The organism is Marinobacter sp. F3R11 (genome assembly GCF_003318275.1).
Lineage (GTDB): Bacteria > Pseudomonadota > Gammaproteobacteria > Pseudomonadales > Oleiphilaceae > Marinobacter.
Map to the genome: position 1 here is coordinate 122,289 of NZ_QOCH01000003.1, position 100,072 is coordinate 222,360.

Sequence of the window (100,072 nt, forward strand, 5' to 3'; positions counted from 1 at the left end):
GAAGAACATCCTGACGCAGATCATCAAATACCGAGTACAGTGGCAGAATCATGAAGGGCAGCAGGAGATATACCAGACCCACTATCACCGCTCCTTCGGTGTACAGAAGTTGTGCCGGCTCATCGATTATTCCCAGAGACATTAACCCCTGGTTCAACAAGCCGTTCGTCGCCAGAATCAGCTTCAGCGCGTAGGTTCGTACCAGCGAGTTGGTCCAGAAAGGCACAATCAACAGGAAAATCAATAACATCTGCCGCCGCTTTTCCACCCGCGACAAGGCCCAGGCGAAAGGATACCCAATCAACAGACAAACCAGCGTGGTCATTGCCGCCATGTACAGGGAGTGGATGAATACCTCAAGGTACAAGGGGTTGAACAGCTGGCGATACGCATCCAGATTCAACGGCATGGAAATGAAGGTGCCGGGGTTCCGTGTCATCACACTTGTCCCCACTACCAACAGGTTCGGCGCGAGCACAAGGAACAGAAGCCAACCCCATACCAGCACCAGAACAGCCGCTCTGAACGGCTGTTGCCTAATGCTCAGCATCATCGGCGGCCAGCTCCTCTTCATCTGTCAATGGCTCGTCGCTTTCTTCCGCCAGCAACCACTCCCAACCGTCTACCCAGCTCACCCGGACGGGTTCACCAATGCTGTAATCAAAAGCGGGATCGTCTTCATCAAAAAACTCGCTGGCCATGACCTGGCTACCATCCTCCAGCTCAATAACCGAGTCCAGGGTGCTGCCTTTATAATTCCGCTCTACGATTTTTCCGGCCACGCCTTCGGTATCATCCGGCGCCAGCACCCGGAGATCTTCCGGGCGCAGCAAGACGTGCAACGGCTGATTGGTCGTTACACGGAAAGAAGGTTTGCCCAGAACCCGGTTCAGGCCAAAAACGTCAACGCTGATGCGCTTGTCTTCAATTCCCGTTACGCGACCAGGGAAAAAATTGGTCTGGCCAACAAAGCGCGCAGTAAAGACATTCGCCGGACGCTCATAGACTTCCCGTGGGGTGCCCAGCTGCTGGATCAGACCGTCTTTGAGCACCACGATGCGATCAGACATGGACAGCGCTTCTTCCTGATCATGGGTGACAAAAACGAAGGTTATGCCCAGTTCACGCTGCAGGCGCTTGAGCTCAACCTGCATGGTGCGACGCAGCTTATAGTCCAGAGCAGACAGGGGCTCATCAAGCAATAACATCTTTGGCCGCTTGACCACAGCACGGGCGATTGCTACCCGCTGCTGCTGACCACCGGAAAGCTGATGTGGCTTGCGCCTGGAGAAGTCCTCCAGCTGAACCATGGCCAGCGCTTCTTCAACGCGCTCGCGGATTTCCGCTTTCGGCCGTTTCTCCATCTTCAGCCCATATGCCACATTGTCGAAAACCGACATGTGGGGAAACAAAGCGTAGTTCTGGAAAACGGTGTTAAGCGGACGCTCCTCTGGCGGGGTCTGGGTAATATCCACACCAGACAGCGTCACCGTGCCCTGATCCGGCAGTTCAAAGCCTGCCATCATGCGCAAAAGCGTAGTTTTACCACAGCCGGACGGCCCAAGGAGTGTAATGAACTCGCCATCGTCAATTGTCAGGCTGAGCTCATCTACCACGGTTTTACCGTCAAACTGTTTGCTGATACCGCTCAGCGATAGGAGTGTTTTAGTCATCAGCCCTGTCCAAATAATGAGCGGCGTATTTTTTCAGAAAGAGCCTTACATAAAAAGGTCAGTGACGGTTTTTTACACAACAATTTTATCCAGTGGGGAATCCGAAGCTGCCGTTCCTGGCAAATGGGGTATTTCTGTATGGGGAATTGTTTTAAAAGGCGCCCCGACTGTCGAAGCAGTCGGGGCCAGCTGGAAGGTTTTATTCGCCAGCAACGCTGTCGAGGTAGGCTTTGTCTGAAATATTGGTCCATTGACGGACCTGTTTCAGGTAGCCGAAGTGCGAGTCGATAATCTCTTTTGCCAGCTCATCTTTCGCAGCGGCTTCAGCCAGCAGCTTGTTGGTTGCGGCACGCATCGCTTCGATGACTTCCGGCGGGAAGGTCTTGTGCGTTACGTCCGGATAGTCTTCTTTCATACGATCCCAGGCCACACCACTGTCGTGAGTGGTCTGGATGTACATGTCATAAGCTGCGGTGCGCATGGCTACACGCAGAATTGCCTGCAGGTCCTTCGGCAGTTTGTCCCAGCTTTTCTGGTTAATAAGGAACTGTACTTCCGCACCTGGCTCCTGCCAGCCCGAGTAGTAATACTTTGCAATCTGGTGGAAGCCCATCGGGAAATCAAGCGCCGGTCCTACCCACTCAACCGCATCAACTGTTCCGCGCTCAAGCGCTGTGTACAGTTCACCGGGAGGCAAATTAGTAACCGCCACACCCAGCTCGGACATCACCTCACCCGCAAAACCGGGGGTCCGCATTTTCAGGCCTTTAAGATCCGCAACGGAATTGATCTCTTTGTTAAACCAGCCACCCATCTGGTTGCCGGTATTACCACCCGGGAAGGAGAGCAGACCATAAGGTTCATAAACCTTCTGCATCAGTTCCATGCCTTTGTCGTGGTAGAACCAGGCATACATTTCCGGTGCAATCAGACCAAAGGGAATTGTAGTGAAGTACATTGCATTGGGAATGGTGCCTTTATAGTAATAAGAGGCAGTGTGTCCCATGTCGTACTGACCGTTACGCACCAGGTCGAAAATACCGAAAGGTGCTTTGTGCTTGTTGGCACTGTCAATACGGATCTTCAGGCGTCCGCCTGACATTTCTTCGGCCATTCTGGCCATGTTCTCGGTAGTTTCTCCAAGAATAGGCGAGTTGGGCCCCCAGGTTTGCGCAAGGCGCAGGGTGTAGTTTTCTGCGGCCATGCCGAGCGAACTAACAGAGAACAACAGCGTCACCGCTGCCATTCTGAACAGACCAGTCATCATCGTTAGCACCATTTATCGTGTTGTTATGTTATATCTTTATCGCAAAAGCGCCCATAATCTTAGCCCGTGATGACACCCGGCGCCAAGAGTTGTTCTGTCCTGTTCACCCTGCAACCCGAGAATCAGACTTTGAAGCGGCTCACCAGATCCCGCAGGCTTTCGCCCAGCCGAGCGAGCTCAAGGCTGGCTTCATTCGTCTGAGTGACCCCCGTATCGCTACGCTGCGCTGCATCGACGATACGTACCACGTTCTGATTGATTTCTTCTGCCACCTGGCTTTGTTGCTCTGCCGCAGTAGCAATCTGGGTTACCTGATCGTGAATCTGTCCGACGGATGTTTCAATGGTTGCCAGTGCGCCTGAGGCATGGTTGATGCGTTCCACCGTTTCGGACGACCGCTCCCGGGATCGGTTCATCCGTTCAACGGCTGAACGGGTTTCGCTTACAAAGCCGTCAATCATTTCACGGATCTGATCAGCAGACTCCGCACTGCGCCGTGCAAGCTGGCGCACTTCATCTGCGACCACAGAAAAACCACGGCCATGATCACCCGCTCTGGCAGCCTCAATAGCCGCGTTCAATGCCAGCAGATTGGTCTGTTCAGTAACTGCCTGAATTACATCCAGTACCTTCTGGATATCGTCTGATTTTTCAGCCAGCGCATTGATACTCAGAGCGCTCTCCTGAATTTCCTCAGACAACTGGTTTACAGCGCCCTGCGCACTGGCAATGGTTTCACCACCCTCTCTGGCCATCCGGTCTGCATCCGATGCGGCACCTTCAACCTCACTGGCATTACCGGAAATCTGCTGGATGGTCGCTGCCATTTCATTAATCGCAGAGGCAATCTGATCGGTTTCCGACCCTTGCTCCTGCACGGACGCCCGCGTTTCATTTGCTACCCGGCTCAGTTCTTCCGCAGAAGATGCCACCTGATCCGTTGTGGCACCGACCTCCCGGATGGTTGTCTGAATTTTCATAACAAAAGCATTGAAACGACGGCCCAGCTCTGAAAGCTCATCACTGCCCTGATCCGGCAAACGCTGGCGCAAATCACCCTCACCATCGGCGATTTCCTGCATCATTTCGCTTACGTTTTTCAAAGGCCTGGTTACTGTGCGGCCAACAAACACACCGATTACCAGTGAGATGACCACAACGATGAAGGTAACCAGAAGAATAAAGCCGAGTGTTGCAACTATGTTTTCCTCGATTTCCAAGCGGGCAGCTGCAACTTGCCGATCGATATCGGTAATGTAAACACCAGCACCAATCATCCAGTCCCAACCAGGAATAATTGCGGAGTAAGATACTTTCGACTCTTCATTACCTGATGCAGGGTTGGGCCAGTCATAGCCGAGATAGCCGGTGGACTCTGCAGCGTCAAACAAGTCACCTACAAGCTGTCTGACGGCCGGACTATTATCCTGCCCCTCTCTGGAAGGGTCCGGCGAGTATGCAACAGCGCGCGCTGCCCGGTTGTAAGCAAAAACGTAGTTTGTCTTTTCGAACCGGATAGAGCGCAAACGGGATGCAGCCTGGGCTTTAGCTTCATCTTCAGACAATGCCGTATCGTTCTTCGCCTCCAGAACCACCGCTTTTGCCGCATCAATCAGGTTCTTCAGCCCCAGCTTCCGGGCTTCCAGGAGACTGGTTTCAAGGCGCTGTAACTCTGCTTCTCCATTCACCTTTATCTGACTGACTGAAATCCAGGCAACAGTTGCCGCTGTAACCAGCACTGGTATTAGCACTGCCAGCAGTAAACGGGTTCGTATATGCAGGTGGTTCAAAAAATTCATTACGCCAGATCCTCAGGAGGGTATTGTCTCAAGGTATTAACGACGACAGTTTAAAGATCTTGAGGACAAACAGTTAATTTTCATGCACCACATCAATGTCCCTGCCTTCGTCACACTTACGGCAATCAAGTTCAAAGCCAAGCATGGAACGCCGCCCTTCTGCGCTGGTCACCCAGGGCCTGTTCACCCACGGCGGGGTATGACGTACATGCTGATTGTGGCCACAAGCAAGTTGAGCAACCCAATGAGATTCTTCATCCTGGTGGTATCCGGCTATCGGTTGTTTCATATCATCGAAATCAATGAATCAGACTGTGTATAAAAATTGCGGGGCGTACAGGAAGACCTTCCAGATGCCGCAAAATAGTGCCCTTCAGACGCTCTGACCGCCCGGACCAGTTGGCAGGAAGGCTGATTTCCACCATCAGGTTCGGGCCGAGCTTGGCCATTCTCACCTGTTCCGGTGCAAGCCCCACCGAGTTCAGGACATCATGAACTTCTTCCGTATACTCTGCCGGAGGTGCTGCAAGCATGAGCTCCCGTATCGCACCGATGGTCATTTTTACCGGCACAAGTATGAAATAGGCAGAAATAACGAGCATCATCATCGGATCAGCATACACGGCCCAGGAAGACCAGGCGCTCTGCTCCAGCCACCAGGCAATACCAAACCCCAACAGCACTGCTGCGCTGAGTACCGAATCCATAAACCACTGCCGCCGTTCGGCAAGGAGCAAGCCGGAAGATTCACGGCGCCCCACCCACTTCAGATACACCCATACCGCAGCACAGCCCAGAACACTTACAGAAGCAAAAACCAGAGCCCTGTCGGCACTTACAGAGCGACCACCTTCAAGCATTGCAGCAATCGCAGATGCCAGAGACAACAAACATACCAGCGTAATCACCAACCCTTTGACGGCAATCACCAAAGGCTCAACCGCACCACGACCAAACGGGTATTCCCTGGTGGCAGGACGGCGGACAACTCGTGCTGCGTATAAAGACAGGAGCGACAGCATCAGGCTGACCAAAGAGTATGCGCCATCAAACAGGATGACCAGCGAGTCAATCCACAAACCCCAGGTAATTCCGGTCAGGGCAAACAGGCCGGCCGCAACCGCAGACACACTCAGCGCCATATTTTCCAGCGCTATAGACTTAAACATTTTGATCTCCCGTGATTTACCAGCATATTATCGCGGTGTATCTGGCGAGTGCGAGTCGGTGGCCGACGGAAAAACCGTCACCAGGGAGGTGTTTCTTGAAAACGTCACAGGTAAGAGTATTCCTGGCGGTAGTGCGCAACGGCACTATCGCAGCGGCAGCCCGGGAGCTTAACCGAAGCCGTACCACTGTAAGCACCGCTCTGGCAGCATTGGAAGACGAACTTGGCGTAGCCCTGTTCGAACGCAGTGGAAACCAATTGCACCTGACAAGTATCGGCCAGGCCATAGTTACGGATTGTCGTCGGTTCGATCAGGTAGCAATGCAGATTTCCGCACGCTGCCAGCATCACCTCAGCGGTGCAGAATCCGTTTTACGTATAGCCCGGGATGATTCAATTCCGGAATCCGTGTGGCGAGACCTTCTGCACAGGCTCAAAGCCCGCTTTCCTCAAACCAGCCTCTCTGTGTATCTGGCGGCGCCCCGGGAACTCCCTGCTCTGGTCAAAAACCAGTCGGTGGATGTAGCCTACGGTCTTATGCCGGCTCTGGTGAGCGAGGGCTATCAATGGTTTCGTGAACTTGCAGATGTGCGAATGCTCACAGTAGCCGCACCGGACCACCCACTTAGCCGGCTTAAACGGGTAACTCAGGATGATCTCATCAGCCATACCGAAATCACGCTGGCCTTTATGCAGAACGATCGGCTGGAAGCTGAATCTCCGGAAACAGCCAACTATCTGGCATTCACCCAATACGAACTGATACGGGATGCAGCAATTGACGGTGCTGGCTGGGCAGACCTTCCCCTGCCTCTTATTACGAATGCCCTGAGGCAGGATAAACTCAAAGTTGTTCACCACCGCAGTGCTCGCTGGTGGAAGGTGTTCAGCGCACTGGAATCCGAACAGGCGCAAGGCGGCGCGGTTCTGGGGTGGCTGGCCACGGAACTGGAACAGTATCTGGAAACAGTGGAATAGGTATTACCGTCCGGCAAGCCGGGAACGCCCGGCCCAGGCCGACCACGAATACAACCCAAGCGCCACCCAGATCATCATAAAGCTCGCCAGCTTTTCAGGGCTCAGGGGCTCATTGAATACCAGTAACGCAATCAAAAACTGAATAGTGGGATTGATATACATAAGAAAGCCGACAGTTGACAGCCGCAACCTGCGTGCTGCACCGGCAAAAAGCAGCAAAGGAATTGCCGTTACAATGCCACTGGAAAGCAGCAGCAACGTAGTGTCAGCGCTCTCAAAGAAATGGGAGGCCCCCGCATAACTTAATGCTGCAAGTGCTAACAGCCCGACAGGCAACAGAAGGAGTGTTTCCACGAACAATCCTGAAAGCCCATCCAGAGCAACCTGTTTACGAAGCAGACCATAGATCCCGAAGCTGAACGCAAGCACCAGCGTTATCCAGGGCACAACCCCCAGGAGAAATAGCTGGTAGAGAATGGCAATGGTCGCCACCACCACAGCCAGAACCTGCAAGCGGGATATACTTTCCTTGAGTACAAGCATGCCCAATCCGACGTTAACCAGAGGCGTCAGAAAGTAGCCGAGACTGGCCTGCAGAACCTGCCGGGATTCCACGGCATAGATGTACACACCCCAGTTAACTGCAATAAGCACCGCACAACCAAGAACAAGCCCCAGCTTTTTCGGGCGCGCCAGAGCCGACTTTACGACCTGCCAACGCTTCAGAAATGTGACAACAACCGCAAGGAAAACACAGGACCAGAGCACCCGGTGAATCACCACTTCCCAGGCCGGCACACCTTCAAACAAAGCAAAATAAAGCGGGAAGCACCCCCAGATGGTGTAGGCAGACACGCCGAATACAACACCCTGATTTGTTTCCTGTGCTGCCATTCAAATAGCTTCCTCATTATGCGCGGTGGCGCTAAATTTAACATGCTCGCAGGGTGTCACGCCCGGGCAATATGCCTTAACCTTAAGGAGCCCCTCTTGTCGTGCGGGAACCCTTTCAGAAAACATTTCTGGCCACACGACGAGCGGTGCAGGTTTTTTTGCAGGAAATGGGCATGCCCATAGTGAGACCAGAGTTGCTCCCATTCAATTAATCATTGCTATACTGCGCCAAACACCTACAAGAACTGCCGCTAATGACGACGCGTGACACTGAGCAGACAATTCCTACCCAAAGTGCTGATGCTGCCGAGTCTTCTGTGGGTAAGGCGGCGCTTCAGACGATTCTCGACAATCTTGATGCTTTGGTGTACGTCTCAGATTTCGATACATACGAATTGTTGTATCTGAACGCTTATGGACGCAGCGTATGGGGCAATTTCCAGAAAGGCCAGAAGTGCTGGGAGGTTCTGCAAAACAATGATGGCCCTTGTAGCTTCTGCACAAACAATCTGCTCATAAACAGCGACGGACAGGCCACCGCCCCCCATGTGTGGGAATTTCAGAACGAGGTTGATAAACGCTGGTATCAGTGCCGGGATCAGGCCATTGAGTGGACTGACGGAAGGCTGGTTCGTCTGGAAATCGCCACGGACATCACCGATCGCAAGTACATGGAGATTGCTTTGCAGGATGCCCGGAAAAAAGCGGAAGCAGCGTCTCTGCAGGACGAGCTCACTCTTCTGAATAACCGCCGGGCATTTTTCCAGTTCGGGAATTTATTCCTCAAACAGGCTCGCCGGCACCAGACGCCCATGGCCGCCATTATGTTCGATCTGGACCATTTCAAACAGATCAATGACAACCACGGTCATGAAGCAGGAGATGCCGTCCTCAAAAAGGTTGGCAGCATGCTGCTGGATAAGGTGCGGGACTCCGATATTGCTGCACGCATTGGCGGCGAAGAATTCGGCATATTGCTACCAGACACCACTCAGGATCAGGCTATAGAGCTGGCAGAACGCCTGCGCTTCATGCTCCAGGAACTACAGATCCGTTACCGGCAGGTGGAGCTTCGCCCGACTGCCAGCTTTGGCGTTGCAATGTTATCTGCAGATGACGACCGGCTTGAGGCTCTGCTCTCAAGAGCCGACGACGCCATGTACCAGTCAAAAACCAGAGGCCGGAACCAAGTGCACCTGTCGTCGTAGCTCCCCCATTGACTTGCGGGCAATGCAAGCGCTTTTACGGGCGTCGTGTTACCGCCATTGTCAGGCGAGAAATGCAGGTCGTCTTACCCTCTTCATTTTCTATACGGATCTCCCATACCTGAGTCGCACTGCCTATATGAATGGCCCTGGCCGTTCCATAGACCCAACCCTTGGTCGCCGGGCGAATGTGGTTAGCATTAACTTCTAGCCCTACTGCAACAGTATTCGGATCTTTCAGGCAACAATTGGCGGCCATACTGCCCAGTGTTTCTGCAAGCACCACCGATGACCCGCCATGGAGGATGCCAAAAGGCTGAACCGTGCGTTCATCGACCGGCATCCGGCCTTTCACGTAATCATCACCTATTTCAGTATACTCAATGCCCATGTGGCTCACTGCCGTGTTAGCGCTGCTTTTCGCCAACCCTTCAAGGTCCGGTTTACGGGTCCAGATTGCCATGCTGATAGAAACTCTCTTATTGGGTTTATGAAGTATCCTGCAGTCGCTAAAACTGCAGAGACATGTAGCGAGCCGTGTATTCACTGACAAGCTCGTCCAGACGACCTGAATTATTCAGGGTATACAGACGATCTGCAATGCGTTCACGGAATTCGAAGGTGTTGCATTCCGAGTTTTTGGAAAAGGTGAAGAAAAGCCCTTCGGTACTCACCGGCACATCCAGAGACACAAACTCATCATCCAAACCCATACTCTGAAGTTTTACCTGTCCCTGCAATCGTTCATACAACACATAATCCAGGCGCCCGGCCAAAGCCATTTCAAAGGATTGTTCCAGGGTTCTGACGCTGACAATTTCCAGATTTTTCTCGGCATAACGGTCAAACCCCTGCCCGAAACTGTTATTAATCAGCGTACCTCCTGTTTTGCCCTCCAAATCCGGCCAGTGGCGATATTCAAACACCCGTTCTTTGGGCACCCATACGGACGTGGAAACATGCATAAAAGGGGGCAGCACATAATCCATATACTCGATACGCTCCGAGGTAATAAAGGCGCCGGCGACCATATCAAGCTCACCCACTCGGGCAAGACGCTGAACCCGTGCCCAGGAGCCCAGGTTCTGAACCTCCAGAGTCACGCCAAGGGGCTCAATAACTTCCTGCAGATAAGCGGCGGCCGCACCTGTCAGCTTCCCGGGTGCCAGGGAATCCTCCCATAGCAATGGTGGATACTCGGGGTTGCCACTCACCGTCAGCGTTTTGCAAAAGGCCGCTGACGCCTCTGCTCTGCCAGAAACTATCAGGGTCAACAAAACAGCCAGGAGCGTGCTACCGGTGACAGACATACGTTTCCTGAAGTCCGACGAGTAACCTGTCATCCTGTTTTGCCTCGATGGATTATAGAGCGTAGTGATCCATGTACTCGAGTACCAGATCTTCGTATATACCTTCTGCTGTTATCAGTTTGAGCGCGGCGCGCATGTCGTCAGAATACTCCAGCACCGGAGATGTCCTGGCAACCGCGATCCAGGACCTTTCTCCAGGCACGAAAAAAGGAGACACCTTGACTGACAGACCAAGCTCACGAACCGTATACAACCCCACAAGTTCCGGGGCAACAACAACATCGACCCGGCCCTTCTCCATCATCAGAAGCAGGTTTTCATACCGGGGGGCGGCTTCTTTATGCAGCCGCTCATCATTATCAAACTTTGTGAAATAACTCGCCCCTTCCATTACCCCTATGGTTTTACCGTATAGATCCGCATAACGCTCAATACGACCAGAGTCTCTGGAATACAGGAACAACCTGCGTTCCGGCGGGAAAGCCGGCGCAACAAACTCCATCAGGTTATTCCTTTCAGGCGTTTTCAGGACCCCCAGCATAACGTCTACCTCGCCGCGCCGGATCAGGTTCAGAACCCTCCGGAAAGGAGCTTCCCGGTAATACGTCTTCCAGCCCAACCGCTCCGTGATTTCCCTGAAAATATCCACGTACAGGCCTGACGGCGGTCCACCGTCAACAATCCGGTACGGCGGTGCGTGGCTGGCACCCACCGTAACCTTCAGGGGGGGGATGGTCTCTGTCCCCTGCTGGGCATTCGCAGTAAGCGCCACTACCGACAGTAAAGCGGCAATCAATACCCGCATTGTCTATTGTCCCCATGCAACTGTTTAAAACGAACAGGGACTGTGCCCCGATTACAGTATAGACGCTCTCAGTTCCATGAACGGTCTGGCTACACAAAAAGATGCACATCCACACATAGCAGCTGCCTCGCCAGGGCACTGACCATTCACATAATCTCCTGCTATTTAAGCACCAACATCTGCCAGTCTGTGCTAACGTTTTGAAGAACATCTCAAAAAGGCTGATTTTTTTCATGAGTAACCCCAAACACACCCTTTTCTGGATGACCTTTTTTCTGGCAATCGTTTCAGTCGTCGGCGTGTTGGTCCACAAGCCGCTGATAACCGCATTTATGGCAAACTGGGTCTTCAATCTGCTGATTATTTGTGTCCTTTTTGTCGGCATCGGCCTGACCTACCGCCAGGTCTTCGTACTATTCCCGGAACTGCGCTGGATATCCCAGTTCCGTACCGGGCATTCAGGCCTTTCGGTGCTCGAGGAACCCCGCTTGCTCAAGCCTTTGGCACGGCAGCTGGGCGAAGAATCCAAACGTGATCGTTTCACCCTCTCCACCCTGTCACTGCGCACAGTTCTGGATGGCATCCATTCCCGGATGGACGAACAGCGCGAAATAACCCGGTATTTCATCAACTTGCTGGTTTTTCTCGGGCTTCTGGGCACCTTCTGGGGTTTGCTGGGTACCATCAATGCAGTGGGTGAGGTGATTACCAATCTTGATATGGGCCAGGGCGATTTCGGTAAGGTGTTTGCAAACCTCCAGACAGGGTTGTTAACACCCCTGCAGGGCATGGGGACAGCATTCAGCTCATCGCTGCTCGGTCTTGGAGGATCGCTGATCCTGGGCTTTCTCGATATCCAGGCCGGGCATGCCCAAAACCGGTTCTATGATGGACTGGAAGAGTGGCTGACAGGCGTTACTAATCTGGTCGACACCTCTAACAGCGACGAACGCCGGCCATGATCGGATCCAGACGCCGAAGCCGGAGCACCACCAACGTCTGGCCAGGGTACGTAGACGCACTCTCAGCCCTGCTTATGCTGGTGATCTTCATGCTGCTTATTTACGTAGTCAGCCAGCTGTTCCTGTCTCAAACCTTGTCTGACCGCAATTCTGAACTGGCTCGCCTGAATCAGAGGCTGGACGAGATTTCTCAACTTCTGGGGCTGGAACAGAGCAAGACAAAAGCTCTGGAACAAGAGATGCTCTCCGTTCAAAGCAACTTCAGCGCCAGCCTGGCAAAAAATGAAGATCTGCAACAGCGGCTGGACGCGTCCCGCAAACAGCTCATGCAGCAAACCGCCGATGCCGAGGCCCGGGCGGAAAGGCTGGCCAGCATGAATCGGGAGCTGGATGACAAGGACGAGCTTTCTGCAAGCCAGCAGAACATGATCCTGCAGCTGTCCAGCCAGATAGCATCACTTCAGAGCCAGCTTCAGCAGATAACCGCCGCACTCAAGCTGCAAAAAGAAATAACGGCGGACAAAGAGGGAGAGCTGGAAAATGTCAGCAAACGCCTCAATACGCTGCTGGCTGAGCGGGTCAACGAACTGGAACAGTACCAGTCTGCATTCTTCTCGAGGCTGCGCGACATTCTGGCCGCCAATGAAAACATCCGCATTGTCGGCGACCGGTTCCTGCTGCCTTCCGAGCTGCTGTTTGCTTCTGGTTCAGCCAGCCTGGGCCCGGAAGGAAAACAGGAACTCGACAAGCTGGCCGAAGTGCTGCTGGATGTGGTCAAAACCATCCCCGCAGATCTTGAGTGGATTCTGCGCATTGATGGCCATACCGATCTGATTCCCATCAACACACCGCAGTTTCCCTCCAACTGGGAGCTTTCAACTGCTCGCGCTGTAGCGGTAGTGCGTTACCTCGCAGCCCGGAACGTGCCCGAAAACCGCATGGTGGCAGCAGGCTTTGGTGAGTTCTTCCCGGTTGCAGATGGTGCCACGCCGGCAGCCTTGCGGAAAAACCGGCGCATAGAAATCAAACTTACAGACCGCTAACCCAGCCCGTGTTCCAGCAAGGCATTGACGGTAGTGGTATAGGGGGCATCAATGCCGAGTTCTTCCGAGCGACGCAGTACAGCCCCCGCAATGCTATCCAGCTCCAGCGGGCGACCCTTTTCCTTATCAACCAGCATGGAGGTTTTGATCGCATTAAAGCTGCTGATCAGGGCGAACATCTCGTCAACATCATCCTTGCCGAGTTTCAGGCCATCGGCTTTTGCGGCAGCGGCAGTCTCTGCCATCATGCCGTACACAACGCGGCTGAGCTGCGGGTGCCGGGTCAGACTTTGCGTATCCAGCCCTGTTAATGCAGAGATCGGGTTAACGCCATTATTGATGACAAGCTTTCGCCATAGTTCATAGCGGATGTTATCTGAAACTGTTGCAGGAATACCTGCCTTGTCAAAAGCATTCTGCAGGATTTCGAGAATCGGCCGCCGGGCATCCTGTATCTCAGGGACGGAGGGCCACTCACCCATAACAATCTGCGCAACGCCTTCGGCTTCCACTACTCCTGGTTCAACAATATGACCGCCAATACGCACCGCTAATCCGCCCAGAACGCGACTTTCGCCAAGTACCCTGGCAATCACAGGTTCGTTGTCCACACCGTTCTGCAAAGACAGTACCGATACATCACTCTGCCCCAGCCAGGGGCTTAGCTCATTCAGCACGGCCTTTGTCGCAGTGGATTTGAGGGCAATGACAATCACATCAAAATCGCCAGACTGATAGTTCTGCACCAGGGCTGCGTGATCAACAGCAGGCACCTGGCACTCCATAACTCGACCTTCATAGTGAACCACCAGGCCCTTTTTCTGCAGGGCAGCAAGGTGCTCGCCACGAGCCGTAAGCACAACCCGGTGGCCAGCCTCAGCCAGCCTTGCGCCGTAATAGCCGCCAATACCCCCGGCGCCGATGACAAGTATATTCAGCATAGTAAACAGGCCTCTTTATCCACTCGTTCCGAAGACATCGCGTTACTGATCCTTCGTATCCTCAGCCCGACTCATCGAACATTCAATGCAGAATTTATCATAGCGGTGATGTTCCTGCTTTTATGTATCAGATCAGATACTTTGCTGATCTCTTCCTGCGAAATTTCACCTGCCTTCCATACAAGTATAAGCGAGCAATTCCTTCAGGCCTTTAACGCCCTTTCGAATCACTTACAGTTGGTGCAACATACCAGATCATTTCGTGACATTATTACTGTAGTTTTTCCCACTGAATCAAGAGAGGATACTTTTCCATGGCTTTGTTCAGCCAGAAGAACGCGCAGGAACAATTAGATGCCGAGACAGCGAAAGTAAATCGCGCTGACCTGGAGACATTGCTTGAACGGCAGCGGGCTATTGAAGAAAAGGTGAAAGGCAGTGGCAAGCTGAAAAGGTTCAGCGCCGATATAAAACTGATGTTTTCCATGCTCAGGGATTACTGGAACGGAAGTTACAGAGACATTCCCTGGAAAAGCATCGCAGCAGTTGCAGGGGCACTTATTTATGTAATGAATCCCCTGGATTTTATTCCGGATCTTATTATCGGCTTTGGTTTTCTGGACGATGCGGGTGTGGTTGCACTATGTTTGAAGCTGGTCGAATCAGACCTGCACAAGTACGCAGCCTGGAAAGAAATCAAAGAAGGTGCCGGGCAATCGGCACAAGCGGATTGATTGAATAATGAACTACGGGTAATCTCACGACCCTCACTCTAAACCGTCAAATATCCCGGAGAACACGTGGATTTCGCCACACTGATTGGCCTTCTTGGCGCCATCTTACTGATCGTAACCGCCGTTGTTCTTGGTGCGGCCCCCGATGTTTTCCTCAACTCTGCATCGCTGCTGATCGTCGTTGGCGGAACCATGCTGGTTGTGCTTTCCAAATTCAGCATCCCACAGTTTCTCGGTGCCTTTAAAGCGGCTGCCCGGGCGTTCAAATTCAAGCTTCCGGAAACCCAGGCCAGTATTGAAGAGCTTGTGGAGGTTGCAAACATTGCCCGTAAAGAAGGCGCGCTAGGCCTTGAGGGACGGGATGTCGCTTCACCTTTTCTGAGCAGCGGTATCCAGATGCTGGTCGATGGCCAGACCAGCGATACCATTAAACAGCTTCTGGATAAAGAACGCCTGATGACCCTGGACCGCAACCGCTCAGGCTCCAAGGTATTTATGGCTATGGCGGACGTGGCACCGGCAATGGGCATGATCGGCACCCTGATTGGCCTGGTGCAGATGTTATCTAATATGGAAGACCCTAAATCCATCGGCCCGGCCATGGCTGTTGCTCTGCTTACCACCCTGTACGGCGCGATGATTGCAACCATGATCGCCACCCCGATTGCGGACAAACTGTCCCTGCGCATGACCGAAGAAGCCCGCCTGCAAATGCTTTACACCGACGCATTGGTAGCTATTCAGCAAGGTACAAACCCGCGCATTATCGAACAGATGCTATCCAGCTACCTGCCCCCGAACAAGCGTGACAAAGCGCCGGATGCGGAGGCCGCCAGCGGATAAGCCCCATGGACGAGCTGCCAGAAGAGGAAAAACCGGGTATTCCCGCCTGGGTTGTGACTTTTGCCGACCTGATGTCGCTGCTGATGTGCTTCTTTGTACTTTTGTTGTCGTTTTCTGAAATCGACGCGATGAAGTTCAAACAGATTGCCGGAGAACTCTCAAAGGCATTCGGCGTTCAGCGCGATGTACCGGCCCTCGAAATCCCCCAGGGCACCAGTCCGATTTTCGACAAGTTTTCACCCGCCCCGCCCGAGCCCACGCTGGTCAACGAGGTAAAGCAAACCACAACCGATCAGCAGCCCGAACTGCAGACCCTGAAAAGCCCCACAGACGATGCGCTGGAAGCGGCTGCAAAGGAATTCCTTGAAGCCAGTACGTCCAGCATCCGGGAGGTTCTTGAGGAGGCCATTGACGATGGCCGCATTACCGTGGAAAAAGACCAGGACCAGCACCGTATCGTTATACGGGTTGAGGAGAAGGGATCTTTCCCTTCCGGTTCTGCAGACCTGACGTATGAATTTGAAGGTCTGCTTCTGGAGATGGCCGAAGTACTGGCCGAGATGCCCGGAAAGCTGATGGTTGAAGGGCACACCGACGATATACCTATACGGACTTCCCGCTTCTACAGCAACTGGGACCTTTCTGCTGCCCGTTCAGCCGCTGTCGCAAACGTGTTGCTGGCGACCGGGGATGTTGAACCCACGCGTCTGGCAGTCAAAGGACTGGCTGATACCGAACCCAGAGTGGAAAATACATCCGCAGACAATCGCGCGAAAAATCGTCGCGTTGAGATCATCATTGATCTGTCAGACCCCATGGTGGAACAAGGGGTTCGGCTTCGGGAACTGCTTGAAAAAGAAGCCGGCGAGAACGAGGCTATCATTGATATACGCCCCGTAAGTCCGGATTCGGATTCGGGCACGATTACCTGGTAGGCCGGGCCCTCCACTCCCGAAATTGCTCGAGCCAGGATAATAAAGCCGGAATAACCAGCAGCACCAGCACCGTGGACAGCCCGAGGCCAAAAGCGATGGAAGTCGCCATGGGTATCAGAAACTGGGCCTGCAGGGAGGTCTCGAAAAGCAGCGGCAGTAAACCTCCGATTGTGGTCAGGGATGTGAGCAGGACAGCACGCACCCGCTGAACCACCGCTTCGTTCAGCGCCTGATTGATACCCAGCCCCTTTTGCCGCTGCTGATTATAGAAAGACACCAGAATAATCGCGTTATTCACCACTATCCCCGCCAAACCAAAAAGCCCAAACAGAGACAAGACTGTGAGCTGCAGCCCCATCAGCCAGTGGCCGATCAAGGCACCGACCAGGGCAAAAGGAATGATTGCCATCACAATCAGCGGCAGACTCCAGGATGCAAACACCCATACCAGCACCACATACATCAGCGCTATGCCCACCAGCAGACCGGTCTGCATATCGGCAATGGTTTCGCGCTGGTCCGCTGCCCGGCCTTCAAAACTGTAGTGAACGTTAAAACGGCTGGCGATATCCGGCAGCGCGTCGGCCTGCAGGCTATCTAGAATCTGTGCCGCGGTGCTGACACTGGTATCAAGAGCTGAGGTTACTTCTATTGCCAGCTTGCCATCCGCATGGCGTAACGCCTCAAATCCCTGGCGGTGATCAAGGTTCATCACCTGATCCAAAGGCACAAAGCGCCCATCAGGAACTCGCACCGTCATACGGGACAGGGTAGACAACCGCTCGCGCTGATCCCGCGGTAACTGAACCCGTACCTCGATCTCATCCCTCCCGTCCTGATATATCTGGGCAACCCGACCATCAAACGCTGCCCGTAACTGGCCGCCAAGGTCCTCGATGGTGAGGCCCAGGGCTTCACCGTATGCACTCGTCTGATAGATCAACTGTTCCCGGCCCCAGGGCATGTCATCTTCTACATCCAGTACACCGGGCAGGGTCGATAGCGCCTGAGCCAGCTCTTCTGCGGCAAGCTTCAGATTTCTTGAGTCATCACCGGTCAGACGCACATTCACATCCCGGCCCGGAGGCCCTGCCTGGCGCTCCGAAATAGCAAGATTATCCAGCCCGGCAGGCAGAGTCATACGACTGCGCCATTCAGTGATAAATTCCGGATTACGTATCGGGCGCTGATCCGAAGGCACCAGTTCAATCATGATCGAGCCCAGCTCATCACCGGTCCGGGAACTTCCGCCCGAACCCAGAGTCGCGCCCACTGTGGTAACCGCATGCAGAATCAGGTTACCGCCCAGCGCCGCTTCCGTCTCATTCAACGCCTTCTGCATATCACCCATAAAGCGGTCTACCGTGGCACTGTCCGTACCCGCTACAAAGCTCGCATTGGCGTAGAGCACTGAGGGTTCCGGTGTCGGGAAGAAATTGAAGCCGAGCCGGCCGCCAGCAAGCAAACCCACGGTGAAAATGGCCAGAGCCAGTACGCTGGCCATAGTTATTCCCCGGTGTTCAAGGCTGCGCCGGGAGAATCGACGGAACGGACCCTCCCGAAAATCATCAAACCGGCGTTCAAAACTGTCACGGAAACGCACAACCGGGTTGCGGCCTGAGTTCGGCGTTTCTCCTTCACTTTTGCTCGTTCTACGGGGACTGAAAGCGTGTCTCAAGTGTGAAGGAAGCACTATGAAGCACTCCAGCAGTGAGGCAATGAGCACACAGATCATGACAACGGGAATATCGCCCAGAATATTGCCAATTACTCCCCCTACAACCAGCAGAGGCATAAATGCAGCGACGGTGGTCAGAGAGGACGCCAACACCGGCCAGACCATGCGCTTTGCTGCGCCTTCAGAGGCGTAGATGGAGTCCTCCCCCATACGCGCATGGGCGTCGGCATCTTCGCCTACCACAATGGCATCATCCACTATGACCCCCAACGCCATAATCAGCGCAAACAGGGAAATCATATTGATAGAGCCTCCGATCAGCCAGAGCACGCCCAAAGCTGCAAGAAAGGCGGTGGGTATCCCGACTGCAACCCAGAGTGCAACGCGCCCCGGAAGAAAGAGATACAACAGACAGACCACAAGAATCAGGCCGCTCAGGCCGTTCGTTGTCAGAAGAGAGATACGGTCGTTCAGCAGTTGCCAGGATTCATCGTAAACTTCGAGCTGTACAGAGGGTGGCAGCGTTGCCCGCGTATCATCCAGCCACGCTGCCAGAACCTTTGCTGCAGCCAGTGAGTTGCCGTTTTCCGCTCTCTGGAGTTGCAGCTCAATGGCCGGAAAGCCATTACGAATCAACGATACCTGGCTGTCACGATCCTCCTGCCGGACCGTCGCTATATCCCCAAGGCGCAGCTGTACGCGTTCGTCGCTGAGTACCGGCACAGACTCAAACGCCTGAGGACTTCGCCGTTGCTCGACAGACCGTAGTTCCCGGGCGGCATCCTGCTGAGCCATAATTCCTGCGGGCAAATCCCGTGAAACCGAAGCCACCCGGTCGGCAATCTGCCCAAGAGACAACCCCAGCGTTTCCAGCCTTTCCACGGGCACATCAATACTGATCTGTTGCTCTGGCAATCCGGTAAACGACACCCGGTCTATGCCCCTCTCCAGCAGCTCATCTTCATAACGATAGGCCAGAGCCCGAAGCTCGCTGCGATCCAGGTCACCGAATACCAGCAACCGGGCCACGGGCTCATAACGCTCAACTCTGGCAACCTGCGGCTCCTCAGCGTCTGCCGGCAGGTTTGTGAACTCATCCACCTGCTGGCGCACATCATCCAGCGCAGTGATCGGGTTAGTACCCTCCTCAAACTCCAGGGTAATAGACGCTACGCTCTGGGCCGAGGTGGAAGTCATTTTCTTCAGACCATCCAGGCTACGCAGACGCTGCTCCAGAGGGATGGTTATACCTTGTTCCACATCTTCTGCAGAGGCGCCACTCCAGACCACACGCACACTGACAACGTCCAGAGCAAAGGTAGGGAAAAACTGGATATTCATGCGGGTAAGGGCAAGCGCACCGGCAAGCAGCATCATCAGCATCACAAGATTGCCAGCAACCCTGTGATGTACAAAGAAGCCAATAACGCCTTTGTTGCGCCTCATGGAGCCGGGCTCCGCTGACCATCACTGTCACTGGCAATGTCCACCTTCAGCCCGGTCAGAGCATTCGGCAGATGGGTGACAACCATGCGAGCTCCAGGTTTCAGAGCCTCACCAGCAATCAGAAGGCGGCGTTCGCCATCACCAGAAAGCACTTCCCCCACACGCTCTACAGAGACACGTTGCATGCGGTTATCGTCTGTAACCAGATAGACGCTGTTTGCGCCATACAGGGCACTGAACGGAACGGCGACGGTTTCGCTGCGCTCCGGCCGTTCGAGATTGACCGGCAGCAGTGCACCCGGACGTATACTCGCTGCAGCTCCGGTCAGTTCAAGAATCGCTTCATCCCCGGCGGGATCACTGGTACCAGCAAAACCCTTGAGCCGGAAACGGAACTCCGGCTGGTTGCCATAAGCATAGAGATCATCCCCTTCTGCCAGGGCACCGAGCAGCTCAGCCCGATACCTGTTGGGTACCCTGGCCCGAAGTTCCAGTCGCTCTATTGCATAAACCGAGAGCAGTTTCTGGTTCGGGGTTACCTGATCACCCACGGCAACCTGAACCTCCGTTACAACACCATCAAAAGGAGCCGTAACCCGGGATCGCTCAGCATCACGCTGCATTGTTGCAAATGTTGCTTCGGCCTGAGCCAGCCGGGCTTCAAGGCTTTGCAACCTCGACGGATGCTCATCTATGGCACGCTGGCGAATACTGACGGTGAGTTCAGCTCTGGCCACAGCATCCGTTGCGCTTTCCAGACTCTCGCGGGAGGCAAGGTTACGACCTGCCAGGGATTGGGTGCGCTCCAGTTGCCGGCGGGCGTTGGCAAGAATCGCCTGTTCACTTCTCAGCGCCGCCTGATCATTGCCATAGCGCACCTGTTCAGCGCGTATCTGGGCCTCAAGATCCGCCACCTGAGCCTTCGCCTGAGCCAGTGCAGGCTCAACGTCCAGAGGATCAAGCGCCACTATCAGATCCCCTGCACTAACCCGCTGACCTTCCGCTACCGGCCGTTCAGCAATACGCCCGGCCAGAGTAGCCACCACGGACATCTTTTCCGGCGCAACCACTTCACCGTACAAAGGCAGCAGGGGAGTGTGAACTTCGGGCTCAACGACTTGCACCTCTACCCGCCAGCTGCGCTCCGTAGCGCTCACCTGCACAGGCTCCGGCCGCGTCATTTTCAGGAACAGGAACCCCAGAACACCAACTGCCAGAATAATTATGGGTATAAGTCGTTTGGACATGGCGTATTGACCAGCTAAGTTAAAGATAGACCCGCCTCAGGACGGGAGTGCCAGCACTGTGTCTCTGGAATACACCTTCGGAGTACTATGCAGAGTAAGTTCAGGACTACTGTTTAATAACAGGACGTTTCCAAAATACTGTTCAGGAGCACCATACGTTTGTTCTCTGAAGATTACGCAAACCTTCTTAGCGCAACCGCCATCAATGCTACGCTGGTGGTGGTCGTTGTACTTATGCACCATGAGATGCTGGTCCGCCTCAGCGTACTTCTGGCGAAAATGCATGAAAGCCATCACTTTCGCCTGGTCGTTGCCGTCCTTGGTGTGCTGCTCGCTCATACGGCAGAGGTATGGGTTTTTGCCGGGGCCTACTTTTTCATGCACCACGCTGACACATGGGGTTTGCTGACAGGCAATTTCGATGGCAGCTTTCTGGACTGCATTTACTTTTCTTTCAGTACCTTCACCACGGTTGGTTATGGTGATATCGAACCGATCGGTGAATTGCGGTTTCTGACCGGCATCGAAGGGCTTACAGGGCTGGTACTGATTACCTGGAGCGCTTCTTTCCTGTTCGTAAAAATGCAGCGCTACTGGACTGGCACCGAGACCCATTAAACCCACCCTCGCCTGGCAAGCGTGTAGTAAATCAGTGGCACCACCAACACTGTCAGTAACGTAGACAGAGCGAGTCCGAACACAAGGGAGATAGCCAGTCCGTTAAAAATAGGATCATTGAGAATAAAGTAAGCTCCCACCATCGCCGATATTGCCGTCAGCGCGATAGGCTTGATACGTACTGCGCCCGCCAGAACCACAGCCCGGTCCAGTTCGATGCCCTCATCCAGCAACTGGCGGATAAACACCACCAGTAATATGGAATTACGTACGATAATACCGGCCAGAGCGATCATGCCTATCATGCTGGTAGCGGTGAACTCCCGGCCCAGCAGGGCATGACCGGGCATGATGCCGATCATGGTCAGCGGAATAGGCGCCATAATAACCAGCGGCAGGATATACGAGCGGAACTGGGCTACCAGCAGCACAAAAATCATGAATATTCCGACACTGTAGGCAGCGCCCATATCCCGGAAGGTTTCATAGGTAATCTGCCACTCGCCATCCCACTTGAGCGTACCTTTTTCCGGCAACGGCGGCTGGTCAATAAAGAACTGCTCTGGAGCCCCTTCCTGCTGTTTCAGGCGCGAAACCATGGCAAACATTCCGTACAGGGGCGAATCCACTGCGCCTGCCATATCGGCGGTTACATAGGTCACCGGCAGCAGGTTTTTGTGGTAAATGGCGCCCATCCAGTCTGCTTCACGCACCTGTGCAACGCTGGCCAGAGGTACCAGATCACCAGTACGGCTGCGCACCTGCAGGGACATGAGAACGGATGGCTGAGCCTTGTTACCTTCGCTCAGAGTTACCCGGACAGGTACAGAGTATTTGGCATGATCATCATGCAAAAAGCTGACATTTATACCTCCAAGCGCCAGCTGCAAAACTTCCACTATCTGGGCCTGTGACACTCCATAACGGGCAGCCCGGGCGCGATCCACAACAATCTCCCACTGTCGGGTAGGCGCATCCAGCGTGGTATCAATATCCACCAGCCCGTCCACCTCGGCCATACCTGCAGCTACGGAGCGTGCCAGCACAGCACGTTGATCCGTATCTGCGCCATAGATCTCGGCAACCACTGGCGACAGCACTGGTGGTCCCGGTGGCACTTCAACAATTTTTACACTGGCGCCGTAACGATTGGCGATGGCGAGCAGCGGTTCCCGCAATCCCTGAGCAATATCATGTGACGGACGGGATCGCTCGCCCTCATCACTGAGGTTAACCTGAATGTCGCCCTGGTACGGATCGCTGCGAAGGTAATACTGGCGTACCAGCCCGTTGAAATTAATGGGCGCGGCAGTACCTGCATAGCTCTGCCAACTGGTTACTTCATCGACGCTCTCCAGGTAATGCCCCATTTCCATAAGCACCCGCTGGGTCTGTTCAACTGGCGCACTTTCAGGCATATCAACAACAACCTGAAGCTCCGATTTATTGTCGAAAGGAAGCATTTTCATAATGACCGCCTGAAACACGGGCAATGAGGAGGCAACCAGAGTCAGCAGAATAACAACAAGTGCGAGCAGGCGGCGGCGCCAGCGGTGGTCGCCCAGGAATGGCGTGAGAATGCCACCAAAAATGCGCAGTGATATGGGACTGACACCGTCAGCTGAGCTACCCGCCTCACCTGCCTCTTTCGCGGCTACGCCTTTTTCATGCTTCAGCAACCTGAGCGCCAGCCATGGTGCAACCACAAAGGCAACAATCTGGGACAGCACCATACCGGCGGACGCATTGATGGGGATAGGACTCATGTAAGGCCCCATCAGGCCCGTTACAAATGCCATGGGCAGCAATGCGGCCATAATGGTCAGGCTGGCCATTATAGTGGGCGTGCCTACTTCATCCACCGCCACAGGTATGATTTCCCGGACGGGATGGTTGGAGTTGCGTATCCGGCGACTGATGTTTTCAGTTATCACGATGCCATCATCGACCAGAATACCAATAGAAAATATCAGTGCGAACAGAGAGACACGGTTAAGGGTAAAACCCCAGGCCCAGGAGAATACCAGTGTCAGCAACAGGGTAATCAGTACAGCCACACCCACAATCAACGCCTGGCGCCAGCCCATGGCAATCAACACCAGTAATACCACGCAAAGAGTGGCGGAAATCAAATCAGAAATAAGCTTGCGTGCTTTAGCAGAGGCAGTCTCTCCGTAGTCCCTGGTGACAATTACCTCTACACCCTCCGGCAGAGCGCGATTGCGTATCTGTTCCAGCCGCTCTTCGATGGCCGTGGTGATATCCACAGCGTTCTGCCCGGGTTTTTTGGCTATTGCCAGCGTCACGGCGGGGTATACATCGCCAGGCTTGCCAACACTGTCAGCGCCCGCCCCTGGCCCGAAGCCGGTCATGACACTCTGGTCCACAATCGTCCCACCACGACTGATGGTTGCTACGTCATCCAGATGCACTGCCGCGCCGTTATGCATTCCAACAACAAGCTGGCGCACATCGTCTACGCTTTCCAGCAGTGTACCGGCCTGAACCGGAACAGAGAGATTGTCACGGGTAACCCGGGCTTCCTGACTGCTGCTGTTGGCGGCTCTCAGGGCATCGCGGATATCACTGAGAGCGAGGTTAAACCCGGCCAGCAGGGCTGGGTCAAAATGGATGTCCACCCGGTCAGGTACGCCACCCACGGTGTACACGTCCCGGGTTCCGGGCACTCGTTTAAGCGCAACCTCAAGCATGTGGGCCAGGCGGGTGAGTTCCTCGCCCGTATGACCACTAAAGGGGTCATACAGAGTGAGGGTCATCACCGGCACGTCATCAATGCCCCTGGGCTTTATCACCGGCTGTGTGGCGCCAAGATCCTCCGGTAACCAGTCCTGGTTGGAATATACCTGGTTATAGAGCCGGACAAGGGCTTCCTGCCTCGGAATGCCAACATCAAACTGCACGGTAATAACCGCTTGCCCCTGACGGGACACCGAATACACATGCTTGATGCCTGCAATTTCACTCATCACCTGCTCGGCCGGGGTAGCGATGGCGCTCTCCACTTCCAGCGTGCTGGCACCGGGAAAAGCAACCATGATGTCTGCCATGGTGACGTCTATCTGCGGCTCTTCTTCTTTTGGCGTAACAATCACTGCAAGCACGCCTAATATGATGGATAGCAGCGCGAGCAGCGGCGTCAGATGATTATCCTGAAAAACCCGGGCAATCGATCCGGAAGGACCGACCGGAGGCAATTCGTGGTTCAATTGATTACCTCCTCTCCGGAAGTATGGGCGCCCGGCAGGTCAAGACGATCGGTTCCAACCAGTTCATGCGGATGGATGACTACCTGTTCACCCTCATTCAGGCCGGCCAGAACTTCCAGGCGGCCTTCCTGCATCACACCGGTGCGGACCTGCCGTAAGCGGGGACGCCCCTGGTCATCCAGCACAAAAACGGCTCTCAGCTCGCTACGGCGGATAAGGCTGGTTGCAGGTATCCAGAGGGTCTCCCGGGTTGCAACCGGAATACCAACCTTGACCAGCATGCCCGGAAACAGTGATCCGTTGGGCTCCGTTAGGCGCATCCGCAGCCGGAAAGTATGGGTAGTCGGGTTGGCGTAGGGGTAAAACGTCATGTCGCCGGTTTCCAGTACCCGGCCATCGGCAAGAGTGACCTGCGCCTGCCGGTCGCGCCGGGCAAGGTCTGCATACTGCTGGGGCAGGTCTACGACAACTCTCAACTGCTCCAGAGACAAGCCACTAAGCAGGGGCTGGCCGGGGCTGACAGACTCGCCGATTTCCACATGACGTTCTGTCAGTATACCGCCATATGGCGCTACTATATGGGTATAGCTCAATTGCTCCTGAGCCTCAGCCAATGCTGCCTCTGCACGTTCAAGGCGGGCCTTGGCTCCGGCCAGATTGTTTTGGGCCTGATCGAATTCCTGTCGTGAAACAAGGCCCCGTGCTTGCAGGGCCTCTATCCGCTTGAACTGCTGCTGCGCATCAGCATAGGCAGCCCGGGCTTCATCCCGGCCAGCCTGCGCCTGACTCACACGGGCACGCTGCTCACTGCTCTCCAGCTGCACAATCAAGTCGCCAGCAGCGACAGAATCATCCACATCAAACGGCAGCTTTTGTACGGTACCACTGGTCTGTGCAGACACAGTGCTCTGCTGAACGGCTTCGATCACACCATCCAGCACAAGCATTTCCTGCAGCTCACTTCGCTCAACAACAGCCGTTTCCGGTTCGCCTGGCAGATCGTCACCGAGAACAGAACCTGCACCTGCCAACCCAAGAAAGATCGTGCCCAGTACCGCAACAATATGCTTCACCACCAGCCACCTCAATAACAGTTATTAATTAATAACTACAGGTTATCAATATACTCGGAGCGAAAACATACTAACCTACCCCTAGTCCGGAATTAGTCTGCTACAAATCCCCACCAACCATTACTATAGATAACTCATAAAGGCGCCCAAAAAAAAGCCCCGTGCAGGACTGTTCTGTCCTGCACGGGGCTGAATGTCACCCGCCGGCTATGAGTAGCGGGCAACTGCCATTGCAAGGTTTACCAGCTGGCTGTCAGCGCCGCGCGCAGCGTGCGCCCGGGCTCGTTCACACGCACCGCATCAGGATTAAACGGGTCGGTGTTGGCGCGGCTCACATGAGGCGCCCAGGTATTATCAAACAGGTTATCCAGAGCCCAGCTGAACGTAAGGTGCTCCATCAGCGGGTGACTGCCAGACAGGTTAAACACGCCATATCCGGGAGAAGTTCCCGCATCCAGCCCGGACTCCGCATCAATGCGATCCTGACGACGGGCCAACTGCCATTGGGCTTCAATACTATGGCCCATATAATTCCAGCCCAGCGTTTGCACGAACTGAACCGGAGAAATCTGGGCCAGGGCCGTATTATCGTCACGGTTTTCACCGCGAACAGCTGCCAGTGTACTGCTGCTATTCCATGTGCCGTTCGTCCAGCCGATCATCACCTCAACGCCAAGCAGACGGGCATCGATATTTTCATAACGGACATCGGTCGAAGTTTCTTCGTAGCGCCGCACGAAATCGTCCACCTGATCGACCCAGGCTACCGGCTTCCAGCTCCACTGGTTTTTGCTGCCACTCAGAGCCAGCTCTACTTTGTGGTGTTTTTCCGTGTCCAGATCAGGGTTACCGATCCAGCTGCCACTTGAGGTGTTCCGGGCCAGATAACGCTCAGTCACACTGGGGCTACGCACGCTGCGGCTCGCAGTCAGTGTGAGAGCCTGGTTATGCGGCAGGCGCCATTCACCGGATACAAACCCGCTGACGTTATTGTCTTCAGGCTTTACATCCGTTGTCCCGTACGCACTCTGATAAAGCATGGCCGGGGTCATGCCCATACTCGCGACCTCATCAGCTCTGGTGGCATCCATTTCCACGCGATCATAACGGACTCCGGCTCCAAGCTTCAGGTTACGGGCAACACGCCGGAAACCCTCGGCGAAAACCCCTACCCGCTCACGCTCCACACCAGGCCACATAAGTGACGCCGTCACTGGTACAGGATTGGTTACGTTGGACAGTGTCGCATCCCAGTCGTTTGTCTCCAGGTCTGCGCCTACAGCCCAGTCAGTTGAGCTGTTGGGACTCTGATCAAGGGTAAACCGCAACCCACGAGTCTCGGTCGTGGAGTCTGTCTGCATTTTCATCATGCCCACCGGGCGCAGGCTGAAGTTATCCATGATGTGATCAACATCGGCCTGCCAGGCGAGCAGGCTCCACTCACCGTCAGCGACTGGAGAACCCAGTTCTATACGGTACATATCTGTGTCAGTTTGCGGAGCATCCATGCCGGCGCCGGCATATTTGACATCGTCTTCTTCCTGACGACTGATCATACCTTTGATGAAGAACCCGTTCTCCGCTGTCCAGGCCCCATCAATACGGCCTTCGGTGTTTTCATAGGCGCTGCGTACCTTATTACCATCACCGTCTTCGTAATCATCTGCTTTATCATATCCGCCAGAAAGCCTGAGCCAGGCATTCTCACTACCAACGGCTGCCGTAGCATTTATCAGCCTGCCGTTACCATTGTCCGATCCACCTATCGTGACCTGGCCGGTGGTAGTGTTGCCGTTGAACCGGGGATCAGCGGTAGTCGCAACAATCTGTCCGCCGGCGATCGGGCCCCAACGCAAAGTACGGTTATTGGTTCTTACTTCCAGAGCCGGAGCCAGGGCGCTACTCAGCCTGCTGGTTGGCGGGTCCATCCGGTTTGGGCAGGCACCTTCTACACGAATGCCATCCAGCAGCACATCCACCCGTTCCTGGCTCTGACCCCGCACTATCGGTTCCAGTCCACGCCCACCCATTCGGGAGAGGGATACCGACGGATCAGACGCCAGCCGGTTTACCGGCTCGCTGACCAATACCCCGTCAGAAGTGTTGCTCTCTTGTCCTTCCGTTACCCGGATAAGAACATTTTCTCCGGCTGCCTGTGCCAGAGTCAGCGCCGGAAATCCGGCAAAACCAATAACTGCCATCGGTGTAAACCAGGCTAATACTCGACCCTTCATACTACTGCGTCCCCGCGGGCTCCGCCGTCTGAACCAAAATAATGGAGGGGAATAATAAACGGGTCAGCTTTTGCGCGCCTGAGACACATTGCCGCATCTCAATGGTGGTATAGGGGTAGAGACAGGAGATCCTGGCACCAAAAAGGAGCACGCTTGCCAAATAAGCCCCAATGTGATCAAATCACCGCCCCTTTTTTGTGCACACCTTTTTCACTTTCCTGCAATAAGCAAGATCCGAAACGAGGAACACCCTATGACCGCCCGACTTGATGAGAAACTGGAACTGATTTACGAAGATGTTCTGCACCGCAATCCGGGTGAAAGCGAGTTTCACCAGGCTGTCCACGAGGTCCTGGAAACACTGGGGCCGGTTCTGGTGAAGTATCCTGAATTTGCTGAGAAGAAGATTATTCAACGCATCTGCGAACCGGAGCGCCAGATTATTTTCCGCGTTCCCTGGCAGGATGATAAAGGCGAAATCCATATCAACAGGGCCTTTCGCGTGGAATTCAACAGCGCTCTGGGGCCTTATAAAGGCGGCATGCGCTTTCACCCTTCGGTTTACCTGGGAATCATCAAGTTCCTGGGATTCGAGCAGATTTTCAAAAATGCACTGACGGGCCTGCCCATCGGCGGCGGCAAAGGTGGCAGCGACTTTGATCCCAAAGGCCGCTCCGATGACGAAATCATGCGTTTCTGCCAAAGCCTGATGACCGAACTCTACCGTCATCTGGGGGAATATACCGACGTTCCCGCTGGTGATATTGGTGTGGGCGGACGCGAAATAGGCTACCTGTTCGGCCAGTACAAGCGCATCACCAACCGCTATGAATCCGGCGTACTCACCGGCAAGGGACTGGACTGGGGCGGCAGCCGTGCACGTACCGAAGCAACTGGCTACGGCACTGTGTTCTTTACTAACGAAATGCTGAAAGCTCGCGGCGACTCCATAGAAGGCAAAAAAGTTGTCGTTTCCGGCTCAGGGAACGTTGCAATCTACGCCATTGCCAAAGCCCATGAACTGGGCGCTAAAGTTATTGCCTGCTCCGACTCCAGCGGTATCATCGTGGACGAAAAAGGCATTGATGTGGCCGCACTCAAGCGTATCAAAGAAGTTGAACGTCGCCGTATCAGCGCATACACAGAGTTCCATAAGGACGCAAAATACGTAGCGGGCGGCAGCATCTGGTCCATACCCTGCGATATCGCACTGCCGTGTGCCACTCAGAATGAGCTGAACGCCAACGATGCCAAGACACTGGTCGAGAATGGCTGTATCGCCGTTGCTGAAGGCGCCAACATGCCGACAACCCCGGAAGGTATTGCTATCTTCCAGCAAGCCAAACTGATGTACGGACCGGGTAAAGCAGCCAACGCCGGTGGCGTAGCAACCTCCGCACTGGAAATGCAACAGAATGCCAGCCGTGACTCCTGGTCCTTTGACTATACTCAAAAGCGTCTTGAAGACATCATGATCGAGATTCACAGGAGCTGTTATGAAACGGCAGCGGAATTTGGAGCTGAAGGCAACTACGTGCTTGGCGCCAACGTCACTGGATTCATAAAAGTAGCTCGCGCCATGGATGCCATGGGCGTTATCTGACGACGGAGCAGTAACTCGTGACCCCAGCCGGCGGAAACTCACAGGATAACATGAGGGCTTCTACCGGCCTTCCGGGGCTTGATGATGTGCTCGACGGCCTCAGAATTGGCGATAATGTCGTCTGGCGGGTCACCGACCTGGACGATTATCGCCGGTTCGTTACGCCGTTTATCGAGTCTGCTGCGTCCGCGGGACGCCGTATCATCTACCTTCGTTTTGGCCAGCATCCTCCTCTGGTCTCCGCGAATACAAACATTCTCATTGAAAACATCGACGCCCTGGGTGGGTTCGAAGCCTTCACTGGCAGAGTCTGGCGCCTGATTGAAGAGCACGGCCGCGGCGCATTCTACGTATGCGATTGCCTGAGTGATTTACTCAATGCCTGGGCCACGGACGCCATGGTAGGTAATTTCTTCCGGGTAGTCTGCCCATTTCTCTTTGAGCTCGATACTGTTGCCTGGTTTGCTCTCTATCCCGACCGGCATTCCCGCACCACACTTGACCGCATCCGGAGAACGACTCAGGTAATGGTGGATGTTCACCGCCTGGGAGACGACGTTCAGATCCAGCCCATCAAGGCCTGGCGCAGGCAATCTCCTACAATGTTTCTTCCGCACCGGGAGTGCAACGGGCGTTTTGTCCCCATTACCGACAGCAGTGACGCAACCCGGCTTCAAGCCGGGCTGGAACTGGCTCAGCTTAATCGTCAACCGCTGCTCGATTACTGGGACCGGCTATTCCTGCAGGTCGAAAGCGCCCTTGAGGGCAATGAAGAAACACAGATTGCTGATATCAAAGATCGCGTACTGAACGTCCTGATAAGCCGGGACCCGCGCATGCTGGAACTCGCCAGACGCTATCTCTCCCTCGAGGATCTGCTTGCCATACGTGCCAGAATGATCGGCAGCGGTTACATCGGCGGCAAGGCTGCCGGCATGTTGCTCGCCCGCAGTATTCTGCTGACCAATCAGCCCGACATCTGGCAGGAGGCTCTGGAACCCCATGATTCCAGTTATCTGGGCTCAGACAGCTATTATTCCTTTCTTGTTCATAACGGACTATGGCCGGCGATCATGCGCCAAAGGTCCGCCGGGGGTTACTTCTCTGAGGCGGCGGAACTTCGTGACAGTCTGATGACGGGCAGCTTCCCACCAGAAATCCGGGCCGGGCTGGAGCGTCTGCTGGATCACTATGGCCAATACCCGATTCTGGTACGCTCAAGCAGTCTCCAGGAGGATGGGTTTGGAAATGCGTTTGCGGGCAAGTACGACAGCGTATTCCTGGTAAACCAGGGCGCCCCGGAGCTTCGGCTTGCAGCACTAGAGGACGCGATCCGGCAAGTTTATGCTTCGACCATGAGCAAGGACGCACTGGTGTATCGGAAGCAACGGGGGCTGGACCAGAGAGAAGAGCCCATGGCGCTGCTGATTCAGCGGGTCAATGGTCGCTTCCACGGGCGTTACTACCTGCCGGACGCTGCCGGTGTCGGGGTTTCCCGCAATACATTCGCCTGGGATACCAGCATGGACCCGGCAGCCGGCATGGTCCGCCTTGTTATGGGCCTGGGTACCCGGGCAGTTGACCGTATTGAAGGTGATCATGCGTGCGTAATGGCACTGGATCACCCCAGTCGCCAACCCTTTCGCAATCAGGATGAAAGCTACCGTTTTTCTCAGCATCTTCTCGATGTGCTGGATTTGAGAGAAGGAAAACTGAACACACTTCCTTTAAGCCAGCTGACTCAGGAAATTCCGGACCTGCCACTAAAACATCTTGGGGAGATAGATCAGCCGGCAAGCCGGCGGGCAGAGGAATTGGGCCTGTCGGGGCCAGTGTGGCGACTGACGTTTCAGGCACTGGTCCGCGGCGGCAAATTTGTCCCCCGTATTTCCAGCCTGCTGAAAACACTGGAAGCAGGGTACCAGCATCCTGTGGATGTGGAGTTCACCCTGCATCTGGACGACGCCGGTGAACCGGCGTTTAACCTTGTACAGTGCCGTCCACTGGCAACCATTGGCGAATCCACAGCGGCGCCAATACCCGCCGACATACCCGCGCGACAGCTTTTATTCCAGACCCGTGGCCATTTTATGGGCGGCAATATAAATCTATGCATCCAGCGTGTTATCCGCGTGGATGCAGCCGTATACAGCCGGTTAAGCGTCAGCGAGCGTTACGAGGTTGCCCGCCTCATTGGCGAACAGGTACGCACAGGTGATGATAAAACCATGCTTATTGGCCCTGGCCGCTGGGGAACCAGCAGCCCGGAACTGGGCGTGCCGGTCCGGTTTGCCGATATAGCCGGTGTATCAGTGCTGGTTGAGGTAGCAGAAATGGAGGGTGATATGGTCCCCGACCTTTCCTACGGATCGCATTTTTTTCAGGATCTGGTGGAAACCGGAATCGCCTATGTCGCCCTGTTTCCCGGTGGCAGAAACTGCACCTATCAGCCGGACCTCCTTCCCGGCATCCAGGCTCACATCCCTCAAGCCACGGCAGAAAAGGCACTGCAATCCTTTGATCTCCGCTCAAACCCACTGCAGCTGACAGGAGACGTTGTCAGCCAAAACCTGGCTTGCTACTTCACAAATGAATAGACTCCCCCTGTTAATTCCGGGAAGTCACTAAATGTGCCTGCAGGGTTCACCGTTGCCCGCCCTGCCCTGTTAGAATCCACATCATGGAATGGCTCACTCACTCTCAAACGGGATTTCAACAAGCTGCGCGCTATCTGTTAGGCATGCGTCTGGCGGTTGTCGGGATCCAGCTTACCGCTCTGGCGGTAGCAGAAACCGTTATCACGCTTGCATACCGTGCTGAAGCACTCGTTATATGCCTGCTCTATGGCGTTGTCGCGACGCTGGGCTGGCTCTGGTTTACCCGACGACCACCACGCTCGCCGGCAAGCGTAAGCGCCGGCCTCGCCCTCGACCTGGCCTTGATAGGTATCTGGCTGTTTCTGACAGGCGGCTATACCAACCCGCTGGTTTCCTTACTGCTGCTGCCTATCGCTGTGGCGATCATTCTGGTACCCCTTAGTCAAAGCATTGCCCTGACGCTTACAGGAATTGCGGTCTACACAGTCCTGGTTGTCTGGCATACCCCGCTTACCCATGACCACGGCCATAACCATAACCACGCCAATCTGGCGCAGTTGCACCTGGTCGGAATGTGGATCACCTTTGCTCTGACGGCTGTAATTCTGCTGCTGGTGGTGGGTGCTCTCGCACGCCGGTTGCGTCAGCAACAGGAGCAACTGTCGAGCATCCGGGAAACGCGCCTGCGCGATGAACAGATTATCGCACTGGGGCTTTCTGCCGCCGCCGTTGCCCATCGTTTGAGTACGCCTTTGAATACCATGACGTTGCTGGTCGATGAGATCCGTTCAGCCTTCCCCGATCCAGACCTTGCTGAAGACCTGAGTCTCATGGAACAACAGCTGACTCTTTGTAGCAAACACCTGCAGCAACTTTCCAACACCGCCATACAGGCCAAAACCGCGCAACTGGAAAATCTCTCTGTTCAGGACTGGGTGGCGCGACTGAAAGAGTCAGCCACACTCCTCTGGCCCGCCGCCCCAATTGAGTGGTCGACAGAACTTCCGGATTGCCGGGTTGCGGTGGATGCTACTCTGGACCAGGCTATCCTCAACCTTCTGGCCAACGCTCTTACCGCGAGCCCGGCATGGGTAGGCGTCAGTGTGCGCCAGGCAACTACCGGCAGAATAGAAATGGTGGTCAAGGATCAGGGCGATGGCCTGGAGGATACTCTGCAGGAAACACCGGGAGAACAGATTGTGGGCTCAGAGAACGGCCTGGGGGTGGGCCTCTTTCTTTCAAACGCGACGATCCAGCGACTGGGAGGCACTCTGAAAGCGCGTGTTGACCAGGATGGCACAACCATGATCATCGATTTGCCGGAAGCCGGGGCTGATAAAACTAACCTCGGAGGGAGCAAGTGACTACAAACGAATGCTGGCTGCTTATTGACGATGACGAGGCCTTCCTGGAGATACTCCAGCGTGCTCTGAAACGCCAGGGGATTGAAGCCACAGGCACTCATTCCCGTGCCGAAGCACTTCGCGCCCTTGATACCCAGACCTTCCGGAAGTGCGTTCTGGACCTGAACCTGGCGGGTGAGAGCGGCCTTCAACTCCTGCCCGAACTTCTGACCAAAATACCCGGCCTCGACGTACTGGTGCTAACAGGCTATGGCAGTATAGCCACCGCCGTTGAAGCCATGCGCCGCGGTGCCGTCAATTATTTATGTAAGCCGGTTACTGTTAATCAGCTCATCACCGGTTTTGAAGCCCTGCCGACATCGCCGGAACTGCGACATGAACCACCGTCGGTGGAAGAAATGGAGTGGGAGCACATTCAGCGAGTTCTGAATGAGCATGAGGGCAATGTTTCTGCTACAGCCAGAGCTCTGCACATGCACCGGAGAACCCTGCAGAGAAAGCTGCAAAAGCATTCACGCTGGCGCAACTAGATTACAAACCACTAAATTGATATACATCAAAATCATTTTCCTTTGCATGGGTATTCTGCGCGGCTGCTTTTCCGCAAAGGGCGCTGGCAAACAATGGATGCTGCGCGTATAAATCAATATCAGGATCAATCTAACGGGACAGGGAGAACAGTCGCACTTTTTAGTTTGTGGCCGGAGCACAACTTCAGTTATGCCAGATATAGACATTCCGGAACCCGAAGCGCCCTGCTCCCAGATTGATCTGGAGCGCCTTTCACTGGTTGCCAGTGTTACGCCAAATATGGTTCTTATCCTTGACGCAGAAGGGATTGTTCAGTGGGCTAACCCCTGCTTCGAAGAGCATACCGGTTATCTGCTGCAGGATATTCTCGGTACCCACCCGAACAAGCTTCTGAATGGCCCGGGGACAGACCCGGACACAATAAAGGACATCACCCGAAAACTGTGCGAGAGGAACCCGTTTGCAGAAGACATTCTGCTATACACCCGCTCCGGCGCACCATTCTGGGCCCATCTCAACTGTGTTCCTGTCAGCGCAGAAGCGGGTGTAAAACCCGGGTTCATTGCCATCATGAACAACATTTCGGACCACAAGCAAGGCGAACGCGGCTTGCGCATTGCCGCCTGCGTATTTGACCGCAGCCACGAAGCCATCATCATTTCCGATCATAACAACCGTATACTGGACGTAAACCCGGCCTTCTCCCGCATTACCGGATACAGTCGTTCAGACGTACTGGGGCTCAACCCATCCATCCTCAGCTCCGGTCGTCACTCACCTGACTACTACCGTTCCATGTGGAAAAGTATTCAGGAAAATAACCACTGGCGCGGCGAGATCTGGAACCGGCGGAAAAACGGCGAGGAATTTGTCGAGTTGCAATCTATCAGTCGCGTGCATCTTGAAGAGCCCGGCCGCTACTACCATGTGGCCACATTCACCGACATTACCGCCCTGAAAAATCATGCCAAAGAGCTGGATTGGGCAGCCAACTATGACGAACTCACCGGCCTGCCTAACCGCCAGCGTCTCAAAGACCGCCTGGCCAAAGCCCGAACCCGCGCAGATCAACAGCAAAAGACCCTGTCAGTCTGTTACCTGGACCTGGACGGCTTCAATGCTATCAATGACAGCTTCGGTCATACCATTGGTAACCAGATACTGTGTATTCTGGCTGGACGCCTGGCACAGGCTCTGCGCAGTGGCGATACCGCTGCCCGTATCGGCGGCGACGAGTTCGGCCTGATTCTTCAGAGTGATAATCACGACGTCATCTATCAGCAGATATTGTCCATTATCAATGAGCCCGTTGATCCGGGCACAGGTACAGGGCCGGTCACTCTCACCGCAAGCCTGGGCATCACCCGCTACCCCGAAGATAATGCGGATGCCGAAGGGCTGATCCGCCATGCCGACCAGGCCATGTACTCTGCCAAGGAGAGAGGGCGGAACCAGCTGCACTTTTTTGACCCGGAACTGAACGAACACCGGCAGCAACGGCGTAAACAGCTTACGGAAATCACCCGGGCCCTCGAAAATGAAGAGTTTGAACTCTATTTCCAGCCTCAGGTACGCATAGCCGATTGTAAGGTAGTGGGTTTCGAGGCGCTTATTCGCTGGAAACATCCGTATAAAGGATTACTACACCCGGCAGCTTTTCTTCCCACACTGGAAGACAGCCACTTGGAGGTCCCCTTGGGCCAATGGGTTCTGAAAGAGGCCATTTATCAGATGAACCTCTGGCATCAAGCCGGTCAGGATCTGTCGGTCAGCATCAATATCAGCGCTCGACACCTGATGGACCACAGCTTCACACGCTACCTGGAAAGTTATCTGCACAGCCACCCGGATGTGAATCCCGGTAAAATCACACTGGAAGTTCTTGAGTCAACTGCACTTGATGATATCCGGCGAGCCAGCAACGTGCTTACCCGGTGTCAGGAACTGGGAATTCGTATCGCCCTGGATGATTTCGGCACAGGGTTTGCCTCACTCACCTACATGCGCACACTACCGGTCGACCTGGTTAAAATTGACAAGAGTTTTGTGCTCAATATGCTCAATGATACAAACGACAGGGCCATTGTGGAGAGCGTGATTTTTCTGGGCCAGAGATTCTCCCACCCAATTCTGGCAGAAGGTGTTGAAACCATGGTTCATGCCCAAGCCTTGCGTCAGCTAGGCTGCAATTACGCTCAGGGCTACGGAATAGCGCGCCCGATGCCAGCGGGCGAAATACAGGAATGGATGCAGCAGTGGCACGAAAAAAACAGCGCCTCTGAAAAGCAGGTGTGTGCCCGTACACAAGGCTGGTAACCAAAACGACGGGATCACTGACTTTCTAACGATACCGACGTTGGTCCAGCGTTGTCAGCCGGTCCGGGTGAAACACCATCATGCCAGTAACAACAGCCCCATTCACAAAACCCTCAGGGAGCATGAACAGGGGCAGATACCGAAGATAATCGTGAACCAGCTCTGAAAATTCATATACACCGCTAAGCCAGAGCATCATGCACATCACCATCCCGGCGACAACGACTGACATCCCCGCCCCGAAAAAACCACAGATAAAAATATAGGCAAAAAAGTTGCTGAAATCCCGGTGCCTTTCCCAAAGCATGATGCCCTGGGTAACCAGCGCGGGAACCATAACAGTCACAAAGCCGTTGGCGGCGAACATCATGACCGGCTCCCGGCCCGTTATCACCGTAATGGCCAAAGCCAGGAGTCCGGCAAATATTGCGAGCCCCCAGCCCAGCATCAGTGTGACCACAGTAATGCCAAAGATATGGATCGCTAACCCGGGATAGATACCGGCCCGCAACTGCCAGATAAAACCCAAAGCAACGGCAGCACCAAAAAAGGAATGCTGCAGGGCATTGTCAGAAACCAGAACTCGCCAGCGCACAGACCGGGCGGCCTGTACAAGAATCAACAGAAACAGGGCCAGAGTGACAACCCATTGCCCGGTAGATAGCAAATTATCGGTCATGCCCATATTGCAGTACGCCCATTAAAATCTGGAACACACCCAATGATAACGGCCCTGACCGCCATACGGCCAATGATCTGTATCAGCAGAAAACTGAATTAACGCAGTAGTGCCCCTTGTCAGGCGGTATGTTTCAACGGCATGTGGCTGTCGGTAAGAGCCTGCCAGGCTTCATAGGTGCTGAGAAACACCTGGCCGCCCAGATGGGAGATCAGCTCAGTACCTTTTAACCGATCCATAACCGGCCCTTTCACCTCAGAAAGATGCAGACATACTCCTGCATCTTTAAGACGTTCGTTTATCGCCTCCAGGCTTTCCAGTGCAGACGCATCTATCTGGTTGACGGCCGGGCACACCAATACGAGATCTTTCAACTCCGGCTCACCAATAACCAGATCCATCACCGTTTCTTCCAGAAAGCGGGCATTGGCAAAATACAGGCTTTCATCCACCCGCAAGAAGGTGACTTTCGGGCATAGTTCCACATCATGACGAAGTACATTGCGGAAGTGCTCTGTACCGGGCACCCGACCAACGACCGCACTGTGAGGCCGGCTGGTACGATAAAGAAACAAACCTATGGAGAGCGCTACTCCCGCAATAATACCGGCTTCCACACTGTGTGCGAGTGTCAGCACGATGGTGGCCAGCATGGCCCCGAAATCCGTCCGCGAATACCGCCAGGTACGACCCAGCGCCGGTAAATCAATCAGCGTCGCCACGGCAACTATGATGGTCGCTGCAAGCGTTGCCTGTGGCAGGTAGGCAATAGCAGGCGTCAGAAACAAAGTGGCGAGGGCAATCCCCACAGCGGCGTATGCACCTGCAGCCGGAGTTTCCGCTCCGGCATCAAAATTAACTACCGACCGGGAGAACCCGCCTGTTACCGGCATACCCCCGGAGAACCCGGCACCAAGGTTGGCTGTTCCCAAACCAATCAACTCCTGATCCGGGTCAATCCGCTGGCGCCGTTTTGCGGCGAGAGTCTGGCCTACAGAAACCGACTCCACAAAACCCACAACACTGATGAGCAGCGCACTGACCGCCAGCTGCTGCCATAGCCCCCAGTCCATCGGAGGCATGGTCAGCTCCGGAAGACCCGATGGCACCTTCCCAACCAGGCGCACTCCCTGATCACCCAGCCCGAACTGCCAGGCAACCAGCGTCGTTACGAGTACCGCAAGAATCGGCGCCGTTTTGGTGATGATATCGGCAGAGCGTGACCCTACGCCCGAACGTATCAAGAGGGGCTTGAGCTGTTTACGCGCAAACACAAGAAACAACAGCGCACCTATGCCGATCATCAGGGTTGGCATATTGGTATCACCGACCGACTGTGCCAGCGACTGTCCAATCGTCAGAAGATTGTGGCCAGTCGCCTGCACCCCGAAGATGTGTTTGAGCTGGCTGGCAGCAATTACAATCCCGGAAGCCGTGATAAAACCGGAGATAACAGGATGGCTGAGAAAGTTGGCGAGAAATCCTAGCCGGAAAATACCCATCATTGTGAGCATCAGCCCCGACATGACAGCCAGAAGAATGGCTCCTGCCACATAGTCAGGGCTACCCGCCTCAGCCAGCGGCTCCAGCGCGGCCGCAGTCATCAGGGATGCCACCGCCACCGGGCCAACCGAGAGCGTGCGGCTTGTCCCGAAAACCGCGTAAATTACCAGCGGAAGAATACTGGCATACAACCCGACCTGAGCGGGCAATCCAGCCAGCAGTGCGTAAGCCAGGGACTGGGGAATCAGCATAACGGTCACAATGACCGCAGCCACCAGATCACTGGTGGCCTGGCCCCGACCATATTGTGGCGCCCACTGAAGAACAGGCAGAAAGCGTTTGAAGTTCATGAGACGCTCAGAACAGGTTAATCGGAACTTTCAGATACACCTGCCCATTGTCCTCTGCCGGGGGCATTTCTCCCGCCCGCATATTCACTTGTACAGAGGGCAGTATAAGCCGCGGCATGTCGAGGGTGGCATCACGCTCCGTGCGCATTTTTACAAACTCGTCTTCAGTCACACCATCATGCACATGAATATTGGCCGCGCGCTGCTCCGCTACGGTTGTCTCGTGTGCATAAACGTCTCTTCCCGGCGCCTTGTAATCATGGCAGAGGAAAATACGGGTCTCCGGAGGCAGCGACATTACCTTGCGAACAGACCTGTAAAGTGCCCTGGCATCGCCGCCGGGGAAATCGCAGCGTGCAGTCCCGTAATCTGGCATGAAAAGGGTGTCGCCGACAAAAGCAGCATCACCGATAACATAGGTCAGGCACGCAGGTGTATGGCCGGGAGTATGCATAACACGGCCTTCAAGACCGCCTATCGCAAAGGTGTCTCCATCCCTGAATAACTGGTCAAACTGACTGCCATCGCGGGCAAATTCGGTACCGGCGTTAAATGCCTTGCCAAAAATCTCCTGAACATCGCAGATATGGGCACCAATACCGGTTTTACCGCCCAGTTTCTCGTGCAGATAAGGCGCTGCAGACAAGTGATCTGCATGAACATGAGTTTCCAGAATCCACTCGACCTTCAGATTCTCAGAGCGTACGTATTCGACAATTTCGTCCGCAGAACGTACATCGGTTTTGCCTGCGGCATAGTCAAAATCGAGCACTGAATCAAGAATGGCACAGGCCTGACTATCAGGATCACGAACCACATAACTGAATGTATTGGTGGGTTCATCAAAAAAATGGTGGACGATCGGATTTTTGCTCACAGTATTCACCTCCGTTGGGGTGGCCCCTTGATTTCTTATTCTAAGGATATACCAAAACGGAATATTAGGTGAAATTCTCTTTTCCTATCTGCGTGATACTCCTGATGCATCAACGAGACAGTCGCGCCCTGCCTGCTTTGCGAAGTAGACCCGCTCATCCGCCAGCCGGATAAGCGGGTCAGGCGAGGCCGGAATACCGCTAAGCTCTCCGATCGCAGCAATACCGGCACTGACGGTCAGTGGTAATGTGCGGCCTTCAAAAATAAAGTCGTGATCACGTACCGAACAGATAATGCGGCTGACCGTGTCCCTCACATCGGCCTGGCTCACCCCGCTGAATGCCACAACAAACTCTTCTCCGCCAAATCTCGCCACCACATCGGTTTCGCGGGTCTGCTCCAGCAGAATGTCGGCAAACCTGCGCAGACAGTAGTCTCCGCCCAGATGTCCACAGGAATCGTTGATCTGTTTAAACCGGTCGAGATCAAACATCGCCATAGTAAAATGCTCTCCATAGCGGTTGACGCGGCTAAGCATTTCATTAAGCCTGGGCATAAGATATCGCCGGTTATGCAAAGTAGTCAGGGGATCGCGAATAGACTGGTTAAGCAGCTCGCTTTCAAGCCGGTGGCGCTCAAGTGCGCCGGAGAGCAGGCCCGACACTATAATAAGAAGATCTGCCTGATCCTCACGCCAGGCCCGCTCGCGAAGAGAGTCCACGCCAAAGAAACCGGTAACAACACCCCGGACCCGGATCGGCACGCAGAACATTGAACAGACACTCTGCTGCTCCAGCAGTTCTCGTTCGGGCCCGGCGGGTAACTGGTCCAGCGCTTCAACAAATACAACCTTATTGCCGCTGACCATCTCTTCGATCTTGCCTTGCCACCACTCAAAATCTTCAGTCTGAACGTTACGCTGAGTATCGATCAGAGATGGCACGCCAGGTGAACACCATTCGTGAGTATTGTCCATAACACGGTAGTCTGGTGAGAACCCATACACGTACGCCCGGTCGACCGCAAAAAAACGGCCGATCGTTTCCAGGAGTTTGGAAATACACTGATCAATAGTGCCGAAGCTCAGATTGATAAACTCGGTAGACAGACTGGCAATTACTCTCTGAAAATTCGCCTGAAAAGCCGACTCGGCCTCTCGGTCCCGAAGCGTGAACTCAAGCTCTTTATAATGCCCGATATTGTAAAACTGGCCATACCAGGCAGTACTTCCATCGATCTGGCGCTCGGGAATTGCGTGGACTTCAAACCATTCATAGTGTCCAGCTCTGACTTTCAGACGAGCCTGATACCGCCAGGGGGCGAGGGATTTGACAGATCCGGCAATACTCATTCTGACGCCACTGATGTCATCCGGGTGAATGACAGAAAACATGGCCCCAGCTTTTTTACGCAGAACAGCCGGGTCAAGCCCCAGAATACTCTGCACCTGATCGCTGACAAACAGGTATCTGTGTAGTTCACTGTCGGCACTCAGCCAATAAGTAAAGAGTACACCGGGAATACCCGAGGCCAGCTTTCTGAAAAAATAATCAGAGTCCGTGTTGCGCGGCCCCTCGCTGGACTGTTTAGTCATGAAGCACTCGCCTTCCGGGCGTCAATCAGCTTAGTCAAAAAAGTGTAGCCGACATCGGCTACACTCGACTATAACAAAACCGGTGAAGTCCTGTATGCACCGGGCAGGTTATGGTCCGGGAAAGACGGGATAGCAGGTGTTCATTGAAACACCCTATGGTTCTCATTGGAATATGCTTATTCCATAATGAAATTTATGGTCTATAGTTAAACCATCAACAACCACTGAGGAGTTTGAACATGGAACAATCTGACAACCCTGTATTCGGCCTGCCACGTTTGAACGAGCGCGCGCCTGACTTCAACGCTCCTACAACTGACGGCGTAAAAACCCTGGACAGTTATAAGGGTAAATGGCTGGTATTATTCTCACATCCGGCAGACTTTACACCGGTTTGTACTACCGAATTCATGGCCTTTGCCAAGATGGCCCCGGAATTCAACAAGCGCAACTGTGAACTGCTGGGCCTGTCCATCGACAGCCATCACTCACACATTGCCTGGATGCGTAACATCAAGGAAAAGTTCGGCGTCGAGATCCCCTTCCCGATTATTGCCGACCTTAAAATGGATGTTGCTCGCGCTTACGGCATGATTCACCCGGGTGCCGCAGATACATCGGCAGTACGCGCAACGTTCATGATTGACCCGAACGGCGTACTGAGAGCCATGGTGTATTACCCGATGAGTAACGGCCGCTCGATTCCCGAGTTCCTGCGTTTGCTGGATGCGTTGCAAACCAGTGATGAAAACGGCGTAGCCACTCCGGAAGGCTGGCAACCAGGCGATCGCGTTATCGTTCCGCCCGCCGCCACTGCAGCAGAAGCGGACAAGCGCGTTAGCTCTGATGAGTACGACTGTGTAGATTTCTACTACTGCACAAAGCAGCTCTAAGCGCCAGATAAAGCGCTCGCAGTAATGAAACAGCCCTCCCTGGCCCATCCCTGGCCGGGGAGGTTTGTTCAATCAGGAAAAATATCCTGAGCCATGTTACCTTCCCGACTCTCCCGTTAGCCGGCGTTTCATCGCCCGAGAGAACACCCTCAGCTGAACAGAGTCATCTATGCCTACTCAATCCGGAACGATAACCAACGAATGGCAGGCCTTCTGGTTGGCCATTGGCTTTCTCACCCGCATTCCCATTCCTGTGCGCATCAATTATTCGCAGCAGTTGATGAACCAGTGCAGCCTGTATTTTCCAATGGTGGGCCTTATGCTGGGCGCGCTCTACGCAGGACTCTTCGCTCTCCTTAGCCTGGCATGGAGCCCGCTGACCTGCATTTTGTTAGTACTCTGCTTTCACCTGTTCATCACCGGCGCCTTCCATGAAGACGGACTTGCTGACAGCATGGATGCACTGGGTGGTGGCTATACCCTTGAAAAACGTCTGGAAATCATGAAAGACAGCCGCATAGGAACTTATGGTACTGCGGCTCTGGTGATGGCTCTGGCTCTGAAGGCTGCACTTCTTCTGGACACCAGCAACATCTGGCTGGCGCTATTGGTGATGCCCGCTATCAGCCGCATAACCCCTTTGCTTCTGATGGCGTTCATGCCTTACGTAACCGACCCGGAAAAAAGCAAAAGCAAACCCGTAGCAGAAAGCTTTTCGCGCAGACGTTTGCTGGTCAGCGGCCTGTTTACCGCCCTGGTGGCTTTTTTGTTCAGCCTGTGGATACCGGGACTGTGGCTCGCTGCACTCACTGCAATTATCACCGTCGCATTGCTATGGGGCTGGTATCTTCAGCGGCAATTAGGCGGTTACACCGGAGATACTCTCGGAGCGAGCGTTGTATTTTGTGAGCTGGTGCTGTTGCTTGGCATCTAGGCCAGGAAAACAAGCCTCAGCTCTCCACAGAACACGACAAGATGCGCGACAAATGACTATAAGGCAGGCCGGTTTCCTGGTGCCAGCCGGTAAACGCCGCCTGCGCTTGCAGCAACCCGGTTTTACTGGTGGGTGAGGCATCCAGCAGATCTGCGTGGCGAAGCCCGGCAACAACATCGTGAGACAGGATAAAACCGTCCCAACCCACATGGCGCAGAAAATACTGGGCGCTGTTACCGCCGAGGCGGGAGCCGTTGCGTTTAAGCCACAGCAACAGGCCAGCCTCATCTTCTGACGGCCACTGCCTCAGAAACGCACCAAAGCTGCCATATTCGCGGGCGGCATCCACAATCATGCGGGCATTCTCTGGTACCGTACGGATCTTCTGCATATTGCGAACAATACGTTCATCGCTGGCCAGGGCTTCCAGAACATCCGGGGGTACCTGCTGCCAATAAGCAGGCACAAAACCGTGAAAAGCCGCTTCGAAACCGGCCCACTTGTTATCAATCACTCGCCAGACAAACCCGGCCTTGAACACGCAGCGGGTAATCTCCGAGAGGTAGCGATCATCCGTTCGCGCCTCCAGTTCAGCTACCGGCGGCAGTTCTGGCAACAACGCGTTCAGTGCTTCAACACCGCCTTTACGTGCAATTGCTCGCTCATGGATATCTGAAAAGCGCATAGAACCTCGTCGTTATGGGTACTGACTGATAGGGCCCGATAAGTTTATATCGCACTTGCATTAATTATGATCTGACTCAACTCCGCCAAACCACCTTCGATCTACTATTGCCGCTCATTGATCCAAATACCGCCTGACCACCCGGCCGGGCCAGAGTGTTCAAAGCCAGGAGACAAATCTACCCTGGCTTTGTATGCAGCTGTAAGTGAGGATTAAGGAGAAACGCAATGACTGAAGAGCAGCAGCCCCCCGAAAAACCTTCTGAATCTCCCTCAGACATACCTTCAGACAGCCCCGAACAGGACCTGGCTACGCGGTTTCCCACGGCTTATACCATTCTGTTTCTACTGATCATATTCGTTGCTGCGCTGACATGGATTATACCCGCTGGCCAATATGACCGGGAAATGAATGAAGAAGTCGGACGCGAAGTCGCCGTACCGGGCACCTATCAGACGGTCGACCCCAACCCTCAGGGCTTTATGGACATCATGCTCGCTCCCACGGCCGGGTTCTATGATCCTGACAGTTACGTGGCCAATGCAATTGATGTCGCCCTGTTCGTCATTTTCCTGGGTGGCTTCCTCGGTGTAATGAATGCAACCGGCGCTATCGACACGGGCATACGCAGCGCCATGCGCCATCTCAAGGGCCATGAAGTCTGGATGATACCGATCCTGATGACACTGTTCGCCATAGGCGGCACAACCTATGGCATGGCTGAAGAGACTCTGGCGTTCTATGCCATTCTGATTCCGGTGATGATGGCTGCCGGATACGATGTTGTAACAGGGGTGGCTATTATTCTGATCGGCGCCGGTATCGGGGTACTGGGATCAACCATCAACCCGTTTGCCACCGTTATTGCGGCAAACGCCGCGGATATCCCGTTTACCGATGGCATGGCCGTGCGCTTTATTCTGCTTGTTGGCGGACTGCTGATCTGCGCGGCGTACGTTATGCGCTACGCCATTCGCGTCAAAGCGGATCCGTCGCGCTCTGTCGTATCCGGCCAATGGAATGCCCACCGCAAGCTCTTCCTGGGCCGGCATGATGAAAAGGTCCTGGATTCCACTCTCGACAGAACTCAGGTAATTGCCCTTCTTATATTTGCCGCAACCTTCGTGACCATGATCTGGGGCGTATCCTCACAGGGCTGGTGGATGGCTCGCATGGGCGCTCTGTTTTTTGGTTCGGCCCTGGTGATCGGCATTATCGCGCGCCTTGGCGAGAAGAAGCTCAGCAGCAGCTTTGTTGATGGTGCCCGCGATCTTCTGGGGGTTGCACTTGTCGTCGGGCTGGCGCGAGGCATTGTGGTGATCATGGATCAGGGCATGATTGCCGATACCATCCTGCACAGTGCGGAAACATCTCTTGGAGGCTTACCCGAACTGGCCTTTATCAACCTGATGTTCTGGATTGAAGTAGGCATGAGCTTCTTTGTGCCTTCATCTTCCGGCCTTGCGGTTCTTTCAATGCCGATTCTGGCGCCGCTTGCTGATTTCGCGAACGTAGGGCGTGATCTGGTCGTAACAGCCTACCAGTCTGCCAATGGCCTGGTGAACCTCATCAACCCCACCTTTGCAGTGGTCGTCGGCGGGCTGGCTATCGGTCGTGTGTCCTATGATCGCTGGATCGCCTTTATCTGGCCTTTATTGTTAATTCTCACCATTTTTATTACTTTGGTCATCAGTGCAGCAGCACTGCTTTAGCAGAGGAGTGAGTTATGACTGAGCATACGCTTGGAGTACATTCCGAAACCGGCACTCTGCGACAGGTCATTGTCTGCCGCCCCGGACTGGCTCACCGGCGGCTGACGCCCTCCAACTGCGACGCCCTGTTGTTTGATGATGTATTCTGGGTCAAACAGGCACAGAAAGATCATGATGTGTTTGTCAGCGTAATGCGGGAGAGAGGTACCGAGGTACTGGATGTCAACGAATTGCTGGCAGAAACCCTGAACATCCCTGAAGCCCGCAAATGGATTCTGGATCACCGAATTACCTGGAACCAGATTGGTGTCGGGATGATTTCCGATCTGCGCGCCTGGATGGACGAGCTTCCGGGCAGAAAGCTTGCTGAATACCTGATTGGCGGGCTTGAGGTGGCGGACCTGCCCTTTGACCCGACAGGGCTTTTTGGTAACCACCTGGGGCATTACGGGTTTGTGCTGCCACCGCTGCCAAACTATCTCTTTACAAGGGATAACAGCGCCTGGATCTATGGTGGTGTCACTCTGAACCCCATGTACTGGGCCGCCCGCAAGCCCGAAACCCTGTTAATGGCAGGCGTGTACCGGTTCCACCCGAAATTTGCCGGCAAGGTCGATGTACTCTGGGGTGACCCTGCAAAGGAACATGGGCTGGCGACACTCGAAGGCGGAGATGTCATGCCCGTAGGCAATGGCACCCTTCTTGTTGGTATGGGAGAACGTTCATCACCTCAGGGTGTCGGGCAACTGGCCAATGCGCTTTTTGAAAAAGGCACTGTAGATAGGGTGATAGCCTGCCAGATCCCGAAATCCCGTTCCGCCATGCATCTCGACACCATCTTCACCTTCTGCGGCGGCAAGGTTGTCACCACATTTAAAGAGGTGGCAGATGAAGTGGTCTGCTATGACCTGCGTCCCGGCGAAGGCGAAAAACACCTGTCTTTCCGCCAGGATCCCCGGCCGCTGTTTGATGTGGTAGCAGACGTACTTGGTTACCAGTCTCTCGAAATTATCCCCACCGGTGGTGAAAGCCCCGCCGAGCGGGAACGGGAACAGTGGAACGACGGAAACAATGTGCTGGCACTGAGTCCTGGCGTGGTAGTGGGCTATGACCGCAACGACGATACCAACGCAGCACTCAAAGCCGCAGGTATCGAAGTGCTTTCCATTCCCGGTGCCGAACTCGGGCGCGGCAGGGGCGGCGGACGATGCATGAGCTGCCCGACCATGCGCGACCCCATCTGATTGCACAGGACGAAACCCATGGCCTTTAATCTGAAGAACCGGCACTTCCTCACCCTGCGTGACTTCTCCCCCCAGGAGATCAGATTTCTGCTACAGCTCTCGGCGGATCTGAAGACTGCCAAGTACGCCGGTACCGAGGTTCCTCAGCTCAACGGCAAGGAAATAGCCCTGATCTTCGAGAAAAATTCCACCCGCACGCGAGTGGGTTTCGAAGTTGCCGCTTATGACCAGGGGGCCAGGGTCACTTACCTCGGGCCCACCGGCAATCACATAGGCCACAAGGAGTCAGTAAAGGATACGGCCCGGGTGCTGGGGCGCGTCTACGACGCCATCGAATACCGTGGTTTTGGACAGAAGATTGTCGAGGAACTGGCGGAATATGCCGGCGTGCCTGTCTATAACGGCCTTACCGATGAGTTCCATCCAACCCAGATTCTTGCCGACTTCCTAACCATGCAGGAGCATACTGAGAAACCTCTGCATCAGGTGGCTTATGCCTTTCTGGGCGATGCTGGCAATAACATGGGAGACAGCCTGCTGATCGGTGGTGCCAAGATGGGCATGGATGTTCGTCTCTGCGCCCCGAAAGCCTGCTGGCCAAGGCAGACAGTACAGGAAGAAGCCCAGGCGATAGCCGGGGAAACCGGAGCACGCATCACCATTACCGACGATCTGGATGCGGCCCTGGCCGGAGCCGATTTCGTTTATACCGATGTCTGGTTGTCCATGGGCGAGCCTAAGGAAAAGTGGGGAGAACGCATCAAACTGCTGATGCCTTACCAGGTGAATGCTGAAACCATGAAGAAAACCGGTAATCCCAGGACCCGCTTCATGCATTGCCTGCCAGCCTTCCATAACACCGAAACAACGGTAGGCAAGGAGATAGAAGAAGAGTTTGGAATTGACGCCATGGAAGTAACTGACGAGGTTTTCGAGAGCCCGGCATCGATTGTGTTTGATCAGGCAGAAAACCGCATGCATACCATCAAAGCGGTGCTGGTAGCCACGCTCGGAGCCTGACTCCGGAGCTGATTATTGATAAAGGATGCACCCTATGCTGATTGTTGCAGCTCTGGGCGGCAACGCCCTGTTAAGACGCGGAGAGCCACTGACGGCCAGAACTCAACGCGCCAATGTCCGAACCGCAGCAAAATCACTGGTCGAACTGGTGCGGGCCGGACATCAGCTGGTTATTACTCACGGCAACGGTCCTCAGGTGGGATTGCTGGCATTACAGGGTGCCGCCTACAAACCTGAGGAAGCCTACCCTCTGGATGTACTGGGTGCTGAAACCGGTGGCATGATCGGTTATATGATCGAACAGGAAATCGAAAACGCCATTGATCATGAGCGACCTGTAGCAACTCTGCTCACCCAGGTGGTGGTTGACCGGAATGACCCGGCCTTTTCCAATCCGACCAAATTTATCGGTCCCGTCTATAGTAAAGCAGAGGCAGAGGCCAAAGCTGCAGCCGCCGGCTGGCGCATTGCAGCCGATGGTGGCAACTGGAGAAGAGTTGTGCCGTCGCCGGTTCCAAAAGAAATTCCGGACATTCATGTATTGAAACTGCTACTGGATCAGAACGTGATTGTGATCTGTACGGGAGGTGGCGGCATCCCTGTGCTGCGTCGTAATGATGGCAGCATGACCGGTGTTGAAGCTGTTATCGACAAGGATGCTGCCAGCGCCCTGCTTGCTCGCGAGTTAGGTGCAGACGCACTGTTATTGCTGACCGACGTAGACGCTGTTTATCGCGACTTGAACACTCAGGCTGCGGCCCCAATACACAAAATCAGGGCAGACCAGGCGCGAAGGCTGGACATGCCGGCCGGTTCAATGGGGCCAAAAGTCATAGCCGGCGCGGATTTCGCGGATACCGGGGGCATCAGCGGCATTGGCCGCCTGGAAGATGCTCTCGCTATTCTGGCCGGACAGGCAGGTACGCTCATTACACGAACAGACTCTTGAAACTCCTAACCGTTCAGGCACGTTATCATGTCTAATCCGGATGTTAACGAAGGGGATTCCATGCAGGACACGGGCAGTGACAGTGTCGGTCAGATCGTGGGCATCCGCGGAGGTGTTGTCGATGTTAAATTCCCCGGCGTCGCCCCCCGCATCCAGGATCTGGTTCGCGCTGGCAACCTGGACCTGGAGGTTACATCACTGCTTGAAAACGGCGCCGTGCGTTGCATGGCGCTGGCCCCTGTGCGCGGACTGGGCCTGGGAATGCCTGTGCAGGCCACAGGCGCGCCCATTCAGGTTCCCGTAGGCGACAGCGTACTGGGCCGTATGCTCAACGTGTTTGGCGAGCCAATCGATGACAAGCCTGCCCCTGCCGCAACAATAAGACGCTCCATACATCAGCCCCCTCCGGCCCTGGAAGACCGCGTCGTCCATAGCGATATTCTGGAGACCGGAATCAAAGCGATCGATTTGCTGTCACCCATCGAGCGCGGCGGCAAAACCGGCCTGTTCGGCGGCGCGGGGGTCGGGAAAACCGTTCTGATTACAGAGCTGATAAACAATACCGTTCAGCATTATCAGGGGGTCAGTCTGTTCTGTGGCATTGGCGAGCGCTCCAGGGAAGCGGAAGAGCTCTACCGCGAGATGGGTGATGCTGGTGTGCGGGACAAAACCGTCATGCTGTTCGGACAGATGAACGAGGCTCCGGGAGTACGTTTTCTGGTGGGCAAAACCGCGCTCACCATGGCGGAATATTTCCGCGACGACCAGAAGCAGGACGTATTGCTTCTTATCGACAATATTTTCCGCTTTGTGCAGGCCGGCTCGGAAGTCTCCGGGCTGATGGGGCGTATGCCTTCGCGGGTTGGCTACCAACCTACCCTGGCAACAGAACTGGCCTCTCTTGAAGAGCGCATCACCTCAACCCGTAATGGAGCAATAACCTCCATCCAGGCAGTCTACGTGCCAGCCGATGACTTTACCGACCCGGCGGCGGCACATATTTTCTCGCACCTCTCTGCCTCAGTGGTACTTTCCCGCAAGCGCGCCAGTGAGGGTCTGTACCCTGCAGTTGACCCCCTCGGTTCCGCTTCAGTAATGCTGACACCCGCCGTCGTTGGCCAGCGCCATTACGACATCGCCCGGGCAGTAAGGCGCACTCTCGCCGAGTATGAGGACCTGCGCGATATCATTGCCATGCTGGGAATGGAGGAACTCTCGGCCGCTGACAGAGCCACCGTTGCCAGGGCGCGGCGGCTCGAACGCTTTCTCACCCAGCCGTTTTTCACCACCGGCTCTTTTACCGGCACCGGCGGCAAACGCGTGCCCATCAAAGATACTCTCGATGGCTGCGAAACCATTCTGAACCAGACTGAATTTAATGATAACGAAACCGACTATTACATGATTGGTTCACTGAAGGATCTGGAGACGGGATCATGAGCCTTGCAGACACCATGCAGGTAGCGCTGCGACTACCCACCCGAACACTTTACGAAGGCAGGGCAAAACAGCTGTTTGCCACGGCGGAGAACGGTGCTTTCGGGATGCTTCCCAACCATGTCGACTTCGTTACGGCGCTGGTGCCGTCGGTACTTATTCTCACCTCAGCCGACGGCGAGGAACTTTTTTTTGGTATTGATGAGGGTGTGCTGATGAAAAAAGGCCATCAGGTAGATATTGCCATACGCCGGGGTGTTCGGGGCAAGGATCTCAACTCCCTGAACGAAACCGTACAGGCCGCGTTTATTGAAGTGGATGAAGAAGAACGGGTAGCCCGGTCTGCATTGTCCCGCCTTGAAGCGGGCATCGTCCGGCACTTTGGCGACTTGCGGAAACCCACAGTGTGAACAGGAACGACGACCGCTCAGCAGAAAACATCCGGCGCACTGCCGAGCGCATGAAACTGGCACGCAGTTCCCCTGGCCTGAGTCCGTTACGGGGGCTTGGGGCATTCGGAATTGTTGGCTGGTCGATTGCTGTACCAACAGTGGGCGGTGCATTTCTGGGTTTATGGCTGAACCGGGTTGCGCCCCAGGATTTTTCCTGGCCAATCGCGCTTATCCTCGGCGGTGTTGTGGTCGGAGCCATTATTGCCTGGAGCTGGATCGGCAAAGAGGGTCCGGACCAGAAAGGAGACAAGCGGTGATATCAGTCGACTGGCATGCAGCTCTGTTGGGGTTGTCAGTAGGTGTTCCCGTCAGCGCCCTGTTCTTTGCGGGTCTGGCCTGGGGAATGCAGCGGGCCCTGGGTTCCTCAAGACCCGCGCTATGGCTGATGGTCAGTTCCTTCAGCAGGATTGCGATACTTCTGGCTGTTGGCTTCTGGGTAACCTTTATAGCAGGAAGTAACTGGGCCGTAGCCGGCTACGCATTGGCGTTTTTTATGGCAAGACTAGTGGCCATACTCTGGGCCAGAATGGGTAAAGCGTCCGCCACCACAGGACAGGAGGGTACATAATGCAGCTGACTCCAGATGATGTTGTTGTTTTCACTCTCGCTGGCTGGGATGTTAACGCCACCATCGTTAATACCTGGATTGTTATGGCGCTGCTGGTAGGCACTTCCATGCTGATTACCCGCAACCTGCGCGCCGATGTACCACCCAATCGCTGGCGCACGACACTGGAAGTAATTGTAAAACTGATTCAGAGCCAGATTGAGGAGGTTACCCGGAACTCTGCCCGTCATGTCATGTATTTTTCCGGCACATTGTTCCTGTTCATTGCCTTATCAAACCTGATGCTGGTGATACCAGGATTTTCGCCGCCTACCTCATCCTTATCCACCACTGCGGCTCTGGCTTTGTCTGTACTGATAGCGGTACCGGTATTCGGCATTGCTACCGGTGGGCTGGGAAGCTATCTGAAAACGTTTATTCAGCCTTCGGTCATCATGCTGCCATTCAATATTATCGGCGAGTTCTCCCGGGGCATATCCCTGGCTATCCGCCTGTACGGCAACATAATGAGTGGCGCCGTTATCGCCGCCATTCTTCTGACCATCGCGCCATTTTTCTTTCCCGTGGCCATGGACATGCTCGGGTTACTGACCGGTATGATTCAGGCCTATATTTTCGCCATGCTCGCCACTGTTTACATCTCATCTGCCACCGCAGAGCCTGACCCTTCATTGCAAAAACACGAGGACAAGCCATGACAGATTTCGCCATTATCGCAGTCATATCAATTTTCACGGCAGGCCTGACCGTCTCCTTCGGGGCTCTCGGCCCGGCACTCGGTGAAGGCCGGGCAGCGGCCGCCGCAATTGCAGCCATGGCCCAGCAACCGGATGCAGCACCAACTTTGTCCCGAACCCTGTTCGTGAGTCTGGCGATGATTGAGTCCACCGCGATCTACTGCTTTGTAGTCGCCATGATTCTACTGTTCGCCAACCCGTTCTGGACCGCGGTACAGGCTTCCTCAGGAGGTTAAAACAGATCATGTCTATTGACTGGGTTACCGTTATTGCACAGATTGCCAACTTTCTGGTGCTGGTCTGGTTACTGAAACGATTTCTCTACCGCCCTATCCTTGACGGTATTGATGCCCGCGAGGCCGAGATCGCACGCAGCATGGCCGAAGCCGGGGAGGCTCAGAAAAGAGCCCAGGCGGCTGAAGCAGACTATCAGCAACAGCGAAAACAACTGTTATCCGACCAGAATGCAGTGGTCGAACGAGCGCTCCGGGAGTCCGAAAACCAGCGCGACGCTCTGCTGGCCGAAGCTCGCGCCAAGCTGGAGCAAGAGCAGAAAGACTGGCACAAACACCTTGAGCGTGAACGTCAGAAGTTCACCGCGCAACTGCAGCGCGCCGGAGAAGAAACCCTGTTGGAACTGACCCGCAAAGCTCTCCGGGATCTTGCCGACGAATCACTGGAAGAAGCCATTGCCCGTCATGCAACCGCGCGTCTGCGTGGGATTACCAGCGAACTCTCCGACGCCGCTGGTGACAGCAAGGAAGCCGTAGCTACTACACGTGACGCCTTACCCGAGGCCGCACAGACACAGATGCAGGCCGATATCGAAAGCCTGCTGCCTGGCATAACCCTGCGTTTTGAAACCGATCCGCAACAGGCCCCTGGCCTGGTTCTGCGCGTTGGCAGCGCTCAGGTTGCCTGGACGGTTGACAGCTACACAGAGGCGTTTGATTCGCTTTTAAGCGAGCGCCTTGCCGCTGTTGCATCCGGCCGGGTTCAGCCAGGTGACGCCTGAGAGGGGTAGATAAACCAAGATGGAGAACCGTTCTGAACTACCTGACACTGAGCCCTTTGACGCCTGGCGGGAAGCTCTGCTGGCAACACCTGCTCCCGCGCCGGTACTGACTGAAGTCGGCACAGTCACCGAAGTGGGCGACGGCGTTGCGGTCGTCACCGGCCTGGCCCGTGCACTGGCGGATGAGCTATTGGTGTTCGACTGCGGCGTGCGTGGCATTGCCCTGGATCTGGAGCCCGGAAGGCTCGGTGTGATTCTGCTCGGGCCTTCAGACCTCATTACTCTGGGCGAAGATGTTCGTCGCACTCGCAAGGTAGTGAGCGTACCGGTCGGCCCGGCATTACTGGGCCGGGTGGTGGACGCCATGGGGCGCCCGAGGGACGGCCTGGGGCCGGTTGCAGCAGTAGCCGAGCACCCCATTGAGGCCGAAGCACCGGGTATTCTCAGCCGTTCGGCCATTTTCCGGCCTCTGGCTACCGGCATCAAAGCTATCGATGCCGCTGTACCCGTGGGCCTTGGCCAGCGAGAACTGATCATCGGCGACCGCCAGACCGGGAAGACCTCCATTGCCATAGACACCATACTCAACCAGGTGCGTTCCGCTGTTACCTGCATCTACTGCGCTATTGGCCAACGGGGAGACGCGGTGTCCCGGGCGATCGGTGCCCTGAGAAAAGGCAACATGATGGCCCGCAGCGTGGTTATGTCGGCCGGTGATGAAGAAACACCGGGGCTGGCCTACATAGCGCCCTATGCCGCTATGGCGATGGCAGAGTATTTTTCCGATCAGGGCCAGGACGTACTGGTCATTTTTGATGATCTGACACACCACGCCCGTTCCTACCGGGAATTATCACTGCTGCTAAGGCGGCCACCAGGGCGCGAGGCTTTTCCCGGTGATATTTTCTATGTTCATGCCCGCCTTCTGGAACGGGCCGGGCAGTTTACAGAAGAAGCCGGTGGCGGCTCGATTACCGCCCTGCCGGTGGTGGAAACCCAGGCAGAGAATCTGTCGGCCTATATCCCGACGAACCTGATTTCCATAACGGATGGTCAGATTTACCTGTCACCACGGCTGGTGCGCAAAAACCAGTTCCCTGCCGTTGATCTGGGGCTGTCTGTCTCCCGGGTAGGCGGTAAAGCACAGACCCGTGCTCTGCGCGAAGTGGCCGGCAACCTGCGGGTAACCCTCTCGCAGTTTGAGGAACTGGAAGACTTTGCTCGCTTTGGTACACGACTGGACGATGCCACGCGGGCACGCCTGACCCGTGGCGCAGCTGTGCGCAATGCCCTGCGCCAGGCTGAGCGTGACCCCATGCCTGCAGCCGAACAACTGGCCGTGCTGATCGCAGCAATGGAGGGCCTTTTTGATGCCATGTCAGAACAAGAACTGGCCGCTGCCATGACACGTATCCGTGCCGCTGCACAAGGGAAGTTACAGGTGATTGACGAACGTATCAGTGAAAACAAGGGGCTGACCGGGGAAGACCGGGCCCTGATCATTGCTACCGCACTCGAGGTCTGCAATGGCCCAGACACTTGAAACCCTGTCCCGTCACAGCGAGACACTGAAAAGCATTCGGGGCATAGTTCACACCATGAAGACCCTGTCGGCCATTAATGCGACGCCCTATGAACATGCCGCCCGCTCAATCGAAGCCTATCACCAGACCATACTTCAGGGATTCGCTGCGTTCGCCTACCGTACCGGTAACATCACCTTGCGGCAGGACGAGGCACTGGAGCATCTGGTTATCGTCTTCGGCTCCGACCACGGACTTTGCGGTAACTACAATGAGATTCTGGCCGGATCGGTAAAGCAGCATTGCCAGGCAGAAATCACCAGCAAGCATCGCCTTCTCTGCATCGGGGCGCAAATGAATGATGCTCTCGATGATCAGGGCCTGACACCAGATGCTGTCTTGCTACCACCGGCGTCTGCTGACGGTATTGGTCGCCTCGCCGGCGATATTGTTACCCGCATAGACCGTTTCAGCCGGGGCCAGCCTCTGTATCGCCTGGCCGTCACCCTGGCATTTACCCAGCGCGGCGAACAGGGCGCGCGCGAACCCGTAACACTCCGGCTTCTGCCTCTGGAGCCTGCTCTGCTGCAGCGCGAGAAGCACTGGAATTCCCGCTCGCTTCCGGATTACTCCATGGACGCCGAAGCCTTGCTGTCATCGCTGATTCGCAGCCATATTTTCGCCAGTGTTTTCCGCGCCTCCGCAGAAGCCATGGTCACCGAAAACTCCGCTCGTCTCGCTCTGATGCAGCAGGCCGAGCAGTCTGTGGATGAACGTATCGAAGACGTAAAAGGTGAACTCAGATCGGTAAGACAAACAGAAATCACCAGCGAACTGATGGATGTGATCACCGGTTTCGAGGCGTTAAAAAAAACACGCAAATCATGATTCTGTTTTAGCGTAGAGAAACCGCCGGATTACCGGCAGTTGTTTCAGCATGGCTTTATCAACAACCCGTGGCAGTATCCCGTTAATAACCACAAACAACTTCTCGGGCCATCCCAGGAAACAGCGACGCTGATCGCGCTTCATAGCCTTGATGATGGCTGCCGCCACTGCCTCTGGCGTGTCAACACGATTCCCCAATGCACGGTTCAGCGCATCAACCGCCTCCGGATTCATATCTGTATCTGTGGCCCGCGGCGCTATATAAATCACCTGAACGGAGGTGTCCGCCAATTCGCGGCGCAGAGCCTCAGTGAATCCCCTCAGGCCAAATTTGGTCGCACAATAGGCGGTGTATCCGGGAAAGCCAATACTGCCAAAGGTCGAGCCTACAAACACCATGGCACTGCTCCCCGCTTTCTCAAACCGGGGAGCAAAATGTCGGGCTACAAGCATTGCCGAACGCAGGTTCACATCGAGCTGCGCACCAAGCTCTGCGGCAGACATCATTGCCAGTCCGGCAAAGCGATTCTGTCCGGCACAATGGATAACACCATCAATATCCGGATAGGCCTCCGTCAGGCGCTCCAGTTGCTGGTCCAGGTCGTTGGCTGCGAGATCCAGGGACACCGGAACAACGCCTTCCCGGTGGCCGATGCTCTCTGGGTGCCGGGAAGCCACAACGACACGGCTCCCCTCCTGAACCAGTGAGTCCACCAGTGCCTTACCAATGCCGCCGGTTCCTCCCAGCAGCAAAAACATACGATCACGCAGCCTCATGGCTCTGCTCCTGACGGCGACCAGGCAGAGGAATGCTGTGCAGCATATCGCCATACAACCGATAAACTACGCGAGCCGAATCAATAACCGCCTGCTGATCACGCGGGTCAGTAATGCCGTCCATGAGATTGCGAAAAAACTCGAAATGGTCCTGATCGAGAGCCCCGTGGGAATACAGATAACTGAAAGCCTGATCCGGAAGCCCAAGGAGTTTCTGAATCTGCTCTCCAAGGGGTGTGGCCAGCTCGATAGAGGTGCCCTCAAGCACCTGAACCATGCCAAAGAATGCCGCCGGATTACCCCGACTGATCTGATCGTACAGATAGGCCACCATCAGTTCGATGGACAGGTCCGGCTTACTGCCACGGATTGCTTCCTTGTCTGCACCACAGGCCTCCAGGTCATTCAGTATCCACTCGTCATGGCCATACTCCTCATCTATGTATTCAACCAGCGCTTTGCGGACGAACTCGAGCCGGTGAGGCAGCCTTGCACCACAGGCCATCATCAATGGCACTGTATGCTTAACGTGGTGAAAGGCCTGTGCCAGGAACCAGTTATATGACTCAAGGCTGAAACCACCCTCGCCAATAGCTTTAACAACGGGCGCACCAGTAACGTGGGCGCGAGCTTCAGAGGTTTCCTGCTGTAATCTGTCAAAAAATGCCATGCGAGATTCTCCTGGCTGGTTGGTCCATGGTGCGGAAAGAAATAATGGAAAAGCTTGTACTAACAAAGTCGGCAGGTGGTCCTGAATGTATGCCCGTACAGGGCGACCATTCGCAGTAATAAAGCCTTCGGCCTGGTTTAACCGTTGCCGGCGGACATAAACGGTGGCCAGGCGCGCATAATCCGGCAGACGCTGATTGAGCTGCCGTAATGACTCTGCAAGGACAGAGGGTGAGCGCCCATCTGTCACCGTAATCAGCGCCATTGGCTGAGGCTCACCATCACCGAATACCACTGCCTGGGGAATGGCCAGTCCCTGAACCAGCTCACTCTCCAGCCATTCCGGGCTGATATTGCGGCCGAAGGTGGTGATCAGGAGATTCTTGGAGCGCCCATTGACCGACAGGAAGCCATCCGTACTGAGTGCGCCCAGATCACCTGTATCCAGCCACTCATCCTGCTTCAGATCTTCCCCAAGATACCCCAGGTGCGTATTGCCGCGAACCAGAATATGACCGTCAGAACTCACTCTGATATCGACATGGGACAATGGCTGCCCCACACTGCCCTCACGCCCGGCGGCCGGTACGTTCAGTGCCACAACTGAACAGCATTCCGACAGACCATAGCCTTCGTAAAGTGGTAACCCGGCGGACCGGCCCCGGCTCAGCAACTCCGATGATACCCGGCCCCCACCAACGGCCAGAAACCGCAGCGGGCCGCTGTCAAGCTGGCCCTGTTCTGCGGCACCGACCAGCGCCATGGCCAGTTCCGGCACCAGAATCAACGACTGGGGGCGATTTCGATTGACCCCCGCAACCAGTCTTCTCAGGTCAAGACCACTGCTCCCGGTCATCCCCAGACTCGCCAGAGGTTCTACCTTGACTGCAGCGCCCATAAGTAACGGCAAATAAACCCCGGCGATATTCTCCAGTAATGTAGCTAGCGGCAGGATGCACAGATGTGCTTGCAACTCGATGCCTGCCAGCCGCTCTTTCAGGGCAAGCGTGGTTGCAGTCATCTGCTCCACGGACAGACACACACCTTTTGGCGTGCCGGTACTACCTGAGGTAAACGTGATTTTGGCCGTATCGACCGGCATTCCGGCCGCTGCTGTTGCAGTGGGCAAGGTACGCAGCCAGATACCATGACCCAGTGGCTCACTTTCGCTGGCCGCTTCACTGTGCAACAAACCGTTCAACCCGGCCCGTTTGATCAGATGGGTAGCCTGGGTTTCAGAGAAGAAGTGGGGCACAGGCACACAAACAACACCTGCAAACAGGCAGGCAAGATCCGCCAGTATCCAGGCCAGAGTGTTGTCTCCGCATATACCGACTCGCTTGATGCCTCTCGATTCAAGTTGCGCGGCGACTGTCTCTGCCGCCTGCACCATCTGCCTATAACTGTATTCTGCTTCCGGCTCACGCAACGCAATGCGCGAAGGGTGTTCCATTGCCCTGCTCTTGAGCAGTTCAGGCAAGGTAGCCATACAAGCCTCCCTGTCCGGAAACATCGGAACCTGTATGGGGGCGCACCGGTTCAATCCTTCGCAGAAGCCCCGTTTGTTTCAAGGAACTGAGGCTATCAGCTACCTTGACGGCCATCACCACAGGTTGATGGTCATAGTATCGCCCCCAACCGGCACCACCATCCGGCAAACTCGCCGGATCAGCCTTCGCCAACACGCGGGTAGCAATCCCCATGCGGTGAAAACTGTTTCGCAATTGGTCGGTTCCGGTACAGACCACCCAGTCGTAACCAGCGGCCTGAAGCCAGACGGTGAGAGAAGCAAACAGGTGCCGGCTGACACCGGCCTCAACACCTGCAAGATGAGCAATCTCTGCAATCCGGTCTCGCGCAATGTCCGGTACCGGCATCACAGATTCCACAGGAACTGTCAGATAATCCTCAAGAAACAGACGCTCCTGCGCAGCACTTCGAACGCCCACCGCTGCCAGTAACGCTCCCTGTGCTGATGTCAGAGCCAGCAATAACGGAATCCGCAGTGAGGGCTCGGCACCATAGGCCTGCAGAAACCGTCGCCGGATGAACTCCGTAACCGTAGCCGCCAGTAAAGTATCGGGGGTAATCTCGCTCAACCAGCGCCCTGCACAACGAAGGGCAGGAACCAGCTCCGGTGAATCTGGCGGGCAGTATGTGGACATAGTTAGCGGGTCGGTCATAAGCGCTCTCCAACAGCTTTCGGGCGAGGCACCCGATATAGTGAGCAATCAGATTAGAGCGCAACCCTTAAGTCAGGCTTAAGGCTGGAGCAGAGAATTCTTAAGCCGCGTTAAGGTTCCCCGCGATCACCGGTTGCCAGCACCAGTTAAGGGTGGCTTAAGAAAGCCGGTGTAGAATACAGACTGGCGAGTGTAAATTTGCACAGGCTTCCCCCAACACGGATCCCGCTTGATGCGCATATTACTGGTAGAAGACGACCACCTTCTGGGCAGCACCATGCTGGACATGCTGCGGACTGATCAGCACACAGTGGATTGGCTGGATGATGGTCAACAGGCGCTGAATGCCCTGGCAGACGATCATTTTGATCTGGCCATACTGGATTTGACCCTGCCACGGGTCGATGGCCTTGAGATTATTCGGCAGACCCGACAACAAGGCAACCAACTACCCATTATCATCCTGACCGCCCGCGCTGAACTGGAAGAAAAACTGCTGGGCCTGGATGCTGGTGCAGACGATTACGTAACCAAACCCTTTGCCATGGCCGAACTCAAAGCCCGGATCCGTGCCGTTACCCGTCGCAGATCTTCGACAACCAGCGATGAACTGATCGTAGGCCAGCTTACGCTGAACCCGGCTTCGGCCCAGCTCACTATCGGCTCGACGACAGACACCTTACCCCGCAGTGAATTCCAGATCCTCCAGTACATGATGCGTCATCCCGACCAGGTCGCCACTCGCCGGCGTCTGGAAGAACAGCTCTATGGCTGGGAGCCGGGAGCTGAAAGCAACGCTCTGGAAGTGCATATCCACCATCTCCGGCGCAGAATCGGCAAAACCACAATCCGCACCATCCGCGGCGTTGGGTATCTGCTGGACAGCCAGGCAGCTTGTGGAGCTCCGGAATGTCCCTGACCCGCACTCTCACACTGCTGGTTACTTCCATGGTTCTGCTGTTTGCCCTGATAGCCGCAGCCTGGAGCTATATTGAAAGCAATCATGAACTGGAAGAGCTGTTCGACGCCGAACTTGCGCAGAGTACACGGATTGTCCAGGGGCTGGTTCGCCACCTTGCAGACACACAATCGCTCGAGCTGTTATCGCAAACCCTCAGTGAAACACTGGCGCTGCCACTCGACAAGGACGTTGAGTCTGAAGCAGACAATGACGAGATTCTGCCCGGAGGCGCAGGGCACAAATACGAAAAGAAGCTGGCCTTTGAGGTCTGGACGCCCGGCCGCACGCCTCTGCTGGACACACTTAAGGCCGATGACACCGAAGGCCTGACACCAGGCTACTCATGGGCCGAATCCCAGGGGTACAACTGGCGGACGTTCACGCTTCAGGATCCCGCTACAGGTTTCTGGATCAGAACAGCTCAGCGGGAAGATATTCGCGGGGAACTGAGCCAGGAACTGGCCCTGGGCAACGTTCTGCCTTTGTTGGTTGCCTTGCCGCTCCTGCTACTGGCCGCCAGTGCTGCCATTCATATCGGGTTCCGCCCCCTGCGTCGGTTGGAGCGGCCTATACGCCATATGGCTCCGGAACGTATTCATCCCCTGGATGACAGACAGGCACCAAAGGAAGTGGCAGGTCTGGTACAAGCAGTAAATAGCCTGCTCAAGCGACTGAACCTGGCCCTGGAGCGGGAGCGCCGATTTTCGGCCGATGCAGCCCATGAACTACGGACGCCGCTGGCAGCTTTGCGACTGAATCTGGAAAAGGCCTGGGACAACAATCCACAGCAATTCCTGCCCCTGATTCAATCGGTTGACCGCATGACGCATCTGGTGGAGCAAATGCTGCTGCTGAACCGGGTAGACTCCGGCGCCGGCTTTTCACACCAGAAACACGACCTGTCCGAAATCATCGAACAAAGTATTGCGGATGTGACCCCCCTGGCGCTGAAAAAGCATATTGAGCCACTACTGCATAACGATGCTGGCCAGGCGCTGGTGAGTTGCCACGACGCCCTGATCAATACCCTGATGCGATCCCTGCTGGCCAACGCCATTCAGTACAGCCCGCAGCACACTCTGATAGAAACTCGCCTGGAGGCCTCCGGCAACGGTTATCACGTTACTGTGTGCGACCAGGGGCCAGGCATTGCGACAGAGGATAGGGAAAGGGCACTCAGTCGCTTTGTCCGCCTCGACCAGCGGCATGGCGGCGGTGCGGGGCTTGGGCTGGCAATTGCACGGCGGATTGCGGAACTCCACGGCGGCCAACTGACCCTGAATGCCCGGCCTGACGGGCAAACCGGACTGTGTGTCAGTCTCTGGCTGCCGGCACGCACTATGCCTTGCACCAGTGAACCTTAGACTAAACCGGGCTCTAAGGCTTCAGCGCGTTCAGAAGGGTGTTGTCGTCCAGTGACTGGCCCCAAAGGTTGCCATGCATCAGTTCATTCAAAGGCAACCGTGAACGCCAGCCCCGGGTTTCCAGCTCTGGCTGATCTGCAAACTCGCTGACATAGCCAAGACATAAATAGGCCAATGGGTAGACGTTATCCGGCAGTTTCAGAATCCGCGCCAGTGTGCTCTGGTCGAGAATGCTCACCCAGCCCACGCCGATACCTTCCGCCCGCGCCGCCAGCCACAAGTTCTGAACAGCCAGACAGGTACTGAAAAGGTCCGTATCCACTATGGAGTTACGTCCCAGAACATGGCTGCCGCCCCGGTTGCGGTCACAGGTAATACACAGGTTCATAGGGCTTTCGACAATGCCCTGTAATTTCAGACTGAGATAGGTTCGCTGACGTTCACCACCGTAGTTATTAGCGGCTTTGGCATTTTCCTGGTTATAGCTGGCCAGCACTTGCTGACGCACGTCCAGGCTGTCAATCAGGATAAAATCCCATGGCTGCATAAAACCCACCGACGGCGCGTGGTGCGCCGCTTTCAGCAGGCGCGCCAGCACAGGCCGGGGAATGGGATCAGGCAGAAACTCGGAGCGAACGTCACGGCGTTCAAAAATAGCGCGGTAAAGCCCACTACGCTCGTCTTCGCTGAAAGGACGGTTAGGATCACTCATGACCGCTTTCCATGGCCGGAATTAGTTGATGCTTCTTTTACGCCCAGCAGCCCGCACAGCCAGTCTGTATCCAGATATTGTTCAACCTGGTCCGCCAGCCGGTCAAGCTGGGCAAGACGGTGCTGCTGGTAGTCTACAGCGGCGCCTGAGCGGTTCAGCCCGGCCCATTGCAGCAATGCTTCACACGCCGCCGGCTCGTCAAATATTCCATGCACATAGGTGCCGGCCACCTGGCCATCGGCGCTGATTGCACCTTCGTTGTTGCCAGCCATCAAGCCCAACGGATGTGCTAGAGCCGCGCCATGGCTCACACCGTTGTGCATTTCGTAGCCTTTGAAAACCGCACTCTTGCCGCGGGGGTCACCCGCCCGGAGGGTCAGGGTGCCACTAACATTTCTCAGATGTTTACCAGCAATCATGGTGGTGGTCATTTCCAGCAATCCCAGGCCTTCCGTTGCGCCTTTCTGGCCTTCCAGCCCATCCGGATCGTCAACACGCTCACCCAGCATCTGAAAACCACCGCAAATACCAAAAACCTTGCCGCCGTAGCGCAAGTGTTTGCGAATAGCCTGCACCCAGCCCTGAGTATTGAGGAAAGCCAGATCAGTGCGGGTACTTTTACTGCCGGGCAGGATAATCAGATCGGCAGCCGGAATGGGCTGATCCGGGCCGATGAACTGAAGATTTATACCCGGGTGCAAGCGCAAGGGGTCAAAATCATTGTGATTACTGATGCGTGGCAGCACCGGCACAATCACATTCAGCGATTCGGCTTCGCAGGTGCCAGAGATACCAATGCTGTCTTCAGAGTCCACGATGAGGCCATGAAGGTATGGCAGCACGCCAACCACTGGCTTGCCGGTGCGTTCGGTAAGCCACTCCAGGCCTGGTTCCAGCAAGCTGATATCACCGCGAAAACGATTAACAATGAAGCCTTTTGTGCGCCCCTGCTCACTGGCGGAAATCAGCTCCAGCGTACCCACCAGCTGGGCAAACACACCGCCCCGGTCTATATCCCCGACCAGCAACACCGGGCAATCGGCCGCTTCTGCAAAGCCCATGTTGGCAATGTCGTTGGTGCGCAGGTTAATTTCTGCAGGACTGCCAGCACCTTCAGCAATGATCACGTCATAGCGTTCACTGAGCGCACGCCAGGCGTCCATCACCGCAACCTTGGCCTCGGCTTTGTACGCATGATAATCCAGCGCATCCATATTGCCGTGTACCTGTCCGCGCAGAATTACCTGGGCGCCACAATCGCTTTGCGGCTTCAGCAATACCGGGTTCATATCGCTGTGGGGCTCAAGGCCACACGCCAGTGCCTGCAACGCCGTGGAGCGGCCTATTTCCCCTCCATCCACTGTAACCGCACTGTTCAGGGCCATATTCTGCGGTTTGAATGGCGCCACCGACACACCCTGCCGGGCAAGCCAACGACACAGGGCGGCAACTACGGTGGTTTTACCGGCGTCGGATGTGGTGCCCTGGATCATCAGTGTGGTCATGATTAAAGCTCGACGCCCTTCTGAGCCTTGATGCCCTGATCCTTGAAGGCATGCTTCACGACGCCCATTTCGGTGACGGTATCTGCGATGTCGATCAGTTCCTGGGGAGCATTACGTCCGGTGACGACCACGTGTTGCATAGCAGGCCTGCCCTGCAGATCATCCAGCACACGATCCAGATCTATGTAGTCGTATTTCAGCGCAATGTTCAGCTCGTCCAGCAAAATCAGATCATAACTGTCGTCTTTCAACATGCCGGCAGCAATATCCCAGGCAGCATTGGCAGACGCCACATCCTGTTCGCGGTCCTGGGTTTCCCACGTGTAGCCCTGACCCATCACGTGGTAATCCACATTGGGCAGATCCCGGAAAAAGGCTTCTTCGCCGGTGCTGAAGGCACCTTTGATAAATTGCACAACGCCGACTTTCATACCGTGGCCAAGCGCGCGGGCAACCATGCCAAAGCCGGAACTGCTCTTGCCTTTACCGGGACCGGTCAATACCAGCAACACACCCTGTTCGTTCTGGGCATTGGCGATGCGTTCCTGCATGATTTTTTGCTTGGCTGCCATACGTTTGGCATGGCGTTCGGGATCTTTTGCGCGATCACGCATGAGTCTTCTCCGTATCATTGTAAAATATCAGCGGCTGGCCCCTGAACAGAGCAGCAATCAGGGCAGGAGCCGATGGGAAGTAACCGTGGAAGTAGCTGGCCACGAGACCTTTTTCACAGAATACCGCCTCCCCGACCGTGCCAGCCTGTTTCCAGGCCCGCGCCACAGGTTGCCATGGTGTATCCAGTGATGAGCGGTGAAAGGTATGCCCACGGAGCTCGCCTTCCTGAGTGCTCAGGCTTTGCAGGCCTATGCCCTGCAGGCGTTTTTCCAAGGTCGAACGGCCCGGGATCAACCCCAGCATTCTGTGCACAACGCCATCTTTATCGGATAACTCTTCAGCACAAGCCATCAGCCCGCCACACTCTGCAAGTATCGGCTTGCCGGCCTCATAGAACTCACGGATCGCTTCAGCCATAGGGGTATTGTTGGCCAGGGTGCTGCCATGAAGTTCAGGGTATCCACCAGGGAGCCATAGGGCATCCGCCTGAGGTAGCTGCGAATCCACTAACGGGGAGAAATAGTGCAGCTCCGCACCCATGGCCGTCAGCAGGTCTGTGTTCGCACGATAGATAAAGCTGAACGCAAGATCGCGGGCAATCGCAATGCGCACGCCTTTAAGCAAAGCCTCTGGTTTGACTGGCTCAACCGGGGCAATCGTAACAGCCTTGGGTAACTCACCAAGGCCTGCAGCTTCGAGCACCGCAGCCGCCGCATCAAGCTGCTGGTCAAGGTTGCCCAGTTCAGCCGGTTGCAACAAGCCCAGGTGTCTGTCCGGAATCTGCATTGCCTCGCTCCGGGGAATGGCCCCCAGCAAACTGATGCCCTGAGGCAGGCCTTCTTTCAGCATATCGCCATGGCGGGGGCTACCGATTTTGTTGGCGATCACCTGATACACCGACAGTTCGGGATCAAAATGGGCCAGTCCCAGTACCAGCGCGCCAAAGGTCTGCGCCATACCGCCGGCGTCAATCACTGGCAACGCAGGAATACCCAGCAGTTTGGCAAGGTCAGCACTGGACGGGTCGCCATCAAACAGGCCCATAGCCCCTTCAATCAGAATCAGATCAGCATCGCGGGCAGCTTCCGCCACGCGCCAGCGACATTCGTGTTCGCCGGTCATCCAGGGGTGCAACTGGTAGACCGGCTGACCTGAGGCCACCTCAAGCATCATCGGGTCCAGGTAGTCCGGGCCATGCTTGAACACGCGCACCTTGCGACCGGCGTTCCGGTGCAATCGGGCCAGAGCCGCCGTCACCATGGATTTACCCTGCCCGGAAGCCGGGGCCGTAATCATCACTGCGGGTACGGGTATAGTCATTGATCAGCCCTGTTCAGGGTGTCGGCCCGGGGCGCACAGGTACAAATATGGGCGCGCCATCGGCCTCTACGGTGATGAGTTTCTGGTTATATAGCTTCTCGAGCGCGGAAGGCACCAGCATTGAATCTGCTGGCCCCCAGCAGGCGTCGCCGTTGGTGTATAGCAGCAGAACATGACTACACCACCGGGCAGCCAGATTAAGATCGTGCAAACACATGAAAACAGCTTTTCCGGATCGAGCCTGCGCCTGAAGCAGGTTCATCACCTTGACCTGATGATGCAGGTCCAGATGGTTAGTGGGCTCATCCAGCAGCCATATGCCAGGGTTCTGGGTCATCAGCGTGGCGATGGCAACACGCTGACGCTCACCACCTGACAATGTGGTCAGCAAACGATCGGACAAATGTTCTACGTCCAGCGCTTCCAGTGCCTGCTCTGCCAGAGTCTGGTCTTCACACTGCTCGCTGACCCAGGGCGACAACCACGGATGACGACCAATAAGTGCAGTTTCCATAACGGTTGCCGGAAAACTATCCTGACGCTCCTGGAAAACAAGGCCCATCTGCCGGGCAATATCCCGGCGCTTCAGATCTTTCAGAGGGGTGTCATCAAGTACCACCTCACCACGGCGGGCGGGCAGCAGACCTGCAAGTGTATGCAACAAGGTGGTTTTCCCGGCGCCGTTAGGACCGAGTACACCCCAGGTCTGGCCTGGTTCAATGGTCAGGTTCAGAGAATACCCATCTGATCTGCCCGGTACATTAATAACCAGATCGCGACTGCGCAGCCTGCTCATCATCGGCTCCGGTGCAACAGATAAAGGAATGTAGGCACGCCTAATAACGCGGTGATTACGCCAACAGGCAGTTGCTCCGGGGCAATCACCGTACGTGCAAGCGTATCCGCCAGTACCAGCAAGGTCCCTCCTGCCAGGGCACTGGCCGGCAGAATAATGCGCTGGTCATTACCAAGAACCAGCCGGAGCATATGGGGAACAATCAGGCCTACAAACCCGATGCTGCCAGCAGTGGTTACTGCAGTAGCCGTCAGCAGGCTGGCAAGAAGATAAATAGTCCATTCCAGCGGGCGCACGGAGACGCCCAGCGCAGCGGCCTGCAGAGGTCCCCGCGCCAGCACATTAAGATTACGGGCAAGAGGCATAATCAGCACAACGGACAAAACCAGAACAGCCAATGCAGGCCAGGGCGCGCGGGCGTATGAGACATCACCCATCAACCAGTAAAGCATACCGGGGAGTTTGTATGAGGGCGTGATTGCCAGCATCAGCGTAATCACAGCTCCCCACCCGGCCGCCACTACCACACCGGTCAGCAGAAGGCGGGAAGGGGTCCAGCTGCCAGTGCCGTGGGCGAGACCAAAGACCAGAAGGGTTGCCAGCATGGCACCAGCAAAGGCGGACCCGGATATCAGGATCGTCCCCATTCCTGCCAGCATGGCCAATAGTGCGCCAACTGCTGCGCCACCAGATAGCCCGAGCACATAGGGGTCAGCCAGTGGGTTACGCAACAACACTTGCATCAGCGCGCCAGCCACAGCCAGCAGCCCCCCTGTTGCAAGAGCCGCAAGAGTACGGGGCAAGCGCAGATCCAATAACAATGCACGGTTCAGCGCACTGCCTTCACCCTGCATGACCTGCCAGATCTCAGGCAGCGGGACAGTCACGCTGCCCAGGCCCAAAGCCAGCACAACTGCAACGAAAGTCAGAAATCCGAGGCTCAGCAACGGGCGGATCATCGGTCAGTTACCTGACAATTCATCCCTGTGTTATCAACGCTCACGTGCACTATCCAGATAGTCACAAACAATCCTGGTGGCCTCAAGCAATCTGGGCGTAGGCCGTGAAATGGGTGAGGCCGGCACAAAAAAGAGATTGTTCTTTTTCACGGCGGTCAGCTCCGAATACTGCTTCCACATATCCAGCTGACCATCACTGACACCCTCAACACTTCCAGTGAGAATGGCGTGGGGATCGGCCTGCAGCACAACCTCAGAACTGATTCGGGGAACCAGCCGCGGCATGTCGCCGAATACATTTACGCCACCACACAACTGAAGCACCTTACCAATCAGGTGGTCGTTGTTGATGGTCATCAGAGGCTGCTCCCAGACCTGATAGAAAACAGGTATTGGTTCTGCATTACGGTACTGCTCTGACAAAGCGGCAATACCCACGCGAAAACGCTCGGCTTCAGCCAGGCCTTCATGCTCAGTGCCCGCCAGGGTAGCCAACCTCTCAATAACACTGGAAACCCCCTCAAAGGTCCGGGGCTCAATCGCAAACGCGGGAATACCCAGCTCATCGATCAGCTCCATCTGGGCCGGTGGGTTACCCGTTACCCAGGTAATCACCAGATCCGGCCTGAGCGCCAGCAACGCTTCCATATCCACCCGGGTATGGCTGCCAACCAAGGGCAATTTCAGGGCTTCCGGGGGATAATCACTGTAATTAACGACCGCAACCACCTTGTCACCGGCGCCGGCCGCAAACATGAGTTCCGTCGCCCCCGGAGACAAAGTGACTATACGATGCGCAGGGGCAGGGATGCAGAGTTCCTTGCCCATGTCATCAACAGCACAACGCTGCACCTCGCCGGCCGACAGAGACTGCACTACCACCACTAACAAAAAGCCCAGTGCAACTCTGACGCCCAGCCGGTGAATACTCACACGCATACTCCCGTCTTCGAGGTTTACTGTATGTCGTAACGAACCGACAACATGGCTGTTCGACCCGCGGCTATGTACTCCCGACCATCAAAATATCTCGCAGTTGAGTATTCCTTATCGAGCACGTTGGCAAGGGTCAGACGGCTGCTCCAGTTGGGCGCGAAATTCCACCCGGCGCGCAGGTCAAACGTTCCGAACCCGGCCAGACGGTCGGTATTGGCTGCGTCGTCATAACGATGCCCCTCAGCTACGACAGAGCCGCCAAACGTAAAGTTATTAACGTCTTTGTCCAGGTCAATACGGGCAGACTGTCTGGTACGGCGCGCCAGCTGTTTTTTGGTATCACGGTCTTCAGGGTCCATATAAGTGAGAGCCACCCCTGCACGCCAGCCGTTATATTCATAACCACCGCCAAACTCTGCTCCACGAATTCTCGCTTCATCAACGTTAACCCGTGTATTGACTCCTCCGATCTCCCCGGAACCAATCAGGTTGTCGACATCCATCTGATACACGGCAAGATCCCAATACCATCTCTGATAGTTACCGCTGGCACCAATCTCATAGCTTTCGGACTCCTCCGGCTCCAGATCCGGATTGCCCTGGTAGTTAAATGACAGAGGCCAGTAGAGGTCATTAAATGTGGGAGCCCTGAACGCGGTGCTGTAGCTCGCACGCAGGCGATGAGAGCGGTCTATTTTATAACCTAGTGCCACCCCTCCGGTTTCATTGGTACCGTAGGCTTCATTGTCATCGCCGCGAAGACTCAGCTGCGCATCAACCGGTCCAAAATTCAGACGCAACTGACTGAACAGTGCCGTATTGGTTCTGGAGGTTTCACTATAGGATTGTGAACTGCTGACCTCATCCTGCTGCAGCTCAGCGCCCACAACCAGCTCATGGACATTGAAAGAAAAGGTATTGTCCCACCTGGCCTCTCGCAACCGGGTGTTATAGGTGCTTTCACCATAAGCACTGAACGAATCTGATTCATCGCGCGATTCCGCAAACTGAATGCCCATTTGCCAGCTTTCGCTCAGCGGTGTCATCAGCCCGAGACCAATAGTACGGATCATGTAATCAATATTGCCGCCTTCGTACTCGGTGTTCCCTTCAGATTGCATCAGCATGATGCTCGCTTCACCACCGTTATCCAGAGCATGCACAACCCGGCCAAGCCCGGCGGTATTGCGGAACCCTTTGTCTTCGCCGTTTTCAACAATCGCTGTGCCGTCACTTTCTTTATGCAGACCGCTCAGACTGAAGCTGGTATTGCCAACCGAGGCAGAAGCACCTGCACTGACCTTTTGGGTATCAAAGTTTCCTGCACCAGCCTCAACCCAGCCTCGTTTACCCTGCTCGGGATCCAGTGTGAACGCCTGTACCACACCGCCCATGGCATCAGCGCCATAGAGCGAGCTGCGCGGGCCCCGCACAATTTCCACTCGTTCAATGAGTTCTGTCGGGAAATACTGCCATGGCGCACCGCCACCAGTTGCAGAATGCAGCTTCACACCGTCAACAAGTAAAACCGTACCGGCATTCTGGACGCCGCGGGTATAAACACTCGTTGTTTTTCCGAAAGAACCGTTACCGGTCACACTGATACCTGGCTGACCACGCAGAAGATCAGAAAACTCAACCGGGGCTTTCGAACGAATCTCTTCTTCATCCACCACAGTAACGGAGGCAAGACTCTCACCCACCGTCCTGGGGCCAAGAGTTGCTGTGACAACAATCGGATCTAACTGAGAAGACTGAGCTTCTTGCGCAACCGCAATCGAGAGGGGGCTAAATGCAAAAGGGATAACCAGAACACTGGTAACTGCCAGGGAAACTTTCATTAAATGCACTCTCAGACTCACCACGCGCACCCGCATGGCCAATTGTTAGGTGCTCTGCAAAGGGAGGCTGATTCTGGCAGAAGGCCAGGATGAAGCGTTTTCTGAGGTGGGAAAATCCGTAAAACAGGCCGGTGTTTACCCACCGTAACTGCCCTCCGCAGCGCTCGGTGTGTTTACAGGCCGGTCTCCGGACTTGTGAGTTTATAGAACTGACCGGCGTAACCTTCCCATGCTTGCGCACAGTGGCATCTCTCTTCGCCGTTCTCTCACTTACCGTTGCGGGGGCAGTGCCGGACTTTAACCGGCTTCCCGTTTCACTGTGGCAGCGACGATGATTGCGCTACAACAGCACCTATAAACGAATGCCAAGGCTAACAATGCGTTAATGTCTGGTCAATGACTAATCACAAGTCCGGGCCACAAGCGCTTCTGCCAATCGCTGCAATTGCGCCTCATCTGCCATCACGCCAAACCGGAGCATTCCCGGCTGATCGAAAACTCTGACCAGCACCGCCTGTGCAGCCAGTTGATGTGCCAGTATCTTCGGGTTGTCTGTACGAACTGTCTGAAACAGGGCGCTGCCACCCACAAGAGTCAGCCGGGCTTTCTGCAGAACCTCACGCAGATTGCCGGCATGCCGGTGCAAACTGACCCGAGTTGCGCGCTGCCAGCCTTCATCGGTCAGCGCCTTACCCATCACATACCGGGACGGCCCACTCAGCGCCCAGGGACCCAGCACCTGTCTCAGGCGTTCCGTGATTTGACTATCCGCAAGAACAAATCCCGCCCGCACCCCCGCCAGGCCAAAAAACTTTCCAAGCGAACGAAGAACGATCAAGCCCGGCCGTCCGGCCTGGGTACAGAGACTGAACGCCGGCGTGGCATCCATAAATGCCTCATCGACAACCAGCCAGCCACCTCGCTTTTGCAACCGCTGGTGCCAGCGTAGCAATGTGGAGGGGGGAATGATTTTTCCGGTAGGGTTATTGGGATTAATCCAGACCAGTACGTCGATCTGGTCAAGCCAGCGATCATCGCAACCTGAAAAGCCACCGCCGGTCTGCTCAGGCCCTATAGGGACAAGCCTGTGACCAGCATTCCGCCAGCTATGCCCATGCTCTCTGTAACCAGGCACCGGTATGCCGACACGGCAGGGTTTGCGCAAACCGGGCAGTGCCATAATTGCGGCCTGAGAGCCTGGCACAGGAACACAGGCCGCAGCTGGTGAGGCACCTGACCATTTACGAACAATATCTTCGAGCCCGTCATCGGCTTCCGGCAATCTTTGCCAGACCTCGGCCGGTATATCCGGAACCGGCCAGCCAACCGGGTTTATACCAGTGGAAAGATCAAGCCATTCTGAACGTGGAATACCCCAGCGCTCTGCGGCTTCATTCAACCGTCCGCCATGTTCCAGCATCATTACAGGTACACCACTGCAAAGATAAGTGTTGTGATCGCCCCGACAACAGCGAGCCAGAGCCAGACTCCATGCCGGACCAGTGTGATCGCGGCTTCAATACTTGTTGAGCTCGCCTCCTGCGCGCCGCCCAGAATCGGGCGTTGTTTAACGCCAGAGGGATACGGCGAAGGCCCTCCCAGCCGGACGTTCAAAGCACCGGCCCCTGCTGCCATGACAGGCCCCGCATTGGGACTGTCCCATTGAGGGGCCTGCTTTCGCCAACACTGCCAGGCGAGTTTACGATTGCCTGACAGCATATAGCTAAGTGCGGTCAACCGCGCGGGCACCCAGCCCATAAGATCGTCCAGCCGTGCAGCAGCACGACCGAAGTACAGGAAACGCCGATTGCGATAGCCCCACATGGCATCCAGGGTATTCACCATCCGGTGCATCACCACACCGGGAATACCTGCGATCAAAAACCAGAACAGACTGGCAAAAACAGCGTCTGCTCCGTTTTCCAGCATGGATTCGGTTGCAGCGGCAGCTACACCACGTCCATCAAGATCACTGGCCTTGCGGCTGACAATGCGGCTGACCTGTTTGCGGGCAACGTCCAGGTTGCCCTCAGCCAGAGGTGCAGCCACTGCCCGCCCATGCTCAGCCAACCCTCGGAGTGAAATGGCCAGCCAGAGCACTACCGCCTGCACCAGCATCAACAGCAACCCGTCCAGCCGCACAGAAGCCCAGATGGCCAGGGCCATTATGGGAACTGTGGCCAACAGAACTGCCAGAACCCCTGAAAAAAGGCTCCGCAAAGGTATGTCAGGTGCGGTATTAAGCCCTTTTTCCAAAGCAGTGACTAATCGCCCAAACCCGACTACCGGGTGCAGACGCCGGGGCTCACCTATCAGATAATCAAGGATCAAAGCTGATACACACACGATGAACGGAGCAAATAACAACACAGGAAGTTCCAGATCAGATAAAAAGTGATGCCCTCAAGCCTACCTGATTGCACCCAGCCGGAGTATGATCCCGCCTTATATTGAATTCGAGCTCCACTCTCCGCAATCAGATCCTGTGTTTCGATCTGTCGATGTATGAAGGTATGTGCAATGTCTTTTCCCAGCAGTTGGACCACCCCTCCCCGACAACCCGAAGCCCGTTTTTTTGAGCTGGCCGCACAGAGACAGAGCGTGCTGACCAAGCCCGCTGGCTCCCTGGGCAGACTGGAAACAGTTGCCGTTCAGCTTGCGGGCCTGCAGGGCACAGAAAAGCCCGGGCTGGATCAGGTCCAGATCAGTGTATTTGCCGGTGATCACGGTATTTGTGAGGAAGGAATTTCAGCGTACCCTCAGGCAGTTACTGCGCAGATGATTGCCAACTTCGCCCACGGAGGCGCAGCCGTAAGCGTACTGGCCAAATACATAGGTGCAGAACTGGAGGTTGTGAACCTTGGCACTGTGTCGGATGTTGCACCCGACTTGCCCGGCGTTATAGACGCCCGTATAGCCCCTGGCACACGTAATTTTTCCACAACCGATGCCATGACCACCGAGCAGGTAGTTGCAGCCCTGAACCACGGGGATGCTGCAGCTCAGCGGGCGGCTGACAAGGGTTGCAAGCTGTTTATTGGCGGCGAAATGGGCATAGGCAACACCACCTCGGCAACCGCTATCGCGTGTGCTCTGATGAACAGGAACCCCATGACCCTGGCGGGTCCCGGAACAGGCATGGATGTCGCCGGTGTCCGTCACAAAGCCGAAGTTATTATAGGTGCACTTCAGCGCCATGATAACGACGACGCAGGACAGGATGCGATGGCCATTCTCAAGGCCTTCGGCGGCTTCGAGATTGCAGCTCTGGCGGGTGCCATTGCCGGGTGTGCAGCCCGCTCCATACCGGTATTGATTGATGGTTATATTGTGTCGGCTGCGGCACTGATTGCCGTAAGCCAGCAACCAGACATTCGTCCCTGGCTCCTGTTTGCCCACCGTTCGGCAGAACCGGGTCACCAGGCCGTTCTTGAAGCCCTGAATGCAGAGCCTCTGCTTGATCTGGGAATGCGCTTAGGTGAAGGCAGTGGCGCAGCGGTGGCAGTTCCCTTGCTCAGGATGGCCTGCAACCTGCATAACGACATGGCCAGCTTTGCAGACGCCGGTGTCAGTGAAAAAGAAGATAAATGAACAGTACAAAAAAGATGGAGAGCACAACAGTATTCGACCTCATCCGCCATGGGGAGCCCGAGGGCGGGCCCATGTATCGCGGCAGCAAAGACGATCCTCTGAGCGAAAACGGCTGGCAGCAGATGCGCGCTGCCATTACCGAAACCGATTCCTGGGATGCCATTGTTACCTCCCCAATGCTGCGCTGCGTTAACTTTGCCCGGGAACTGGCCGATCGCTATGAAATTCCTCTGCACACGGATGACCGCCTGCGGGAGCTCAACTTCGGTGAATGGGAAGGTCGCACCGCTGAAAGTGTAATGGCAAGTGATGGGGAGAGACTAAACCGGTTCTGGGCAGATCCGGTAAACAACACACCTCCGGGCGGTGAACAGGTCGTGGATTTCAACCGGCGCGTTATTGAAAGCTGGCGCCACTGGCAACAAGAGCTGATGGGGCAACGTGTGTTGATCGTTTGCCATGGCGGCACCATACGAATGATCGTTGCTGACACCATGAACATTCCGCTGGAACACGCGTTCTCAGGCCTTACCACACCCTATGCCTGCCGCAGCAGGATTCAGGTTGATGTAACAGATTACGGGGTATTTCAGAGCCTTGTAGCGCACGGGTCCTGTTAAACCGCCTCTGTTCTCACGGTTTCAGGACCATGGGCAACCCGGCAACACTCATGATCACCCTGTCGCACCGAGTCGCCAGCGCCTGGTTCATCCACCCCAGCTCATCTGCAAAACGGCGTGTAAGCGGATCCATTCCGATAATGCCAAGCCCTACTTCGTTGCTGACAATCACAAGTTCTCCCGGGTAAGAGCCCACCTGCGTCAGAAACGCCTCCCGTTCCCGGGCAAAGGTATCGTCACCTGCGTGCAGCAGGTTACTCACCCACAGACTCATGCAGTCCACCAGAAGGCAGGGTGCCGCCTTTTGCTGTCCATAGCTGGCAAGCAACTGTCCCAGGGCAAGAGGCTCTTCTTCCAGCCCCCAGTCAGCAGGGCGCTGCTGCTGATGACGCTGAATGCGCAGCCGCATTTCATCATCCCCGGCTGTTGCTGTAGCCAGGTACACGACTGAGTTATCTGCCTCAGATGCCAGACGCTCTGCAAGCGCGGTTTTTCCCGAACGGATGCCGCCAAGAACCAGAGTATGCATGATGTTGGAGTGTTTCCCTGAAAGCCAGTTACGGATGCTAACCGGAGGCTATGTCCTAAAGCAAAAAACCTGGCAGGGCTCCCGAACGTGGTTGCTGCAGCGCTACCTTTATGCACGGGTGCCACTGCCCAACCGCCGGTATCTGCTATAGTTTTGCCGGGACCATTACTATTCCAATCTGGAGACTGCATGCAGGCTGAACTGATCGACATCCGTAACCATCTTGTCCAGCATTCGCCGTTCGACGACATGCCGGAGGAGTTGGTCAATCAGCTCACGGCCAGCATCGAAATCAGCTATGTACGGGCGGGAACCCAGATACTCGAAACGGGACAAGCCAGTGCCTATATGTATTACGTGCGCAGCGGCGCTGTGGAAATCTTCCGGCGTTCCGGCGAGCTCTATAATCGCATAGGTGAAGGCGAGATCTTCGGCCAGTTTGGCCTGCTCATGCACCGTAAGGTCCGGTTTCCTGCGAAAGCGCTTGAAGACAGCCTGCTTTATCGCGTTCCTGCAGAGACCTTTCATTATCTGTTTGAAAACGATGAAAACTTTGCGGACTTTGTGGAAATTGAAGATCGCAGTCGCCTGCGTTCGGCACTTTCCCGCAGGGAAAAATCCAACGAACTGATGACTTCCCGTGTTACGCGCCTGATTTCCAGAAAAACGATTTCTGCACCGACAACCGTTCGGCTACAGGAAGCCGCACGCATCATGACAAAGAAGGGTGTATCCGCACTGTTGCTAATGGATGGTGAAGGCGATAACACACGCCTGGCCGGAATAATCACCGACCGTGACCTTCGCACCCGGGCGGTGACCGAAGCTCTGCCTTCCGAAACACCGATCAGCGAGATCATGTCTGAAGGGCTGATAACCATACGCGCCAGCAGCTATATTTTCGAAGCCATGCTCACCATGCTGCACAACAACGTGCACCATCTCCCCGTGATGGATGGCCATGAAGTACGGGGCGTGGTTGCGCTTGCGGATATTGTGAAATATGAAAGCCAGAGCAGCCTGTATCTGGTGAGTAATATTTACCACCAGCAGAATGTAAAAGGCCTGAAGAAGATCAGCCGGGATGTTCGCGACAGTTTCGTGCGCATGGTTAACGAAGATGCCAACTCACACATGATAGGCAGCGCCATGGCTGGTATCGGTCGCAGCTTCACACAGCGGCTTCTGGAACTGGGTGAGGAAAAACTTGGCCCGCCGCCCGTGCCATACTGTTTTATGGCCCTGGGCTCCATGGCCCGGGACGAACAGCTGGTCGTAACGGATCAGGACAACGCAATGATTCTGGACGACAGGTTTGTACCGGAAGAGCACGATGCCTACTTCCTGGAACTGGCAAAATTTGTTTCCGACGGACTGGCGGAGTGCGGCTACACATACTGCACCGGGGATATCATGGCTACCAACCCCAAATGGCGTCAGCCATTGAAGGTATGGAAAAGCTACTTCACCGACTGGATTGAAAACCCGAAAGCGGAAGCTCTCCTGAACAGCAACATCTTCTTTGATCTTGATGGCATATATGGCCGCACGGAGTTTGCAGAAGAACTCAAAGCGCTGGTTGCAGACAAGGCCAGCAAAAGTCAGCGCTTCCTGACCATGATGGCACGTAACGCTCTCAACCGGACACCTCCCCTCGGTTTTTTCCGCACCTTCGTGCTTGAGGAAGATGGCAAGCACCAGAAAACCTTCAACCTGAAGCGCCGGGGCACAGCACCGCTGTCTGACCTGATCCGGATTCACTCTCTGGCCTGCGGTTCCCTTGCCCAGAACTCCTTCGAACGCCTGAAAAGCATCAGCAAAACCAGGCTTATTGTTGAAGATGACCTGGACAACCTGAGGGACGCACTGGAATTCATCTCGATCGTCCGCATCCGCCATCAGGCACTGTCAATCGAAGCGGGTAAGGAGCCGGATAACAATGTGCGGCCAGAAGACCTGTCATCGTTTGAGCGCAGCCACCTCAAAGATGCTTTCCAGGTTGTCAGCAATGCCCAGAAGTTTCTGCGGTTCCGTTACAACACCCAGGTGACCCGGAATGTCTGAGCACCAACCAGTGCCCGATTCAATCAGGCGCCTGCCGTGGCCAGAGCAGTACCAGGCCCTGGCCAGACACACCAAAACTCCGGTACTGAAACACTTTTACGAAGCCGGCTGCCCTTCTCCGAAAACCCCCGTCTCTGAGGTTCCCCTGGTGGCACTCGACTTTGAGACCACCGGCCTGGACGCAGAGGCGCACTCTATTGTCAGCATAGGGCTGGTGCCTTTTACGCTGGATTCCATTCAGCTTGGCAAGGCGAAACACTGGGTTGTCAGGCCCCGGCTACCACTGCACCAGACATCGGTTACTTTTCACGGCATCACTCACGCCGACATTGATGAGGCTCCGGACCTGTCAGAAATACTCGAAGAGGTGTTTGCCAGCCTGAATGGCCGCATTCCAGTCGTGCACTTCAGGAATATTGAACGACCTTTCCTGAATGAGGCGTTGCAATGTCGTCTTGACGAGGGCATTCGCTTTCCGGTGATAGACACTATGGCCATTGAGGCACACCTGCACCCGGACAGGCACCCGTCTTTCCTGAAGAGTCTGCTGGGTAAAAAACCGGTATCCATTCGCCTTGCTGACAGCAGAAAACGTTATGGGCTGCCTCACTATGCTGCCCATAACGCCCTGATTGATGCCATTGCCACTGCGGAGTTGCTACAGGCGCAGATACTTCATCACTTCAGTCCGCAAACACCCATAGGCGACCTCTGGCTTTGAGGTGCGCCTCAGACCTTGCTTTTACTGCGCGGCCTCCACTTCAGAGATCCAGTCGCCGTATCCGGCATCAGCCATCTCTTCCAGTGGAATGAATTTCATGGCCGCTGAGTTCATGCAGTAACGCAGGCCTGTGGGGGCAGGGCCATCGTTGAACACATGCCCCAGGTGTGAATCGGCATAACGACTGCGTATTTCAATGCGTGTCATGAAGAAACTGCGATCTTCCTTCTCCACCACCATGTCCGGGCTCAAAGGGCGGGTGAAACTGGGCCAGCCAGTGCCGGATTTATACTTGTCCCGTGAGGAAAACAGTGGTTCACCTGAAACAATATCCACATAGATTCCAGGGCGCTTGTTATCCCAGTACGGATTGCTGAAGGCCCGCTCGGTGCCGTCATTCTGGCTTACCTCATACTGGGTGCTGGTCAGTTGCTGCTTCAGGGTTTCTGCATCCGGTTTAACGAAGGTTTCCGGATCAAATCCACTGGCGCCGGCCTGGTCTTTCCCTGAACCCATTTCCATAGCCTCCGAAGTCATACCGTCTGGCTTGAACTGACTGAAATCCAATTCATAATCCTCACCATAAACCTTCTCGATGAACTGGTAACGACCAGAGTTATGGGTGTAAAACTTGTAGCGTACCGGATTCTTTTTGTAGTAGTCCTGATGGTATTTCTCTGCGGCATAAAAGGTTTTGAGAGGAGTAATCTCGATGGTTACCGGTTTCTCATAAAGACCTGATGCCTGCAGCTCCTTTTTAGCCATTTCCGCCAGGCGCTTCTGCTCGTCGTTATGATAGAAAATCGCCGGACGATACTGCTTGCCACGATCAACAAACTGGCCGTTGGCATCTGTCGGGTTCATGATTCTCCACAGGCCTTGCAGCAAGCCTTCATAGGTAATTTCTTTCGGGTCGTAGTAAACCTGTACAGCTTCGGTGTGTCCTGTACTGCCTGAAGCCACCTGCTTATAAGTGGGGCTGGCTTCATCTCCCCCGGCATAGCCGGAAACGGCTTCCACCACGCCGGGAATCTTCTCGTAACCTGCCTCAACGCACCAGAAACAGCCCCCCGCAAAGGTCGCAACCTTAAGGCCGGGATCTGATGGCGCGTACTCACTGGCACTTACCGCAGTCTTCTCGGCCGAAGCAATAGCAGCGTAGAAGGCACTGGCGGCCGCAACAAACAGCACAGCAACCATAGCGAATGTTTTTCGATTCATAACAACTCTCCTGCGAGTAATATCGTAAGCCATCCTATCGCCGTGACTTCACCAAAACGTTCACGAATTCTCACGAATCTATAACTCCGTGGATTCTTTTGCCGCTGAATCAGCAAGCGGTAACCAGAACCGGAACTCTGCGCCGTCACCCGGCTGGCTTTCTACGGAAACCCGGCCCTGTTGCAACTCGGCCATTCTGCGCGCAATTGCCAGCCCAAGGCCTGCGTGTCCGGTGCGGCTGGCGCCAGGCGCCTGATAAAAAGGGTCAAACACATGATCGATATCCTGCTGCCCGATTCCTGCGCCCGCATCCCTGACACAAATTTCAACGCCACCACTGTCTGCCGTTACGCTCAGTTTTACCTCGGCACCAGCAGGTGAGTGATCCACAGCATTACCAATAAGATTATCCAGAACACGCTCGGTCATGGCGATATCTGCACACACCATTGCCGGCTGAACATGGGTAATGCTGAGCGTAACACCCGCCTGCTCAGCCTTCGGCCTGTGCTTTTGCACCACGTCGTACAGCAGTTCTGCTGGCATGAACGGCTCCGCCAAAGGTTGTCGTTCACGTGCATCCAGTGCCGCCAGTTCAAAGAGTTCGTCAACCAGTTTGCTGAGGCGAAGGGTTTCGGCAAGAGCCACATTCAGAAACCGACGGCGCTCGTCAGGACTCAGTTCCTGCTGCTTCATCCCCAGGGTTTCCAGATAACCCTGAATCGATGCCAGAGGCGTACGCAGGTCATGGGACACCTGAGCCACCAACTGTCGACGCTGATGATCTTTGTCTTTGAGCAGCTCCAGCTGCCCTGCAATGCGTGCGGCCATCTGATCAAAGCGGGCGGCAAGATAATCTACATCGTCACCGGGAACTCCGGCATCATCAGAGGTATCTGTAGTATCTTTTACCCCCGCCTCAAAAGCCTCCACACGGGCCGTCAGTCGCGACAGCCGTCGTGTCAGAAGCCGGAAAAACAACAGGCCTGCCAGAAGCCCGACAAAGAGACTGATTGCCAGAGCCCCGCCTCCCATCTGCAGCAAGCGGTCGCTGTGTACCATGCTTTCCGCAAAATCATATTCCTCACCGCGCAGCACGACATACAGATAACCCGTGGGATTCTCGGCGTCAGGTACCTGCGTGACGGAAAATACCTTGTGACGGTCATGACTGCGCGGGTCATCGCCCTGCAACGGATAGGCATCCGGGTTCTCAAGTAACCTGTGAACTGGCTCCAGAGATACGTGCTTACGTTTGATTTTCGCCGGATTGGCGGAATAGGACAGAATGAGCCCGTCGCGGTCCAGCAGGTAAATCTCGATACTGGGATTGATGCTCATATACAGATCGAACAGACGTTTGAGCTCGCTGTGATTGATCTGCCCATCGGTGACCAGATTGCGGTCTGAAACCAGGTTACTGGCCAGATCGCGGTTAAGTTCCTGGCTCACAGCTGCACTGTACTCGCGCACTGAGTAGAGGCTGAGCACAGTAAACAGCCCGCCAACAATGACCAGCAGCAGGAACAGGCCAAGGGCCAGGCGCGCATACAGAGTCTGAAATAAAGGCCGTGTCATGGATCAGTCCATAAACCGGTAGCCAACACCCCAGACCGTCTGTACATACAAAGGCTCTGCAGGATTGGTTTCGATTTTGTTGCGCAAGCGGTTTATGTGAGTATTCACTGTGTGCTCATAACCCTCATGGTTATACCCCCATACGGCATCCAGCAGCTGAGCCCGGCTGAATACCCGACCCCGGTGGCAGGCAAAATGCCAGAGCAGGTCGAACTCGCGGGCCGTGAGTTCTGCTTCCGTGCCATGAACAAACACCCGCCGCCGCACAGGGTCTATCCGGAGCCCGTCAACATCCACTTCTTCAGTTACTGACTCTTCCGGGCTGCGTGAAGAAAGCGCATCTACCCGGCGGAACAAGGCTTTGATCCGGGCAGAGAGTTCAGCCACGCTGAAGGGCTTGGTCAGATAGTCGTCTGCACCCATCTCAAGGCCAAGCACCCGATCCAGCTCCGTACTTTTGGCTGTCAGCATGAGTACTGGAACATATCCCGGGATCGCGCGAATTTCCCGGCAGACTGACAACCCGTCCAGCCCCGGCAGCATGAGGTCAAGAACAACCAGATCAATACCACCCTGGCGAAACCTCTCAAGCCCATCATCTCCGCGGCCCACGAGAACCGGCTCCATACCCAGATCCTTGACCTGCATACTAACCAGCTCACCTATTCCGGGGTTGTCTTCAATAATCAGTATTGTTCGTGTCATGATGCACTGGCTCGTTTGTCTGGGCCGCACAAAAAGCCCCTGATGCTATGATTGCTGTTCGCAGTCTAACGCGAAAACTTCACGAATTTGTCACACCAGATGCAGATACATCTGTCCTTTCCAGAATTTTTCCTCCGCCATTACAGAGTCCGGGGGCCAGGCTATCAACCCCCGCCTGCAAGCCTTGCGAATTGCCAGAAATCACGAAGAAGACTAATCACTACCCATAAAAAAAGCCCGGAGAGCATCACTGCTACCGGGCTTTCTGTTTTCGCTGGTCTAGGCCAACAGGTTATAAATAAACACAATCACTACTGCCACCGGAGTCACAAAGCGCAAGAGGGTCAGCCACACAGCAAATGTCCCATCGCTCAGATCCAGATCCGCTTTCAGTGATTCCCGGGCCACAAACCAGCCAACAAAGATGGCCGTCAGCAAGCCCGACAAGGGGAGCAGAATATTGGCGGTAAAGAAGTCGAGCAGATCAAAAATTGTTTTCCCTTCAAAGCGCTCGAACATCGCCAGGGGCGCAACATCAGACCACAGGTTCAGCGACAGAATGGATGCAACGCCCAGCAACCAGCACAGCACACCGACGACAATGGCACTGCCTGACCGCCCCATGCTGGTATTTTCCTCTACCCACTCCACAACCGGTTCCAGCAGAGAGATGCCGGAAGTCCAGGCGGCAAACAGCAGAAGGATAAAAAACAGAGCACCGAACAGACTGCCCATGGGCATATTGCCGAAGGCCAGTGGCAGCGTCTGGAAGATCAGGCCTGGTCCGGCGCCGGCCTCAAGTCCGTTGGCAAAAACCACTGGAAAAATAGCCAGGCCAGCGAGCAGGGCAACCACCGTGTCCATCAGTGCAATACTCACTGCAGTGCGCCCGATAGCCACATCGCGCCCCAGATAAGAACCGTAGGCCATCATGATGGCCATACCCAGGCTGAGAGTAAAAAAGGCATGGCCCAGTGCAATCAGCACACCATTGATGGTCAGCGCACCGAAATCAGGGGTAAACAGGAAGCTCACAGCCTCACCAAAATGCCCCGTTGTTGTGGCATAACCCACCGTAATAATCAGTAGCAGGAAAAGCGCCGGCATCAGAATAGTGACTGCACGCTCCAGACCACCTTTCAGACCACAGGATACAACCACAACTACCAGTGCCATAAACAGCGTGTGCCAGGCAAGGAGTTGCCCGGGACTCGCCAGCAAAGCACTAAACAGCCCACCGATAGAGTCAGCCGTGCCACCGGTAAAGTCACCCATGGCTGCATGGCCGATATAAGACGCAGCCCATCCGCCAATAACGGAGTAGAAGGACAGAATCGCAAAAGCCGCGATCATGCCAATAATCGCAGAAATACGCCATGCTGGTGAGCTGAGGTTGCGCACTGCAACCAGGCGCATACTGGCAATCGGGTTATGACGACCGCTGCGGCCAACAAATACTTCCGCCATCATAATGGGCACACCAATAATGGCGATACACAGGAGATAAACCAGAACGAACGCACCGCCGCCGTTCTCACCTGTTACATAAGGAAACTTCCATATGTTGCCGAGGCCGACCGCTGAGCCGGTTGCGGCCAGAATAAATGCAAGACGGGAAGACCAACGGCCGCGAGACACCTCGGAGTCACTCTCCGGGGCCAGATTGAACTGAGTCATGGTAAATTTCTGTGCGTTAAAATGAAGGAGTAGGAGAAGCTACCCTGCAAGGGTTTCCCCAACGAATGTGGGAGATTCTGCCAGCACTGGCGCAGGGATGCCAGCACCGGCAACAGGTTCCTTGCAAACAGAAAATCCAGACGGATTAATCGGTTTTCCTGAGAAAACGTGAAACCAGGTCTTTCAGACCCCGGGACATGGCGCTCAGGTGATCACTGCTCTGCTTGGCGGAGGTCGCTTGCTCTTCACTGTGATCCGCAAGTTCGGCGATATTAACAATCTGGCGATTGATCTCCTCAGACACCTGATTCTGTTCCTCAAACGCTGCCGACATGCTGATAAAACTGTCAGAAATCATTTTGATGGACGTCACTATGTCTCGCAGAGAATTCTCGGCTTCACGTACCTTATCCAATCCCTGCCCGGCAACGGCTTCTCCGTCCTGCATGGCCTTAACGGCTGAGTCCACCTGCAACCGGAAGTCGTCAATGACTTCCTGAATACGCACTGTGGATTCCCGGGTACGGCTGGCCAGCGAACGCACTTCGTCAGCGACAACGGCGAACCCCCGACCCTGTTCCCCTGCCCGGGCAGCTTCAATTGCCGCGTTCAGCGCCAGCAAGTTGGTCTGGTCTGCAATTTCGGAAATCAAACTGGCAGCCTCACCAATGCTTTTGGTGGACTCTCCCAGAGCACTGATAGTCTGACCAATCCCGTTCACACGAGTGACCAGTTGCTCAATCGCAACCAGAGCTTCTGAGCTACGCTCACTGCCAATTACCGCAAGACGATCTGCCTCTTCAGCTTCCCGGGCATTGCCCAGCATAGTCTCTGTCACTTCCTGGATGGACGCCGCCATCTCTGTGATAGCCGAAGCAGTCTGATCCGTTTCAGCCCGCTGGCGGCCAATAGCCTGGGCACCACTGCTGATATATTCTTGGGAAGCACAGGCCTGTTCATATAGCAGCTCTGCCTGGTCTTCTATGCGGGCAAGCGCGGTACGAATCCGCGCATCCTCACTGATCAGCAAGAGTGCCAGTTGCGAGAAAATTCCCGACTCAGCACTGTAGGTGCGGGCGACAACCGGGTCATGATAACCACCCGGACGTAGTTCCATAAGACGCTTGAGCCGGTCAGTCACCGACTTTTGAACAAGGAATGCGCCCAGCAGATGGCCGGCTGCAATCAGCCCGGCAGCTACCCAGTATTTCTCAACCTCAAGTGCGATGAGGCTCAGTATCAGCGACAGCAACAGAGGCCAGCCGGATTTCACTGCTGACAGGATACGGTTCCCGGCGTTCAGGGTCGGCTTGTCCGCAGCTATACCTGCATAGAGTTTCTCTGCCCGGGCTATATCGTCCCGGCCCGGCTCTACACGAACCGATTCATAGCCAACCATCTGGCCATTTTCCCGGACGGGAGTAACGTATGCGCTGACCCAGTAGTGGTCACCATTCTTTGTGCGGTTTTTAACAATACCCATCCAGGCCTTGCCGGCGCTGAGGTACTGCCACATATCCCTGAATACCGCTTGCGGCATGTCCGGATGGCGAATGATATTATGGGCCTGGCCAATCAGCTCTGCCTCAGAGAATCCGCTTATCTCTATGAATTCTTCATTGCAGTAGGTAATAACGCCTTTGAGATCGGTGGTGGTAATTAGCCGGCCACCCGTGCGCATTTTCACTTCATGCTGGGTTACGGGTAGGTTCGTACGCATGTCTTATGCCTGTTACTAGATGGTTATGTAGCAAAATATATATCTTGCTACACGATATACGTGCAATCCTGCTTTTGATATTCATCAAAAGTTAAACCTGGTAACAGCATTTATCTGTAACGGCTCCTCTCTCATGGCTTATAGCCTCCGCTATGCTGCTTCTTTCAACCGCGCGCGGGGGTGAAAGCGGGCATTCACCCAGAGTGAAAATGCAATCACAGCTCCCCCCATGGCAAGTCTCAGCAGATCGGCGTCCCGGCTCCAGATCAGCAGATTGACCAGCAAGCCGGCCGGCACCAGAGCATTGTTCATAATAGCGAGCGTGCCCGCATCGACACGACAGGCGCCGCGGTTCCACAGAAACAGGCCTAACCCGGAAGCCGCCAGCCCCAGCCACAACAGAATGCCCCATTGCAGGCCCGTTGACGGAAGACGATCGGCGTTGCCGAACACAATGAAAGACGGCAGCGCAATAACCAGGGCTCCGATAAAAAAGTAGCCAAATGTACGATATGCAGGGACATCCGTCGGGTAGTGCTGCATAACATGTTTGTAGCCCACCTGACCTGCGGCAAAGGTAAAGTTCGCAACCTGTAGCAACAGGAAGCCGGTAATAAAATCCTCGCCAAGGCCGTCGTAACGTATTATTCCGGCACCAATCGTAGCTATTGCCGCGGCAACCAGAGCAACCGGCGAAAACCGACGGGACAGCGCATCGTCAATCAGGGTTACGTACAGCGGTGTGAATATAGTAAACAGGAGAACTTCCGGAACGGTCAGATAACTGAACGAACGGTAGAGGCAAAGATAGGTAATACCAAACTGCAGCATGCCTGTAACCAGCACACCCAGCTTCAATCCCCCGGGCACACCACGCCAACGGGTAAACGGCAGAAATATCAGGGTTGCCAGTAACACGCGACTGAGCACTGCAAAATCACTGTCTACCTGTCCGGCAAGGAACTCACCAATCAGACTGAATGAAAAAGCCCAGAGAACAGTTACAAAAACCAGAAGCCCCATAATGAACGCCATCCGTATGAATAGGGCGTGTACTTTAACGGGTTTTAAGGCAGGTTTCAGTGCATTTAAGTGGCAATCCCTATGACGTACCTCACCATAATCGGGTAGCATAACCCGCCCGCATGTCCGCCCTTGAATATCTATTGGCTCCAGCCCTTCGGAACAGCACCCTATGGATGAAACCCACCAGCCACTGCCCGAAGTTCGTAAATCTCTTGTTTCACGAACACTGGCCGAATGGAAGACGCTGGCAATACTTGGCGGACCGATTCTGATCGCCCAGATTGCCCAGATGGCCAACGGCGTTATCGACACAGTCATGGCCGGTCATGCCAGCGCAGAAGATCTCGCGGGTGTGGGTATCGGAACCAGCTTGTGGGTACCCTTGTTTTTGTTTTTCATTGGTATGCTTGGAGCACTGCAGCCGATCATCTCCGGTTATAACGGCGCCCGGGTGCCAGAAAAAATCATGCCAGCTACCTGGCAGGGTTTATACATCGCTGGCGTTGGCGCAATCATCATGATTCTGCTTCTTACCAACGTGCACCCGGTTCTGGACGGCCTGAAGCTGGAAGCCAGAACTGCCGGTATCACCCAGGGCTACCTGAATGCATTTGCCTGGGGAATCCCCTCTCTTCTCTTGATGACAGCACTTCGTGGGCTCACTGACGGCCTGGGGCATACCCGGGTGATCATGGCGTTTTCGATACTGAGCACACTGATCAACCTCCCACTCAACTATATATTCATCTACGGTAAGCTCGGACTGCCCGCCATGGGCGGCATTGGCTGTGGATGGGCCACATCCGTGTCGAATGGCGTCGCTGCAATCGCACTGCTGGCCTACCTGAATCACAGCCAGCTGTACAAACAGTTTCACCTGGTTGCCGACTGGGTAAAACCCAACAAGGCGCTGATACGCTATATCCTTGGTATCGGCATACCCATCGGGTTCACTATTTTTGTGGAAGCCAGCCTGTTCTCGGTAATCGCACTGTTTCTTGCGCCACTGGGTCCTGTAGTGGTGGCCGGGCACCAGATTGCACTGAACGTTGTATCTCTGCTCTTCATGCTGCCGCTCAGCATCGGCATGGCACTTACCTTAAGAGTCAGCTTTCTTATTGGCGCCGGAGCTCCGGATTCTGCCCGTCTGATTTCCCGTAGCTCCCTGATTCTTGCGGCTGCCACAGCTCTGGTTTTTGCCGTTCTGTTGCTGATTTTCTCTGAAGGTATTGCGGCTCTCTACACCAGCGATACAGATGTTCAGGCAGTGACCATACGATTATTGATGTTTGCAGCAATCTTCCAGGTGGCCGATGTTATCCAGATCACCTGCATCAGCGCCCTGAGAGGTTACAAAGATACAGGCGTTCCCATGCTGATCATGCTGTTCTCGTTCTGGGGGTTAGGGTTGCCGCTGGGATACACCCTGGCCTTTACCGGTCTGCTTGTTCCTGCCATGGGAGCCGCAGGCTTCTGGGTGGGACTGACAGGGGGGCTGGCATCCGCCAGTATGTTGCTGGGGTGGAGACTGTTTCGTTATCGTCCGGAAGCCACGGGGCAGTCCGCTTAGTTGGCTGCCGAAGACAGTTGGCAGGGCTGCCCGTCTTCAGCGGGGGTATTATCCGCAAAAACAATCCGGTCGCGGCCTAGCTCCTTGGCCCGGTAAAGCGCAGAATCCGCACGCTTCAGCCAAGTCTCCACACTCTCGTTTTCCCGGAGCAGCGCAACACCGAATGATGCCGTTACCGCTTGCTCCCGACACCTCAGTTGTTGACGAATAATTGTCTGAAGATTAGCTGAGATCATTCTCAGGCTGTTGACATCCACGACAGATAACAAAAGAACAAACTCTTCTCCACCATAGCGGAAAAGCCTGTCTGTTTTACGTATCCGCTCCTGAATCAGGGAAACCAGGCTGAGCAACACCTCATCACCGACACTGTGTCCGTGCTCATCGTTTACCTTTTTGAAGTGATCAAGATCTATCATAACCACCGCGTATGATCTGTCTGTGCGCAATGCATCAGACAAGGCCATACGCAGCGCCTTATCCATAGAGCGACGATTATTCACCCCCGTCAACGGATCAACCGTGGCCAATAATTCCAGCTCGGTCCGATGATTGTAATTGCGGAACGCAAACACGTATGCACAGACACTGGTCATGACCGTAGTTGCGAAAAATGACGCCATGTGCGTCAGGGACTGAAAGCTGTCGTCCTGAATGATCATTGCAGACACAATGGCAACCAGGTTGATCAGCACGGCCTCGCGAGGGGGAACAAGGAAAAACGACACCACTATGCAGGGATACAGCCAGAAGAAGCCGGCCTTACCGGCAATACCGGCAGCGATCGCACCAAAGCAGATAAGAACAGTCAGACCAAAGCCAGTGCGCCGGGTGTCACCAGTGATCCATGCGTAAACCATACCGAAGGCAATACTGACCAGAACCACAATATCCACAATCGCAGCGGCAACATTTCCCTGAAGAACGCGCAGGATTACAAACGGAGTCACGCCGGTAAATGCGCATACACCAAGCAGTGTAATTATCGATAACTGAAAGTCGGTTTTCAGACGGCTAAGCATGCAGTCATCCGGTAGACGCAGGAAAAAGAGGAGTAAACCCCGATGATAATCCAGGGCAGCGTATTAATCGTCGCTTCCTACGATTCTTAACAGAACACCTATATAGAGTCGCACAAAACTACAGATTTAAGCCTATTCTCTCCAGGAGGGTAGCTCTGAGAAATCAATTACCTTTACTATAGCTGCAGAGTCGAGTCACAGAGTCGTGATCGTACTCAAACCAGACAAGCCATACAGGAATCAGCCGGATTTTGAGTGACCTCGTTCGAATAGCCCCCGGCGCATTAATCATCGGCCGCCCTTTACCCTGGGACGTATATGACGCCGATGGACATATACTGCTTTGCCAGGGTTATGTAATCCAGACCGATTCGCAGCTTGAGCAGTTGTTTGAGCGTGGCCACTTCGAGCCCCGGGTTATTGAGGCGCCTCAGGAAGACACCGAAGTACCCGGCAGTGACACCGAATCCAACCCGTTTGCGAGCTACCCCGGCTACCTGCATACGCTTGAGCAAGCTCTGGCAGCAATCGCCGATAGCAAACCGGAAGCCCGCAAACACTTGCAGGATCTGGCGTATGCTCTGGAGCAGGCCTGTATAAAGGCGCCAGACTCCGCTCTGGCACTGATACACCTGTACTCCGTTGGCCCCACAATCCACGAACAGATCATTTTTTACGCCATACTCTGCCAGCTTATCGCGCGGCAGTTCGGACTTGATGAGCAGCGCATTCCAATACTGACCGAAGCCGCCCTGAGCGCAAACCTTGCCCTTGTGCCTGTCGCCGACAAACTCAATGCTTTCAACAAGATCCTGAGCACTGAGCAACGAAGCGTTATACGTAAACATCCACAACGGAGCATTAGCGCCCTCAAAGCAGCGGGCATTGATAACGACCTGCTGTTTACTATTATTGCGCAGCACCATGAACAGGCAGACGGCGGGGGTTACCCGGACGGCCTTAGTGGTGCAGATATCCGGCCCGAGTCGGAGATCCTTGCTATGGCCGAACGCTACATCGCCATGATCACAAAACGTGCGTACCGCAAACGGATGAACGTAACAGCTGCGCGCAAACTGATCTCCAGTCTGGCAGACGGCACCTACAGGCCGGCCATTCCCAAAGCTCTTCTGCATGTTTTAGGCGAGTATCCGCCGGGAACTCTGGTACGACTGGAAAATAATGAGGTGGGTGTAATTACCCGCAGACCCTTGCGCGCCCGCGGACCGTTTGTACAGGCTGTTTTCGACCCTTCAGCAAACAGCTATGACACACCCCGGGAACGCGATACCAGCGTACAGGGCTTCAATATTCTGGCAATAGAGGAGCCTGACGTAATGCCCTCCATGGACTTCAGCCAGATGTGGGGCTACAACAGCGAGACTCCCCCCCGGAACTGACATCGGTGGACAAGACTCCTGCACTGGCCAGCTCTGCCGGATCAGTCATCACCATTTCCGAGCCTGGAAAGCTCAACCCCACAACCAATGCGGGCCAGTTCAGCCAGCACACCTGTCCGCGTAACTATGCCAATAAGCTTTCCGTGCTCCACCACAGGATATACTTTCGGTTTGCCAGAACCGAGTTTCTGGGCAAGGTCGACAATGGCTGTTCCTGGGGAAATAGCCAGGGGCTCACGGAACATGACATCGTCAACCACCGGATTTCCTTCACAGTGGTAATTGCTCACCAGCAACGCATGAATGCAATCCTGTTCAGACACAAAACCGACTAAACGACGCTCAGCGTCAACCACCGGCAACCCGGAGATGTGATTCTCAAGCAATGCCCGGACTACATCAGCGAGCGGCGTACCGCATCGGACAGGTTCAATATGATTGGACATAACATCGACAACTTTGAGCGCAGCCATAGGTGCCTCCTCGCATTTCTGCGATCATCCAGAGGCTCCGGTCAATCCGGGCCCCTCTCCCTGTAAACATAGGCAAACGACTCCAAATCCTCCAATTTTCTCCCGCTGCCGGTTTACTCATGGTAATAACCGACTAAACTCAACCAGTTATAGCCCAGACGGGCATGATTACGACCTCAAGCTTATGGCATACACAGGGGGCTCCCATGGAAGCTATCGAGAAAATCATTGGGGACATCAACGGGTTGGTCTGGGGACCACCGATGCTGGTACTTATTCTGGGTGCTGGCCTGTTTTTAAGTCTTGGCCTGAAACTGATGCCGATTCTCAAGCTCGGCGCTGGCTTTCGCCTGATGTGGAAAGGACGCAGCTCGGCGGGGGCTGAATCAGACGGTGATATCCCGCCGTTTCAGGCATTAATGACGGCACTTTCAGCAACCGTAGGAACAGGGAATATTGCCGGCGTTGCAACTGCGGTTTTCCTCGGCGGACCTGGCGCTCTGTTCTGGATGTGGCTGACAGCCCTTGTAGGCATGGCAACAAAGTACTCAGAAGCAGTTCTTGCTGTGCGCTTTCGCGAAGTCGATGAGCGAGGAGCCTATGTCGGTGGTCCTATGTATTACATCCGCAATGGTCTGGGCAAAAAATGGGCCTGGCTGGGCGTGCTGTTTGCCATCTTCGCAGCCATAGCAGGGTTTGGCATAGGCAATACCGTGCAGGCAAATTCGGTCGCTGATGTAATGGATGCTACCTTTGGCCTGCCACACTGGATCACCGGCGTTATTCTGATGGTACTGGTAGGCATGGTGCTGATTGGCGGTATCCGCCGTATCGGTCAGGTAGCCAGTGCGCTGGTTCCCCTTATGGCCATATCCTATCTGATCGCCGGCCTGGTTGTATTGGCACTCAATGTAGCCGATATCCCTGCGGCCTTTGCTTTAATCATTAAACATGCTTTCAGCCCGATCGCTGCCGAAGGTGGCTTTGCTGGCGCTGCTGTCTGGGCAGCTATCCGGTTTGGTGTTGCCCGCGGCATTTTCTCCAACGAAGCCGGTCTTGGTTCCGCCCCTATCGCCCATGCGGCAGCGCAGACCAAAAACCCGATTAATCAGGGTATGGTGGCCATGCTGGGCACGTTTATCGATACCATCATTATCTGCACCATTACCGGCCTGGTCATCATCACTTCAGGCGTATGGACATCGGGTGAGTCGGGCGCAGCGCTCACTTCCATGGCCTTTTCTGCGGCCCTTCCGGGCGTCGGCGATTACGTGGTGGCCATTGCACTGGCTATCTTCGCCTTTACCACCATTCTTGGCTGGTCATTTTACGGTGAACGCAGCGTCGAATTCTTATTTGGCGTAAAGGCCATCGTGCCTTACCGGGTTGCCTGGATTGTGGCTATTCCAGTTGGTGCTTCCGTAAATCTGGGCATGGTCTGGCTGGTGGCCGATACGCTGAATGCCATGATGGCTCTACCCAACCTTATTGCTCTGCTGCTGCTCAGCCCGGTGGTGTTCAGGCTGACCAAAGCGCATTTCGACGGGGAAAAAGCGGCAGGGCTATGATGCGATAATCATTATCCGGCGGATGAGATGGATCAACTGCCCCTTGTAATCACATACTTTCGCATCAAGGATTCTCGTATACACTGAACGAAAGGGGCTGGCGGCCACACCGTCAGCGTTTCGGACAACACCACTGCCAATCAGCACAGAAGGAGACCAACGATGAGTTTACGTCTAGGCGACACTGCACCGGATTTCGAGCAGGACTCCAGTGAAGGCAAGATTTCATTTCACGAATGGTTAGGTGACAGCTGGGGTGTGCTGTTTTCTCATCCGGCTGACTTCACCCCTGTGTGCACCACTGAGCTTGGTCTTACTGCCAAGCTTAAAAGCGAGTTCGAAAAGCGCAATGTTAAAGCCATCGCGCTTAGTGTGGATCCCGTTGATTCCCACCAGGAGTGGATCAAGGACATCAATGAAACCCAGGGCTGCGCCGTAAACTTTCCTATCCTGGCCGATCAGGACGGCAAGGTTGCAGAACTGTATGACATGATCCACCCCAACGCAGACAGCACACTCACCGTGCGCTCTCTGTTTGTGATTGATCCGAACAAGAAGGTTCGTCTGATCATCACTTATCCGGCGAGTACGGGTCGTAACTTCAACGAAGTGCTGCGGGTGATTGACTCCCTGCAACTGACCGACGAACACAAGGTCGCCACCCCGGGCAACTGGGAACGCGGCGGAGATGTCGTTATTGTGCCATCACTGCAGGATGAGGAAGAAATCAACAGGCGCTTCCCGAAAGGCTATAAAAAAGTGAAGTCCTATCTGAGGGTGACTCCGGATCCGACAACCAACTGGGGCGGAGATTAATCTGTAGCGCTGGTTGCTGGAAAAAAGGCCGGGTAGCGACAGCTACCCGGCCTTTTTTGGATCATCGTTCCAATCAGAATGCTGGAACTACGGCACCTTTGTACTTCTCTGTGATGAAATCACGGACTTCATCGGATTTCAGCGCCTTTGCAAGCTTCTGCATCGCTTCACTGTCCTTGTTATCGGGGCGGGCAACCAGAATATTCACATACGGAGACTCTGAGCCCTCAATGATCAGTGCGTCTTCCGACGGGTTAAGACCTGCTTCAAGCGCGTAATTGGTGTTGATCAGAGCCACATCCACCTGCCCGAGAATCCGCGGCAGCGTTGCCGCTTCCAGCTCCTTGAAGTCCAGATCTTTCGGGTTGTCAGCAATGTCACGCGGGGTTGCAGTGATCTTGCTGCCTTCTTTCAGGGTGATCAGGCCGGCCTTCTGCAACAACAGCAACGCCCGTCCACCGTTGGTCGGGTCGTTTGGAATCGCAACAACTGCACCGTCCTTCAGATCATCCAGGGAATCGATCTTGTCTGAGTATGCGCCAAACGGCTCAACGTGCACGCCGGTGACGGTCACCAGGCTGGTACCCCGGCCTTCATTGAATTCGTCCAGATACGGCTGATGCTGGAAGAAGTTGGCATCCATACGCTTCTGGTCTACCTGTATGTTTGGCTGGATATAGTCGGTGAAGACTTTCACATCCAGTTCCACACCTTGTTCTGCCAGCTGTGGTTTCACGAATTCCAGGATCTCTGCATGAGGAACCGGTGTAGCGGCCACAGATAGCTCTGCAGCGGCGGCTGCACCAGAGAAGGTAGCGGCGGCAGCCAGTGCTGCGATTGTTTTCTTGAGGTTCATATATCAATTCTCCTGTAAACGCATGACAAGCGTGATGACTTAACTGAAAGTTCTGGGCCGCTGGCCGGAAAGCCCTTCCGAAAACGTGGAGCGCCACGGATGGCGCGACCGAGCCCTACAGGGACGTATTTACGGGCGTTTTTCGGAAGGGCTTTCCGGCCAGCGGTTTACACCGATACGAGCCTACTTACGACTGAAATACAGAACCAGACGATCACCGACCATCTGCAAAACCTGCACAAAAATAACCAGCAGCGCCACAGTGATTACCATCACATCCGTCTGAAAACGCTGATAGCCAAAACGAATCGCCAGGTCACCCAGACCGCCACCGCCGATAACACCGGACATAGCCGCGTAGGACACCAGCGTAATGGCCGTAACAGTAATGCCGGCGATGATGCCCGGAAGCGCCTCTGGCAGCAAGGCTCCGAAAATGATCTGGCGCACGTTGGCCCCCATTGCCTGGGTCGCCTCAATTATGCCCCTGTCGACTTCCCGCAACGAAGTCTCCACCAGCCGGGCAAAGAAAGGTGCTCCACCAGCCACCAGCGGCGGAATGGCTCCGGCCACCCCCAGAGAGGTGCCGATAAGCATTACGGTAAAGGGAATCATCACAATCAACAGGATGATGAAAGGTACCGAGCGCAGCACATTCACGACAAATGACAACACCGCGTATGCGACAGGCTGTTCCAGCAGCTGACGCTTGCCCGTGAGAAACAGGAGCACTCCGATCGGCAAGCCAACCAGTATGCTGAACAACAGCGACATACCCACCATGACCAGAGTATCCCAGCTTGCTATGCCAATCTCTGGCCAGTCCACGTTACTCAGTAAAGCTTCCATCAGCGAACCACCTCCACGTGAACATCGGCAGCTTCCAGAACGCTCATGGCAAGATCCAGATCACCGCCGATCAATGACAGTGTCAACTGGCCATAGGGCGTGTCTTTGATATGATCAATGCGGCCTGAAAGAATACTGAAATCCACTCCCGAGGCACGTGCAACACTGCCCAGAAGCGGTTGGTATGTGGATTCACCTCTGAACGTCAGGCGCAGAATACGACCATTGGCTTTTTGCAGATCCCGCTGGTGTTCCTGGCTATCAACACTTTCGCTCTCGAACACGAAATCCCGGGTGGTGGGGTGCTTCGGATGCAGGAATACATCGCTGACAGGTCCCATTTCCACTACCCGGCCACCATCCATGACAGCAACGCGGTCACAAACCCGGCGTACCACATCCATTTCGTGAGTGATGAGAACAATGGTGAGGCCCAGCTCCTTGTTGATCTCTGCCAGCAACCGCAGCACAGACTGGGTTGTTTGCGGATCCAGAGCACTGGTGGCTTCGTCACACAGAAGAATCGTTGGCCTGCAGGCCAGAGCGCGGGCGATGCCGACACGCTGTTTCTGGCCACCGGAAAGCTGTGAGGGGTACTTGTCTGCGTGATCCGTCAGGCTGACGCGGGCCAGCAGTTCCTGCACACGATCCCGGATTTCCGCTTTGGAATAAATACCCGCCAGCTTCATAGGGAAGGCGATATTATCCGAAACGGTTTTTGAAGAAAGCAGATTGAAGTGCTGGAAAATCATGCCGACTTTACGGCGAAAAGCTCGCAGTTCAGCAGAGCTGTAACGGGTGATATTCTCGCCATCAATCAGGATATCGCCACCAGTAGGCGGTTCCAGAAGATTAATCAGGCGCACCAGAGTGGATTTACCCGCCCCGGAATGCCCGACGATACCAAAAACCTCGCCGGTTTCGATGGTCATATCAGTCGGATACAGCGCGGGGATCGCCCGGCCGCCCACCTGATACGACTTCTGTACCTGGTTAAATACAATCACGGTCAGCGCCTTGTGGGTGCAGAATTAAGGCCGGCGATTATAGACTATTCGCATGCCAAACCCGAATGCGGGTTTTCCCCACATATCAGCCCACTGACCGCCCAGATATATCTCTTAGTGCAGCGCCCGCAGCTGCCGGGGATACAATGCAGCACTCACTTCAGGCTCTTCCAGAAGGTCTGCCAGCTCAAGATCAACATCGGTTTCTTCACCGTGCTCCGGCAAAGGCTCAAACAGTGTGCTGAGCCAGGATGTGATCGAGGGCTCTTCATCCCGTCTGTAGTCTGACGTCAGTGCTTTGATACGGCGAAAGCCAATGATGCGCTGGTGCTTCGGATCCCGGATTTGCTCAAATCCACGCCAGTAAACATGATCCCGTGTGTGTAGTTGCACAAACAGGGTGTCTATTGGTTCATTTGACTCGTCCCCGGCATTATCGGCAGTGTTGGCATTATCTGCGCCGCCACTTTCTGCCGGCTCAGTTTTTTTCTGACGGACCGTTGTCCATGCAGGGTAAAGAACTGCTACGGCATCTGCTTCAACATGCTCGCGGGCTGCGCGGAGAATTAAACCCCAGCGTGCCTTGTCGGCATCAGTTTCAAGTGAGTTGATGGGCAAGTCATAGCTTTGTTCGCTGGCCAGAACAATTGCCATCATCGGAGCATCGAGCTCTCCCATGGCTTCTGCCTGTGCTACTGATACCAGTTCGTCGATTGCCATCGGTTGGTTCATAATATGCTCGCCTCCACGATGCCATCAGGGTGAATCGGGAATAGGTCTCCCTGATACACAGCATAGCCTGTTCCGCATTGAAAGATAAACGTGGGGATTCGATTTACGGATAACAAGCCCGTGGCCGGGGAAAACCAGTCCTGTTGAGAGTAACATCCACAGAGGTTGACCGGGATACGAGGGATACAACATTCATGAACTCAAAAATTACCAGCTTGCGCCAGCTCACCCTCATTCTCGTCCTGGCCGTATCAGGGCATACAGCCGCTCTGGCCGAAGAAAGGAAGGTTGAGGATAAAAGCGCCGACGCCGCAGGCTGGACCGCCATAGTACGGGACTCACCCTACTGGGCAAGCCAGGGTGTTTATCAGAACATTCTTACTATCCGCCGCTGGGTGCTGAAAGAGTCGGGCTACTGTTCAGACTCTGAGCGTCATATTCTGTTCGACATGCGGGGGCAGTTTCTCGGCTGGATCAGCAACGGGGCCGACCGCGCAACAACCCAGAAACGCCTGAACGATACCCGTCAGTCGCTGCACAACAAAGGGCTGACCGAAGACTGGGTTGCCGGCGACCGGGATACCAACGGCTATCCGTTTGCACTGGCCTGTGATCAGCCCCATGTGGATCTGGACCTTGCCGTAAGCCGCTATCTGGGCATTCAAACCAGTGATCGGGTATGGGGTGCCTGGGACGATCTGTCCTTCGCAACCCGTGATCAACCGGGCTCTCTTCACGATGCGCTGATGTATATCGTCCAGCGCCGGAGCGAACAAAACCGCTATACTCTGCCAGTGGTTTTGCCCAGATATCTGGCCGGTCAAATCCTGATTGAAAGCGGCGGTCAGGCAAGAGCCCACTCCCGCGCTGACGCCAAAGGCATTCTCCAGCTTTCACCCTCGGCACTGAATGACTGCCGGATCAAACCCGGGAACTACTGGCATCGGCTGGCGCAGATTGATTGTGCTCTGCGCCTGATGCATCAGAACGCCCGCAACCTGCAGCCTGTCTTTGAAGAACGTTTTGGCCACCTGCCGGAAAACAAACGCAATGAGCTATTCGTGTTGTTGCTCGTGCAGGCATACCACGGGGGTGCGGGCCGTGTTCAGGCACTTCTTGATGACGAGTTACTGGCAAAACCAGCGGAATATTTTGCTGCTAATCACCAACGCTTTACTGCAGGCGACATCGCATTCGGCATGGTATTCCATAATCTTGGTCGGGACAGGCTGGGTCTGGCGTCACTGTACTACGTGGCTGATGTACAGCTGGCAACCGAAGCACTGTGCCGGACAAACCAGCTGGCGTCCACAGAGTTTTGCGCATGGAAATAACACTGTTGCCAGAAAGCCTGAGCCTTTCAGTAGCGATTTTCCTGCTCGGAAGCTCAGTTATTACCTCGATGATTACCGCCAGTCTGGGCGCAGGTGGGGGTGTTCTTCTACTGATACTGATGGCCTCATGGATGCCTGCAACAGCAATCATACCGGTTCATGGCATGATACAGCTGGGCTCCAACAGCGGTCGGATGCTGCTGACCTGGAAGCATATCGACTGGCGGGTTATTGCTGCATTTATCCCGGGGGTTATCGCCGGAGCAACGGTAGGGGCCTGGCTACTGGTAAGCCTCCCGGCCTACCTGTGGCAGCTGGCCATTGCCATGTTCGTGCTTTATCTGTGCTGGGGCCCGGCATTGCCGAAAGGCGCGTTTGGCAGCGCCGGTATTTTCATGGCATCTGCAGTCACCAGCTTCGTAAGCCTTTTCGTCGGTGCTACAGGCCCCTTGGTAGCGGCTTTCATTAAACAGATCCACGGGGACAGATTTCAGGTGGTTGCAACCTTCGCAACCGCGATGGTTCTGCAGCATGCCCCCAAAGCCCTGGTTTTCGGCATGACCGGGTTTGTTTTCGCCCATTGGCTGCCATTCATCCTTGCCATGATTACCTGTGGCTTTGTCGGCACCTGGCTGGGATTACGCCTCCTGAATTCTATCAATAACCGCTGGTTCAGCAAGGCTCTCAACCTGATCCTGACCATCCTGGCTTTGCGTTTGCTTTGGCAAGCCAGCCTGGCAGCCGGCTGGTGGACCTGAGCCCGCGCTCAGATTGAGGTGCCACGATAACCCGTTACGGACAGGGAAATCGGCCGGTACGATGTAGGTTACGCACTTGCAAACACAATGATAATCGTTATTATTAGTAACAAATTTCATTAAGAGCGATACCTGTCATGAGCGATTTTCTGGCGCCTCTGGGCTCCACGGTGACTGATGGCCCTCTCAATCAACTGTTAGCCATGGGCGGCCCGGTTATGGTGGTGCTGCTTGCAATGGCAGTTCTGGGCCTGGTCACGTTTGTTTACCTGATGCTGTTAGGTGCTCTCTACGCACCCAGGCTGTCCAGGAAACTTAGAAATCTTATTGCCCAGTGGCAACAGACTCCATCTGAGGTAAATCCTCAAGCGGTTCGTGAACAGACTGGCCGACTGGCTAAACTGAACCCTTTGCAGAATCTGGTCATCAATACCATTGAGGCACGACAGAACAACCAGGACGACCGCCAGGTTCGCGAAACCTCCGCGCGAGATGCCCAGCATGGACTCGAACCATTTGAAGCGCCCCTGAAAATTATCGAAGTGATCGCCGCCCTTGCACCCTTGCTCGGCCTTCTGGGAACCGTGCTGGGGATGATGGAAGCCTTTAGTGCCATGGCTGCAACAGAAGGCCGTGCCAATGCATCACAACTAAGCGGCGGTATCTATGAAGCGCTGACCACAACCGCCGCTGGTCTTGTCGTAGCCATTCCATTCGCAGCGCTGGCGGCCTGGATAGAATTCCGTTTACGGCGTATCCATAAGGTCGTAAACAGCACCCTGGTTTCTGTACTGACCGTAACGCCTGAAGCCTTTTCCGGTCAGCAGGAAGTCGTAAGCAGGGCGGTGAATGAAGCCCCCGTGGCGGCAGCAGCCAGCCGGCCCCGGCCGGAATCACAGGAAAAGCCTGCAACCGAAGCTCTCAGCAATCAGCGTTTCGTCCATGCAACTGGTTGAACCCAGGCCCAGCCGGCCAATACCGATCCGTATAACACCACTGATTGATGTGGTGTTCATCCTGCTGGTATTTTTCATGCTGACCAGTCGTCTGCTGCCGGTGGATCACCTGGAACTTGCCAACAACACAGACGGCAGAAGCACCATAACAGGGGAGCCATTGCCCCTGCTGGTGGTTACAGAAAGTGGCGAAGTAGAGTGGCAGGAGCTCACTCTTCCAATCAACCAGTTGCTGCCTCAGCTCCGCAATGCCGGTATCTCCGAAGTAAACCTGACTACCGCACCGGATACTCAGCTGAATCTGTTCACATCCACCCTGGGTGAGCTGTCCCGTAATGGCATTAAAACCCACTGGAAACGTGCGACCGAAGAAACACCATGATCGAACTGGTCCCACCACCATCCACATCAGGCAAATCACTGATGGAGCGGGTGGAAGATGCCCTTCTGCCACTTATCAACCTGGTTTTCCTGCTGTTGATGTTTTTCATCGTTGCGGGGCAGCTTGCAGACGACCCTTTACCTGACCTTCCAGCTACTCCTCCGAGTACCGAGCAACACTCGCCCCAAGCCGATCTGTTCGTGGATGCTGATGGCCATTGGCGAGTGAGTGGTGAAACACTAGATGAGCAAACCATACTTCAGCGACTGCCAGAACCGGATGCACAGAACCCTTTGAAGATTGCTGCGGACAGCTCCATCTCCATGGCCGACCTTGAAACCCTTTTACGAACGCTGGAGCAGGGCGGCTTCGAGGAAATCCTGCTACTGACGGAGCCTGAAACATGAGGGATACCGGAAGAGCTGCTCGTATGGGCCTGCTGGCAATCGCTGTTGTTCTGAGTGCAGGCATTCTCCTGGCGGCAGCACCGGAGAAACCCATAGAGCTGAACCAGCTTGGCAACGCAGCCGTCAATACAGTCCCAGCCATCAAAATCTCGCTTGCGGGGAAATCCGCGGCTGCACCCGCAGAAAAAGCTGAACCAGAAACTGTTCAGGAACCCGAGCCCAAACCAAAACCAAAACCGAAGCCAAAGCCAAAGCCAAAACCTGAAAAAAAACCGACGCCGACTCCAGAGCCAGAGCCAGAG

General features: G+C 55.0%; 90 protein-coding genes, 1 pseudogene and 1 riboswitch (1 of these 92 running past the window's edge). Of the genes and pseudogenes, 44 read left to right on the plus strand and 47 right to left on the minus strand.

The genetic code is table 11. From position 1 onward, the window contains the following. From potB to DS878_RS00640, 6 genes are all read right to left on the minus strand, one after another. On the minus strand, window positions 1-553 hold the 5' portion of the coding sequence (gene potB / locus DS878_RS00615) for a spermidine/putrescine ABC transporter permease PotB (protein ID WP_113814007.1). The gene continues 308 nt to the left of window position 1, outside the view; only the first 553 of its 861 coding nucleotides appear in the window; the start codon lies at window positions 551-553; its stop codon lies off the left edge, out of view. Next, window positions 537-1,673 carry a spermidine/putrescine ABC transporter ATP-binding protein PotA gene (potA, locus tag DS878_RS00620; protein ID WP_113814008.1) on the minus strand — a complete coding sequence of 379 codons (1,137 nt, stop codon included), beginning with the start codon at window positions 1,671-1,673 and terminating at the stop codon, window positions 537-539. The genes potB and potA overlap by 17 nt, the downstream gene beginning before the upstream one ends. A 199-nt stretch (window positions 1,674-1,872) precedes the next feature. Continuing rightward, on the minus strand, window positions 1,873-2,919 hold the full coding sequence (locus DS878_RS00625; RefSeq protein ID WP_410003445.1) for a TRAP transporter substrate-binding protein: 1,047 nt from the start codon (window positions 2,917-2,919) through the stop codon (window positions 1,873-1,875). Window positions 2,920-3,062: 143 nt separating this feature from the next. After that, window positions 3,063-4,739, minus strand: coding sequence for a methyl-accepting chemotaxis protein (locus tag DS878_RS00630; RefSeq protein WP_113814009.1), 1,677 nt, complete (start codon window positions 4,737-4,739; stop codon window positions 3,063-3,065). A gap of 73 nt (window positions 4,740-4,812) precedes the next feature. Beyond that, window positions 4,813-5,028, minus strand: a complete 216-nt coding sequence (locus tag DS878_RS00635) for a DUF3565 domain-containing protein (RefSeq protein ID WP_113814010.1) — start codon at window positions 5,026-5,028, stop codon at window positions 4,813-4,815. Window positions 5,029-5,038: 10 nt separating this feature from the next. Continuing rightward, the gene (locus DS878_RS00640; RefSeq protein ID WP_113814011.1) at window positions 5,039-5,908 is read right to left on the minus strand and encodes a cation diffusion facilitator family transporter; all 870 of its coding nucleotides are present in this window, start codon (window positions 5,906-5,908) and stop codon (window positions 5,039-5,041) included. 95 nt (window positions 5,909-6,003) lie between these two features. Here DS878_RS00640 and DS878_RS00645 point away from each other — a divergent pair, with 95 nt between their 5' ends. Continuing rightward, complete coding sequence (locus DS878_RS00645; protein WP_113814012.1) at window positions 6,004-6,885, plus strand: LysR family transcriptional regulator; 882 nt, start codon at window positions 6,004-6,006, stop codon at window positions 6,883-6,885. A 3-nt stretch (window positions 6,886-6,888) separates the two neighbouring features. Here DS878_RS00645 and rarD read toward each other — a convergent pair whose 3' ends face one another. Beyond that, entirely contained in the window at window positions 6,889-7,779 is an 891-nt protein-coding gene (gene rarD / locus DS878_RS00650) for an EamA family transporter RarD (protein WP_113814013.1), read from the minus strand. 254 nt (window positions 7,780-8,033) lie between these two features. Between rarD and DS878_RS00655 the strand changes: the two genes are divergently transcribed. Beyond that, window positions 8,034-8,987 carry a GGDEF domain-containing protein gene (locus DS878_RS00655; RefSeq protein WP_113814014.1) on the plus strand — a complete coding sequence of 318 codons (954 nt, stop codon included), beginning with the start codon at window positions 8,034-8,036 and terminating at the stop codon, window positions 8,985-8,987. A gap of 34 nt (window positions 8,988-9,021) precedes the next feature. Here DS878_RS00655 and DS878_RS00660 read toward each other — a convergent pair whose 3' ends face one another. Genes DS878_RS00660 through DS878_RS00670 form a run of 3 tightly spaced genes read right to left on the minus strand, consistent with a single transcriptional unit; the run spans window position 9,022 to window position 11,099 of the window. Beyond that, window positions 9,022-9,447, minus strand: coding sequence for a hotdog fold thioesterase (locus DS878_RS00660; protein WP_113814015.1), 426 nt, complete (start codon window positions 9,445-9,447; stop codon window positions 9,022-9,024). A gap of 46 nt (window positions 9,448-9,493) precedes the next feature. Beyond that, window positions 9,494-10,294: a substrate-binding periplasmic protein gene (locus DS878_RS00665; RefSeq protein WP_113814016.1), complete on the minus strand. Its 801-nt coding sequence runs from the start codon at window positions 10,292-10,294 to the stop codon at window positions 9,494-9,496. 52 nt (window positions 10,295-10,346) lie between these two features. Next, window positions 10,347-11,099 carry a substrate-binding periplasmic protein gene (locus DS878_RS00670; protein ID WP_113814017.1) on the minus strand — a complete coding sequence of 251 codons (753 nt, stop codon included), beginning with the start codon at window positions 11,097-11,099 and terminating at the stop codon, window positions 10,347-10,349. Between the two features lie 233 nt (window positions 11,100-11,332). Here DS878_RS00670 and DS878_RS00675 point away from each other — a divergent pair, with 233 nt between their 5' ends. Together DS878_RS00675 and DS878_RS00680 are read left to right on the plus strand one after the other, a co-directional pair. Beyond that, entirely contained in the window at window positions 11,333-12,061 is a 729-nt protein-coding gene (locus DS878_RS00675) for a MotA/TolQ/ExbB proton channel family protein (RefSeq protein WP_113814018.1), read from the plus strand. Then, a complete protein-coding gene (locus DS878_RS00680) occupies window positions 12,058-13,104 on the plus strand; it encodes a peptidoglycan -binding protein (protein WP_113814019.1) in 1,047 nt (348 codons plus the stop codon). The genes DS878_RS00675 and DS878_RS00680 overlap by 4 nt, the downstream gene beginning before the upstream one ends. Here DS878_RS00680 and DS878_RS00685 read toward each other — a convergent pair. Beyond that, complete coding sequence (locus DS878_RS00685) at window positions 13,101-14,045, minus strand: ketopantoate reductase family protein (protein WP_113814020.1); 945 nt, start codon at window positions 14,043-14,045, stop codon at window positions 13,101-13,103. The two genes, DS878_RS00680 and DS878_RS00685, sit on opposite strands and share 4 nt — an antisense overlap. A 314-nt stretch (window positions 14,046-14,359) precedes the next feature. On the opposite strand from DS878_RS00685, the gene DS878_RS00690 reads away from it, so the two are divergent. From DS878_RS00690 to DS878_RS00700, 3 genes are all read left to right on the plus strand, one after another. After that, a complete protein-coding gene (locus DS878_RS00690) occupies window positions 14,360-14,779 on the plus strand; it encodes a YkvA family protein (RefSeq protein WP_113814021.1) in 420 nt (139 codons plus the stop codon). A gap of 66 nt (window positions 14,780-14,845) precedes the next feature. After that, complete coding sequence (locus DS878_RS00695) at window positions 14,846-15,622, plus strand: MotA/TolQ/ExbB proton channel family protein (RefSeq protein ID WP_113814022.1); 777 nt, start codon at window positions 14,846-14,848, stop codon at window positions 15,620-15,622. 5 nt (window positions 15,623-15,627) lie between these two features. Beyond that, the gene (locus DS878_RS00700) at window positions 15,628-16,557 is read left to right on the plus strand and encodes a flagellar motor protein MotB (RefSeq protein WP_113814023.1); all 930 of its coding nucleotides are present in this window, start codon (window positions 15,628-15,630) and stop codon (window positions 16,555-16,557) included. Here DS878_RS00700 and DS878_RS00705 read toward each other — a convergent pair. Then, window positions 16,547-19,681, minus strand: a complete 3,135-nt coding sequence (locus DS878_RS00705) for an efflux RND transporter permease subunit (protein ID WP_113814024.1) — start codon at window positions 19,679-19,681, stop codon at window positions 16,547-16,549. The genes DS878_RS00700 and DS878_RS00705 overlap by 11 nt on opposite strands. Beyond that, window positions 19,678-20,928, minus strand: a complete 1,251-nt coding sequence (locus DS878_RS00710; protein ID WP_113814025.1) for an efflux RND transporter periplasmic adaptor subunit — start codon at window positions 20,926-20,928, stop codon at window positions 19,678-19,680. The genes DS878_RS00705 and DS878_RS00710 overlap by 4 nt, the downstream gene beginning before the upstream one ends. Window positions 20,929-21,162: 234 nt before the next feature. Between DS878_RS00710 and DS878_RS00715 the strand changes: the two genes are divergently transcribed. Further along, window positions 21,163-21,546: a potassium channel family protein gene (locus DS878_RS00715; RefSeq protein ID WP_187298707.1), complete on the plus strand. Its 384-nt coding sequence runs from the start codon at window positions 21,163-21,165 to the stop codon at window positions 21,544-21,546. Here the strand turns inward: DS878_RS00715 and DS878_RS00720 are convergent. The 3 genes from DS878_RS00720 to DS878_RS00730 form a co-directional block, all read right to left on the minus strand. Beyond that, window positions 21,543-24,773, minus strand: coding sequence for an efflux RND transporter permease subunit (locus DS878_RS00720; RefSeq protein WP_113814027.1), 3,231 nt, complete (start codon window positions 24,771-24,773; stop codon window positions 21,543-21,545). The genes DS878_RS00715 and DS878_RS00720 overlap by 4 nt on opposite strands. Then, window positions 24,770-25,846 (minus strand): efflux RND transporter periplasmic adaptor subunit, encoded by a 1,077-nt coding sequence (locus DS878_RS00725; protein ID WP_261977536.1) that lies wholly within the window; start codon window positions 25,844-25,846, stop codon window positions 24,770-24,772. Before DS878_RS00725 ends, DS878_RS00720 begins: the two co-directional genes overlap by 4 nt. 239 nt (window positions 25,847-26,085) lie before the next feature. Then, complete coding sequence (locus DS878_RS00730) at window positions 26,086-28,080, minus strand: TonB-dependent receptor domain-containing protein (protein WP_187298702.1); 1,995 nt, start codon at window positions 28,078-28,080, stop codon at window positions 26,086-26,088. 253 nt (window positions 28,081-28,333) lie between these two features. Here DS878_RS00730 and gdhA point away from each other — a divergent pair, with 253 nt between their 5' ends. The 5 genes from gdhA to DS878_RS00755 all read left to right on the plus strand — a co-directional run bounded on the left by gdhA (window position 28,334) and on the right by DS878_RS00755 (window position 36,491). Continuing rightward, a complete protein-coding gene (gene gdhA / locus DS878_RS00735) occupies window positions 28,334-29,683 on the plus strand; it encodes an NADP-specific glutamate dehydrogenase (protein ID WP_113814028.1) in 1,350 nt (449 codons plus the stop codon). 50 nt (window positions 29,684-29,733) lie between these two features. After that, window positions 29,734-32,280, plus strand: coding sequence for a PEP/pyruvate-binding domain-containing protein (locus DS878_RS00740; protein ID WP_113814289.1), 2,547 nt, complete (start codon window positions 29,734-29,736; stop codon window positions 32,278-32,280). A gap of 83 nt (window positions 32,281-32,363) precedes the next feature. Beyond that, window positions 32,364-33,644 carry a sensor histidine kinase gene (locus DS878_RS00745; protein WP_113814029.1) on the plus strand — a complete coding sequence of 427 codons (1,281 nt, stop codon included), beginning with the start codon at window positions 32,364-32,366 and terminating at the stop codon, window positions 33,642-33,644. Continuing rightward, complete coding sequence (locus tag DS878_RS00750; RefSeq protein ID WP_113814030.1) at window positions 33,641-34,174, plus strand: response regulator transcription factor; 534 nt, start codon at window positions 33,641-33,643, stop codon at window positions 34,172-34,174. Before DS878_RS00745 ends, DS878_RS00750 begins: the two co-directional genes overlap by 4 nt. Before the next feature lie 190 nt (window positions 34,175-34,364). Continuing rightward, complete coding sequence (locus tag DS878_RS00755) at window positions 34,365-36,491, plus strand: GGDEF and EAL domain-containing protein (protein WP_113814031.1); 2,127 nt, start codon at window positions 34,365-34,367, stop codon at window positions 36,489-36,491. Window positions 36,492-36,516: 25 nt separating this feature from the next. Here the strand turns inward: DS878_RS00755 and DS878_RS00760 are convergent, their stop codons facing one another. The 4 genes from DS878_RS00760 to DS878_RS00775 all read right to left on the minus strand — a co-directional run bounded on the left by DS878_RS00760 (window position 36,517) and on the right by DS878_RS00775 (window position 41,493). Beyond that, window positions 36,517-37,176, minus strand: a complete 660-nt coding sequence (locus tag DS878_RS00760; protein ID WP_113814032.1) for an energy-coupling factor ABC transporter permease — start codon at window positions 37,174-37,176, stop codon at window positions 36,517-36,519. A gap of 113 nt (window positions 37,177-37,289) precedes the next feature. Continuing rightward, complete coding sequence (locus tag DS878_RS00765) at window positions 37,290-39,023, minus strand: SulP family inorganic anion transporter (RefSeq protein ID WP_113814033.1); 1,734 nt, start codon at window positions 39,021-39,023, stop codon at window positions 37,290-37,292. A 7-nt stretch (window positions 39,024-39,030) separates the two neighbouring features. Continuing rightward, window positions 39,031-39,900, minus strand: coding sequence for an MBL fold metallo-hydrolase (locus DS878_RS00770; RefSeq protein WP_113814034.1), 870 nt, complete (start codon window positions 39,898-39,900; stop codon window positions 39,031-39,033). A gap of 84 nt (window positions 39,901-39,984) precedes the next feature. Beyond that, window positions 39,985-41,493: a diguanylate cyclase gene (locus DS878_RS00775; RefSeq protein ID WP_113814035.1), complete on the minus strand. Its 1,509-nt coding sequence runs from the start codon at window positions 41,491-41,493 to the stop codon at window positions 39,985-39,987. 239 nt (window positions 41,494-41,732) lie between these two features. On the opposite strand from DS878_RS00775, the gene DS878_RS00780 reads away from it, so the two are divergent. Both DS878_RS00780 and cobS read left to right on the plus strand, forming a co-directional pair. Next, window positions 41,733-42,386 carry a peroxiredoxin gene (locus DS878_RS00780; RefSeq protein ID WP_113814036.1) on the plus strand — a complete coding sequence of 218 codons (654 nt, stop codon included), beginning with the start codon at window positions 41,733-41,735 and terminating at the stop codon, window positions 42,384-42,386. 169 nt (window positions 42,387-42,555) lie between these two features. Then, entirely contained in the window at window positions 42,556-43,320 is a 765-nt protein-coding gene (gene cobS / locus DS878_RS00785) for an adenosylcobinamide-GDP ribazoletransferase (protein WP_113814037.1), read from the plus strand. Between the two features lie 16 nt (window positions 43,321-43,336). On the opposite strand, the gene DS878_RS00790 is transcribed toward cobS, so the two are convergent. Next, window positions 43,337-44,005, minus strand: coding sequence for a DNA-3-methyladenine glycosylase I (locus tag DS878_RS00790; protein ID WP_113814038.1), 669 nt, complete (start codon window positions 44,003-44,005; stop codon window positions 43,337-43,339). A 227-nt stretch (window positions 44,006-44,232) separates the two neighbouring features. Here DS878_RS00790 and DS878_RS00795 point away from each other — a divergent pair, with 227 nt between their 5' ends. The 13 genes from DS878_RS00795 to DS878_RS00855 are packed head-to-tail and all read left to right on the plus strand — an operon-like array spanning window position 44,233 to window position 55,550. Beyond that, complete coding sequence (locus tag DS878_RS00795; RefSeq protein ID WP_113814039.1) at window positions 44,233-45,717, plus strand: YfcC family protein; 1,485 nt, start codon at window positions 44,233-44,235, stop codon at window positions 45,715-45,717. Between the two features lie 14 nt (window positions 45,718-45,731). After that, window positions 45,732-46,961, plus strand: a complete 1,230-nt coding sequence (locus tag DS878_RS00800; protein ID WP_113814040.1) for an arginine deiminase — start codon at window positions 45,732-45,734, stop codon at window positions 46,959-46,961. 18 nt (window positions 46,962-46,979) lie between these two features. Continuing rightward, window positions 46,980-47,981 (plus strand): ornithine carbamoyltransferase, encoded by a 1,002-nt coding sequence (locus tag DS878_RS00805; RefSeq protein ID WP_113814041.1) that lies wholly within the window; start codon window positions 46,980-46,982, stop codon window positions 47,979-47,981. A gap of 34 nt (window positions 47,982-48,015) precedes the next feature. Further along, complete coding sequence (gene arcC, locus DS878_RS00810; RefSeq protein WP_113814042.1) at window positions 48,016-48,930, plus strand: carbamate kinase; 915 nt, start codon at window positions 48,016-48,018, stop codon at window positions 48,928-48,930. A gap of 60 nt (window positions 48,931-48,990) precedes the next feature. Next, window positions 48,991-50,370 (plus strand): F0F1 ATP synthase subunit beta, encoded by a 1,380-nt coding sequence (gene atpD, locus DS878_RS00815; RefSeq protein ID WP_222837418.1) that lies wholly within the window; start codon window positions 48,991-48,993, stop codon window positions 50,368-50,370. Continuing rightward, window positions 50,367-50,777 carry an ATPase gene (locus DS878_RS00820; protein ID WP_113814044.1) on the plus strand — a complete coding sequence of 137 codons (411 nt, stop codon included), beginning with the start codon at window positions 50,367-50,369 and terminating at the stop codon, window positions 50,775-50,777. Before atpD ends, DS878_RS00820 begins: the two co-directional genes overlap by 4 nt. Beyond that, window positions 50,774-51,076, plus strand: coding sequence for an AtpZ/AtpI family protein (locus tag DS878_RS00825; protein ID WP_113814045.1), 303 nt, complete (start codon window positions 50,774-50,776; stop codon window positions 51,074-51,076). The genes DS878_RS00820 and DS878_RS00825 overlap by 4 nt, the downstream gene beginning before the upstream one ends. After that, the gene (locus DS878_RS00830) at window positions 51,073-51,387 is read left to right on the plus strand and encodes an ATP synthase subunit I (RefSeq protein WP_261977537.1); all 315 of its coding nucleotides are present in this window, start codon (window positions 51,073-51,075) and stop codon (window positions 51,385-51,387) included. The genes DS878_RS00825 and DS878_RS00830 overlap by 4 nt, the downstream gene beginning before the upstream one ends. Further along, the gene (locus DS878_RS00835; RefSeq protein ID WP_113814046.1) at window positions 51,387-52,085 is read left to right on the plus strand and encodes a F0F1 ATP synthase subunit A; all 699 of its coding nucleotides are present in this window, start codon (window positions 51,387-51,389) and stop codon (window positions 52,083-52,085) included. Before DS878_RS00830 ends, DS878_RS00835 begins: the two co-directional genes overlap by 1 nt. Next, window positions 52,082-52,360: a F0F1 ATP synthase subunit C gene (locus tag DS878_RS00840; protein WP_113814047.1), complete on the plus strand. Its 279-nt coding sequence runs from the start codon at window positions 52,082-52,084 to the stop codon at window positions 52,358-52,360. The genes DS878_RS00835 and DS878_RS00840 overlap by 4 nt, the downstream gene beginning before the upstream one ends. An 8-nt stretch (window positions 52,361-52,368) precedes the next feature. Continuing rightward, the gene (locus tag DS878_RS00845) at window positions 52,369-53,139 is read left to right on the plus strand and encodes a F0F1 ATP synthase subunit B (protein ID WP_113814048.1); all 771 of its coding nucleotides are present in this window, start codon (window positions 52,369-52,371) and stop codon (window positions 53,137-53,139) included. A gap of 19 nt (window positions 53,140-53,158) precedes the next feature. Then, window positions 53,159-54,682, plus strand: coding sequence for a F0F1 ATP synthase subunit alpha (locus tag DS878_RS00850; RefSeq protein WP_113814049.1), 1,524 nt, complete (start codon window positions 53,159-53,161; stop codon window positions 54,680-54,682). Further along, complete coding sequence (locus DS878_RS00855; protein ID WP_113814050.1) at window positions 54,666-55,550, plus strand: F0F1 ATP synthase subunit gamma; 885 nt, start codon at window positions 54,666-54,668, stop codon at window positions 55,548-55,550. The genes DS878_RS00850 and DS878_RS00855 overlap by 17 nt, the downstream gene beginning before the upstream one ends. Here the strand turns inward: DS878_RS00855 and DS878_RS00860 are convergent. Genes DS878_RS00860 through DS878_RS00870 form a run of 3 tightly spaced genes read right to left on the minus strand, consistent with a single transcriptional unit; the run spans window position 55,545 to window position 59,179 of the window. Beyond that, on the minus strand, window positions 55,545-56,327 hold the full coding sequence (locus DS878_RS00860) for an SDR family oxidoreductase (protein ID WP_113814051.1): 783 nt from the start codon (window positions 56,325-56,327) through the stop codon (window positions 55,545-55,547). The genes DS878_RS00855 and DS878_RS00860 overlap by 6 nt on opposite strands. Next, the gene (locus tag DS878_RS00865; RefSeq protein WP_113814052.1) at window positions 56,314-58,485 is read right to left on the minus strand and encodes an AMP-binding protein; all 2,172 of its coding nucleotides are present in this window, start codon (window positions 58,483-58,485) and stop codon (window positions 56,314-56,316) included. The genes DS878_RS00860 and DS878_RS00865 overlap by 14 nt, the downstream gene beginning before the upstream one ends. Then, window positions 58,469-59,179, minus strand: coding sequence for a thermostable hemolysin (locus tag DS878_RS00870; RefSeq protein WP_261977538.1), 711 nt, complete (start codon window positions 59,177-59,179; stop codon window positions 58,469-58,471). Before DS878_RS00870 ends, DS878_RS00865 begins: the two co-directional genes overlap by 17 nt. A 232-nt stretch (window positions 59,180-59,411) precedes the next feature. Between DS878_RS00870 and DS878_RS00875 the strand changes: the two genes are divergently transcribed. Both DS878_RS00875 and DS878_RS00880 read left to right on the plus strand, forming a co-directional pair. Beyond that, window positions 59,412-60,098, plus strand: a complete 687-nt coding sequence (locus tag DS878_RS00875) for a response regulator transcription factor (protein WP_113814053.1) — start codon at window positions 59,412-59,414, stop codon at window positions 60,096-60,098. Continuing rightward, window positions 60,089-61,504 (plus strand): ATP-binding protein, encoded by a 1,416-nt coding sequence (locus DS878_RS00880; protein WP_113814054.1) that lies wholly within the window; start codon window positions 60,089-60,091, stop codon window positions 61,502-61,504. Before DS878_RS00875 ends, DS878_RS00880 begins: the two co-directional genes overlap by 10 nt. Before the next feature lie 13 nt (window positions 61,505-61,517). On the opposite strand, the gene bluB is transcribed toward DS878_RS00880, so the two are convergent. The 10 genes from bluB to cbiB form a co-directional block, all read right to left on the minus strand. Next, the gene (gene bluB / locus DS878_RS00885) at window positions 61,518-62,216 is read right to left on the minus strand and encodes a 5,6-dimethylbenzimidazole synthase (RefSeq protein WP_113814055.1); all 699 of its coding nucleotides are present in this window, start codon (window positions 62,214-62,216) and stop codon (window positions 61,518-61,520) included. After that, window positions 62,213-63,721, minus strand: a complete 1,509-nt coding sequence (locus DS878_RS00890; protein WP_113814056.1) for a cobyric acid synthase — start codon at window positions 63,719-63,721, stop codon at window positions 62,213-62,215. Before DS878_RS00890 ends, bluB begins: the two co-directional genes overlap by 4 nt. A 2-nt stretch (window positions 63,722-63,723) precedes the next feature. Next, window positions 63,724-64,335, minus strand: coding sequence for a cob(I)yrinic acid a,c-diamide adenosyltransferase (gene cobO, locus DS878_RS00895; protein WP_113814057.1), 612 nt, complete (start codon window positions 64,333-64,335; stop codon window positions 63,724-63,726). After that, a complete protein-coding gene (locus DS878_RS00900; protein ID WP_113814058.1) occupies window positions 64,328-65,656 on the minus strand; it encodes a cobyrinate a,c-diamide synthase in 1,329 nt (442 codons plus the stop codon). Before DS878_RS00900 ends, cobO begins: the two co-directional genes overlap by 8 nt. A 13-nt stretch (window positions 65,657-65,669) precedes the next feature. Further along, window positions 65,670-66,452 carry an ABC transporter ATP-binding protein gene (locus DS878_RS00905; RefSeq protein WP_113814059.1) on the minus strand — a complete coding sequence of 261 codons (783 nt, stop codon included), beginning with the start codon at window positions 66,450-66,452 and terminating at the stop codon, window positions 65,670-65,672. After that, window positions 66,452-67,411: a FecCD family ABC transporter permease gene (locus tag DS878_RS00910; protein WP_113814060.1), complete on the minus strand. Its 960-nt coding sequence runs from the start codon at window positions 67,409-67,411 to the stop codon at window positions 66,452-66,454. Before DS878_RS00910 ends, DS878_RS00905 begins: the two co-directional genes overlap by 1 nt. 33 nt (window positions 67,412-67,444) lie before the next feature. Beyond that, window positions 67,445-68,344: a cobalamin-binding protein gene (locus DS878_RS00915; RefSeq protein ID WP_261977539.1), complete on the minus strand. Its 900-nt coding sequence runs from the start codon at window positions 68,342-68,344 to the stop codon at window positions 67,445-67,447. A 23-nt stretch (window positions 68,345-68,367) separates the two neighbouring features. Further along, the gene (locus DS878_RS00920) at window positions 68,368-70,188 is read right to left on the minus strand and encodes a TonB-dependent receptor domain-containing protein (RefSeq protein ID WP_113814061.1); all 1,821 of its coding nucleotides are present in this window, start codon (window positions 70,186-70,188) and stop codon (window positions 68,368-68,370) included. Window positions 70,189-70,348: 160 nt separating this feature from the next. Further along, a riboswitch (cobalamin riboswitch) is annotated at window positions 70,349-70,559 on the minus strand. Between the two features lie 29 nt (window positions 70,560-70,588). Then, a complete protein-coding gene (gene cobD, locus DS878_RS00925) occupies window positions 70,589-71,611 on the minus strand; it encodes a threonine-phosphate decarboxylase CobD (RefSeq protein WP_315971913.1) in 1,023 nt (340 codons plus the stop codon). Next, a complete protein-coding gene (gene cbiB / locus DS878_RS00930) occupies window positions 71,611-72,558 on the minus strand; it encodes an adenosylcobinamide-phosphate synthase CbiB (RefSeq protein WP_261977540.1) in 948 nt (315 codons plus the stop codon). Before cbiB ends, cobD begins: the two co-directional genes overlap by 1 nt. Before the next feature lie 150 nt (window positions 72,559-72,708). Here cbiB and cobT point away from each other — a divergent pair, with 150 nt between their 5' ends. Further along, on the plus strand, window positions 72,709-73,779 hold the full coding sequence (gene cobT, locus DS878_RS00935) for a nicotinate-nucleotide--dimethylbenzimidazole phosphoribosyltransferase (protein WP_113814062.1): 1,071 nt from the start codon (window positions 72,709-72,711) through the stop codon (window positions 73,777-73,779). Next, entirely contained in the window at window positions 73,776-74,399 is a 624-nt protein-coding gene (locus DS878_RS00940) for a histidine phosphatase family protein (RefSeq protein ID WP_261977541.1), read from the plus strand. The genes cobT and DS878_RS00940 overlap by 4 nt, the downstream gene beginning before the upstream one ends. Window positions 74,400-74,412: 13 nt before the next feature. Here the strand turns inward: DS878_RS00940 and cobU are convergent, their stop codons facing one another. Next, entirely contained in the window at window positions 74,413-74,928 is a 516-nt protein-coding gene (gene cobU / locus DS878_RS00945) for a bifunctional adenosylcobinamide kinase/adenosylcobinamide-phosphate guanylyltransferase (protein WP_113814063.1), read from the minus strand. Between the two features lie 189 nt (window positions 74,929-75,117). Between cobU and DS878_RS00950 the strand changes: the two genes are divergently transcribed. Beyond that, window positions 75,118-76,992, plus strand: coding sequence for a DUF294 nucleotidyltransferase-like domain-containing protein (locus DS878_RS00950; protein WP_113814064.1), 1,875 nt, complete (start codon window positions 75,118-75,120; stop codon window positions 76,990-76,992). Beyond that, a complete protein-coding gene (locus DS878_RS00955; RefSeq protein ID WP_113814065.1) occupies window positions 76,985-77,713 on the plus strand; it encodes a 3'-5' exonuclease in 729 nt (242 codons plus the stop codon). Before DS878_RS00950 ends, DS878_RS00955 begins: the two co-directional genes overlap by 8 nt. 21 nt (window positions 77,714-77,734) lie before the next feature. Here DS878_RS00955 and msrB read toward each other — a convergent pair whose 3' ends face one another. The 6 genes from msrB to DS878_RS00985 all read right to left on the minus strand — a co-directional run bounded on the left by msrB (window position 77,735) and on the right by DS878_RS00985 (window position 85,637). After that, window positions 77,735-78,934, minus strand: coding sequence for a peptide-methionine (R)-S-oxide reductase MsrB (msrB, locus tag DS878_RS00960; RefSeq protein ID WP_113814066.1), 1,200 nt, complete (start codon window positions 78,932-78,934; stop codon window positions 77,735-77,737). Between the two features lie 78 nt (window positions 78,935-79,012). After that, a complete protein-coding gene (locus DS878_RS00965; RefSeq protein WP_113814067.1) occupies window positions 79,013-80,512 on the minus strand; it encodes a sensor histidine kinase in 1,500 nt (499 codons plus the stop codon). Between the two features lie 3 nt (window positions 80,513-80,515). Beyond that, a complete protein-coding gene (locus DS878_RS00970) occupies window positions 80,516-81,217 on the minus strand; it encodes a response regulator transcription factor (protein WP_113814068.1) in 702 nt (233 codons plus the stop codon). A gap of 279 nt (window positions 81,218-81,496) precedes the next feature. Next, a complete protein-coding gene (locus DS878_RS00975; RefSeq protein ID WP_113814069.1) occupies window positions 81,497-82,894 on the minus strand; it encodes a sodium-dependent transporter in 1,398 nt (465 codons plus the stop codon). A 145-nt stretch (window positions 82,895-83,039) separates the two neighbouring features. Continuing rightward, the gene (locus DS878_RS00980; protein ID WP_113814070.1) at window positions 83,040-84,614 is read right to left on the minus strand and encodes a PAS domain-containing methyl-accepting chemotaxis protein; all 1,575 of its coding nucleotides are present in this window, start codon (window positions 84,612-84,614) and stop codon (window positions 83,040-83,042) included. 150 nt (window positions 84,615-84,764) lie between these two features. Further along, a complete protein-coding gene (locus tag DS878_RS00985) occupies window positions 84,765-85,637 on the minus strand; it encodes a carboxylate/amino acid/amine transporter (RefSeq protein ID WP_113814071.1) in 873 nt (290 codons plus the stop codon). Window positions 85,638-85,809: 172 nt separating this feature from the next. Here DS878_RS00985 and DS878_RS00990 point away from each other — a divergent pair, with 172 nt between their 5' ends. Continuing rightward, a complete protein-coding gene (locus DS878_RS00990) occupies window positions 85,810-87,210 on the plus strand; it encodes an MATE family efflux transporter (RefSeq protein ID WP_113814072.1) in 1,401 nt (466 codons plus the stop codon). Here the strand turns inward: DS878_RS00990 and DS878_RS00995 are convergent. Further along, entirely contained in the window at window positions 87,207-88,232 is a 1,026-nt protein-coding gene (locus DS878_RS00995) for a GGDEF domain-containing protein (RefSeq protein ID WP_113814073.1), read from the minus strand. The two genes, DS878_RS00990 and DS878_RS00995, sit on opposite strands and share 4 nt — an antisense overlap. Window positions 88,233-88,483: 251 nt before the next feature. On the opposite strand from DS878_RS00995, the gene DS878_RS01000 reads away from it, so the two are divergent. Then, entirely contained in the window at window positions 88,484-89,632 is a 1,149-nt protein-coding gene (locus DS878_RS01000; RefSeq protein WP_113814074.1) for an HD-GYP domain-containing protein, read from the plus strand. Window positions 89,633-89,673: 41 nt separating this feature from the next. On the opposite strand, the gene DS878_RS01005 is transcribed toward DS878_RS01000, so the two are convergent. Continuing rightward, window positions 89,674-90,105, minus strand: a complete 432-nt coding sequence (locus DS878_RS01005) for a CBS domain-containing protein (protein ID WP_113814075.1) — start codon at window positions 90,103-90,105, stop codon at window positions 89,674-89,676. A 206-nt stretch (window positions 90,106-90,311) separates the two neighbouring features. On the opposite strand from DS878_RS01005, the gene DS878_RS01010 reads away from it, so the two are divergent. Then, window positions 90,312-91,673, plus strand: a complete 1,362-nt coding sequence (locus DS878_RS01010) for an alanine/glycine:cation symporter family protein (RefSeq protein WP_113814076.1) — start codon at window positions 90,312-90,314, stop codon at window positions 91,671-91,673. A gap of 162 nt (window positions 91,674-91,835) precedes the next feature. Next, window positions 91,836-92,489 (plus strand): peroxiredoxin, encoded by a 654-nt coding sequence (locus DS878_RS01015; protein ID WP_113814077.1) that lies wholly within the window; start codon window positions 91,836-91,838, stop codon window positions 92,487-92,489. Between the two features lie 73 nt (window positions 92,490-92,562). Here DS878_RS01015 and DS878_RS01020 read toward each other — a convergent pair whose 3' ends face one another. From DS878_RS01020 to DS878_RS01035, 4 genes are all read right to left on the minus strand, one after another. Then, window positions 92,563-93,345 (minus strand): MetQ/NlpA family ABC transporter substrate-binding protein, encoded by a 783-nt coding sequence (locus DS878_RS01020; protein ID WP_113814078.1) that lies wholly within the window; start codon window positions 93,343-93,345, stop codon window positions 92,563-92,565. Between the two features lie 183 nt (window positions 93,346-93,528). Next, window positions 93,529-94,194, minus strand: a complete 666-nt coding sequence (locus DS878_RS01025) for a methionine ABC transporter permease (RefSeq protein WP_113814079.1) — start codon at window positions 94,192-94,194, stop codon at window positions 93,529-93,531. Next, a complete protein-coding gene (locus DS878_RS01030; protein WP_113814080.1) occupies window positions 94,194-95,201 on the minus strand; it encodes a methionine ABC transporter ATP-binding protein in 1,008 nt (335 codons plus the stop codon). The genes DS878_RS01025 and DS878_RS01030 overlap by 1 nt, the downstream gene beginning before the upstream one ends. A 114-nt stretch (window positions 95,202-95,315) precedes the next feature. Continuing rightward, window positions 95,316-95,933, minus strand: coding sequence for a hypothetical protein (locus DS878_RS01035; protein ID WP_113814081.1), 618 nt, complete (start codon window positions 95,931-95,933; stop codon window positions 95,316-95,318). A gap of 194 nt (window positions 95,934-96,127) precedes the next feature. Between DS878_RS01035 and DS878_RS01040 the strand changes: the two genes are divergently transcribed. The 6 genes and pseudogenes from DS878_RS01040 to DS878_RS15500 all read left to right on the plus strand — a co-directional run. Further along, window positions 96,128-97,267, plus strand: a complete 1,140-nt coding sequence (locus DS878_RS01040) for a hypothetical protein (RefSeq protein WP_113814082.1) — start codon at window positions 96,128-96,130, stop codon at window positions 97,265-97,267. Beyond that, entirely contained in the window at window positions 97,258-98,025 is a 768-nt protein-coding gene (locus tag DS878_RS01045) for a sulfite exporter TauE/SafE family protein (protein WP_113814083.1), read from the plus strand. The genes DS878_RS01040 and DS878_RS01045 overlap by 10 nt, the downstream gene beginning before the upstream one ends. 137 nt (window positions 98,026-98,162) lie before the next feature. Beyond that, window positions 98,163-98,981: a MotA/TolQ/ExbB proton channel family protein gene (locus tag DS878_RS01050; protein WP_113814084.1), complete on the plus strand. Its 819-nt coding sequence runs from the start codon at window positions 98,163-98,165 to the stop codon at window positions 98,979-98,981. Further along, entirely contained in the window at window positions 98,968-99,363 is a 396-nt protein-coding gene (locus DS878_RS01055; protein WP_113814085.1) for an ExbD/TolR family protein, read from the plus strand. The genes DS878_RS01050 and DS878_RS01055 overlap by 14 nt, the downstream gene beginning before the upstream one ends. Beyond that, a complete protein-coding gene (locus tag DS878_RS01060) occupies window positions 99,360-99,770 on the plus strand; it encodes an ExbD/TolR family protein (RefSeq protein ID WP_113814086.1) in 411 nt (136 codons plus the stop codon). The genes DS878_RS01055 and DS878_RS01060 overlap by 4 nt, the downstream gene beginning before the upstream one ends. Next, a pseudogene (locus tag DS878_RS15500) lies at window positions 99,767-100,072 on the plus strand (energy transducer TonB); the annotation flags it as partial. The gene DS878_RS01060 and the pseudogene DS878_RS15500, both read left to right, overlap by 4 nt.

Coding starts and splice junctions, on each gene's coding strand:
- potA (WP_113814008.1), bottom strand. CDS start 1,673: ATGACTAAAACACTCCTATCGCTGAGCGGTATCAGCAAACAGTTTGAC.
- DS878_RS00625 (WP_410003445.1), bottom strand. CDS start 2,919: ATGGCAGCGGTGACGCTGTTGTTCTCTGTTAGTTCGCTCGGCATGGCC.
- DS878_RS00630 (WP_113814009.1), bottom strand. CDS start 4,739: ATGAATTTTTTGAACCACCTGCATATACGAACCCGTTTACTGCTGGCA.
- DS878_RS00635 (WP_113814010.1), bottom strand. CDS start 5,028: ATGAAACAACCGATAGCCGGATACCACCAGGATGAAGAATCTCATTGG.
- DS878_RS00640 (WP_113814011.1), bottom strand. CDS start 5,908: ATGTTTAAGTCTATAGCGCTGGAAAATATGGCGCTGAGTGTGTCTGCG.
- rarD (WP_113814013.1), bottom strand. CDS start 7,779: ATGGCAGCACAGGAAACAAATCAGGGTGTTGTATTCGGCGTGTCTGCC.
- DS878_RS00655 (WP_113814014.1), top strand. CDS start 8,034: ATGACGACGCGTGACACTGAGCAGACAATTCCTACCCAAAGTGCTGAT.
- DS878_RS00660 (WP_113814015.1), bottom strand. CDS start 9,447: ATGGCAATCTGGACCCGTAAACCGGACCTTGAAGGGTTGGCGAAAAGC.
- DS878_RS00665 (WP_113814016.1), bottom strand. CDS start 10,294: ATGTCTGTCACCGGTAGCACGCTCCTGGCTGTTTTGTTGACCCTGATA.
- DS878_RS00670 (WP_113814017.1), bottom strand. CDS start 11,099: ATGCGGGTATTGATTGCCGCTTTACTGTCGGTAGTGGCGCTTACTGCG.
- DS878_RS00675 (WP_113814018.1), top strand. CDS start 11,333: ATGAGTAACCCCAAACACACCCTTTTCTGGATGACCTTTTTTCTGGCA.
- DS878_RS00680 (WP_113814019.1), top strand. CDS start 12,058: ATGATCGGATCCAGACGCCGAAGCCGGAGCACCACCAACGTCTGGCCA.
- DS878_RS00685 (WP_113814020.1), bottom strand. CDS start 14,045: ATGCTGAATATACTTGTCATCGGCGCCGGGGGTATTGGCGGCTATTAC.
- DS878_RS00690 (WP_113814021.1), top strand. CDS start 14,360: ATGGCTTTGTTCAGCCAGAAGAACGCGCAGGAACAATTAGATGCCGAG.
- DS878_RS00700 (WP_113814023.1), top strand. CDS start 15,628: ATGGACGAGCTGCCAGAAGAGGAAAAACCGGGTATTCCCGCCTGGGTT.
- DS878_RS00705 (WP_113814024.1), bottom strand. CDS start 19,681: ATGAGGCGCAACAAAGGCGTTATTGGCTTCTTTGTACATCACAGGGTT.
- DS878_RS00710 (WP_113814025.1), bottom strand. CDS start 20,928: ATGTCCAAACGACTTATACCCATAATTATTCTGGCAGTTGGTGTTCTG.
- DS878_RS00715 (WP_187298707.1), top strand. CDS start 21,163: ATGCACCATGAGATGCTGGTCCGCCTCAGCGTACTTCTGGCGAAAATG.
- DS878_RS00730 (WP_187298702.1), bottom strand. CDS start 28,080: ATGAAGGGTCGAGTATTAGCCTGGTTTACACCGATGGCAGTTATTGGT.
- gdhA (WP_113814028.1), top strand. CDS start 28,334: ATGACCGCCCGACTTGATGAGAAACTGGAACTGATTTACGAAGATGTT.
- DS878_RS00740 (WP_113814289.1), top strand. CDS start 29,734: ATGAGGGCTTCTACCGGCCTTCCGGGGCTTGATGATGTGCTCGACGGC.
- DS878_RS00745 (WP_113814029.1), top strand. CDS start 32,364: ATGGAATGGCTCACTCACTCTCAAACGGGATTTCAACAAGCTGCGCGC.
- DS878_RS00755 (WP_113814031.1), top strand. CDS start 34,365: ATGCCAGATATAGACATTCCGGAACCCGAAGCGCCCTGCTCCCAGATT.
- DS878_RS00760 (WP_113814032.1), bottom strand. CDS start 37,176: ATGGGCATGACCGATAATTTGCTATCTACCGGGCAATGGGTTGTCACT.
- DS878_RS00765 (WP_113814033.1), bottom strand. CDS start 39,023: ATGAACTTCAAACGCTTTCTGCCTGTTCTTCAGTGGGCGCCACAATAT.
- DS878_RS00775 (WP_113814035.1), bottom strand. CDS start 41,493: ATGACTAAACAGTCCAGCGAGGGGCCGCGCAACACGGACTCTGATTAT.
- DS878_RS00780 (WP_113814036.1), top strand. CDS start 41,733: ATGGAACAATCTGACAACCCTGTATTCGGCCTGCCACGTTTGAACGAG.
- cobS (WP_113814037.1), top strand. CDS start 42,556: ATGCCTACTCAATCCGGAACGATAACCAACGAATGGCAGGCCTTCTGG.
- DS878_RS00790 (WP_113814038.1), bottom strand. CDS start 44,005: ATGCGCTTTTCAGATATCCATGAGCGAGCAATTGCACGTAAAGGCGGT.
- DS878_RS00795 (WP_113814039.1), top strand. CDS start 44,233: ATGACTGAAGAGCAGCAGCCCCCCGAAAAACCTTCTGAATCTCCCTCA.
- DS878_RS00800 (WP_113814040.1), top strand. CDS start 45,732: ATGACTGAGCATACGCTTGGAGTACATTCCGAAACCGGCACTCTGCGA.
- DS878_RS00805 (WP_113814041.1), top strand. CDS start 46,980: ATGGCCTTTAATCTGAAGAACCGGCACTTCCTCACCCTGCGTGACTTC.
- arcC (WP_113814042.1), top strand. CDS start 48,016: ATGCTGATTGTTGCAGCTCTGGGCGGCAACGCCCTGTTAAGACGCGGA.
- atpD (WP_222837418.1), top strand. CDS start 48,991: ATGCAGGACACGGGCAGTGACAGTGTCGGTCAGATCGTGGGCATCCGC.
- DS878_RS00820 (WP_113814044.1), top strand. CDS start 50,367: ATGAGCCTTGCAGACACCATGCAGGTAGCGCTGCGACTACCCACCCGA.
- DS878_RS00835 (WP_113814046.1), top strand. CDS start 51,387: ATGCAGCTGACTCCAGATGATGTTGTTGTTTTCACTCTCGCTGGCTGG.
- DS878_RS00840 (WP_113814047.1), top strand. CDS start 52,082: ATGACAGATTTCGCCATTATCGCAGTCATATCAATTTTCACGGCAGGC.
- DS878_RS00845 (WP_113814048.1), top strand. CDS start 52,369: ATGTCTATTGACTGGGTTACCGTTATTGCACAGATTGCCAACTTTCTG.
- DS878_RS00850 (WP_113814049.1), top strand. CDS start 53,159: ATGGAGAACCGTTCTGAACTACCTGACACTGAGCCCTTTGACGCCTGG.
- DS878_RS00855 (WP_113814050.1), top strand. CDS start 54,666: ATGGCCCAGACACTTGAAACCCTGTCCCGTCACAGCGAGACACTGAAA.
- DS878_RS00860 (WP_113814051.1), bottom strand. CDS start 56,327: ATGAGGCTGCGTGATCGTATGTTTTTGCTGCTGGGAGGAACCGGCGGC.
- DS878_RS00865 (WP_113814052.1), bottom strand. CDS start 58,485: ATGGCTACCTTGCCTGAACTGCTCAAGAGCAGGGCAATGGAACACCCT.
- DS878_RS00870 (WP_261977538.1), bottom strand. CDS start 59,179: ATGACCGACCCGCTAACTATGTCCACATACTGCCCGCCAGATTCACCG.
- DS878_RS00875 (WP_113814053.1), top strand. CDS start 59,412: ATGCGCATATTACTGGTAGAAGACGACCACCTTCTGGGCAGCACCATG.
- DS878_RS00880 (WP_113814054.1), top strand. CDS start 60,089: ATGTCCCTGACCCGCACTCTCACACTGCTGGTTACTTCCATGGTTCTG.
- bluB (WP_113814055.1), bottom strand. CDS start 62,216: ATGAGTGATCCTAACCGTCCTTTCAGCGAAGACGAGCGTAGTGGGCTT.
- DS878_RS00890 (WP_113814056.1), bottom strand. CDS start 63,721: ATGACCACACTGATGATCCAGGGCACCACATCCGACGCCGGTAAAACC.
- cobO (WP_113814057.1), bottom strand. CDS start 64,335: ATGCGTGATCGCGCAAAAGATCCCGAACGCCATGCCAAACGTATGGCA.
- DS878_RS00900 (WP_113814058.1), bottom strand. CDS start 65,656: ATGACTATACCCGTACCCGCAGTGATGATTACGGCCCCGGCTTCCGGG.
- DS878_RS00905 (WP_113814059.1), bottom strand. CDS start 66,452: ATGAGCAGGCTGCGCAGTCGCGATCTGGTTATTAATGTACCGGGCAGA.
- DS878_RS00910 (WP_113814060.1), bottom strand. CDS start 67,411: ATGATCCGCCCGTTGCTGAGCCTCGGATTTCTGACTTTCGTTGCAGTT.
- DS878_RS00920 (WP_113814061.1), bottom strand. CDS start 70,188: ATGAAAGTTTCCCTGGCAGTTACCAGTGTTCTGGTTATCCCTTTTGCA.
- cobD (WP_315971913.1), bottom strand. CDS start 71,611: ATGATGCTGGAACATGGCGGACGGTTGAATGAAGCCGCAGAGCGCTGG.
- cobT (WP_113814062.1), top strand. CDS start 72,709: ATGTCTTTTCCCAGCAGTTGGACCACCCCTCCCCGACAACCCGAAGCC.
- DS878_RS00940 (WP_261977541.1), top strand. CDS start 73,776: ATGAACAGTACAAAAAAGATGGAGAGCACAACAGTATTCGACCTCATC.
- cobU (WP_113814063.1), bottom strand. CDS start 74,928: ATGCATACTCTGGTTCTTGGCGGCATCCGTTCGGGAAAAACCGCGCTT.
- DS878_RS00950 (WP_113814064.1), top strand. CDS start 75,118: ATGCAGGCTGAACTGATCGACATCCGTAACCATCTTGTCCAGCATTCG.
- DS878_RS00955 (WP_113814065.1), top strand. CDS start 76,985: ATGTCTGAGCACCAACCAGTGCCCGATTCAATCAGGCGCCTGCCGTGG.
- msrB (WP_113814066.1), bottom strand. CDS start 78,934: ATGAATCGAAAAACATTCGCTATGGTTGCTGTGCTGTTTGTTGCGGCC.
- DS878_RS00965 (WP_113814067.1), bottom strand. CDS start 80,512: ATGACACGGCCTTTATTTCAGACTCTGTATGCGCGCCTGGCCCTTGGC.
- DS878_RS00970 (WP_113814068.1), bottom strand. CDS start 81,217: ATGACACGAACAATACTGATTATTGAAGACAACCCCGGAATAGGTGAG.
- DS878_RS00975 (WP_113814069.1), bottom strand. CDS start 82,894: ATGACTCAGTTCAATCTGGCCCCGGAGAGTGACTCCGAGGTGTCTCGC.
- DS878_RS00980 (WP_113814070.1), bottom strand. CDS start 84,614: ATGCGTACGAACCTACCCGTAACCCAGCATGAAGTGAAAATGCGCACG.
- DS878_RS00985 (WP_113814071.1), bottom strand. CDS start 85,637: ATGGGGCTTCTGGTTTTTGTAACTGTTCTCTGGGCTTTTTCATTCAGT.
- DS878_RS00990 (WP_113814072.1), top strand. CDS start 85,810: ATGGATGAAACCCACCAGCCACTGCCCGAAGTTCGTAAATCTCTTGTT.
- DS878_RS00995 (WP_113814073.1), bottom strand. CDS start 88,232: ATGCTTAGCCGTCTGAAAACCGACTTTCAGTTATCGATAATTACACTG.
- DS878_RS01005 (WP_113814075.1), bottom strand. CDS start 90,105: ATGGCTGCGCTCAAAGTTGTCGATGTTATGTCCAATCATATTGAACCT.
- DS878_RS01010 (WP_113814076.1), top strand. CDS start 90,312: ATGGAAGCTATCGAGAAAATCATTGGGGACATCAACGGGTTGGTCTGG.
- DS878_RS01015 (WP_113814077.1), top strand. CDS start 91,836: ATGAGTTTACGTCTAGGCGACACTGCACCGGATTTCGAGCAGGACTCC.
- DS878_RS01020 (WP_113814078.1), bottom strand. CDS start 93,345: ATGAACCTCAAGAAAACAATCGCAGCACTGGCTGCCGCCGCTACCTTC.
- DS878_RS01025 (WP_113814079.1), bottom strand. CDS start 94,194: ATGGAAGCTTTACTGAGTAACGTGGACTGGCCAGAGATTGGCATAGCA.
- DS878_RS01035 (WP_113814081.1), bottom strand. CDS start 95,933: ATGAACCAACCGATGGCAATCGACGAACTGGTATCAGTAGCACAGGCA.
- DS878_RS01040 (WP_113814082.1), top strand. CDS start 96,128: ATGAACTCAAAAATTACCAGCTTGCGCCAGCTCACCCTCATTCTCGTC.
- DS878_RS01045 (WP_113814083.1), top strand. CDS start 97,258: ATGGAAATAACACTGTTGCCAGAAAGCCTGAGCCTTTCAGTAGCGATT.
- DS878_RS01050 (WP_113814084.1), top strand. CDS start 98,163: ATGAGCGATTTTCTGGCGCCTCTGGGCTCCACGGTGACTGATGGCCCT.
- DS878_RS01055 (WP_113814085.1), top strand. CDS start 98,968: ATGCAACTGGTTGAACCCAGGCCCAGCCGGCCAATACCGATCCGTATA.
- DS878_RS01060 (WP_113814086.1), top strand. CDS start 99,360: ATGATCGAACTGGTCCCACCACCATCCACATCAGGCAAATCACTGATG.